This is a genomic window from Bacillus sp. DE0042 (genome assembly GCF_007680225.1).
GTDB lineage: Bacteria > Bacillota > Bacilli > Bacillales > Bacillaceae_G > Bacillus_A > Bacillus_A wiedmannii.
On record NZ_VEJP01000006.1, the window covers coordinates 115,344 to 230,686 of the forward strand.

Consider the following 115,343-nt stretch of genomic DNA (forward strand, 5'->3'; position numbering starts at 1 on the left):
GATAATGGAGTACCGCTGTCATCTTCTCCCCAAAGGAACCAACCTTGACTAACGTGCTGGAGCCTAATTGTTACTTCAGTTTGATTGATCATCGATTAATTTTCCTTTCCGTAATTCCTCTTGTAGTGCACGCAGACGTGAATGTAAGTTTGCGATGTGAATAATGAAAGCATCCCATTCATCAGTGCGCTTTAATCGTTTATATAATGTACGTAATTTCTTTAAGTAACGAACTGCACGTCTATATGATTTGCGGTTTCGCTCTTCAATGGCCTCGGTAGCAGCAAGGTGATAAAGAGGAAGGGCTGCTTCTGGTGCTTCCTTTTCAATATCTTTCAGTGGCTCTTTCAAAAGTTCAATTGCTTCAAACCCATGTAAGAGCTGAAGTTCTGCCCATGTACGATATTGCTTTTTCGCGAGTACGTATTGCTCATAGTTTGCGAAACTATATGGTAATAGCTCTTGCAAAATCATTTCGAGTCCGGCTTGTTCATTTGTATGGGTTGCATACGTTTCATACATGATGACAAATAAGCGAACGATATCTTTTATGAAAATTGTATTTTCGTGCTCATGTATCGTTTTCTTCACTTGTTTATACGTAAAGGAAAGCCAGTTTTTCGCACGATCCCACTGCATTGTATTTAATAGCTCTTCTAACCAATAGAAGTACAGACTTACAACAGAAGCAGGCTGTTTTTTTAGTAAGTCCATCGCTAATAGGTCTTCGTCATTTAAAAAGAGTAGATGAGAAGATGCTAATGCTTTGGAAAGTGGATTGATTTTCGTATCGATTCGCTTTTCTTCTTCTTGCAGTTTCTCTTTATTGTGTAAGAGTTCACTCCATATGTGACGATAAATAAAAAATCTTTCTTGCGTATAGGCGTCAGTGGAGAAGAATACTTCGTGAACGAGACGAGCTGTTTCTTGCAAAATTGCTTCAGACTCTGAAGGAATCGCTTCTGATTGTAGGTCCCGAACGATGGATTCCACTTTATCTACAAATAAGCGAACGACGTTAACAGGCTGGTGATAAGAATACGTTTTATTTGCTTCGAAGTCCTGAATTTCTTCTAATAATTTTTGAAAGCAATAAAGCGCTGCGTGTAGCCTGAACAACTCATGTATCGCAACGATACGCGGAGCTTTCCGCTCGAGTTTCGTATAGAAGTCTGTAAAAATACTCATAAGAAAATACATTTGTTTATAAGTAAGCCGAGCTTGTTCTTTTTTAAATGATTCATATTCGTTGTCAAAATACGATTGCCAACTTTTATAATCCGTTTCTTCAAACGCTGATGATTGCAATACTTGTCTTGCAGTTCGAATAGGAGGAAGGGAAGGTTTCGTATTATTTTTAAATAAAGTTAATACATCTCCTACTTGCCCAAAACTAGATGCTGCAGATAGTAAAATAGCGAGCATATGCTCACATTGCGTTGGTGCAAAGCAATCGCAATAGCTTTCAGCGACGTTACGAATCGGGATATGGACGCTATATACGTTGCCTGCAGCATCTACAGTTCCTGATAGCGTATAACCATCAAAGTCAACGTTGTAGACAACACCACTACGATATAGGTGCCGAGCTGTAGCGACATGTTCCTGATCAGCTGTTTGCTGTGGATCTAGTCCTTGAACGAACTCATTCGCAATCATCATAATTTCATCTTTCGTAATTGAGTGTTGCAGCATAATATTCCTCCGTACACATATTTCTTTCCTTTACCATTATAAACAAAAAATGCTCAAAACAGAAAAAATGAAATTGGGATTATCATATTGTAACTGTAAATGGAGATGGAAAGGTGTTTTTCAATATTTTTGAACGGCATCTTTTTTGTAGTTTACTTCTCTTGTCAATCTTGTTCAGTAAATCGATATTTCGTGTCGAATCGTTGATATATTTTTCTCTGCTCGTGTTTACGAAAGGAAAATAAAAAGGATATCACTTAGCCGAAAAAATCCGACGAGGTGATATCCCTTTTTTACAATTATGAGCGCGTTTCCTTTAAAATCGCGTGCACATATGGATCATGTAATATTTGTTCTACAATTGGTAACATGTTTTGTTCGAATGGAATATCGATAGGAAATGGCTTTTGTGAGCCGGGTTTGATTCCATATTGGACAATTTTGTAATGTGTATTTGCTTCAGAGCTGAGCACAATTAATTTATATCGATTGTCATCGCCAGCGAGTGAAAAGTCAATGGAAGTAGCGTCGTATGTGACTTCATCTTTGTATATATATGGTTTGGGTGTACCGACCCAGTCTACTTTTGCTTGTATATTCATGAGTGTAACCTCCTTTATATGTATTATAAAAAAATAAAAGCCAGCTCTCAATAAAGAGAACTGGCTTTAGCAGTCATTGGTTATTTTAAAATTTTCACTTTAACAGTTTTGCGTCCCCATTTTTGAGCAGCGCTATCTGATCCAAGTAGGATGTCGATACGGTTACCTTTAATTGCACCGCCAGTATCTCCAGCGATAGCTTCTCCGTAACCTTCTACCCATACTTTAGATCCTAATGGAATTACTTTCGGGTCAACAGCGATCATTTTCATGTTTGGGTTCGCTGTTAAGTCATGACCCATTGCAGTTAATACACGGCCGCCGTATGTGCCACCGTTTTCGCTCGGATGAGCTGTATATGCTGTAGCTACAACTGTTAACTCACGACCACCAGAAGGTGTGCTAGTTTCAGCAGCTTTCACAGCAGGCTTAGCAGCTGGTTTTGCTTGTGCTGCAGGTGCTTGCGCTTTAGCTGGTGCTACAGTTTTAGCAGGAGCAGGTTGTTCTTGTTTCTCGATAACAGGTGCTGTACCTGTTAAGAAAGGAACATGAACATAAGCTGTTTTCCCGTTATATTCAAATTGTAACCACTCATTTTGTACTTGGTTCGTTGTTTCGATCATATCGTCTTTCTTCAACGTTCCAAGAATTTCTGAGTTTGTGTTCGCTTCAGCACGTACGTTTAATACGTTAGCTGTTACGTAGTAGATGCTTTTTGTAAACCCTGTACTTACGAATGCGTCTTTACCATCTAAAGTGATTTTTGACCATCCGTTCTCTGTATTTTGAACATCTATTTTATTCCCGTTTAGTAATTTACCGACAACTTTTGATTCCGTAGTAGGGTTTTCGCGTACATTTAGTACGTCTGTTGTTACAACAGTTTCTGCATTAGCAGATGATGTGAAAATCCCAAGACCAAAAACTGCTGCTGTTGCTATTCCAATTAATTTTTTCATGATAGCCTCCATTGCGTTTGTTTTCGTGTCCTCATTATAGCAACAGATTTTTTCGGATTTCGGGAAAACACACAATTACAAACCATTCGTAATCAGTCGTTAACATCCTGTAATATAACAAAAAATATAGGAAAGCGTTTTTCATTCTATGTGATTAGTAGGTTTCTACTTATATTCAAAATATTTAATACAACATATATTTTTCGGCGTAAATAAAAACATTACAGGAGTGTTACATGATGTTTACTAAACGATTACATTCCTTGAGTATTTTACCGTTTTATGGGTAATATAGTTATATAAACATAAACATTTCGTTTGTGAAACTATAAACACGTGCTATATACTAGCAAAAAAACCGCATAATTGTTACAAAAAGAAAGGGTTGCAAGGAAGAAAAATGCCCTTTTTTACATCTGTAACACATCCTTTTTTGGGAAAATACATTCCCATCCGCATTTTTCTCACACAATTTGACAGCAGTATTTCGATCTTGTAGCTCTTGCAGAGTGAAAAGGTTATACGGAAGGTAAGGCTGTCCATAAGAATTCGAATTGGTGAAGGTGAAAGTAAGAAAATCACCGTAAAATTATAGTTTTCTATCCGATTTTACATATCGGAATTTATGTTATTTACAAAAGTGAAACCTACGAAGGGGGATTTGATGAGGAAACTGACAAAAACATTCATCGTATCATTAACATTATGTATTGCATTTACAATTTGGGGGATTATTCCCGAATCTATTATTGGAAAAGGTAGCTTAGGAAATGTAACAACCGCAATTCAAACTGCATTAGTTAGTAAGTTTGGATGGTTCTATATTATTTCTGTTTCTATTATATTAGGTGTGTCTATCTTTTTAATTGTTTCGAAATACGGTTCTATTCGTTTAGGTAAAGATGATGATGAACCTGATTATAGTTATATGACATGGTTTGCTATGCTATTTAGCGCTGGTATGGGTATTGGTTTAGTTTTCTGGGGCGTTGCCGAACCATTAAACCATTTGTACGCACCTCCGTTTGGAGAAGGTGCAACTGAGGAAAGTGCGCGTCTTGCACTACGTTTTTCATTTTTCCATTGGGGATTACATCCGTGGGGACTATATGCATTTGTAGCGCTGTGTATTGCTTACTTTACTTTTAGAAAAGGAAAAGCAAGTACGATTAGTGCGACAGTAGGTCCGTTATTTAAAGGCGGGGAACATGGACGTATTGCTCATTCATTTGATGTGTTAGCTGTTTTCGCAACTGTGTTTGGTGTTGCAACATCATTAGGTCTTGGTGCGAAACAAATTGCTGGTGGTGTTAGTTATTTAACATCTATCCCGAATTCATTGCCGACACAGTTAGTTATTATTGCAATCGTAACCGTTCTTTTCATGTTATCTGCGCAAACAGGTCTTGATAAAGGAATTAAATATTTAAGTAATGCGAATATTATTTTGGCGTTTGCACTTATGATTATTGTATTATTTGCAGGTCCAACAAACTTTATTATGAATTACTTCACTTCAACAATTGGTTCTTATATTCAGGAATTGCCAAGCATGAGCTTCCGTTTAAGTCCATTAGATGAAGGCGGAAATCAATGGATTCAGTCATGGACAATTTTCTATTGGGCATGGTGGATTGCATGGTCACCATTCGTAGGTACGTTTATTGCACGTGTTTCACGAGGACGTACCATTCGTGAGTTTGTTATCGGTGTGTTACTCGTACCGACCGTAATTGGTGCACTTTGGTTCTCTGTTTTCGGCGGGACTGGTATTCATATGGAGCTGTTTGGTGATGCTCATATCTTCGACAAAGTGAAAGAGATGGGAACAGAAGTAGGGTTATTCGCTATGTTCGATCAGATGGGAAGCTTTGGATCAGCTTTATCGGTATTAGGTATTCTACTTATTGCAACATTCTTTATTACATCTGCAGACTCTGCGACATTCGTTTTAGGGATGTTAACGACACATGGTAGTTTAAATCCACCAAACCGCATTAAAATGGTTTGGGGTATCGTTTTAGCATCGATAGCTTCCACCTTATTATATGTTGGTGGATTAGAAGCACTGCAAACGGCAGCTATTATTGCGGCATTCCCATTCGTCTTCGTTATTTTCTTTATGATGGCGGCATTATTTAAAGAGTTACAAAAAGAAGGACATATGAAGCGTCATAAATAATAGAAGGAAAAGGGCTGATTTTGTATCAGCTCTTTTTTATATAGAAGGAATTTGAACTGCAAGTAAGGGAAATAAAATACTTTACTATATAAGTAGTATGCCTTTTACGCAAAGGAAAATCGATATATTTCGACAATATTCGATATCTTGCGGGTTCTATTCGTATTTTTGACAAAAAATTGTCGGAAATGTGTTGTCACGTTTATGTATATGTGCTATATTATTTCCTGTAAGCGATTTCAAATAGTTTTAAAGCGCATTCAAGGGGGACATCAAGAATAATGAAACGTTACGAAAGAAAGTGGAAGCATATTTGTTTGAAACGTGTGGCACATCGTAGTGTCCAAGAAAACACGGAACCTAAGACTGAAACGCGCAACGAACAGCAAGAGAAGCAATTGGTTCTACAAAAATAGCAATCACTTTTTCGTATATAAATGAAGGTCGATCGTTCGTTGGGGGATGGACGTGAAATTACTTTCAGCTAAGGGGTATTGTCTGATATATATAATTTATACGGCAATAAATCAGCACAGAGCATACGGCGCTCTGTGCTGATTTTTATTTTGTAAATAAAAATCAGTGGGAGAACTCCCACTGATTAAAGTTTTACTTTTCTTTTTTGAATCGAACTGTTTTATCCCAGCCAATGACTTGTTTCTTACTCTTTGCACGTAAGTATAAAATTAAGCTGCGAATGAATAAGTACGTAAAGAGCTGTGCGTACGTAAAGTACATGATAACACTAATAAAAATATTAGTTGGTGTAAAGGTTCGTTCCACACTCTGGGCACTAAATAATTGAGAAACATATGTAATATATGCGACATACCACATAAATAGTAGCGGAATGCTATATTGAATTTGGAATATCCCGAGTAACCCAATTACAAACCAAACGTTCGAAATGATTAAGAATAGCCAAAATACAACATACACTAAAACTTGTTGTAAGGAATGGACGAGAAGTTTTCCTTTAAAGAAACTTAAGGAAGAAAACATTTTTTCTAAAATGTACAAGTTCCCTTGGAGCCAACGTGTACGCTGCTTAATAAGGATTTTTAAATGCTCAGGTTCTTGTTCCCATGTAATCGATTCTGGAACGATTGGTAAGAGATAGCCTTTTTGTGTAATTCGTAATGTTAATTCAGCGTCTTCTGCAATTGCATACGGATCATAACCGCCAAGCTCTTCTAATGCAGAGCGGCGAAGAAGCATGTTTGTTCCTGTTAGTGAACCTGTTTGGAATAGTAACCAGCGTCCGGATTGCATAAGGAGCTGGAAGATTTGAAATTCTAACGAAATCATTCGTGTTAGCCAGTTTCTTTTTTCATTTACAGTACGAACGTGACCAACAGCTCCAACAGCATCCTCGGTTGTTTCAGCGTGTTCTACAAGCATTCGCAGTGCATGTGGTTCAGGCTGGTTATCTGCATCATACACACAGAAGTATTCACCATCTGAAATACTAAGACCATAGTTTAATACACGCGATTTCCCTTTTGGTTCACCCGCCGGAACACGAATGTGACGAATATGAGCATAAGCTTTGTCAAAATCATCACCAATTTCAGGTGTCTCATCTTGAGAGTTATCGTTTAATAAATAAACAGTTAGTTTGCCTGGATATTCAATCCTCGCCATCGCCTCTAAAGTATCTTTAATAACGACACCTTCATTGTGGGCAGGTATTAAAATATCGACGCTTGGATAATGTTCTAACGTACGATCTTTTCGTTTACTATTTCGGTGAATTAAGCCTGCGAGTGTTAAGAAAGAATAGTAAACAAGTAAGGCAGAGAATAGAAAGGCTGTAAAGATAAGTATATATTTAATCGAAAATGTGATACTAATCCAAAAAACGAGTACGCAAAACAGAAGGAATAAAAGCAGTATAACGAGTGTCATCATAATAACGTCTTTCCTTTGTTCCCAATTTGCTCGCGTGAAATTTGTATATCTTTGATCGCTTCAGCAGCAAGCCATTGCTCCATTTTTGGCTTTAGACGGTTCATTACAATGTCAGCACCGGCTTCATTTGTGTTTTGTAATAAAATAACGAGCTTATTATTATCGTATTCAGCAGCAAGATCAAATTCATCTCTTATCGTTTCAACTAATAATGAAGCTACACGGTCCATAACACTTTCCTTTGTATATTTACTAAAGGAATTGAAATCAAAGTAAATAATAACGCCTGTTTCATTACGACGATTCATTGCAGTGATTAATAATGCTTGTCGTCTTTCGAATTCTTGTCTTGTTAATAATTTTGATTCTCCAATGTATTGTTCTAACGTTCTCACACGTTCGGTTAATTCTTTATTTTCATGAATAACCTTTTTTAATAAATGAGTTGAGATATATACGATGAAGAAGTTTGCTGCCATTAGGAAGTGAGTAATAATGTATTCCCATTGTTCTGATGTACTCCACAAGTAAAGCCATGCTTGGTAGAACAGATAGAATACAGAAGTAATGGTTCCTAATATAAAAAGAACAAATGCGGTTTTATCAGTCAATAATAGAAATAGTACATTAACAATTACATATATAATTGTGAAAATGAGAGCATGCTCATATTGCGTTACATGTACAGTTGTAAAATAAAATAAAATTTGTAAAATCCACATAGAGAGGACTTTATAGAAGTTATTTTTCACAAAACTTTCCTCCTTAAAGGTAATTCATGCAAGGATACTTGTAGTATGCGCAATTATTAAGAAATAGACCGGATGACTAGGTTATTTTGGAGAGTAACCAGAAGTAGTATCTCTCTTTTGCAAGAAAAAATAAACAGACTTACTAATTATTGTATCATAATGTTCTTATATTTAAGCATAAAGTATTTAATATATACCAAAAAAATATACAACATATAATAAAAAGCCCCCTCTTTAGAAAGAGGAGACTTTGCATCATTTTATAGGAACATCATACCTGCAACTGCTGCATTTAAGAAGTTTGCTAATGTACCAGCGATAACTGCTTTAATCCCTAACTGTGCAATTTGTTTACGGCGAGTAGGAGCTAACGTTCCTGTTACACCTAATTGAATTGCGATAGAAGAGAAGTTTGCGAATCCACAGATTGCGAATGTTAAAATTAAGTTTGTTTTTGCAGAGAACTCTGCCATGTGTGGTCCCAAGTTTGCGTATGCAACGAATTCGTTGATTGCAAGTTTTTGACCGATAAAGCTTGCTGCTTGTACAGCTTCACCAGGAGAAACCCCGATTAAGATTGCAAATGGTGATAGTAAGTAACCGAAGATTAAATCAAGGCTAAGTTTAATATGGAACAGAGAGCCAATTAATCCTAATAGACCATTTAATAAAGCGATTAATGCGATGAAAGCCATTAACATTGCTGCTACGTTAATAACAAGTTGCATACCTTCAGATGCACCACGTGCAGCTGCATCAATAACGTTTGCGTCTTCACGTTCTGTAGAAAGCTCAACGTTATTATCTACTTCTTCTGTTTCTGGCATAATTAGTTTTGCAATTAATAAACTTGATGGAGCTGCCATAATTGCTGCTGCTAATAAGTGTTCTAACGGAATTCCCATCGCTGCATAGCCGACAAGAACTGACCCAGCAACAGCCGTCATACCACTTACCATAATAGTGAAGAACTCACTATTTGTTAACCGTGCTAAGTAAGGTTTGATTAAGATTGGTGCCTCAGTTTGTCCTAAAAATACAGTTGTTACTGAGTTTAAACTTTCTGCTTTAGAAGTTCCAAGAAGTTTACTTAATGCACCACCAACGACACTAACAAATTTCTGCATAATACCGAAATGATATAAGATTGCTACTAATGAACTAATAAATACAATTGGAAGTAGTGCTTGAATAAAGAAGACAAATCCCCAAGGGCCTTTTGCGTTGACTAAATCCCCAGCAACGAACTTAATTCCCTCGTAAGAAAAATTGATTAATCCTTGAACACCATCAGCAGCGTATTTTAAACCTGCTTTTCCGGCATCCCATCGTAATACGATAAATGAAAATGACATTTGTAATGCTAGCGCGATTAAAATTGTGCGCCAATTAATAGCTTTGCGGTTGGAAGATAGTAAAAAAGCAATTGCTAATACTCCAATCACGCCGCCAATTCCCCATAAAAGATTCATGCAGTGTATGCTCCTTCCTCATAGTAAAAAAGTGTATAAACCAGTTGTCTATACGTTTGCGAATATAACATCTTAAGTAACTTATCATAATGGACATCGGAGGTCAAACGTCTAACGAAAAGTTTAAATAAAAAGAAAATTCTTCAAAAAAACACATATAAAATGATTAGACATGAAATAGGTTATGTTTTTTATGAGAATATATACATTATGATAACGTTATGGGTTATTTTTGTGGAATATAGTGCATGAAATAGGGAAATAGATACATTATTTTTTCTTGGATATAGGTGACACATACTAAAAAGAGCCTTCTAGTAATCTAGAAGGCTCTAAAAATATAACTTAAGGTGCTTTTGTGTATCCTAAGAAATGGCTCTTCCAATAAGAGTTACTTAATGAAGCGATTGCTACACCTTTATCTCCAGCTTGGATAAATGATCCGCCCCCAAGATAAATACCCATATGAGAAGGACCTGCTTTATAAGTGTCTTTGAAATAAATTAAGTCACCTGGTTGTGGATTTGAAGTTTGTGGTAGGCTACTCCAATATCCTGCAACACTTTGACGACTAATGTTATGACCAAATTTCTTAAATACGTGGTAGATGTAACCACTGCAGTCAACACCAGTAGCAGAAGTACCGCCCCAAACGTACGGTACGCCTTGCATTCCTTTTGCATATGCAAGTATGGAAGAACTGTCACCACTAGTATTGCCTGTATTATTGTTGTTATTGTTTTGATTGTTATTTTGGTTGTTGTTAGGCTTATTATCTACTGCGCCCCCAACTGGTGTTTTAGATAGGAAACGTGTTCCGATGTAACCATTTTGACCGTTGTAGTTAATTTTACTCCATCCAGAGTTTTCAGAGATTACTTGAACCTTCTGTCCTTGTGGAAGTGCCCCTATGATTCTATAATTTGTACCTTCGCCGCTACGTACGTTTAGTGCAGAAGCATTAATGTAGTAGTCACCAATTGCACCTTGATTAGGTTGTTCAGGCTGTTTCGGTTGTTCAGGAGTAGAAGTGCCACCTTTAACGAATTTTACAAATTCGCTACTAACGAAGCCTGTTTTCCCTTGATAGTTTACTTTAAACCAACCGTTTTCAGAACCAACTACGTTTAATGTAGTACCATTTAACACGCCACCAATTACACTATGGTAAGCAGCAGGGCCTGTACGAACGCGTAGAGATGTTGCGTTAACAACGTAAGTACCGCCAGTTTGAACAGTTACATTATTATTTTGTTCTTGTTTGTTATCTTGGTTGTTTCCTTGTGTAACGTTGTCGTTAGAACCGCCTTTTGTTACGTAGTCTTTGCTTACGTAAGCAGTTTGTCCTGCATAATTGATTTTGAACCAATCTTGAACTTCGCCAACAACTTGTACAACTTGTCCTTTTGTAACAGAACCTACAGTTGTATGAGAAGTGCTAGGGCCTGTACGAACACGAAGGGAAGATACATTTACTGTATAGTTTCCGCTTGCTGGTTTTACAGTTGTTTCGTTGTTCGTATTTGTATTGTTGTTTGAAGAACCCGTATTGGAAGAAGCGCCAGATACAAATTGGCTACTTACATAACCTACTTGTCCATTATGGTTGATTTTCACCCAACCATTTTCTTGACCAATTACATTTAATGCTTGTCCTTCATATACACGTCCTGAAACAGAACTAGAAGTGTTTGGAGCTGTACGTACACGTAATACATCAGCAGTAACTTTATTGTTTCCACCTGTTGTACTTACATTAGAATTGCTTGCTCCATTTTTTGATACAAATTCGCCACTAACAAATCCTGTTTGTCCATTAATGTTAATTTTGAACCAACCATTTTCTTCGCCAATCACATTTAATGATTGACCGTTATAAACACGCGAGATGATGTCGTGAGAAGTACTTGATCCTGCACGAACATGTAATACGCTAGTGTTTACCGTATAAGATGAGCTGTTTGATGCAGAAGCTTGGACAGTTGTAGCAGCTTTTTGTGTATTTTGTTCAGGGGCAGCTTGAACACTATCAAGTGTAGGTGCTGCTCCTCCTGCTACAGACACTGCCGCAAGACCGGCAAGGTATTTTTTCATAATTTGTCGATTCCTTTCTGTCTGTAATGTAGTGAAGAAATATTTACCAACTGTTAAAAATTCTAAAGAGCATGTCGATTACTGTCAAGACTTATGCGGTAATCTGAATATGACAAAAAGATTACAAAAAAAAATCAAGGCATAAATCTATACCTTGATTTCCATTTAAATACATATATTGAATGTAGAAAGGATAGAAATTATACGTGTTTAAGAAGATGACATATTGGATTGTAACAAGCTTTGAGAAAAGGATCTTTGCAGCATTTTAGTTATAGGACCAACTTGACCATCTTGAATTGCGGTTCCATCAAGGTGAGTCATCGGCAAAATTTCAATCGTTGTTCCTGTGAAGAAGCATTCATCTGCTTGATAAACATCGCGAATACTGAAAAGTTCTTCTCGTACAGGAATACGAAGGGTTTTCGCTAAGGAAAGGACATATTGACGAATGATGCCATTTAAAATAAGGTGATTGGCTGGATGTGTGTAGAGAGTTCCGTTTTTTATGAGAAAGAAATTAGAACAGCTTCCCTCAGTTACAGTACCATTTCGTACGAAAAGAGCCTCTTTGCAACCTTTGCGTTCAGCTTTCGTAGCAGCTAATACATTGGGTAATAAATTTAATGATTTGATATCACAGCGTAGCCAGCGCGTATCTGGTTCTGATATAGCACGTACACCATATTCAATCCATAACGCTGGTCTTTCTTTCTTCGTAATATAGGCATAGATTGTCGGCGGGACGTCATATGAGAATGTGTGGGTACGAGCTTGTACACCACGAGATACTTGTAAATAAATCGTTCCATCTTCGTAGAAATTATTATTTTCAATTAGTTTGTAAAGTAGGATAATCAGTTCTGCTTTTGAGAAAGGGAGTGATAATTCTATTTCTTCCATGGAGCGATATAATCTTGTGATATGCGGATCTAATAAGTGAAAGTTCCCTTTATATAGGCGAATAACTTCGTAGACACCATCTCCAAACTGCAAGCCTCTTTCTTCAAGTTCTATGTACGCGCGATGTTTTGTTGTATCAATAACTGCATCATTCCATAGTACAAATTTTTCGTATGCCAATTTCTGTCCCATCCTTTCGTAAGTGCATAAGTAAAGTGAAGCTTTCATTCATTTGGAATAAAAATCACTATAGTAATTTTTATGTGAGTACTTCTTTACATATGACGTATATGTATTTGTAAATGGTAGAGAAGTAGTAGTGATTTACCCCGCTATTTGTGGGCAGTAATACTCCCACTTAAAAATTCAGCTGGGGCAAAGAAGTGAAGCAGGCGAATAACTGCCCGTAAATGCCCGATTGGTGAGGGCTGATAATCAGTGGGGTGAACACCCCCCCACTGATTAAAGTTTCACTTTACAGCATTTTGTATATACAAATTCGAAAATAAGAAATAAGAATCCTGCTTTTGAATAAAAAAAAGCAACATTCTTATGGAATGCTGCACAAGGAGGGTAGCTATCTTTCATAGGGACATCGTCTTATTGAATGTTTTGTGTATGGAAACAAAACATATTGAAAGACAATTATAAGAAAGTAGAAATAAACGATTCACATATTTCTTTAAGGGATCTTAGTAAAGATGAGAGATAAGAAATATATAGAACCTCGTTTACATATTTTATTATAGAGATGTTTCGTTAATTCCATGTGAATATTTGGTAAAGGTTATGTAATGTTAAAGTTAATGAATATAAGTGATTGTATGGAGAAATATAAAAAAAAGAGGCTGAGATTACTCAGCGCTCTTCTTTTCTTCTTTAATAGCCGTCTTTACTTCACCAGTTTTGGTCTTGTTACTTTCAGAGAAGCGAAGTAAGTCACCTTCAATGATTTTGTCAGACATGTTCAATTCATTTTGGGCACGATCAATGAGTGGTTGAGATTCTTCTTTTGGTAATTGTACAACTTCGCCAGTAGTACGGTCGTAGAATGTACTGTTCGTGTACATGTACTTATCTGTAACGAAGCTACCGTCACGAAGAACAACGAATCCTTTATTTTCTGGTGAGAATACATCATGACCGAATTGAACTTGATTCGTAGAATCTACACCAAGTAAGTTTAGAATTGTTGGTTTAATATCAATTTCACCAGTTGGTTTTGAAATTGTTTTACCTTCTTTTTGACCTGGAACGTGAATAAACATCGGCGTTTTTTGTAAGTTCATATGGTCAAATGCAGTGATTTCTTCTTTTCCTAAGAACTGTGCCATTGCACGGTTATGGTTTTCAGAAATACCGTAGTGATCACCGTAGAATACAATAACTGAGTTGTCGTAAATACCTTCTGCTTTTAGACGCTCAATAAAGTGTTTCATTGCTTCATCTAAATAGCGAGCAGTTACCATGTAACGGTCAAATACGCCATCACCAGAATTATATTCATCGATTAATTTCGTGCTGTCATCATAAGTGAATGGGTAATGGTTTGTTAAAGTAAGGAAGCGAGTATAGAACGGTTGCTTCACTTCTTTTAACATATCGATAGATTGATCGAAGTATTCGATATCTTTTAATCCCCAATTTAATTTTGTTTCTGGCGTAATCTTGTAGTCAAGCTCGTTGTAGTAACGATCATAACCAAGTGCCGGATACATAATGTTACGGTTCCAGAATGTTGCGTTGTTCGCATGGAATACTGATGTGTGATATCCTTGCTCACGTAAAATTTCTGGAGTTGCTGTATATTCGTTATTACCGTGTGTGAAGAATACAGCACCACGGTCTAGTGGATACATTGAAGTATCTACTAAGAATTCAGCATCAGATGTTTTTCCTTGCCCAGTTTGATGGAAGAAGTTATCAAAGTAATAACTTTCTTTCGTAAATTGGTTTAAGAATGGTGTAACTTCTTGTCCGTTAACTGTTGCACCAATTAAGAATGTTTGTAATGACTCAAGAGAGACAACAATTACGTTTTTCCCTTTTGCAGTACCAAACATATTTGGATCTGGTTTGCTTTGCGTTGTTTTTACGTAGTTCTCTGTTTCCTGTAATTTACTACCGTCAGCAAAAGCTTTTTGTGAACTTGATTTTGCTTGTAAGCCAAGATCATACACTTGGTGTACATATAAACCTAAGTTTTTAACAAGCATAACGCGGTCGAATGAACGTGTTAATAGTTCAGGACGCTCAGCTTCTGCAAGTCCTAAGTTTGCGAAGAAAATAGCAACTGTTGACACGAAGTATAGGGAACGCATTGGGCGTGCTACACGTTCTGTCGGTGCAAAATTCTTCATCTTCTTCAATAAAATGAAGAATACAATAATATCAGCAAATGCAAGGATAATTTTGTAGTTAAACAATTCTTTCACACTAGAACCTAAACTTCCAAAGTTAGATGTTTGTCCTAGTACTGGTAAAGTAACGAAGTCATTGTAGAATCCGTAGAACATTACGTTACCAACAAGAACGATTGTTAAAACAAAATTAATTCCAAGTGCTATATAGTTACGTTTTTTCCCTTTTGCAAATAATGCAAGACCAACAAGCAGTAATGATGCTGCTAATGGGCTAAGGAATAAAATGAATTCTTGCATGAAAGATTCAAGTTTTAAATCAAAGCTTGTGCGTGTAATAAGGTACGTCTTCAGCCATAAAGCTAAAGCTACGAATACAGTGAAACGCACATTTTGAAATTGTGATTTCAAGGTTTCTTTCATTCATTTCCACCCTTTCTCTATCAGGCTTGGTCGATTTTGGAGCGAAAAATGCTAAAATAAAAAATACATAGTTTTCTTGGCCATAATTAGAGGTTCTATATTCACCCATATACGACTATAACTATGCATACCCTTTTGGTTTCTTGTGTTGCTCATAAGCATAACGTCATTTCTGTATTATACAACAAAATTCATTTCTGAGAAACACTATAACATTTTACATTTTTTGTATAAGATTTGTCACTACCAGAGAAAACTTTAACATTCGTTTATACGTCCGTCAACTAGAAAATATAACAAAGGTAGAGCAGAATGTTAAGTGATAGTGAAAATTTTCTGTGTTGAGAAATAAGAAATGACAATGGGTAAGCGGCTATCTAGAAACCTATTATATGAAGGGAAGTATGTAAAAATTAACGAACACTTGTTCTTTTTTAGTTTGTTTGTTACAATGAAAGTTCATTGATAGATTATGTGTAATTTTGATGAACTTTTACTGATAACATATTGTAGCTTATTTCTTTAAAAAAATAGGGAGGCTTTTACATGGAACAAAAATTTTCAGTTGAAGCGTTTTGGAAGAAAGCAAAACATGTTGCAAAGCAAGCAGGACAGTCGGTCATTTATGCAAGTTTATTATTGTTTTATGTTTTGCAAAGACCTGATGTTCCAAAGCGAGTGAAAATTATTGTGATTGGAGCACTTGCTTATTTTATTGCACCAATTGATGCCATCCCAGATTTCATTGCTGGAGTTGGTTATACAGATGATTTAGGGGCGTTAATGGCTGCTCTATTACAAGCGTCGTTATACGTCAATGAAGAGGTGAAAGATAAGGCACGAGTGAAGTTGGCAGAATGGTTTGGTTCGGATATAGACACATCCTTTATCGATCAGAAATTAGATCAATAGGTGAGAACTGTCATATGGTGACGGGGCGAACGTAAGCGAGGAAGTGCATTATGCCATCAGGAAGAACGCATACGAAAATAAACTTAATATCCCTTCCGGTTGTTTTGTTTATGCTCTTTTCGTATGGATTAACAAACTTGGATTTTTTATTAACTTTTGCAATTGGCTTTTTAGTAGGTACTTCATTTTTAACGCCTGATTTAGATACATATAGTAATGCGTATAATAAATGGGGGTTCCTACGTATCTTTTGGTATCCGTATAAGAAGGTCATGCCGCATCGCTCCTTCTTTACACATACAATTATACTTGGTGATGTGATTCGTATTGCATACATGTTAATTGTATTTTCTCCGTTTTTATTCCTATTAAATATAATTGCGTTTGACGGGAATTTAATAGAAATTGCGAAGGAACATGAGGTTGAAATTGTAACGTTCATAATGGGAATTGTTGTGGCAAGCACGCTTCACATTATAGCGGATAAAGTGAATACACGCCGCAAGAAAATGATGAGAAAAAAGAAGAAACGCAGAAGATAAAAAAACCGTCCCAAAAGGTATTTTGGGACGGTTTTTTCTTATTAAAAGGTTATCGTATCGCCGATGAAATTTCATTTGCCATTATGCGTGCTGCTTTAATCAAACGTTTGTTTAAAATTAAGCTTTCAGTACCTTAATACCTTTTACGATGTTCCAAATGAAATAGTATAAGCTAATAATGCTGCAAATACATAAAACGATGATGGATCCAATTCCGAATGTTACGTCTGGTTGTTCAGATCCAAGACCCATAATTCCTAAAATCATCACACCAATGAATGTAGCAATACTTGGGATAATATGTGTCCATAGAGCACGTTTTGCATGTGGTTTTGTTTCAGAATCGCCCACAATCCACACGATAATAGGGAATAAGATAGGGGCAAATAATACACTAAAGTATGATAAAGCTGCTAATATTTTGTTTCCGTTCATATATATCACCTCATAAATAATGTTCGTTGTTATACCTTTATTATGCAGGAGATTTAGCGAGCTTCCTATCGATAAACATTACAAGAACATGACGTTTTTGTAAGATTTTTATATTAAATAATAAAATTTTCAAAAAAATCTTTTTTAATAGAAATTGTTATGGTACAGTATAAATGAAAGTTTTGAAAACGTTTTCCTAAACGTTTTTTTATTTTTAGACTTAAAGGTATGATGACCTGATAGTCTATTGATGAGGTTATTCTATTTAAAAGGGGATTCTTTAGGGGGAGAGAACAATGAACACATGGACACAAGTTTATGATCCGTTCGGAAACATTTGGATTTCGGCAGCGGTCGCACTTATTCCGATTATCTTTTTTTTCTTAGCTTTAGCAGTTTTCCGCATGAAGGGGTATGTGGCAGGATTTATTACAGTTGTACTTACAATTTTAGTTGCGTTATTCGCTTATAAGATGCCGTTTACGATGGCGATGGCAGCGACGGGATATGGTTTTTTATACGGACTATGGCCAATTGCTTGGATTATCATTATGTCGGTATTTTTATATAAAATATCTGTGAAAACAGGTCAATTCGATGTGATTCGTGCATCTGTATTATCCATTACAAATGACCATCGTTTACTCGTTATTTTAATCGGTTTTTCATTCGGAGCATTTTTGGAAGGGGCAGCAGGATTTGGTGCACCAGTAGCGATTACCGCAGCGCTTCTTGCAGGTCTTGGGTTAAATCCTTTATATGCAGCGGGTCTTTGTTTAATCGCAAATACGGCACCAGTAGCGTTCGGAGCGATGGGAATTCCGATTACAGTTGCTGGACAAGTAACAGGTATTGATCCGCATAAAATTGGACAAATGGCTGGGCATCAATTACCGTTCTTATCATTATTTGTTCCGTTCTTTATCGTATTTTTAATGGATGGATTTAAAGGGGTAAGACAAACATGGCCGGCTCTATTTGTAGCAGGTAGCTCATTTGCAATTACGCAGTTCATTACAGCGACGTTCTTAGGACCAGAACTTCCGGATATTACGTCAGCACTTGTAAGTTTAGTGAGTTTATCGCTATTCTTAAAAGTTTGGCAGCCGAAAGAAATCTATCAGTCTAAAGAAGCAAATAGTGAAGTAGCAGCAACGGCGATATCTATGCCGAAACTAACGGTAGGAAAAGTAGTAAAAGCATGGTCTCCATTCATTATTTTAACTGTGATGGTAGTCATTTGGAGCCAAAGTTTCTTTAAAGCGTTATTTGCTCCAGGCGGTGCTTTGGAAAGCCTTGTGTTTAAGTTTGATGTTCCAGGCTTACACAATTTAGTAATGAAAGCAGAACCAATTGTAAATAAACCGACGCCGTATGAAGCAATCTTGAAATTAGATATTTTATCAGCGACGGGAACAGCAATTTTAATTGCTTGTATCATTTCTATCTTTATTTTGAAAATGAGTGCAAAAGATGCAGTAGTAACATTTAAAGAAACGTTACATGAGCTTAAGATGCCAATTCTATCTATCGGATTCGTATTAGGATTCGCGTTTATCGCAAACTATTCTGGTCTATCTTCTACATTAGCATTAGCACTTGCAGGAACTGGCGGACTATTCCCGTTCTTCTCACCATTCCTAGGCTGGATCGGTGTATTTTTAACAGGATCCGATACGTCAGCGAATGCACTGTTCTCGAATTTACAAGCGATTACAGCGCAGCAAGTCGGTGTATCTGAAGTACTTCTCGTTGCAGCAAATACAACGGGCGGTGTAACAGGAAAAATGATTTCTCCGCAATCGATTGCGATTGCTTGTGCGGCAGTTGGACTTGCTGGAAAAGAATCAGATTTATTCCGCTTTACAGTGAAGCATAGTTTATTCTTCGTAATTATTGTTGGTATTATGACGTATGTACAGGCATATTATTTAACGTGGATGATTCCATAAACAACAAAAGAAATAAACTTTGCATTTTTCAGATTATCGTGTATGATGGGAAAGTATTGAAAATTAAATCAGTGATAAACTAGGGGTGCCTAACGTATGCGTAGGCTGAGAGAGAAGCGTGTGAACTTCTTAACCCTTTGGACCTGATCTGGCTCGTACCAGCGTAGGGAAGTTAACGGCTTTACATAATGATGTCTTTATGAGCCAGGTCCTTATTTTTTTATGGACCTGGCTCTTTTTATTTTGGCATACGCTGGCCATATCTTGTCCTTGTCACGTACAGGGGGGGCAACAAAGGTTATGAAACAGTCTGTTTCAGCTGAGCAAATTGAATTGAAATCGAGTTTACCAGGAAGTAAGAAAGTGTATGTGGATGGACCACGCGCGGGTATGAAAGTGCCGATGCGCGAGATTGAACAAAGCGAAACGAACGGTATTCCGAATCCGCCAATTCGTGTATATGATACGAGCGGTCCTTATACAGATCCTGCGTATAAAGTGGAGCTGGAAAAGGGGTTGCAGGCGCCACGCCACTCTTGGATCCTAGAGCGCGGAGATGTAGAAGCATACGAAGGGCGCGAAGTGAAACCAGAGGATGACGGTGTGAAAGTGGCTTCGAAACATACACCTGTTTTCCCGCAAATGGACCGCCAGCCGCTTAGAGCAAGGCATGGTGCAAATGTTACGCAAATGCATTATGCACGTAATGGTATCATTACGTCTGAGATGGAATATGTTGCGATTCGTGAAGGAGTAGAGCCTGAGTTTGTTCGTAAGGAAATCGCGGAAGGTCGTGCCATTTTACCAGCGAATATTAACCATCCGGAAGCAGAACCGATGATTATCGGCCGTAACTTCCACGTGAAGGTCAATGCAAATATCGGAAACTCTGCGGTATCTTCTTCTATTGCAGAAGAAGTAGAGAAGATGACGTGGGCAACGCGCTGGGGTGCAGATACGATTATGGATTTATCTACAGGTAAAAATATTCATACGACGCGTGAGTGGATTATTCGTAACGCGCCTGTACCAGTTGGGACTGTACCGATCTATCAAGCACTGGAAAAAGTAAATGGAATTGCAGAAGATTTAACGTGGGAAGTGTATCGTGATACGTTAATTGAGCAAGCTGAGCAAGGTGTTGATTACTTTACGATTCACGCGGGCGTATTACTTCGTTACATTCCGATTACTGCAAAGCGTACGACAGGTATCGTTTCACGTGGTGGTTCAATTATGGCACAGTGGTGTTTATTCCATCATAAAGAAAACTTCTTATACACTCATTTTGAAGAGATATGTGAAATTATGAAGCAGTATGATGTTTCGTTCTCTCTTGGAGATGGATTACGTCCAGGTTCGATTGCAGATGCAAATGACGAAGCACAGTTTTCTGAGCTTGAAACACTTGGTGAATTAACGAAGATTGCTTGGAAACATGATGTGCAAGTGATGATTGAAGGACCTGGGCATGTACCGATGCATTTAATTAAAGAGAATATGGAGAAAGAGCTTGATATTTGTCAGGGCGCGCCGTTCTATACACTTGGGCCGTTAACAACAGATATTGCACCAGGTTATGACCATATTACATCGGCAATTGGAGCGGCGATGATTGGCTGGTTTGGAACGGCGATGCTTTGTTATGTAACGCCGAAAGAACATTTAGGTTTACCGAATAAAGATGATGTTCGCACGGGGGTTATTACGTACAAAATCGCTGCACATGCAGCTGATCTTGCGAAAGGGCACAAAACGGCTCATCAGCGTGATGATGCACTTTCAAAAGCTCGCTTTGAATTCCGTTGGCGCGATCAATTTAATTTATCTTTAGACCCTGAACGTGCGATGGAATATCACGATGAAACACTGCCAGCAGAAGGTGCGAAAACGGCTCATTTCTGTTCAATGTGTGGACCGAAGTTTTGTAGTATGAGAATTTCACATGATATTCGTGAATATGCGAAAGATAATGATTTAGAAACGACAGAAGCAATTGAAAAAGGGATGAAAGAGAAAGCGAGAGAATTTAAAGACACTGGTAGTCATTTATACCAATAATACGTTACACCTCTTTACTTGATTGATCACACTGTAGTACCTAACTTAAATATAGAAGAAGCCCCCTTTGCTAAGACGGTAGCAAAGGGGGCTTCTGTTGTTTATAGGGCGAAGAAGAGGTGTACCCAGTAGTATAAGAGGAATAATGTGACGACTGTTGTGAGAGGAATAACGATAAGGGATACACTTAAATAGTCTTTCCATTTTACTTTAATTTTGTTTTGTTTCAGGATATACATCCAAATGAGGGAAGCTAACGTACCAATTGGTAATAATAGTGAACCGATGTCACTACCAATAATGTTTGCCAGGTAGATAGTTTTTAATGTGACTGGGTCTAGTCCCATTTCTGTTAATGTGATTGTACCAATCATAAGTGCAGGATGGTTATTGAAGACGTTAGAGAGGAGAGAAACGAGTCCGCCCATTGCAAAGCTGGCATAGAGTAGATGCTGACTTACAACTGGCTCAAGCCAATTTACAAGTGCTGCTGTTAATCCTGCGTTGTGAAGCCCGTAAATAATTACATACATAGAGAAAGCGAAAATTAAAATATGCCAAGGTGTTTTTTTCAAAATATCGACTGGGTTTGTTCGTAAGTAGTACCATCTCCAGATGAGAAGAACGAGTGAACCGAGTACAGCAACAATTTCGATTGGGATGGATAAGAAGGATGCAACGAAAAGTAGACAGCGCATAAGGAAGACGAAACCTAATACTTTTAGCATGAATTTTGTGCGTTTTTGTTTCGTATCAACAGAATTTTTTCCTTTTAACGGATGGAAGTTTTTCGTGAAGAACATTTCTTCGATATCATATGAAGAAACAGGTAATTTCTCTGGTAGTTTTTTCTTTAAAACTGTGTACATAAGCCATGACATAAATAATAATCCTAATGTTGCAGGTACAAACATCATAGCAGTATGCATATAAAGAGTCATATTCACAATATTTAATGCGATTAAGTTTACGATATTACTTACACCAATGGGGGCACTAGAGGCAGTGGCGATTAAAGCACCACTTAATAAATAAGGGATTTGTTGATGAGGTTTTAATTTAAGGTTTCTCAGTAGTAAAATTAGGATTGGAGTTGTAATTAAAATACTACCGTCGTTATTAAATAAAAGAGTCATAAAAACATAATAATTGAATATACCATTATAAACGGCGACCGGAGCCCTTTGCTAAGTTTGCAAGTTTTGCTGCGGACCAGTGGAAGAAGCCGAAGCTTTCTAATATAACCGCCATAACGATGGTCGCTAATATTGTTATGGAGGCACCGCCAATTTTACTAATAATGTCTATGACGTCTGGCTTTGATACAAGTCCAGTAATCAGGATAATGCCAGCACCAATTGCTGCCGGCCACGCCTCATTTAAGCCACGAGGTCGCCAAAAGACAACAATCATTGTTAAGAAGAATACAATAATAGTAATCCATATTTCAATGCTCATATTTTGCCTACCGTTCTATTTTCCTTTGAACAAATGTAGCTTGTCTCAAGTTTGTATTGATAGTATATTCAGCAAAAAATAAGAAGAACTAGACATATAATGGAATAGAGCGAATATGTGTTTTTCAAGCTAAAGGACAAGTGTCACTAATAGTGAAATAACTATTGTGAGAGGAGTCTATAAATTGCTTAAGCAGTAAGATAGTAAATGAAATTTTTATCAGCAATTATTGAAATATATCAACTTATCGAAAAAACATGAAAAAAGGAGTCCGTTCCAAAATGCCTTTTGGAACAGACTCCCCCGAATATATTATTTTTCCTTCAAAAAAGTTCGATCCTTCAAGAATAAATTCCAGAAGAAAATAAATCCTGGTAGTAAAATTGCGATTCCAATTGCGTATAGGATAAGCAATGCATAGAATGTTTCTGTCGTTGTAAAACTTGTAAATACAGTTACATCAGGATAAATAATATAAGGTAAATGCGCGACACCGTAAGCGTAACTTGCAAATGCATATTGAGCGACGACTGCTAAAACGGCGATGCGAGGGTATCCTAGTGTGCCATACTTCTTGTTTGTCCACCAAAGAGAAGAGTATCCGATAACGAATAAAACGATAGAAACTGTAAACCATGGGAATTGCTTTATTAGTCCTTGCATAAGCCAGTGTGTTTCCGGATCCATTACAACGAGGGCAATAATTGCTGTAACGAGTGTTGCAGGACCAAGGATGATGGCGTTTCTTCTATAAATTCTATACGAATCTTCTGAACCTTGCTCTCTCGCAAAATCAGCAAGAAAGAGAGAGGAGAGAAATAGTTCCGAAGTTAGCCCAAAGAGCATATAGCAGTAGATAACCGGGCTAGAAAGAAGTTTTCCATACAGGAGTACTTCTTTTCCTTCAGACATTGTAATATAAGCCCCCTCTGTAACGGGTAAAACGGTAATTAATAAGGCTGGAATTAAGAGCCCAGTAATACCTGAAATCACCCGAAGGAGGAATTGATACTTTGGCAGAGAGTAAGCAAATACCATGAATGTACTGCGAATTGCAATGAGTATTAAAATTAACATAACTGGCACGAACATCACTGTCGCAAGGGTGAAAGCAGCTTTCGGAAAGAAACCGAGAAAAGCGACAACGACAAAGACGAGAAATGTATTTGTTACTTCCCAAGTTGGTGATAAGTATCGATTGGCAAGCTTGGCAGCGAGCGTTGGATGTTTTGCGTATACCATGCCCCAAAAACCTGCTCCAAAATCGATGGACCCTAATATACTATATACGAAAATAAGAGCCCATAAGATGATGATTGCAATACTTTCCTCATGCACGAGAATCGCCTCCTTCGTGATGTAAATCATTTGTAAGCGGATGTTTCTGAAAGAATGTCCGTAGTACAAAAACTGTTAAAATGCCGAGTCCAATATATAAAATGATGAATAGAATAAATAAAGGACCGACAAAATCAGCGCGTGTAGAAGCGTCGACTGTCCGTTGCATACCATAAATGGTCCACGGTTGACGACCACTACAGCTGAAAATCCACCCGAATTCAATACCGAGCATCATAATTGGTCCACATGCGGCAGCTCCCCAAAGAAGCCACTTCGGTAATTCTGCACCTTTTTTTCGGTAAACAAAGTACCAATATAAGAGGGCGATTGCTGCAACTGCAAAAGTAAAGGCAGCGGTGCCGACCATTAAGTTGAATAGTGTATGTGTGTAAAATGGTGGCCACGTTTCTTGTGGAAATTCCTTTAGTCCTTTTACGACGGTGTTAGGATCGAGTCCCACTAGTAGGCTAAGCATGTTCGGAATTTCTAGTGCATAGTTTAGTTCAAGTGTGTTAGGATCTACAACTCCGCCAATTGATAACGGTGCATGTGATGTCGTTTCAAATAAAGCTTCAGCAGATGCAAGTTTTTCAGGGGAATGCTTATGTAAGGCAATCGCCGATTCGTGTCCCGAAAGCCACATCGTAGCACCTGTAATAAATGTCACGACGAGTCCTAACAGTAGTCCTTTTTTATGATAAGCAATTTCACGTTTACTTAAATTCTTCTTTAATAATTTAAATCCAGCGATAGAGGCAATGACGGCCGCTCCAGTTGTATAGGCTGTAATCACAACGTGGAATGCGCTTGTGCCAAAACTCGGATTAAAGAAAGCTTTCCATGGATCAACGTTAAAAACTGATCCATCTGGCCCCATTGAAAAGCCTGCGGGTGTATTCATCCATGTATTTGCTGATGTAATAAGCACGGCAGATGCCGTGGCACCAATCATGACGAAGAATAGCGAGATTAATCTCATGAATGGAGGTAGTTTGTCAGCTGCATATACATAAATAGACATGAACAACGCCTCTAAAAAGAAGGCGAAAATCTCAATTTGAAAGGGAACAGAAATAACCTGCCCAACAATTTTGGCAAAACCAGGCCAAAGAAGTGAGATTTGCACACCAACAATTGTTCCAGTTGGAATTGCTACACCGAGAAGGATGGCAAAAGCCTTCGTCCATCTTTTCGCCATAATGGCGTAATCGGAATCTTTCTTCCAGTGATAGAGTATTTCACTTATAAAAATCATTAATGAAAGTCCGACACCAAGTGTTGCAAAGATAATGTGGAATGCTAATGAAGAACCAAAAAATGCTCTTGCTAATGTTACCGTATCCATATGTAAACTCCTCTTCTTTTTGCCATTATTTTCTGATTGAATTGGAAGATTTATTCAAAAAAACTACCAAAAATATATATGTATTTAAAAAGTGGATATGGTAATATAATGTTTGAATATTCTAAAAAGAAAGAAGTTAATTTTTAATAATATTTTGTTTGTTTTTTAGTAAGGAATATTTTATAATCTTTTATGCGAACATAAGTTCTGTTTTTCGAGGTGAAGAAGTTTATGTGAAATGGAGAGGATGTTTTATGTATCCTGAAGTCATTAAAAAGATGGCATTTTCAAAAGAGCATAGAGATTTATTATTGAAGCTGTATAATAAAGAGATTACGCGTCGTGAATATGATCGACTTGTGGCATCGCTATATAGACCTTCTAAAGAGGCTTGTGAGGGATAGAGGCACGGGAGACAATCTATTAGATTGTCTTTTTTAATTTTACGTATGTTCTGGTAAAATTAAGGCTAGCCTTATTAGGGAGGTGAAAAGATTGCGGAAACGTTTATATATAGGGATTGGAGTTATTCTCTTAATCGCTTTAGGTGGCATTGTATTTTGGTCAGCTATACAAGGAAACCGTACAGAACATTTTATTTTAAGACATATGGTGAATGAAAATGGGGCGCTTGCCACATATCGTTTAGCGGATACAAAGGCAGGTACGGGTGAAGCGAAAGGCCGTGAAGCTTTATCGGAATCAGCAGGACTATGGCTACAATATACATTGGATAAAGACGATCAAGCGTTATTCGATGAACAAGTTAAGGTTATTCAAAATAGCTTTGTACATAAGGATCATATTGTTATATGGAAAATCTCTGAAAAGGGAGAAATGCAGTCAGCTACAAATGCACTTATAGACGATCTTCGTATTATAGAACAATTATATCGTGCTTATGAAATGTATAAGGAAGAGCGTTATAAAAACTTGGCAGATCAATTGAGTGACGCTGTAATTCGTTATAATAAGAAAGATAATTATTACGTTGATTATTATGATGCAGATGCAGGTAAACAAAATAATTTTGCAACTACATCATACATAAATCCACACGCATTCTCGTATATGAAAAAATACGGCAAAGTTTCTGCTCAGCAATATCAGGAAGTCGTTCAATTTTTAGCGGATTATCCAAGGCATGGTTGGGCATTCCCAAAAGAGTATAAAGAAGATGGTACATTTACGTACGATAAAGAAGTAAATCTTATTGACCAATCATACGTTGCATATCATCGAAGTTTAGGTGGCCTTTCATCAGATGCTTATTTGGAATTTATCAAGAAGAAGTTCCAGGAGGATGGAAAACTATACGGTCGTTACAATTTAGAAACGGGAAAACAAACTGTGAATTATGAATCGCCAGCCGCGTACGGACTAACGATTTTGTACGTACTACAAACAGGTGATACAAAGTTTGCAAAGGAATTATATGATCATATGGCCACATTCCGAAATGACAATATATTTAGTAGATATTACGGTGGATACGTAACAGGTGAAAATAATAATACGCATATTTTCGATAACGTATTGCCGCTTTTAGCGGAAATGGAATTGGAGAAGAGTAAGAAATAGAAGGTGCCATCCTCTGGAGGTGGCACCTTTTATTTTTTACTAAGTCGATATAATTTTACGTTCTAATATTGGAGAAGTAGTCAATTACGAATTTACGGAATTGCTGAGCGGTTTTTGATAAGTAGCGTTTCTTCGACCAACTTAATCCGATAGTTCGCTCGCAATTGGGTTCAATAATACGTAACTTATTTAATGCTAAAGTAGAGTTTTTTAATAAAGTTAAACTTGGGACAAAGGCGATGCCGAGACCTTGCTTAATAAGGTCGCTAATCACGGTTGGTTCATCTACTTCAAAAGCGATATGTGGAGTGAAGCCAGCTTCTTTACAAAATTCATCCGTTAAGTGCCGAAATCCGTAACCAGTATTCATACTAATAAACGGTTCGTCTTTTACTTCATGCAGATAGATACTTTCACGTCCTGATAAACGATGACCTGAAGGGACGACTAAGAAAATTTCTTCTGTAATAAGTGGTTCCCACATAATTTCCTCGCCTTCAATTGGCACAGAAGAAATGCAAAAGTCGATTTCTATATTATCTAGTTGTCGTTTCATAGAAGGAGTAGATGCGAGAAACTGTTGGAATCGAACGTTAGGATGTTCTAGTAAAAAAGAACCAAGTAGTTCTGGTAATATTCTCGGGATAGAAACTGCCAGTGTAATAGAGCGTTGTTGTAATTCAGCTAAGTCTTTAATTTCTCGTTCGCCTTCACTTAATTCATGAAAAATACGCTCTACTCGTTTTAAAAATACTTTCCCAAAAGAGTTTAATGTGATCTGTCGACCTTGGCGATCAAATAAAGGGACGCCTAAGTCCTTTTCTAATCTAGCGATTGTTTTGCTGAGCGAAGGTTGCGCGATATGCAATTCTTCAGCAGCCTTTGTCATATGCTCTAATCGTGCAACTGTCTGAAAGTATTTTAATTGAAGAAGTTCCATTTTGAATCTCCTTTCTATAGACCAAAAGGAATGAATTGATAATTAAAGATGTATTATACAGTATGAAAAGTGACGTGTATAGTAAATCTGTTAAACCATTCTAATGGTGTTAAATTAGGAGAAGGAGTATGTTTCATGAAGGGAATTCAACTTATATTTAAAGATTGGAAAGCGATGTGGCACCATAAACATGGACGTATCGCTTTAATTTTTTTGTTAATCGTTCCTTTAATTTATTCAGGATTCTTTTTAGCGGGATATTGGGATCCATACGGACGATTAGATAAATTACCGGTTGCGGTTGTGAATTTAGATAAGGGCGCTGCTATGGATGAAAAAACAATTCATGCAGGAGACGATTTTGTTAAAAATTTAAAAGAGAACAAGGAACTAGCTTTTCATTTCGTATCAGAAAAAAATGCTGATGAAGGGTTAAAAGAAGATAAGTATTATATGGTTGTTACGATTCCAGAGGATTTCTCTAAAAAGGTAAGTACGCTTATGGATGAGAAACCAGAGCCGGCCCAATTGCAGTACAAAGTAAATCCAGGTAAAAACTTTGTAGCAGCCCAAATTGGAACGACAGCTGTGGAAAATATGAAAACAAAAATCTCAAATAGTATTACGAAATCTTATACAGAAGGGGTCTTTTCAAAGTTTCAAGACTTAGCACAAGGATTGAGTGATGCAAGTAATGGTGCTGAGAAGCTGCATGAAGGAACGACAGATGCAAAAAATGGGGCGAATCAGCTTGCAGATGGTATTCATCGTTTAAGTGACGGGGCATCAAAAGTGAAAGAGGGAAGTGAAAAACTTGCTTCTAGCCAATCTGCCTTAAGTGGCGGCGCAAATGAGCTGAGTGAAGGGGCAACCTCACTTCATAGTGGTATGGAGTTATTAGCTCAAGGTGAAAAAACTTTACAATCAGGGGTTAGTGAATTAAGTGCTGGTACAAATGAATGGGTGAACGGAAGTGAGAAACTTGCTGAAGGGCAAGTGAAAGCGGACAATGCAGCAAATAGTGTAAAACAACAATTAGAAGAGTACGTGAAAAGTCATCCGGAAGTGCAGCAAGATCCTGCTTTTCAAAAAATCATTGCTACTTCTAACGGATTAGCTAAGGCAGCAAACACTTTAAATAATAGCCAACAACAATTGACACAAGGTGCGAAGAAGCTTGCTGACGGTCAGAATAAGATTGAAGAAGGTATGAATACATTCGGAGTTAAGTTAAGCGAAGCTACTGCTGGAACGAAAAAGATAGCAGATGGTGCAGCAAATGTAGCAGATGGATTTACGAAGTGGGGAAATGGATTTACATCCCTGCAAGAAGGTGTAAATCATCTTGCAAGTGGCGGAACAGAGCTGAATCACGGGGCTGATCAGTTAACGAACGGACTTGTTAAACTTGACGATGGTGCGAAAGAACTTTCTACGAAATTAGGAGAGGGCGCAGAGAAGATAGCGGATGTTCGCAATGATGATGCACGCAATACGATGTTCTCAGAACCGGTTCAATTAGTGAAGTCGACAGTTTCTGACGTGCCTAACTACGGTTCAGGTATTGCACCATACTTCTTATCACTTGCATTTTATGTTGGCGGAATTATGGCTTCGAATATTTTACCGCTTGGTCGTAGACAGAATATGAAGGTAAGCGGAACGGTACATTTTATTAATAAACTAGGATTAGTATATTTAATTGGACTTATTCAAGCATTACTTGTGGATGTGGCTGTGCTAGGAGTTATGAAATTAGAAGTTGCAAGTGTGCCACTCTTTGTTTTATCTAGTATCGTTATTTCCTTTACGTTCATGACATTTATTCTTATGCTAGTAACGGTATTTGGTCTTGTTGGAAAGTTCTTAGCAGTAACTCTTCTCGTCCTGCAATTAGCGACGAGCGGGGGGACTTTCCCAGGAGAATTAAATATAGCTGTTCTTAGCAAAATTGGACAGTTTCTCCCAATGTCCCATTCTCTTAGAGGATTACAAGATGTTATCTCTTTAGGAGATTGGTCACAATTACAAATGCAAATTTTAATATTGTTATGCTATCTCGTTGTTGCCGGCGGAATTGCTTGGATCACGAGTCATATACAACATAGGGAAACGAATGCAGAACAAGTTTCTTAAAATGAAAGAAGCTATCCGATTTTTCCGGATAGCTTTTTCTTATTTCTTTTCCATTACCGCAAAGTAATTATTTTCATTATCAGCAAAGTTGAATGCTCTACCTGTAGGTAAATCTACAACTTGTCCAACGGTAACGTTTTTCTCAGAAAGATCTTTATACAATTGATCTAAGTTATTAGAGAAGAACATAAGTGAAGGTGTATTTAAATTTAATTCAGGTTGCATCTTCGCAATTAACGCTTTATCGTGAAGGACGATGCTTGTGCCTGCTTCTTTCGTTGGTGCAATTTCAATCCAACGAAACCCTTGTCCGTTATTTTCTTCCGCAATAATTTGGAATCCTACTGTCTCAGTCCAAAATTGTACTGCTTCATCTTGATTATTTACATATAACATAATTTGTCCAATTTGATTAATCATAGGTGTGTCCTACTTTCTTTTCTTGTATGGAACTCTATTATATCAAAGATATGGTTTGAATACCTTTTCGTGATTTTTCCGAAGTACAACCTTCGCCCATTTCACATTTGTTGTAGGGGAAGGTCCTGTAATCCACGTATGAAGTGGTAGTGTACTGCAAATGACCATTGCTGAAATCGAGATTGTGGCCGTTATTGTAAATAATAATAGGCTATATAATATTGTGTTTTCTTGCAGTGTAAATAAAGAAAGAAATTTTGTACATAGTTGTAAGAAGAAAAAGTGAGCTAAATAAGCACCATATGTGTAATTCCCGATAAATCGTAAAGCTTTATACAAGAAACCGCGTCGCTGTACGATTGTAATAGACAGAACGTAAAGTATGATAATTTCGCATACAATATATAAAAACATAGACGGTTTTAAATAAGTCGAAACGGTTAAATGAATAGAGTTTGCTCCGTAAAAACTAAATAACTCATAATTGATGAATAGAAATAAGACGAAAAATAACATTGTTATAAGCGGGATATGTTTCATGACAAATAAACGCCAAGTTTTTAGTGCGACAGCTGCGATTCCTCCCATGACGAAATAGAATGAGTAGAAGAAGAAGGAACGATCTGTATAATGTAAAATGGTTGAGCTAGTCAATTTCTCTCCATTAAAAATGTAGTGAGAAGAATACCACATTAAGAGGAAATATAGAGAAGCAAAGATGGTCATATATTTATATATGTCTTTTTTATTTTCTGTTCGTTTTTGAAACCAATAAAATAGTGTGCACAGCAAAGGGAACAATAAATGAATTTGAAACATCATAATCACGTACCAAAGATGGGGCGCGGCTGTTCCGAGTAATAAACTTTTTATTCCGCTTTGTAGTGTAATCATATCGTTTGTTGTTAATAAGTAAAGAATAGACCAGAAGAAATAAGGAATGAGTAAATGTGCGGCTTTTTCATAAATATATTCTGTGTAGGCTAGTTGCTTTGTATATTGCCGAATTAAGTGAAAGCCAACGATAAATATGAATGCAGGTGCTGAAAATTTTGCAAGGTTGAATAGCATGCCCATAATGAGGGATTGCTCAAGTAAGACATTTCCTTGATTCATTGTATATAATAAGGAACTTTGCAAAACAACAGCAAGGAATGCAATGCTTTGCAAAATTTTAAATTCTGGTGCGCTTTGAGTCATTATGTCCATCTCCTTTTCCATACATGATTATAGTACGGAGAATGGATAATAGGTGTGGAATATTTGTGAAGATTATAACAAATTTGTGGCGGAATGGATTATTTCGATATATTTATCACAACAAAAAAGAGGATGCTCGTTTGGAGCATCCTCTTTCCATTTTATTAAGCAAATTTATTTTTGATCCAGTTTTTACCTTCTACAAGGCGAGCTGTCATTACGGCACAAGCGTTATCTGCTGTTACGTTTAACATCGTTGCAGGAGGATCAATGATTGTACTAATTGCAGCGATAATTGGCAATGCTTCTGGCGGGAAGCCGTATAGAGAAACGATTAACATTTCACCAATCATACCACCGCCTGGAATAGCGCCCATTACTGTTCCTACTAATAGAGAAACAACAAGTGCGATTGCTAATGTTTTTGGTCCTTCGAATTCCATGTTGAAAATACCGAATAAGAAAGCAATTTTTAATACGCCGCCTAAAACAGAGCCGTCTTTATGAAGTGTAGATCCAAGAAGGACAACTGTTTCACGAACGTCAGAAGAAATACCCATTTTCTTCGTTGCTTCTAAGTTCGCTGGAATACTTGCGGCACTACTACAAGTTGCAAGAGATGTAACTGTAGGAGAGACCATGTTCTTCCAAAATAATTGTACACCTTGCTTGCGACCCGCAAGGTATGCATAGAACGTGAAGAATACAAAGAAGTAAATTAGAGACGCTGGATAGTATACCATTGCTGCTCGGAAATAAGTTCCAAGAAGTTGTGGTCCGAATTCACCAACTAATGCCGCGAAGTAAGCAGCAAGTCCGATTGGAGCGTAGTACATAATGAAAGATACAACTTTCATTGAAATTTCTGCACCAGCTTGTAAGAATGTAGCGAATGGTTTTCCTTTTTCACCAACTGCTGAAGTTGCAACCCCCATTAAAATAGAGAAGAAAATAAGAGCTAACATATTTTCACGAGATAGTAACTTCGAGAAATCAGATACTGTTATAATACCAACAATTTGATCCGCAACACTAACAGCTTTTTCAGCTTTATCGGGCTGCGTTAGTTCTAATACAACACCTTGTGCTGGCGGGAATACTTTCACGACAATAATCATAAAAATAGCAGCTAAAATACTTGTAAATAAGAAAGTTCCAGCCATACTAGACATAATTTTACCGAAACGTTTTAATCCATCCATATTAGCAATAGATGACGCGATGCTAAAGAACACTAAAGGTACAACAATCGTAAACATTAAGTTTAAGAAAATATCACCAAGCGGCTTTAAAGCAACGGCATCGGCACCCATGAAATAACCAATGAAACCACCAATTAGGATAGAAGATAATAAAATAAGCGGAAAGCGATATGCCTTCATAAATATATCCTCCTATCAATTAAAAAAATCATACTGAATTATTATAGCGAGTTAGAGTCCTCTTTACTAGGAGAATAATGATAGATGGAATAGCGTGAAAACCGAGAAATTTTTGTTTTTAAGCTCGGCATACAGCAGGAAATCTAGACATATATATTTGTAACCTAGTGGTGGCAAAGGATGCGCCGTAACTTAGGTTTGCAAAAAGGGGGAGGGGAAAAGGGATGAATATTTTACTTTGCTGTGCAGCGGGAATGTCTTCCAGTTTGATTGTTACAAAAATGGAGAAAGCAGCAGAGGCAAGAGGGATAGAGGTAAAGATTTGGGCAGTATCAGGTTCTGAAGTAAATAGTCACATAGATGAAGCTGATGTACTTTTACTTGGACCACAAGTACGTTATTTATTACCGAAAATGAAAGAGTTATGTAAGGAGAAGGGAGTACCTGTTGATGTCATTCAATCTGTCCATTACGGGCTTTGTAATGGAGAAGCTATCTTACAAGCAGCTTTGTCAATGAAACCATGAGGAGAGTGGGATAGATGATACGGTTTTTAGAGAAATATGTAATGCCAGTAGCGGGAAAGGTTGCAGAACAGAGGCATTTGCTAGCAATTCGTGATGGACTTGTATTGACGATGCCTTTCTTAATTATAGGATCATTTTTCCTCATCATTAGCGCTTTACCAATACCAGGTTATAATGATTTTATGGCAGGTTTGTTTGGGGAGAATTGGCAGAGGGCTTTGGGGTATCCAGTTAGTGCAACTTTTAATATAATGGCTTTAATAGCTGTTTTTGGAATCGCTTACAGACTTGGAGAATATTATAAAGTGGACGCTTTAGCATCCGGGGCATTGTCGCTTGTGACGTTTTTACTTGCGACGCCATTTCAAGTTGCATATATTATACCAAGTACAAAAGAGAGTGTACTTGTAGAAGGTGCTATCCCAGCTGCATTAATGGGAAGCCAAGGGTTATTTGTAGCAATGATTATTGCACTTATATCTACTGAACTTTATCGGTTTATTGTACAAAAAAAGATAATTATAAAGATGCCAGAGACAGTTCCGCCAGCTGTGACACGTTCATTTGCCGCGCTTGTTCCAGGATTTATTGTTGTAACGGTTATTTGGATTTTACGCTTAATTATAGAAAATACTTCTTTTGGCAGTATCCATAATATTGTGGGGCAAATTTTACAGGAACCACTTAGTGTACTTGGTGCTAGTCTTTGGGGCGCAATAATAGCTGTTATTCTCGTTCATGTTCTTTGGTCATGTGGAATTCATGGAGCTACTATTGTTGGTGGTGTAATGAGTCCGGTTTGGTTGTCGTTAATGGATCAAAACCGAGTTGCTTACCAAGCAGGGCAAGATATACCAAATACGATTACTGCACAGTTTTTTGATTTATGGATTTATATGGGCGGATCTGGTGCGACACTTGCTTTAGTTATTGGAATGTTATTGTTTGCACGAAGTCAGCAATTAAAAAGTTTAGGTAGATTGTCAATTGCACCTGGTATATTTAATATTAATGAGATGGTAACTTTTGGTATGCCGATTGTCATGAACCCAATTTTACTAATTCCATTTATATTGGTTCCGGTTGTGTTAACGATTGTTTCTTACTTTGCGATGGAATGGGGATTAGTTGCCCGTCCGAGCGGAGCTGCTGTACCTTGGACGACACCGATTCTTTTTAGTGGATATTTAGGATCGGGCGGGAAAATTTCCGGTGTTGTGTTACAACTTGTTAATTTTGCGCTTGCATTCTTCATTTATTTACCGTTCTTAAAAATATGGGATAAACAAAAGTTGGCGGAAGAAAAGGGGGAGTAAAGAACTAAAATGGATACGATAGAAACGAAGGCTTTTCATTTAATTTTGCATGGGGGAAATGCACGAAGTTGTTCAATGGAAGCAATTGATTGTGCAAAGCGTGGAGAATTTAAAGAAGCAGAAGCGAAATTACAAGAAGCGTTAGAGGAATTAAAAGAGGCGCACCGTGTACAAACGGAGCTCATACAGAAAGAAGCTGGTGGTGAAAAGACCGAAGTTACCCTTCTGATGGTGCACGCGCAAGATCATTTAATGAATGCGATTACGGTGAAGGAATTAGCGAGTGAATTTGTAGAATTATATAGGAAGATGTCAGTATCGGAATGAACCTTGCGTATGCAAGGTTTTTTTATGTTTTGTAAAGATACTTTCATTATTACTTACGTCGTTATATGGTTTGTGATGACTTTATATTGGAAACGAAAAATTGCGAAATTAAATCATCAATTAAGATGAATAAACTATGTATATGTGCGTACCATCAGTGGAGTGTTATGAGCCCCACTGATGGTATTTTCATATTAACAAGCCTCCTTCTTCGTAGGAAATGGGAATGGTAACTAATTGATAGTAACAAATTCTCCTACACCACGAATTAATTTTTTTATATGCATACGCTCTGGTTTTAATACGCTTATTATAGAATTAATGGCTTCTTGAGGATCGACAGATGTGCCACAAGTATAACAATCAATTGCTGCAAATTTCTTTTCAGGATAAGTGTGAATAGAGAGATGGCTTTCTGATAATAAAAGTAATACCGTTACTCCATATGGGTGGAATTCTTTATTACTTACATTTAAAACGTGAGCACCAGAGCGATTCGCAGCATCTATTAGATGATGCTCTAAAAAATGAACATTATTTAATAGAGAAAAATCCACGCCCCATAAATCTACTATTATATGACGACCAAACGTAGAATATTCCATATATTTATACCCTCCTTGTCAAAACTCCATTTCTATTTGATAGCAATGATGTAGGGTAAGATTAGATTCTGAATTTAAAACGGCATTATTACGGTGCTCTAAATGTTCTTCTTTAAATTGAAATAAAGGAGTAAGAAGAGAAGGTAATGTTCGAGGGGATGGTACTACGTAAAATTGTTCGATTTGATCGAGTACAAACGAGGAATTAGCAGCGATATGAAATCCCCAGTCAGTTCCGAAAGAAGGGACGATTGTATGATAGCTTTTTACAGTTAATCCGGCATGTTCAATTGTGTTACCGATCCCCCAATATACAAGTGGTGCATCAGCAGGTGAATTAGATTGACAGACGAATGCACCATCTTCTGTTAAAAACGTAGCTATACGAGCAAATAGTTCACTTGTATATAAAGTGCTTAATACTTCTGTTGCTGGATCAGGAAAATCAATAATAATTACATCATATAAAGAGGAAGGAGAGTTCAGAAATTCTTTTGCGTCACATACATGTACATTTGCACGCTCATCAAAAAATGCACGTTGGTTTAAAGAAACTAATTCTGGAACATTGCGAGCCATCGTAATCATTTCTTCGTCTAAGTCGACAAGGTCTACATGTAAAACCGTTTCATATTTTAAAACCTCTCTTAAAGCAAGACCATCGCCACCGCCTAAGATAAGAACGCGTTTTGGATCTATTACCTTTGCCATAATTGGATGAACAAGTGCTTCATGATAGATTTGCTCATCGACGGAACTAAATTGTAGTTGCTTATCCAAATATAGACGAATGTCGCTTACTTGGAGTAAATTAATGTTTTGATAATTACTTTTTTTTTCAAATAAACTTGTATGTTCACCAGTTTGTATTTCTTTTAGGGAAATTTCATCCCATACATCTAAGCTGTGTGAATCTGTGAGTACTATGCTTACATTTTCCGATTGTACTTGCTTGTCATGCTCGTCGTGTTTATCTTGTTTATCAGGTCTGTCTTGTTTGTCAGGTCTGTCTTGTTTGTCAGGTCTGTCTTGTTTGTCAGGTCTGTCTTGTTTGTCAGGTCTGTCTTGTTTATCAGGTCTGTCTTGTTTGTCAGGTCTGTCTTGTTTGTCAGGTCTTTCTGGTTTACCTGGTTTGTCGTGTTTATCTTGTTTGTCCTGTTGATCTTCAGTGTCCTGTTGATCTAGTGCATCCGTGTTGGAATTTAATTCAGAATCCTCTTCTTGTTTATACCATTTATTTGGAACCTGTATTCTATAAATCTTCATTCTATTCTTTTTTTCTATGCTTTGGCATTGGAATCCCCTTTCAAAATACTTTATTTTCTTTTATTCTATGTAATTTAATAGAGTTTGACTGGACAATAACTAGACGAGTATCTTGAATAGGTATTTGTTTTTGATTTGAGTTGAAATAGTATATTTTTCGGTATTATATTTTCACACTTTAAAAAAATAGTGTTTTTTTGTTTTAAATACAACTAGACAACTAAACACTAATCTATTTTCATACAGTTATGTTTTAAAAGCGTGTTGTTTTATAACACACTGTGTGTTTTTGGGTGACACACTAATTGAAAGCGTTAACACACAAAGAAAACAGTCGAAAGAGTGCTGATTTTAGTGGTTTTAAAAAGTTGGCACGCTAATTGCATTAATAAATAGCGTAAAGAAAAATAAATAAACATAAATTTTTTATACTACACAAGGGGGATTTTCAAATGAATATTTTATTATGTTGCTCAGCAGGGATGTCTACAAGTTTACTAGTTACAAAAATGGAAGCGGCTGCAAAAGCTCGCGGTCTAGAAGGAAAGATTTGGGCTGTATCTGGGGATGCAGTAAAAACAAATATCGATCAAGCAGATGTATTATTACTAGGACCACAAGTTCGTTACATGCTTTCTTCAATGAAAACGCTTGCTGATGAGAAAAACGTTGGAATCGACGTTATCAATCCAATGCACTACGGCATGATGAATGGAGAAGCAGTTTTAGATCACGCGTTAACACTTAAAAAATAATTAGGGGGGGAAGCGAAATGCAAAAGTTTATTGCATTCATGGAGAAATATATTGTTCCTGTCGCTGGTAAAATCGGATCGCAACGTCACTTAGCTGCGATCCGTGATGGATTTATTGCAGTTATGCCACTTATTTTAGTTGGTGCACTGGCATCACTAATTAATGGTTTTCCGTCTGAAGCTTTCCAAGAGTTCATGAAAGGTTTGTTTGGTGAAACGTGGAAACAAGTTGGCGGTGGAATGTGGACTGGTTCTTTCGCAATTCTAGCACTAATCATAGCATTTACAACAAGTTATAACTTAGCAAAATCTTACGGCGTTGATGGTTTGTCAGCAGGTATTATTTCATTTGGTGCGTTAATTATTCTTACGCCAACAACACCGAAAGAAGGCGGATTGAACTTAGCTTGGACAGGGGCACAAGGGCTATTCGTAGCAATTATCGTGGCACTCCTTGTTACTGAGGTATTCCGTTTCTTTGTACAAAGAAACATTACTTTTAAAATGCCTGATGGAGTACCGCCAGCAGTTTTAAGATCTTTCGCAGCTATAGTTCCAGCATTTGTTATCTTAACAGTAGTTGCAGGTATTCAATTAGCAGTGAAATTAGCTGGTACAAGTGTTCATGAATTTATCTTTAATACGATTCAATCACCACTGCAAAGTTTAGCAGGGACATTACCAAGTGCAATTGTCATTGTACTCCTTGTTCATCTTCTTTGGTTCTTCGGTTTACATGGACCAAATATCGTTGGTGGTATTATTGAGCCATTATACTTACCGGCATTAGAGAAAAATATGAAGTTATTCCAAGGTGGTACATCTGCATTTGATGTTCCAAACATTATTACAAAACCATTCTTTGATACTTTCGTATATCTTGGTGGTTCTGGTGCAACATTAGCGTTCTTAGTGGTCGTATTAATTGTAGCAAAAAGTGCACAATTACGCGGTGTATCTCGCTTATCAATTGGACCAGGTGCATTCAATATTAACGAACCAGTAATCTTTGGTACACCAATTATTTTAAATCCAATTTTATTCTTACCGTTTATCCTAACACCAATTGTATTAGTAATTACTTCTTATACAGCTATATCTATTGGTTGGGTACCAAAAACAGTCGTGATGATTCCATGGGCAACACCACCAATTATTAGTGGTTATCTTGTAACAGGTGGACATCTTTCAGGTGCAATTCTACAGTTATTCAACTTTGTAATTGCGATGGTAATCTACTATCCATTCGTTGTATTATCTGACCGTTCTGTTGTTCGTACTGAAAAAGCAGCAGCACAAGGAAATAACAACTCTGTACCTATGTAACATAGTGATTGTTCTCACAGATAACATTATCTGTGAGAACAATCACCTTTATATCATGTTCAGAAAGATGAGACCCATCTACAAGAACACCAAACTATCATTAATAAAATAATAATTTAATAGAAATGTTCAAACTGAAGGGGTATTTAAATCGGTTGAACCATAATAGAGAGGGCGGTAATTATGATGACTACAGCAGAACAAATTCCATTCCAATTAATTTTAAATAGTGGTAATGCACGAAGCTTTGCGATGGAGGCACTTCAATTTGCCAAACAGGGGAAAATGGCAGAGGCTGATGAAGCGATGGTAAAGGCGAAAGAAGCGATTAATGAAGCGCATCATTTCCAAACAGAACTCATACAATCAGAAGCAAGAGGAGAAAAAACAGAGATTAGTGTTCTTTTAATTCATGCACAGGATCATTTAATGAATGCGATTACAGTAAAAGAATTAGCAGCAGAATTTATTGACCTTTATAAAAAGTTAGAAGCGAAAGGGGAATAAAGCATGACTGGAATTAAAATTGCTACAATCGGCGGTGGATCTAGTTATACACCAGAGTTAATTGAAGGATTTATTAAGCGTTATGATGAGCTTCCTGTTCGTGAAATTTGGTTAGTAGATATTGAGGCAGGAAAAGAAAAGTTAGAAATCGTTGGTAACTTAGCGAAACGTATGGTGAAAAAATCTGGTTTACCAATCGAGGTACATTTAACACTTGATCGTCGTGAAGCGTTAAAAGGTGCTGACTTCGTAACAACGCAGCTTCGCGTAGGTTTATTAGAAGCTCGTGCAAAAGATGAAGCAATCCCATTAAAATATGATGTAATTGGTCAGGAAACGAATGGTCCTGGTGGTTTATTCAAAGCGCTGAGAACGATTCCTGTTATTTTAGATATTTGTAAGGATATGGAGGAGCTTTGTCCGAATGCATGGTTAATTAACTTCGCGAACCCAGCTGGTATGGTAACAGAAGCTGTCCTTCGTTATACAAATATTCAAAGAGTAGTTGGTCTATGTAACGTTCCAATCGGAATCCGCATGGGTCTTGCAAGATTACTTGAAGTAGATGCAAGTCGTGTACACGTTGATTTTGCAGGTTTAAATCATATGGTATACGGACTAGACGTATATTTAGATGGCGTAAGTGTAATGGATCGTGTGTTAGAGCTTGTAACAGATCCAGAAAAGCAAATTACGATGGAAAATATTGCAGCGCTTAACTGGGAGCCAGACTTTATTCGCGGCCTTCGTGCAATTCCATGTCCATACCATCGCTATTACTACAAAACACGTGAAATGCTAGAAGAAGAGAAAGAAGCTTCGATTGAAAAAGGTACACGTGCAGAGGTAGTGAAACAGTTAGAAGATGATTTATTCGAGCTATATAAAGACCCGAACTTAGATATTAAACCACCACAGTTAGAAAAACGTGGCGGCGCTTATTATAGTGACGCAGCATGTAGCTTAATTACGTCTATTTACAATAATAAAGGTGATATCCAGCCTGTTAATACACGAAACAACGGAACAATTGCAAGCTTGCCACATGACTCTGCTGTTGAAGTGAACTGTATTATTACGAAAGAAGGTCCAAAACCAATTGCAGTTGGAGATCTTCCCGTACCAGTTCGCGGTTTAGTACAGCAAATTAAATCATTTGAGCGCACAACAATTGAAGCTGCTGTTACAGGGGATTATCATAAAGCGCTGCTTGCTATGACAATTAATCCACTTGTACCATCAGATAAAGTTGCAAAACAAATTTTAGATGAAATGTTGGAAGCACATAAAGAATATCTTCCGCAGTTCTTCAAAAAGGTAGAGAAATAAAGCGGCGCTATTTAGCCCGCTTTTTTATTCTATTAGGAGGTATTAAGATGATTAAGTTAATTGTAAACGCAGATGATTTCGGTCTTACAGAAGGTACAAATTACGGTATTATTGATGGACATATAAATGGACTTGTAAATTCAACGACGATGATGATGAATATGCCAGGAACAGAGCATGCGGTACGCTTAGCAAAAGAGTATAACACACTAGGAGTAGGCGTACATCTCGTATTAACGGCAGGGGAATCGCTTCTTGGAGACGTACCTTCACTTGTAAATAGCGATGGATTGTTTCATAAACAAAGCGTCGTATGGGAAGGGAAGCTAAATGCAGAAGAAGTTGAGAGAGAATGGACTGCTCAAATTGAGAAATTCTTAGCTTATGGATTGAAACCAACGCATTTAGATAGTCATCATCACGTGCATGGATTACCGATTTTGCATGATGTTCTTGAGAGATTGGCAGCTACATATAATGTTCCAATTCGTCGTTGTGAGGAAGAGCGAGCAGTACGCCCGTTTTCTGACGTGTTTTACAGTGACTTTTATGCGGATGGTGTGACGGAAGATTACTTTGTGAAGTTAAAAGAAAGAGTACAAGATGAACAAACGGTAGAAATTATGGTTCATCCAGCTTATATTGACCCAGAGCTTGTGAAGCGTTCTTCTTACGTAATGGATCGTGTGAAAGAATTGCGTATTTTAACAGAGAGTAAGTTGTCTGAAGGAATAGATCTTGTGAAGTTTTAATAGAAAAACGACGGCTACATAATGCCGTCGTTTTTTCTATTTACAAAATGGATAGAACGTATCCGCCAAAGGCTCCAAGTATAACGATAACCCAAGGTGGTGTTTTCAAAAAAGCGAGCAAGCAAAATAGAAGAGACGCAAAAACGAAATCTACAGCGTTCATAATTGTGCTTGTCCAAATAGGATCATAAAAAGCTGCTAATAAAATACCGACAACGGCTGCATTGATTCCAAGTAGTGCGCCTTGTATGTAAGAGATTTTTCTCACACTGTCCCAAAATGGTAAAACACCAATAATGAGCAAGAAAGCAGGAAGAAAGATCGCAATTGTTGCGAGTATTGCCCCAATCGTCCCGTTTAACACTGCTCCTATATAAGAGGCGAATGTAAATAGTGGGCCTGGTACTGCTTGTGTTAATCCGTATCCAGCTAGGAATTGTTCTTTCGTCATCATTCCGTTTTGTACGAACTCACCTTCAAGAAGGGGCAGCACGACGTGTCCGCCTCCAAATACAAGCGCGCCAGAGCGATAGAAACTATCGAATAAAGCGATGTAATAAGAGAACGGCCTTAATATTGGTAGCACTATTAATAGTCCGAAGAATAAGATGAGACAGGAAACTGCTATCGTTTTTGAAATAGGTACTTTTATATTTTGAGATTGGTTAATTGCTTGGTTGCGATATAAAAACCAGCCGATAAAGCCAGATACTATAATGAGAATGACTTGTGTCCAACTACTTGGCCATAATAAGGCGATTGCAGCAGTTACAATAGCAATCGTCGCACGATTTCGGTCTGGCGTTAATTTTTGCGCCATTCCCCATATGGCATGAGCAACAATGGCGACTGCTACAAGTTTTAGTCCATGAATCCAGCCAGCACTTCCAAGATCGAACTGATTAAGGAACGAGGCGAAGAAAACTAAAACAAGCACAGACGGTAAAGTGAATCCAATCCATGAAATAATAGCTCCTAATAATCCACCTCTTAATAATCCAACTCCCATACCGACTTGACTGCTAGCAGGACCAGGGAGGAATTGGCATAGTGCTACTAAATCACCATAGCTTCGTTCATCCATCCATTTTCTTTTTTGTACATATTCGTGGTGGAAATAGCCGAGATGGGCGACGGGGCCACCAAATGAAGTAATTCCTAATTTAAATGAAACGAGAAAAATCTCTAATAATGTGTGAAAAGTGTATTTGTTATTTTTCAAAACGACCTCCGAGAATGTTTTTCTATGTGCATTATACAAAAGATAGTGAAGCAAAAGGAACGATTCTAATGTAAAGATTGTGTGAATCTTTTCTTCGTAATTAAAACTTGAAAAAGTCATAAATGATTATGTATAAACCATAAAATAGTAGAAGTAGTGCTGGGAAATTTATATGAGGAGAATGCCCGTATGACAACACATTTCTTTGCGAGGTTAACAGGAAAGAGGGAAATACCTCCTGTAAATACAGAAGCTTATGGTGTAACAGAGTTTATATTTAGTGATGATTTAAAGAAATTACAATATCGGATCATATTGAAAAACATCGAAAAAGTTACATCATGCCAAATTCATTTAGGAAAAGCGGATCAAATAGGTCCAGTGGTTTTAAATTTGTTTGGTCCAATAAAGCAAGGTATTAGTGTAAATGAAGGAGTCGTGACCGGTGTAGTCAATGTGGAAGATTTTGAAGGCCCTTTACAGGGAAGAGCGTTTGATAGCCTACTTCAAGAAATCATTCAGGCGAATGTATATGTAAATGTTTATACAAAGTCTAATAAGAAGGGCGAAATCAGGGGGAGAATCAGAAAAGTAAAGAAGTAGAAAAAAGGCTGTCCATATTTTGGAACAGCCTTTTTTCTATAAGGTGCAAATTTTAGCGGTTATTGTCGGTAAATCGATATATTTTGAAAATGGCCAATATAATTCGCGTTACGGTCGATATATTTAAAAAACTGCTTCGATTAATTTTTTACAGGCTGATTTTTAATGAAGAAGTCCATGATATAAAACACTTCATCATCAGGTATTTGTATTTCAAATGTATTTTCAATTGGTTGTAATGCTTTTTTCACTTTCATATACATCCAGTACTCATCTTGTCTTCGTTTCTCTTTATCTGGATGAGGGAGGAGGCTTTCTCTTTTTTGAAGACGGTCAACCATACAGCTCATATGCAGAATCACACCCATTAAGCTGTCAGGAGTTAGCTGTAAGGAAATTAATTCTTGAATTGTATTTAATGCGTAACGAATTGTTTTAATAAGTAATGCTCCGTCGTTCCGCTGCATTTGTTGTTCCAGAATATCAGCCATTTTTGCATATGTTTCTTCATACGTAATTAATTCTTGAATTGGCTGAATCGCTGTGTAGTTTACAATGTCTTGGAAATGATATGTTAAGCATGGCACCTGCACATCGAAATTTGTGACGATACAAATGATATTCCGCTCTTTTTTTATATTCTCAATCATTTTCGTTAAATCTTTTTCATGGACGATACTAATCGGAATAATTTCAATTAAGTCTTTGTCAAATCGCAAATAGTTCTCTAACATTTTTTGAATAGCTAAAGCACTGCCTTCCCCAGTTAAACAAGCTGTTAAAATAACAGACTTCATTGGTGATAGTGGCTTTTTCTTTTCTTCTTGTACGTTTAAGTAAAACGGTGTTAAGTTCTTCACTGTTTCATATAGTGCATCTAACGAGTAGCCAAGTTGAGCTTTTCGAGCTGCTTCTAGTGCATGTGGAGTGCTTGTCATGGAAAGAACACGTACCGGAATTTTGAACTCAGTTTCTAATATATCACCAATATAAGCGAGCGAGCCCATATCGACGAGTAAGAGAAGTCCATTTACATTTTGGAGTGTTTTCATATACACTTTCACACGCTCTAAGAAATCTTTCGGCGATTCATGTAACGGCATATCGATACCGGTTACTTCCTCAATGCCGAGCAGTTCGTTTGCGACGTTTGCCATTTCTGTTGCGATGCCGTTGCCGTGCGCTAATATTAATACCTTTACTTCTGTTTGTGAGGCAGGAATTGGATCAACAACGAAGAACATTGTTAAAAAGCCTGCTTCATCAATAGGCATTGTTATTTGTAATGCGTCCTCCAGTAGTTGAATGCATTGCATGGCTACGGAAAAAGCGTCTTTATATTTCGTACGAATTTGATTTAATTGTGGGTGATGAATTTGTTTCCCAGCTTGTAAACGTTGTAGAGTTGTCTGTACATGTAAGCTTAAAGCGAGAAATACTTTTTCATCAAACGTCTTAGATAAATGCTTTTCAGCAAGTTCCGCAATTCTTTCACATACGGAAACGATATTACGATCCACAATTTTAAAAACATTTTCATGACTTGTTTTTTTAGAAATTTGGTTAAAATATTGTACGAAAAAGCTTTGAATATCATTTTCTATTAGTAATTCTAATTCGTCTTCTTCAATACCGCGAGCTTGAAGTTCTTCGTATTTATAATCAATATAATCGTAAATAGAAGACCGTTTTTCATTCTCTATTTTATGATTACTCCAACCTTCATCACCTGTAAATATAAATGTTTCATTTGGTATTTGGTATAGATGACGGCTCTTTCTTTCAATGAATAGCCCTTCTTTCATATACCAAGGTAAATCTGTACTTGAAACATAGACAGAATCACGTTTCTTTGTCACAAAGTCAGAATAGGCTTTCGCACAGGCAATTTGTACATCCGTTTTTAATTGCCCGATGTTATTGGGACAATTGTAAAAGACGAAAGCGCGCATTGCATTCGGACTAACGTGAATTTCTTTTCGCAGACGGATTGCTTCATTTGTGAAAAATAGTTGCAGTAAAGAAAATCGTTCTTTATGTGTACGCTCACGAAGTGGTGGCAGCGTAACAGTCATTGGTATACGTCTTGTAAATGTTTTTAATAAAAATGAATTTGGTTCTTCTGTTGTTGCAGTAATGATTAATACTTGTGCTTTACGCTCGTTTTCTGTTTCTCCAAGGCGGCGGTATACCCCGCGGTCAATAAAGGTGAAAAGCATTTCTTGTCCCTCTGGAGGAAGGCGATGTACTTCATCTAAGAAAAGGATCCCCTCATGTGCTTTTTCAATTAACCCTTTTTGATCACTTGCCCCTGTATAAGCTCCTTTTTTAATCCCAAATAACTGCCCCAGTAGTAGCTGTGGATTATTTGCGTAATCGGCACAGTTAAAGACGATAAATGGTGCATTTTTAGGAAGCTGTTCAACTTCAATTGCATATTCGTGCATTAAAGAAGCAAACATAGATTTTCCGACTCCTGTTTCTCCTAGCAGTAAAGTATGCATACCGTTTGGAGGATAGAGAATAGAAGCTTTTGCTTTTTCGATTGCGATTTTAAGGCTTGTATTTTCAATTGCAAATGTATCTAATGAAGTCATTTCCTTTGAATGCGTTTCCAACGAAGCGTTCGTTTCTATATAAAAACGAACAGGACGCGTATTTGTTTTTAATAAACGTTTATCTTTTACAAGTTTGTTTAAGTCGCTACTTACATTGGCACGATCTAGTTGTAACAGGGTAGCGAGTTCTGATGCGGTTACACCTTCTATATAATTGCCTTCTTGTATTGCGTTAAAAATGAGATCTATTCGTTTCATTTCTATTCACCTCGAAACTTCATCACTATTTAAAATTTTACACAAAAATGGGAAGGGTGGGAAGAGAAAAATAAAACAGCTTTAGTAAATAGGCACTAAAGCTGTTACAATCTTGTGTCTTTCCAAAAGTTCACTTCGAGGTGAGAAGATGGATTATAGGGAAGAAGTTTGTATCCTTGTGACTGTAAGTAATCAATTACTTTAGGCAGTATTTGTACGGTTACACTCGAATCATGCATTAAAATCACTTCGACTTGTTCATCGCTCTGATTACGTACTCTTTCTAGTATGGCAGAAGGATTGTCATAGCTTTTCCAGTCATATGTATCAATTGTCCAATCCCACATTTTATACTGGGCGGATACAAGTGCATCACGGTAATTCTTTTTTAAGTAAGGCATGCTACCATACGGGACACGAACGAGATGTGTATTTAATTTTGTAACTTGCTGAACAATATTTTGTGTTTGTTCCATTTCTGTAATTAAAGCGGATGGATCACCAGTGTAAAGGCGTTTTACATCGTGTGACATACTGTGAAGTCCGATATAATGTCCCTCTTTAATTAATCGTTGCATTGTTTTTTTATAATGTGGCACTTTTCCACCAATAACAAAGAAAGTTGCTTTTCCGTTCTTTTCCTTTAAGATGTTTAAAATTTGCGTAGTATATTTGTTTGGTCCGTCATCAAATGTTAAGTACGCGATTTTTTGGATAGGAGAGGTAGTTTCAGTATTTGGATGATGTTCAGCAGGGGTCATTGTAGTTGCTCCTGCATGAGATGACGCGTACATAGTAATCGTTAAAAATAAAATAATGTATTGAAATACTCGCTTGATCATAACATTCACCCTCAGTTTGACAATCAAGATGTAAAAAAGAAAATATAATCCTTTTCTTATTATGTATATCTTTCTCCAATAGTGGGACTCTCAAACAAACTATATTTTGGAAATATGAAATGGGGAATAAAAAATAAAAAATAGCATCCTCTTATAAGAAAGAGGATGCTATTTGAATATTTCATAATTGTAAAGGCTATACTACAATTAGTCTTCGCGTTTTTTCACTTTTTTATAAAAGGAAATAAGTGGTTTGTAACGTTCATGTACAAGCCCAATTACTTCAGCAATGATTTCTGTAAAGAAGATTAAAACGAAAAGAAGAATAATGGATAACCATAATGTCGCACTAGAGAAAATGATTGCATTTACACTAAAGAAAATACCGAATGCGTATATAATTAGTACCGTTTTACGATGAGAGAAGCCCATTGCAAGTAAACGGTGATGTAAATGCGATTTATCTGGTGCTGAAATAGGTTTTTTATTTACGACACGACGGATAATTGCAAATGTCGTATCAAATACAGGTACGCCTAAAATGATAACTGGAACGATAAAGCTGAATAACGTTACACTTTTGTATAATCCAAGTAACGATATAACAGAAATACAGTATCCTAAAAATAGTGCGCCTGTATCTCCCATGAAAATTTTTGCTGGATGGAAGTTGTAGAATAAAAATCCAATTGTACTTGCTAATGTAATTAATGCTAGTGGTAAGATAATAGCGGCTCCAGTGCCCCATGGGCTAGTGAAGGCCATATATGCTAGCGTAGCAAGTACGATAGATGAAATACCAGCAGATAACCCATCTAAGCCATCAATTAAATTGATTGCATTTGTAATACCTACAATCCAAAATACTGTAATTGGATAAGCAAGCCATCCAAGTTCAGTATCCCCGAGGATTGGAATATATAATATTTGCACTAATAATCCACTTTTTACAATCATCATGGCAACTAATAGTTGTCCACCGAATTTTACCTTCGCAGATAACTCGTACATATCATCTAAAATACCGATGATTACAATGATAATCGCACCTAGCGTTATCGATAACATTCTTTGTTCATATAAGCCGCCGACAACAAATCCTACAGCTACACCAATAAATATCGCTAATCCGCCAAGACGAGGCATAATCTTTTGGTGTACTTTACGAGCGTTTGGCTTATCTGTTGCTCCTATTTTAAAAGCTAACTTAATAACTAAAGGAGTAACGACGAGTACAGTGATGAAAGATGCCAAAATGGCATAAATCACTTGTGAGTCCATTAATACCCCACCCTTTTATAGTCTAACGTAATTTTTTTTAATATATTTATCTGAAAATTATGATGTTTATTTACAGGCTCATAACATATGGTATCACAAAAAGATTAGAATTCAATCTTTTTTTCTTTGTACGGCAAATGGAAGCAGATAGAATATATGACAATTGTATACAGAATGTTGAATCGTTTGAGAAGGTTAATTGTATTGGACTTTAGAATATGACATTTTCTCTTTTTTCGATAATGAATATTTTTATTTCAGTATTATAAGTGTTACACCTAGAAATGAGTAAGTTCCGTGTTAAAATGTGGGAATTTATCCGCATGAACGGGCAGTAAGGCTTCCGCCTCAAAATTTAGTTGAGGCAAAGAATTTAGGTGGGAACCTTAATTCCTGTAAAATCTCGATTGGTTTAACTAATAATTAGCCGGGGATGGATGCTCCTCAATGAATAAAGTTTCATTTTATATTCTTGCATGTAATTTTACAAAAACTTAAAAAAGAATGGAAAAAGTAATTCATATAATGAAGAAGTAAAAGAGTTTTCTCATTTTTAATGTGAGAGGGGGAAGCACAGGGAGCATTCTATGTATTCGTATATTTTCTATTGTATATTCCTGTGCGAAAAGGAAATGAAAATTACGATAATAGGTACCGGATACGTTGGATTAATTACAGGAGTAGGGTTGGCAATGTTGGGCCATTCAGTCACATGTTTTGATATAAATGATGAGAAAATTGAACGGATAAAGCAAGGAAATCTGCCTATTTATGAAGCGGGTTTATATGAATTAATAAATGATGCATGTGAGAATGATTGTTTAACTTTTACAACAAGTAGAGCGAAAGCATTTTACGATGCAGAATTTATATTTATTGCAGTTGGAACGCCATCTTTATTAGATGGGACAGCGGATTTAACATATATTCGAAGTGCTTGTGACGATATCGGAACATATGCGACGAACGACATTATTGTCGTTACGAAAAGTACGGTTCCTGTAGGTACAAATGATGTTATGAGGGGATGGATTGAGGAGAAATTACAAAATAGATATGAATTACATATCGTATCGAATCCGGAATTTTTACGGGAAGGTTCAGGGATTTACGATTTTTTTCAGGGAGATCGTATTGTAATTGGAGCAGATAATGAGGAAGCGGCACGAAAAGTGGAGAATTTGTATAGTGAATTAAGCTTAAAAACGTATGTTACAGATATAAAAAGTGCAGAGATGATTAAATATGCATCGAATGCTTTTTTAGCGACAAAAATTAGTTTTATCAATGAAATTTCAAATATATGTGAGAAGGTAGGAGCCAATGTATTAGACGTTGCACAAGGGATGGGAATGGATAAGAGAATTGGGACGTCTTTTTTAAATGCGGGCATTGGTTATGGGGGATCGTGTTTTCCGAAAGATACGAAAGCCCTTGTGCAAATTGCAGGGAATGTGGCGCATGATTTTCGCTTGTTAAAAGCAGTCATTGAAGTGAATAATAAACAACAGTTGTTATTGATTGAGAAAGCGAAGAAAGTATTAAATATGAACAAGAAGCGGATTGCGGTGCTGGGAGCGGCATTTAAACCGAATACTGATGATATAAGAGACGCACCGTCCCTTATTATGATACAAGAATTAATTCATATAGGTGCGGATGTAGTTCTATATGACCCAAAAGCGATTCCAAATATGAAAAATCTCTTTGGAGAGACTATACAATATAGCGAATGTATAGATGAATCGATTAGAGGAGCGAGTGCGGCTTTTATCATGACAGAATGGGAGGCTATCCGAGCTTATCCGTTAGAAAAGTACGCACAACTTATGAGAGAGCCTATTTTATTAGATGGAAGAAATTGTTATACTATTGAGGATGTCAAGAAGCAAGAGATAGATTATTATTCGGTTGGAAGAGAAAGTATTTGTAAGAGGGACTTTTCCGTTATTCGTTAAAAAGGCATGTATTCATGTATATTCTTATATGTCATAATAGAATTTGTAACTAGTGAAAGAAAAGAGGCAATGAAATGACTGAACGTTTAAAAGTAATGACAATTTTCGGGACACGTCCAGAAGCAATTAAAATGGCACCTCTTGTGTTAGAGTTGCAAAAGCATCCAGAAAAAATTGAATCGATTGTGACTGTAACAGCACAACATCGTCAAATGTTAGACCAAGTATTAAGTATCTTTGGAATTACGCCAGATTTCGATTTGAATATTATGAAAGACCGCCAAACTTTAATTGATATTACAACGCGTGGTTTAGAAGGTTTGGATAAAGTAATGAAAGAAGCAAAGCCGGATATTGTACTTGTACATGGTGATACAACGACAACATTTATTGCAAGTTTAGCTGCTTTCTACAATCAAATTCCAGTAGGGCATGTTGAAGCAGGACTTCGTACATGGGATAAATATTCTCCATACCCAGAAGAGATGAATCGCCAATTAACAGGCGTTATGGCAGATCTTCATTTCTCACCTACAACAAAATCAGCAACGAACTTACAGAAAGAAAATAAAGATGAGTCACGCATTTTCATAACAGGAAATACAGCAATTGACGCACTAAAAACGACTGTAAAAGAAACATATAGTCATCCTGTACTAGAGAAACTTGGAAACGATCGTCTTGTACTTATGACAGCTCACCGTCGTGAAAACTTAGGAGAGCCAATGCGTAACATGTTCCGTGCAATTAAACGTCTGGTTGATAAGCATGAAGACGTACAAGTTGTGTATCCTGTTCATATGAACCCTGTTGTTCGTGAAACAGCGAATGATATTTTAGGCGATCACAGCCGCATTCATTTAATTGAGCCGCTAGATGTAATTGATTTCCACAATGTTGCAGCTCGTTCATACTTAATGTTAACTGATTCTGGTGGTGTACAAGAGGAAGCGCCGTCACTTGGTGTACCAGTTCTTGTTCTTCGTGATACAACAGAGCGCCCAGAAGGTATTGAAGCAGGTACGTTGAAATTAGCAGGAACAGACGAAGAGACAATCTTTGGTCTTGCTGATGAGTTGTTATCAGATAAAGAAGCTCATGATAAGATGTCAAAAGCATCTAATCCTTACGGTGATGGCCGTGCATCAGAGCGCATTGTAGAAGCAATTTTGCAACACTTTAATAAGTAAATAAAAAAGAGCCAAATCATGTGCGATTTGGCTCTTTTTGTTATTGCTGATTTCTCATAATCCACTCTGCATGAGCATTCGTAGAAGGAGGTGGTTCAGTTGGTGTTTTGTTCTGATTCTGATTCGTTTCTTTCTTTGCTTTTTCGTCAGAGTTAGAATTTGAAGAAGGATTTGATTCGGTTTTTGTAGTTGGATTTTCTTGAGTATTTGCTGTTTCTCCTAATTCTTTTTTAATTTCGTTACGTACTGTCTCTACACCGATTGGATCTGGAAGGAAGTAATAAATACCACCTATTTTTTTGTCTTCTCCTTCGAGTTTGAACGTTTGTATTGTAGAAGGATCAAACCCAGATAGTTTATTGTAAAGTGCAAGTCCGTCAGAAATAGGAATGTCAGTTTTTATATATTTTCCAACGACTGCTGTTAAATCTTTAATTTTAAATACGGTAGAGGCTGAATTTAGTTTTTGAGCAACAGCGGCTAGTAATTGTCTTTGTCTAGCGGCCCGACCGTAATCGCCGTTTGGATCCTGCTTTCGCATACGTACGTATGCGAGTGCTTCTTCCCCATTTAAGTCTTGTTGTCCTTGCTTAAATTCGATTTTTTTGTAGTAATCCACGTCCGAACGCTCCCAAAAATCGAATGGGACATCAACAGTAACACCGCCGACAGCATCAACAATACCTTTAAAGCCTTGGAAATCAATTTTAATATAATGGTCTACAGGAACTTTTAGAAAACCTTCGACCGTTTTGATTGCCATTTCTTCTCCGCCGTAAGCGTGCGCAGCGTTAATTTTGTCTTCTTTGTTCTTTCCAGCAATTGGAACGCGACTATCACGAGGGATACTCATAAGCGAAATCTTTTTAGTTTTCGGATTGACTGTCGCAAACATTAATGAATCTGTACGACCGTTTTGACCGTCCGTTGCATAATCTTCTATACCCATAATAAGGAGTGTAAAAGGCTCCTTTGTAATTTCTACATCTTCGGTTCTCAAGTCCGATTTTTGACGAGTAAAACCACTATACATCCCCATGAGAGAAGAGTAGGAATTTAATATATAAAGTCCTACACCACCAAATAAAAATACGAAAATAAGGAAGTAGAAAAACTTTCTTCTTCGTTTCTTTTTTATTCTGCTATTTTGGAGATGATAATAACGTTCTTCCATATATAATCTCCTTAGTTCATTTGTAGGGAAGGAATTCACTACATTAATCTTTAAAGATGAGGGTGTAGTTATTCTTAGATAACATCTTGTTCTAAGTACAACATATCTCCTTCTTTAATTGTACATTTCCCATTTGTTAATTCAATCATCCAATCTGTGAATGCTTGTTTTCCGTCTTCTTCTACATACGTATCAAATGTGACATTTTCTAGATAATGTATATCTTTAATGGCATATTTTGAATTACGTAATTCATTTTCAATTTTGCCAAGTAATGTGTAATCAATTTCGGTCTGCATAACACGCATTAGTTTTCGCTCGACAACACCGACATGATTAATGCCTTCGCTTGTACATTTTCCATATGCGCGAATTAATCCGCCTGCGCCAAGTTTGATGCCACCAAAATAGCGTGTAACGACAACGACGGTATCCTTTAAACCGCGTTTTTTTAGTACCTCTAACATAGGTACGCCAGCTGTACCGCTAGGTTCTCCATCATCATTTGCTTTTTGAATTTGATCTTGTTCGCCAATCAAATAAGCAGAACAATTATGTGTGGCATTCCAATTTTGTTTTTTTATTTTTTGTATAAATTCTTGAGCTTCTTCTTCGGTTGTAGCTCGGCTAATATAACAGATAAATCTCGATTTTTGAATGACAATTTCGTGCTCACCGTATTCTTTGATTGTTAAATATTGTAATAACACTCGTATACGCCCCTATCTGCCAAAATGACTAGTACTTTACATTTTAAAAGCGAGCGTTTTTATATTCAAACATTTTTTATAAATAAGTTGAAATTTTTGGTGAGTATTTCACCTTTTTGTTGTAATTTGTCGAGATGGTGAGTATAATTTCAAATCGGCATTTTCATGTATGGATGCACCATTTTTAGTTTTCGTGTAAACTTAGGGAATAAAAACTTTTTTATAAGGCAGGTACGCAAATGAAAACAGCTATTGTTACTGATAGTACAGCATATATACCGAAGCATATTCGTGATGAACTCAATATATATATGATTCCATTAAACGTTGTGTTTGGAACGGAATCTTATCAAGAAGAGGCTGAAATTTCAGCAGATGATTTTTATGTAAAAGTACGTGAGCAAGAAGAACTTCCGAAAACTTCTCAGCCAGCAATTGGAAAGTTTGTTGAGCTATATGAAGAATTATCTAAGGATTATGATGCAGTTATTAGCATTCATCTTTCAAGTGGAATTAGTGGTACATATCAAACAGCAACGGCAGCTGGACAGATGGTAGAGGGTATTGATGTATATACGTACGACTCTGAAATTAGTTGTGAAGTACAAGGATTCTATGTGCGTGAAGGGGCAAAATTAGCAAGCGAAGGAAAGGATCCGAAAGAGATCGTTGCCCGTTTTGATGAAATGAAGAAAACGATGGACGCTTATTTTGTAGTGGATGATTTACATCATTTACAACGTGGAGGACGATTAAATAGTGCGCAAGCTTTCATTGGTAGTTTGTTACAAGTGAAGCCCGTTTTATATTTTAGAGATAAAATCATTATTCCATTTGAAAAGATTCGTACACGTAAAAAAGCGTTAAAACGAATTGTTGAAATTTTTGATGAGCAAGCAAGTCAAGGTGTACCTATGGAAGCAGTTATCATTCATGCACAACGTGAAGAGGAAGCGAATGAATGGAAGGCAGAATTAGAAGCAAAATATCCTCATGTTACAATTCGCACAGGTTATTTCGGTGCTGTAATTGGTACGCATTTAGGTGAAGGTGCACTAGGTCTTGGATGGTATACGAAGTAATAAGATATAAAAAGCTCTCTTTTTGAAGAGGGTTTTTTTACGGATATTTTACGTGTATTTGACAAGTTAATATTTGGAAATGGTAAAATGTACGTAAAATAAAATAATGAGGAAAGTTTTATAACTTACTTTTTACAAGAAACTATATTATAATGGAAGAGAGGTGAAACATATGGAGCATAATTCTTGTTTATGTCCAAAGTTTGAGTCAGCTTTTACTTTGCTTAGTAAAAAATGGACTGGCTTAATTATTAAATCTTTGCTTGAAGAGTCAAAACGTTTTAGAGAAATCGCAGATATTATACCGAATATGAGCGATCGTATGTTATCAGAGCGTTTAAAGGAATTGGAAAGCGAAGGCATTGTAGTTCGTAATGTTTATCCAGAAGTACCAGTTCGAATCGAGTACGGCTTAACTGAAAAAGGGAAAGCATTAGAAAGTGTTATGGATGAAGTCCAAAATTGGGCTGAGAAATGGATGAAATAACGTTTTGATTTCATTCGTATTAGTGTATTTAACAAAACGTAAGGGAAACCTTGCGTTTTTCTTTGCTTATAAAAAGCTTTTAAAATTCTACACATATATACAAAAATATGCATATTTTGCGATAGAGTTACATATAATATTACATTTGTTTTACAATAGCGTAACATTAGCAAAAAAAATCCCGAATTATGGTATAAATTTTATAGGTTATATACGGAAAAAAGACAAAAGAAAGCGGTGTAAAAAATAAAATGAAAAAGCTAAAAATGGCATCTTGCGCATTAGTTGCAGGGTTAATGTTTTCAGGACTAACACCAAATGTATTTGCAGAAGATAAAATTTCTGACGTGAAATCACAAATTAATACACAAAATGACACTTTACATAAACAACAACAAGAACGTGATGTATTACAAAAGCAAATGAATGACTTAAACAAAACAATTCAAGGTTTGGATAAATCTGTTCAAGAGAATGCTTCAAAACTTGATGAAACAACGAAAAAAGTTGCGGATACTGAGCGATTAATCGAAAATAAAAATAAAGATATTGCAGAACTACAAACGAAAATTGCAAAACGTGAAGAGTTATTAAGAAAACGTTTAGTTGCACTTCAAGAACAACCAAACACAAATGTTGTAACAGAAGTTCTTGTAAACTCTAAAAATGTTGCAGATTTAGTTGATCGTTTAAATTCTGTTTCTAAAATTCTTGCGTCTGATGAAGATATCATGAAAACACAACAAGAAGATCAAGCGAACGTGAAAAAAGATGTTGAAACGGTAAAAACAAAGCAAAAAGAATTAAAAGAAGCACAAGCTCAAATTGAAACTGCTAAGAAAGAACTTGACGCTGAAAAAGCGAAAAAATCAACAGCAGTAAATGATTTAAGCGGTAAAATGGATACAGTTGTAACTTCAATGACAAGTACGGAAAGTCAATTGAAAGATCTTGAAAAACAAGCACTGCAATTACAACGTATTGCTGAACAAGAAGCACAAGAAAAAGCTGCACAAGAAGCTGCTGCTCAAAAACAAGCAGAACAGGCTGCTAAAGATGCGCAAGCGCAAGCTGCACCAGCAAACAATGGTGGACAAGCTCAAAAAGAGGAACCTCAAAAAGAGGAACCTCAAAAAGAGGAACCTAAAAAAGAAGAGCCTAAAAAAGAAGCACCTAAGCAAGAAAAGAAACAAGCAGAGCCAGCACCAGCTTCAAATGCGGGTGGCGTAATTGGTAAAGCGCAAGGTTACTTAGGCTTACCATATGTTTGGGGAAGTGCATCTCCATCAAACGGTGGTTTTGACTGTAGTGGATTTATTTCTTACATCTATGGTGTAGGACGTCAAGACGTTGCAGGTTACTGGAATTCAGTTTCTAAAGTAAGTAGCCCACAACCTGGAGATTTAGTATTCTTCCAAGGTACTTATAAACCAGGTCCATCTCACATCGGTATTTACGTTGGGAATGGCCAAATGATTCATGCTGGTGATAAAGGGATTGCTTACGCTAGCTTAAGCAGTAGTTACAACCAAAAACACTTCTTAGGTTACGGAAGATTATAGGATTACAATTCAATAAAAAAACGTGTATAAAGTCGATAGCTTACTATTTTATAAGTAGGTTATCGGCTTTTTTGAGTTTTTACGAGATTATGAGAAGGGTTTATAGTAGTGCTGGAGGTGGTTGCTGATGTTAGCAGGGAAACAGTTACTATTAGAGGAACTCTCTTCAGATTTACGAGATACATTACATGATTTGAAAAAGAGGCGGAAGGTCGTATGTGTACAAGGTGTAATAAAGAAGGCTTCTAAATATATGTGTCAGCGCTGCGGAAATATAGAGCAGCGGCTATTTGCATCATTTTTATGTAAAAGGTGCAGTAAAGTATGTACGTATTGCCGAAAGTGTATAACGATGGGGAGAGTAAGTGAATGTGCTGTACTTGTTCGTGGGATCGCTGAAAGAAAAGGAGAAAAAGGTTTAAATTCTTTACAGTGGAACGGGACTTTGTCTACCGGTCAGGAGTTGGCGGCGCAAGGTGTTATAGAAGCTATTAAGAAGAAAGAATCGTTTTTTATTTGGGCTGTGTGCGGGGCTGGAAAAACTGAAATGCTATTTTACGGTATGGAAGAGGCATTGCGAAAAGGAGAAAGGGTTTGTATCGCAACGCCAAGAACAGACGTTGTACTAGAATTAGCGCCGAGATTACAAAAAGTGTTTCCAAATGTAAATGTAGCGTCCTTATACGGAGGAAGTGAAGATAGGGACAAAGATGCAGCGTTAGTCGTTGCAACGACTCATCAACTGTTACGTTACTATAGAGCGTTTCATGTCATGGTTGTAGATGAGATAGATGCCTTCCCGTATTATGCGGATCAAATGTTACAGTATGCAGTGCAACAAGCGATGAAAGAGAAAGCGGCGCGTATTTATTTAACGGCAACTCCCGATGAAAAGTGGAAACATAATTTCAGAAGTGGTAAACAAAAAGGTATCATTGTCCCTGGACGATACCATCGTCATCCGTTACCAGTTCCTCTATTTTGCTGGTGCGGAAATTGGAAGAAAAGTCTCCACCATAAAAGAATTCCTCGAGTGTTACTGCAATGGTTAGAAATGTACGTAAACAAAAAACATCCTATTTTTTTATTTGTTCCTCATGTGCGATATATAGAAGAATTGAGCCTGATATTGAAAACGTTGGATCCTAGAATCGATGGTGTACATGCAGAAGATCCGATGAGAAAAGAAAAAGTAGCAGCTTTCAGAAAGGGAGAAATTCCGTTATTAGTTACAACGACAATTTTAGAGAGAGGAGTAACTGTGAAGAATTTACAAGTTGCGGTGTTAGGGGCGGAAGAAGAAATCTTTTCAGAAAGTGCGCTCGTACAAATTGCAGGCCGAGCAGGTCGTAGTTTTGAAGAACCTTATGGTGAGGTCGTTTATTTTCATTGTGGTAAGACAGAGGCGATGGTACGCGCGAAAAGGCATATTCAAAGTATGAACAAAAAGGCGAAAGAACAAGGATTAATCGATTAATGCATTGTCTACTTTGCGATGAGTATATGTTGGAAACAGTTAGTTGGTACACCTTCTTTGTAAAGTCGCACACAAAATATATATGTGATAGGTGTGAGCGGAAACTTTCCTATATTATAGGAGAGATTTGCATGGAGTGTGGGCGATCTTTAGAGGACTTGCCTTTCGAATATAAAGAAAATGATATTTGTGTGGATTGCGTAAGGTGGATAAATGTGGAGAAGTATCGTCCTTTTAAAAATCGTTCTTTGCACGTGTACGATGATGAGATGAAAGAAATATTAGCACAGTTTAAGTTTCGGGGGGATGCGGAGTTAGTTCATATTTTTTATCGATCCTTTCGGGAGCTGTTTCAAAAGCATTTTACGAGCATTTCAAGTGTTATTGCTGTTCCACTTAGTAGGGAACGGGAATATGAACGTGGTTTTAATCAGGCAGAGTTATTAGCAGCATGCTTACCTGTCAAAATTTCTTATCCCTCATTAAGAAGAAGGGAAACAGAAAAGCAAAGTAAGAAGACACGTAAAGAAAGGCTTTCGGGAAGTAATCCTTTTTATTTTCAGGGAGAAGATATGTTTCATGATCAACATATCTTACTCGTTGATGATGTATATACGACAGGAATTACAGTTAGACAAATTGGAAGTCTTTTATACGATAGAGGAGCAAGGGAAGTTTCTAGTTTGACGCTCTGTAGAAGTTGATCTGTAACTGTCGAAAGGGATAATAAAAAGACGATAAGTCTTCTTTGACTTCGTAAGTTGTCATTCGTTATAGTCAAAGTATGGGGTGAATGCCCTGATTTTTAGAGTGAAGGGAATGGAATGAACATGCAAGGAAGAGTGAAATGGTTCAATGCAGAAAAGGGATTTGGGTTTATTGAGCGTGAAGATGGTGATGATGTGTTTGTTCATTTTTCTGCTATTCAACAAGATGGATATAAGTCATTAGAAGAAGGGCAACAAGTTGAGTTTGACATTGTAGATGGAGCACGTGGACCACAAGCAGCTAATGTTGTAAAACTGTAGGAATATTGTTTTTGGGAAGAGAAAGCTGCGTTTGTGGCAACGTTATATATATGGTAGAACCTCTTGTTTTTTGCAAGGGGTTTTTGTTATGAATCAAGTTGTCAAAAATTTGTTTCTTTTCTGTAACGAATTGTCCACAGTTATATTCGTTATTCACGATGTTAATAGGATAAAATAAAGATAGAAACGATGCATCTTTTCATTTCAACAAAAAACGATAAAAAAATCGCAATTCCACTAATTTTTTTAAAAAAGTTAGAAGGAGTTTTTAAGCCAATGTCGAAATTATAGTACATAGGCTTGAAAGGAGGAATTCATCTATGAAATTCAACATTCGTGGTGAAAATATTGAAGTAACTCCAGCATTAAAGGAATATGTAGAGAAAAAACTAAGTAAGTTAGAGCGTTATTTTGATACATTCCCAGAGATTAAAGTTAATTTAAAAGTATACTCTGACAAGCAACGTGTCGAGGTAACAATTCCATTTACTGATTTATTACTTCGTGCAGAAGAAACTAATAGCGATATGTACGCTGCTATCGATTTAGTAGTTGATAAACTTGAGCGACAAATTCGTAAACATAAAACAAAGGTAAATCGTAAGTTACGTGAGAAAGGTTCTGTGAAAACGAACTTTATCCTTCCAGAAGCAGTAGCTGTTCTGGATGCGGTAGAAGAGGATGAATTAGAACTTGTACGTACAAAACGATTTGATTTAAAACCGATGGACGTTGAAGAAGCGATCCTACAAATGGATATGCTAGGACATAATTTCTTCGTCTTCACAAATGCTGATACAAATGAAACTAATGTTGTATACGGCCGTAAAGATGGGAAATATGGTTTAATCGAAACTAAATAATAATTCAAAAGCGCAGCCGAAATGGCTGCGCTTTTTTTATGTTTTAGCTTTTTCTTTTCGAGAGGTGAAAAAATTTATAAGTAGCCAATTTCATTAAGAAGTGATTTTTGGACAGTGTTTCGTCAAAACAGTACGGGGAAATTAAAAACTTGGAAAGGTGAGTTACTCTTTATTATTTGGAACAGGCGTAGGTAAGCAGTTATCTTTACAAGTGATTCTTTGCTAGGGATATATTATTTTTTTTAAAAATTTAACGAAATGTTCGTAAGTGTAAAAATAATATTAAATATTCTAAAATCCATTGAAGGTATATCGAGTTGTTGTTACTATAATATTGCGTTATATAGATTTAGTTTATTCCTTCAGTGAAAAAATAAAATCAATATAATGCTATAAATTATCGGAGGTGTTTTTATTGAGTATAAAGAAAAAAAGTCGTTTTATGTTTGGGGCTATTTTATCTTTAGATATTTTAGCTAGTACTTTTGCTTTAACCGAACCTGCTAAGGCTGATACAAGAGATGATCATGTAGAATTTACCTTTAGACTTTGGAGTGCATATGATTTTACTAATGCACGTCCTAAAGGGACACCTACTTCTATGTATATGCGTGTGAAGAGTAGTGAGAAGGGCGGTGGTTCTTTTAACGTTTGGACAGAAGCAGATAAAAATAAAAATAAAGGTGATAGAGATTGGGTAAATGTTTCAGGTGAGTCAGGTAAGCATGAAGGAACGGTGCAACCAGGTAAAACGTATCTTTTCCAAAATTACGCATATGAAAGATATGGAAAAAATGTGCCTGTGAGATTTGGTGGTTATTCTAGAGAAAATAATGCTTATCCTACTGCTTGGAGTCCTGATAGTGTAAGACCTGGTGGACCTTACACTGAATATTGATTTAGAAATTATAAATTGAAATTATTTATTTTGTAGTGCTAGAAAAAGTCGTATAGTTCCGAATCTGGATTATACGACTTTTTCTGCTATGTAATTTTAAAAATAGGAGGAGCTGTAATGAAGGTTATTTCCAAGTATGTTTTAGGTTTTTTTTTATTGAGTATTTGTTTCTTAGCTTCTTGTCAAAAGGAAATGGATGAACCTATTGTAAATATTGAAGATACTTTAACGGAAAAAGATAATTTAAAAAGTATTCAGTTACAAGAAATTAAGAAAAATACTATTTTTGAACAAGTATTTTTTGAGAATGAAAATGGTGAGGATTTCTTTCAAGGTCAAACAGATAGAAATGATATTGGAATAGAAGATAAGCTTTTAGATGAAAATTTAAAGTTGGGAGTTATACCGGAAAATTATTATGTTTTTTTAACGGGTGTGACGAATAAGAAAAAACCAACGTATCTTTTGGGGCGGATTGAACAAACTGATGGAAAAGTAATTCAGTGGAAACAAGAAGTTAAGAGTGTAAAAAGAAAAGGTACAGATAATGTTTATCAGTATGAAGTTGAATTTCCTAAGTTTGAGGGGGAGAAAGCACATGTTTCTTTTCGTTACATTTGGATAAATAAAGAAAATAAATGTTATGGTGTTGCAGATCAATTCTTCATATTAAAAAAGATTTAAATTTCAATAATGGTTTATGGAGGAGTTGTAGATGAGTTACTTTTTAGGACGGATTTTAAAAGGTAGGATGTTTTGGGTATCTTTATTTATTATGTTAGTAATTGTCATTGCTCAATATATTGCTATGTTTGTAACAACGAAAGGATTTAACGATGCTGGGATTATAAAGGTATCTCCATATTTATCTAACATTTTACATTTTAATAGATTACCATTTTATAGTGAATTTTATCTATTAATATTTCCTATGATTTCTGCAATGGCTGTAGCAGGAATTTATAGAATTGATAAAAATTATGGGTTTATTTATCCTGTTATTTCTAAGATGGGAACATGTCATTATTTTAGGTTACTTTATTTTATTAATTTTATTGTATCTTTTTTTATTATAAGTGTCCCTTTACTATTTCATTTTTATTTATATGCGATAACTTATCCAACAGTTGCTCCGCATCCGATATTAAATTATATGGCTGCTACTGTTTCACCAACAGCTCAATTTAATACGGTTTATTATGAGTATCCTACTTTATATTTTCTTATGTATGTATTTTTAAATGGTTTATACGGTGCGGTTTTTTCAAGTTTGGCTTTATCAGTTTCGTTTTTTATAAGACGAGTTTATTTTATTTATTTAGTTCCATTTATTTTACATATTTTTTGGCTTGGTATTGGAAAGGGGATTCTCAATCCTAAAGATTATTTAATTAAAGACTCCGGTTTTTTTGAATTACAAATTTTTCTTAGTGTGCTGTTATATATTTGGTTTTGTTCTGTAGTTCTTTATTTACGGGGGAGTAGGAAGCATGTTCTTTTATAAAGTAATGAAAGAAACTATAGGGATGAAATATGTTTGGTTAAGTGTTCTCTTCTTACTTAACGTCAGTATCATTGGTTGTTTGTTCAATTATTTTGAACATGGAATTGTAAAAGAGAAAATGAACGAATTGGAAGCTTTGTATAAGGTTATGTCGTTTTATAATTTATCGACTATATTTATTCCTTTAACTATCGTTTTTTCTGTATATTCTATGTCGAATTTTTTTAGTATTTATGTAGTTTACCGAGTGAATAATGCATTGAAATTAGTTTCTATATATTATTTGAAACTATTCGTTTTTGTTTGCTTTTTTGCTGGGAGTATGATTTTACAGTTATTTTTGATGGCAAATATGATGGTTGTAAATAGTATTTATGTGAATTATGCATTGTTATTTTGCATTCAATTATTTGCGACTATTTTTATATGTATGATAAGTGCTTTATTGCAATTATTTTTACCTAGTTTACTTGTAATAATATGTATGATCACTGCAGTTTTACTAGATAGATTTATATTACATGGATTTTTATTTACAAATGTTTTTTATATAAATGTGTTTGAAGGTGCCACTGGTTTACTTATACGCTTATTTGGATGTTTTTTTATCTTTTTTATAAGTGTATGGATTTTAGCTAAAAAAAGTTATATTTCTATGAATGATGAGACAGAGGTGATCTAGTTTACATTATGATTTTATATTATTTGTTAAAAAGAGATTTACATGTAAGGTTTAGAGATTCCATCAAGATAATGGTTTTTTTATTCTTAATTTACGCTATGATTGTAGTTACTTTTTTATACAATCAGCCTCTTAGTAATGGTAAAGAACCCTCATTGTTAGATGTTACCTTTTATCGATTTTTTCATGGAGTAGACTTTGTAGATTTATCTTATTTTTATAAGGAGGGGCGATTTTCTATCCCTTTTTATTGGATATTCTTTCAAATTGTTCCTTTGTTGCTAGTAGGGAAGTTTGCTTTTTCGGATATTCAACAGAATGGTGTTTATTTGTTTCCTCGTGTTAAGAAGAAGCATTTTCTTTGGTTAACGAAAATACTATCTTTGTTTTTTTACATAATTACTATTTGGATTGTTATGTATTTGATTTGGTTTACTGTTTATTATTTGCTTACTTTTGGCGAGCATTATTTTTCAAATGTATATAGTCAATTTTCTTATAAGATAGTAGGTACTATGCTAATTCAAATAATTCTAAGCTTTTTATTAGCTTTAATTTTTGAGTTTTTAACGCTTTATATACCAATAACTATTGTTTTTATACTGATGTTGATGTACCTATTTTTTTCTATTTTCTTTCATAGTATTTATTTTTTAGGTTCTTTTGTTATGCCAAATCGTTGGTATTTTGTTGATCACAGTTCAATTCAATTGATTTTAGGTAATAATCAATCTATTCAATGGAATGATTTACTTTTAATAGGAGTAGTAATTGTTGTTGTAATGATTTTATTAGGTAGTTTTTGTTTTAAAAAACTAGATGTGATAGGTGAATAATTTATGGACAATTATATTAAATGTGAATGTATGACGAAAAGATTAAAAGGAAATATTGTGTTAGATAATATTAGTTTGTCAGTAAAAAAAGGCGAATTTTTAGTTTTGAAGGGGCATAATGGCTCTGGTAAAACGATGATTTTACGCGCTATATCAGGGTTAATGCGTTTGAATTCTGGAGTTGTTTATGTAGATAATGAAATGATTGGAAAACAAAAGCAATTTCCTGATTCTATGGGAATATTGATTGAATATCCAAGTTTTATTCCAGGGTATACTGGTTTTCAGAACTTGAAATTTTTATCATCGATTAACAATAAAATTTCTGATGAGGAAATTTATAATATTATTCAAAGGGTTGGACTTGATAAAACAGATAAGAGAAAGTATAAAAGATACTCTTTAGGTATGAAACAACGTTTAGGGATAGCGCAAGCTTTAATGGAACAACCAAAATTATTGCTATTAGACGAGCCAACTAATGCTTTAGATATTGATGGGATAAAAGATGTTTTAGATATTTTGAAAGTAGAAAAATCTAAGGGAACGACTATTATAGTAGCTAGTCATGATGTGCATGTTCTAAATAATGAAATAGTAGATCGTATTGTACATGTTAATAATGGAAAGTTGGTAGATTAAGAGTGACAAAAAAACATATCTTAATAATTATTGGGTTGTGTGTGTTGCTATGTATATTTGCTAGTTTATTTAGATTTAAAACATTAAATCTAAATAATGAATCTTATAAAGTGGTAAAAGATGAATTTTTACCTAATAGAACTTTTGAAGATGGACAAGGAGTTACGTTTCATGCACTTGATCCTCTTGATCCTACAAAAGTTTATGATCCTTATGAAGACCGTGAAGTAATGACGTATGTGTTACCTTTAGATATTACAAATACAACGAATCGGGATATTAATTTGCTTAGTAATAAGTCTATTTCCAGTACAATGTTTTATTCTAAAATAGGCGAGTTTTATAATTTGATTCCTTATTCAATGGAATTACCTGAAAAATATCAGTTTGAACCTGTAATACCTGCTGGTAAAACAGTAAGAGGATATATAGGGACAAATTATTTTATAGGAGATGACCTTTATAAAAATTATAAAAACTTTTCAAATGAATCAACTAAAGTGAAATTCATTTCTTTTATGAAGGATAAGAAAGGGAAATATCATGAATTGGAAATACCGATAAATTAATGCATGATTGATACAGATATATTTTAAGTGTGCTTTAGGGGTGCCGTGGTTGAGTATATCTTGCAACATAATATTATCTTTTAAAGTCGGAGGTTTTGCGCAGGTGTAAGTATCTATGGATGCTGCACCGACGAAATCTTCGGCTTTTTGTAATTATCGATTTAGATTTTATTAAGGAGTATATTCAAGTCATTTTTTTTGAAAGGAAAATGACTTGGATTTAATACGAAATTTGTAACGTGAACTTGAAATAATGAGACAGAGAAAAGAAAAGAAACAAATAAAATAAAAACTTTTTCTGAATATAAGGCCTGACATTCGGCCGATTGTTGTCATAGTTATAAGACAAGTGTTACAATTATCATTAGGTATATACATTTTAGTTTTTTTAATTAGGAGAAAAATTGGCATAACATACATTTGATTTTTATAACGACTGATTGTAATAGAAAAAGAAAAAACAATCGGAAGTTTTATTTTAATAAAAAAGAGGAGCGTATTTCCTATGATCGGTATTTTAAAAAAGGTATTTGATGTAAATCAACGCCAAATTAAACGTATGCAGAAGACAGTTGAGCAAATTGATGCATTAGAATCATCTATTAAGCCATTAACAGATGAGCAATTAAAAGGAAAGACGCTTGAATTTAAAGAACGTTTAACAAAAGGTGAGACAGTAGATGATCTACTTCCTGAAGCTTTTGCAGTTGTTCGCGAAGCTGCGACTCGTGTTCTTGGAATGCGTCCGTATGGCGTGCAGTTAATGGGTGGTATTGCCTTACATGAAGGAAATATCTCTGAGATGAAAACGGGTGAAGGTAAAACGTTAACATCTACATTACCTGTATATTTAAATGCTTTAACAGGAAAAGGTGTTCACGTTGTTACAGTCAATGAATACTTAGCACAACGTGATGCGAGCGAAATGGGACAACTTCATGAGTTCCTAGGCTTAACAGTAGGAATTAACTTAAACAGCATGTCACGCGAAGAGAAACAAGAGGCTTATGCTGCTGATATTACGTATAGCACAAATAATGAGCTTGGATTCGATTACTTACGTGACAACATGGTTTTATATAGAGAACAGTGCGTTCAGCGTCCACTTCATTTTGCTATTATCGATGAAGTCGATTCAATTTTAGTCGATGAAGCACGTACGCCGCTTATTATTTCGGGACAAGCTCAAAAATCAACAGAGTTATACATGTTTGCAAATGCATTCGTTCGTACATTAGAAAATGAAAAAGAGTATTCATTTGATGTGAAAACGAAAAATGTAATGTTAACTGAAGATGGTATTACGAAAGCAGAGAAAGCTTTCCATATTGAAAACTTATTCGATTTAAAACATGTCGCACTTCTTCACCATATTAATCAGGCACTTCGTGCACACGTTGTTATGCACCTTGATACAGATTATGTTGTACAAGAAGGCGAAATCGTAATTGTAGACCAATTCACTGGTCGTCTTATGAAAGGTCGTCGTTATAGCGAAGGTTTGCACCAAGCTATTGAAGCAAAAGAAGGCGTAGAAATTCAAAATGAAAGTATGACACTCGCAACAATTACGTTCCAGAACTATTTCCGTATGTATGAAAAGTTATCTGGTATGACTGGTACAGCGAAAACGGAAGAAGAAGAATTCCGTAGTATTTACAATATGAATGTTATCGTAATTCCAACGAACAAAGATATTATTCGTGATGACCGTGCTGATTTAATCTTCAAATCAATGGAAGGCAAATTCAATGCAGTTGTTGAGGATATTGTAAATCGTCATAAACAAGGGCAACCTATTCTTGTTGGTACAGTTGCAATTGAAACGTCAGAGCTTATTTCAAAAATGTTAACACGTAAAGGTGTACGCCATAACATTTTAAACGCGAAAAACCATGCGCGAGAAGCAGATATCATTGCAGAAGCTGGTATGAAAGGTGCTGTAACGATTGCGACGAATATGGCTGGTCGTGGTACGGATATTAAGCTTGGAGACGATATTAAAAACGTTGGTCTAGCAGTTATCGGTACAGAGCGTCACGAAAGCCGTCGTATTGATAATCAGTTACGTGGTCGTGCTGGTCGTCAAGGGGACCCTGGTGTAACGCAGTTCTACTTGTCTATGGAAGATGAACTAATGCGCCGCTTCGGTTCTGACAATATGAAAGCGATGATGGATCGTCTTGGTATGGATGATTCACAGCCGATTGAAAGTAAAATGGTTTCTCGTGCCGTAGAATCTGCACAAAAACGTGTAGAAGGAAATAACTATGATGCACGTAAGCAGTTACTGCAGTACGATGATGTACTTCGTCAGCAACGTGAAGTTATTTACAAACAGCGTCAAGAAGTAATGGATTCTGAGAACTTACGCAGTATTATTGAAGGTATGATGAAATCTACAGTAGAACGTGCTGTTGCGCTTCATACACAAGAGGAAATTGAAGAAGATTGGAACATTAAAGGTCTTGTTGACTACTTAAATACAAACCTTCTGCAAGAAGGCGATATAAAAGAAGAAGAGTTACGTCGTCTTGCTCCAGAGGAAATGAGCGAGCCAATTATCGCGAAACTAATAGAGCGTTACAACGACAAAGAAAAGCTTCTGCCAGAAGAGCAAATGCGTGAGTTTGAAAAAGTTGTTGTATTCCGTGTAGTAGATACGAAATGGACAGAGCATATTGATGCGATGGATCACCTTCGTGAAGGTATTCATTTACGTGCTTACGGTCAAATTGATCCACTTCGTGAGTATCAAATGGAAGGATTCGCAATGTTCGAGTCAATGATTGCTTCTATTGAAGAGGAAATCTCTCGTTACATTATGAAAGCTGAAATTGAACAAAACTTAGAGCGTCAAGAAGTTGTTCAAGGTGAAGCTGTTCATCCATCTAGCGATGGCGAAGAAGCGAAGAAAAAACCAGTTGTAAAAGGAGACCAAGTAGGCCGCAACGATTTATGTAAATGTGGTAGCGGTAAAAAATATAAAAACTGCTGTGGTATCGGGAAGTAATACAGGGCGGTAGCCCAGATTACTTTGCAAAATTTTACATCAAAAATGTATAATTAAGAAAGATTAAACTCTCTCCGTCATAAGTGGAGAGAGTTTCCCTTGTTTTCATAAGAAAGTAACAGCAATTACATAGAGGTGAAGGAAATGGAATTAGTAGAAATTAGACAAGAATTAGAGAAAATGGCTAAGAGATTAGCGGCTTTTAGGGGGTCTCTTTGACCTTCCTACTAAGGAGAAACAAATTGCAGAGTTAGAAGAGACAATGATGGGTGCAGGATTTTGGGATGACCAACAAGGCGCACAAGCTGTAATTAACGAAGCTAATGCACTGAAAGAGATGGTTGGAAAGTTCCGTCAGTTAGATGAGACATTCGAAAATTTAGAAATCACGCATGAGCTTTTAAAAGAAGAGTATGATGAAGATTTACATGAGGAACTTGAATCTGAAGTGAAAGGCTTAATTCAAGAAATGAATGAGTATGAGCTTCAGTTACTACTAAGCGATCCTTATGATAAAAATAACGCTATTTTAGAATTACACCCAGGTGCTGGTGGAACAGAGTCACAAGACTGGGGTTCTATGTTATTACGTATGTACACACGTTGGGCTGAAAAACGTGGGTTTAAAGTAGAAACGGTTGACTACTTACCAGGTGATGAAGCTGGTATTAAGAGTGTTACTTTATTAATTAAAGGTCATAACGCTTACGGTTATTTAAAGGCAGAGAAAGGTGTACATCGTCTTGTACGTATTTCGCCATTCGATTCTTCAGGCCGTCGTCATACATCGTTCGTATCTTGTGAAGTTGTACCTGAGTTCAATGATGAAGTTGAAATCGAAATACGTTCAGAAGACTTAAAAGTTGATACGTACCGTGCAAGTGGTGCAGGTGGACAGCATATTAATACGACAGACTCAGCAGTTCGTATTACACATACACCAACAAACACAGTTGTAACATGTCAGTCAGAGCGTTCACAAATTAAAAACCGTGAGCACGCGATGAAAATGTTAAAAGCGAAATTGTATCAAAAGAAACTAGAAGAGCAACAAGCGGAGTTAGATGAAATTCGCGGTGAACAAAAAGAAATCGGATGGGGTAGCCAAATTCGTTCTTACGTATTCCACCCGTATTCTCTTGTGAAAGACCACCGTACAAATACAGAGGTTGGTAACGTACAAGCGGTTATGGATGGAGAAATTGATCCATTTATTGATGCTTACTTACGTTCTCGCATCTAATAAGCGAAAAAAAGCCAACAAAGTTGTTGGCGTATGCTGAGGATAGTCGAGGAGATAAAGAATTTGATTTTATTTCTATAGATGAAGTAAAGAGGAAGAGAAGTTGGAAACGACAACTTCTCTTTTTGATGGGATTATATGTAGCATACAATGTTGTATATTGTATTGTAAAAAGTAGAGAATAGTAAAACAGAGCGGCAATAGAGTAAGACTTGAACAGAACTTTTCTGATTTTCTGTTCAACAAGAATTCTTTATAGAAGTTTTTACGTTGTTCACAGAATTGAAACAACTTATGAAAGCTTTATATTATCAGGGTTCTTACTGTGTTTTTGAAAAATATGAAATATACCTTAGTTTTTCTATATAAAGATAATGCTTATAATGAAAATGAGTGTGTTAGGAATGAAAAGAATATCAACAATGGGGAGCGATAGAAGTGAAAAAGAAATTGTTGGCTATTGCGTTAGGAACATCAGTCGTTTTTGCTTTAGGAGCATGTGGAAATAAAGAAGAGAGTAAGCCTTCGAAACAATCTGCAAGCACAGATAGCGCAGAGCAAATTTACCAAAAAAGTTGTATAGGCTGTCACGCGAAAGATTTATCGGGAGCAACTGGACCGGATTTACGAAAAGTGGGGCAGAAATATGATGCAGCAGAGATTGAAAAGATTATTGAAAAAGGTCGCGGTTCTATGTCACCAGGAATCATTCAAGGTGAAGATGCGAAAAAAGTAGCTGAGTGGTTAGCTGAACATAAATAAAAAAGGATAAAATGGACGAGTTGGTTATATAATCTTATCCCAAAATGATTTTGGGTAAGAACTATGACGACTCGTTTCCTTTTTCTGGAGTGTAACATAACTGTAACAAAAATGTATCCGAACTGGAAACCGTTTGATGTTACAATGGGGTTTGTAGAATTTTGCTGAAATATATTACATAGAGTAGCGCTGCTAATAAAAAGCATGAATGGAAGCTACCTTCAACAAGAGTGGTTAAGTGGGAATAAAGTTTTTATTTTCAGATGTACAGAAAAGTATTTCGAAAAAAATCATTAAGTATTGGGTGATAAATAATGATAAAAATGACGAATGTTTATAAGGAGTACCCGAATGGTATGAAAGCCATTGCTGGTCTCACAGTTAACATTAAACAAGGTGAGTTTGTATACGTAGTTGGACCGAGTGGAGCCGGGAAATCTACATTTATTAAAATGATGTATCGTGAAGAGAAGCCATCTACAGGATCAATTAATGTAAATGGACTTGTTATTGAAACATTAGCAGAAAGAGATGTTCCATATTTCCGTCGTCAATTAGGCGTAATTTTCCAAGATTTTAAATTACTACCTAAGTTAACGGTATATGAGAATGTTGCGTTTGCCTTAGAAGTAATTGAAGAAGAAAAAGAAGCCATTCGTGAGCGTGTAACAGAAGTTTTAGGTCTTGTAGGTCTTGAGGATCGTGCAGACGCACTACCAAGTGAACTTTCGGGCGGAGAGCAGCAACGTGTTGCGATTGCGAGAGCAATTGTTAATAGACCAAAGGTTGTAATTGCCGATGAGCCAACAGGTAACTTAGATATTGAAACAGCTCTTGATATTATGAAGATTTTTACGCGTATTAACGAGCGTGGTACAACGATTGTTATGGCGACACATAACTCAGATATCGTAAATACAATTCGTCATCGTGTAATCGCGATTGAAGGCGGAAAAATTGTTCGAGATGAGATTGAGGGAGGATACGGATATGAAGGCTAAGACCCTTAGTCGACATTTGCGAGAAGGTGTAAAGAATCTATCACGTAACGGATGGATGACGTTTGCTTCTGTTAGTGCAGTAACAGTTACATTATTACTTGTAGGTGTCTTTTTAACAGCGATTATGAATATGAACCATTTTGCGACGAAAGTAGAGCAAGATGTAGAGATTCGTGTACACATTGATCCAGCAGCAAAAGAAGCTGATCAAAAGAAATTAGAAGATGATATGAGTAAGGTTGCAAAAGTAGACTCTATTAAATATTCATCTAAAGAAGAAGAGCTAAAACGCTTAATTAAAAGCTTAGGTGATAGCGGAAAAACGTTTGAGTTATTTGAACAAGATAACCCACTTAAAAACGTATTCATTGTAAAAGCAAAAGAACCAACAGATACAGCGACAATCGCGAAAAAGATTGAGAAAATGCAGTTTGTAAGTAATGTTCAATATGGTAAAGGCCAAGTTGAAAAATTATTTGATACTGTAAAAACAGGACGTAATATCGGGATTGCGTTAATTGCAGGTCTTTTATTCACAGCGATGTTCTTAATCTCTAATACAATTAAAATTACAATTTATGCTCGTAGTACAGAAATCGAAATTATGAAACTAGTAGGTGCAACAAACTGGTTTATTCGTTGGCCGTTCTTATTAGAGGGATTATTCCTAGGAGTATTAGGATCAATTATTCCAATTGGCCTAATTCTAGTTACGTATAATTCACTACAAAGTGTGTTTAACGAAAAACTTGGCGGAACAATTTTCGAACTTCTACCATACAGTCCTTTCGTATTCCAATTAGCTGGTTTACTAGTGTTAATCGGGGCTTTAATCGGTATGTGGGGAAGTGTAATGTCAATTCGTCGCTTCTTAAAAGTATAAAAAGTTGCAAACATAATTCGTACAAGCTTATCATATAGTAGAAATAGGTAAAGGCATCACACACTGTGTGATGCCTTTTGCTACACCACCTGTGTGTTTTGGAAAGGGGAATTCCGCATTGAAACGTAGAGTTGCGATTATTGGAATGGTTGTTGCATTTTTAATTGGTGCTGGCGGAATGTTTGCAGGTATGTCTTTATTTGGGGTTAACCCAGCAGAAGTAACGCAAACAATTTCGAGTGGAAACGCTAGCACCGCGCAAGGGAATTTGGCAAAAATTAATGAGGCGTATGCACTAATTGATTCACGTTATGTGGAAGACGTGAAGGATGACAAGTTAGTCGAAGGTGCAATACAAGGCATGTTGTCTACGCTGAAGGACCCTTATTCCACGTATATGGATAAAGAAACGGCTAAACAGTTTAGTGAATCACTTGATCCTGAGCTAGAGGGGATCGGGGCTGAGGTGAACAAAACGGACGGTAAGCTTATTATCGTATCTCCAATTAAAGGCTCACCGGCAGAAAAGATTGGAATTAAACCGAATGACCAAATTTTATCTGTAGATGGAAATAGTGTGAAAGATTTATCACGTGAAGAAGCAGTATTAAAGATTCGTGGTAAAAAAGGAACGACTGTCGCGATTGAAATTAAGCGTGCAGGAGTAGCTGATCCGATTGTATTTAAAATTAAGCGTGAAAAAATTCCAATCTTCACAGTGTTTAGTTCTGTGAAACAAGAGAGCGGAAAAGATATCGGTTATATGCAAATCACTTCTTTTGCTGAAAATACGGCGAAAGAATTTAAGGATCAGTTAAAAGAGTTAGAGAAGAAAAATATAAAAGGCTTAGTTATTGATGTGCGTGGTAATCCTGGTGGCTACTTAAATAGTGTAGAAGAGATACTAGGGGAAATTATGACGGATAAAAAGCCGATGCTACAAGTAGAGCAACGAAATGGTGAGAAAAAGAAATTCTCTACGGAACTGAAAGAGAAAAAGCCATATCCAATTTCAGTATTAATTGATAACGGAAGTGCTTCTGCTTCAGAGATTTTAGCGGGTGCGCTAAAAGAGGGAGAAGGATACGATTTAATTGGTGAAAAAACGTTTGGTAAAGGTACTGTTCAGCAAGCCGTTCCATTTAAAGATGGCAGCAACATTAAATTAACGATGTTTAAATGGTTAACACCGGATGGAAACTGGATTCATAAAAAAGGAATCGCGCCAACAGTAGAAGTGAAGCAACCAGATTATTATCATGCGACACCAATTCAAATTGAAAAAACACTTTCATACAATTCAAATGATGTGCAAGTAAAACACGCGCAAGAAATGCTTAAGAGTTTAGGATATGTACCGGGGCGTGAAGATGGGTACTTTAGTAAAGAGACAGAATCAGCGCTGAAAGCATTCCAAAATGCGAATGAGATGGAAGCGACAGGGCAGCTGGATAAAAAGACAGCTGAGGCGATTCAAACTAAAATTATTGAAAAAATCCGTTCTGGAGAAAATGATCTACAATTACAGTCCGCATTAAAATTAATAGCGAAATAAAGTGAAACTTTAATCAGTGGGGGTTTTCTTCATCCCCCACTGATTATTAGTTGAACCAATCGGACTTTTATGGGCAGTTGATCCCCCACCTAAATTCTTTGCTTTCGCTGAATTTTGAGGTGGGGGTCTTACTGCCCATTAAAGCGGGATAAAAAAAATACAGGCAGTTTGCTGCCTGTATTTTTTTGTGTTAAACAAACGTTTGTCCAGTTATGATAATATAAAAAGAAAGAATGATATAAATGGTGGTGAATGGGTTCGTGGAGGCATGGATTTTTGAAATAATGCGGGCAGTTGGACGTTTTTTCTTACACCCTGCTGTCTATGTATTTTTAATAAGTAGTATCTTCGTTGGATACTTACGTATGTTACGAGAACGAAAGGATTTTTCCTTTAAAGTTTATGATATTTGGTTTGAACTACGAACATCTCTATTTGCGGGAGTTGGATACGGATTAATCGTATCTATTATTACAATTGGACTTGGCCTTGTCGTTTCTAAAGCGAGCTTATGGGTCATCTTACTTTGGACGTTATTATTTGGATTAACTGCTATGTATCGATATTTATCAGCAGCTTATACATTTAGTATCGCAATTGTATGCGTTCTAGTATCTTCTAAGCTACCAGTTTCCTTCTTACAGCTTGGAGAAGGGGAAGAGAGTACGATTGTATCTCTTGCTATTTTACTAGGCGTCATGCTCGTTGTAGAGGGCTTGTTGATTTCTAAAAATGCAGTAGGATATTCTACGCCGAAGATTAGGAAGGGTAAGCGTGGGCTAAAGATTGGTTTACACGAATCAAAGCGTTTATGGATCGTGCCTATTTTTATTCTTGTACCAGGTGATGCAGTAACGCAGTTTATTTCATGGTGGCCTGTCGTTTCCATCGGTTCACATACCTATTCTCTATTCCTCGTTCCATTTTTAATTGGATTTATGAGAAAGATTAGAAGTTATGAACCAACGGAAGCCTTATTATTTACAGGAAGACGTGTCTACGGATTAGCAGGAATTGTACTTGTTTTAGGAATCGCAAGTTATTGGTGGCACGTACTTGCCATTATCGCAATGGGAGTCGCAATGCTTGGGCGTTTCACAATTTCCATGCAAGAAAAAATTGTGGATGAGACAAGACCGGCGTATTTCGCTGCACGTAATGATGGACTTGTTGTATTAGATACAATCCCGAATACAATTGGGGCAGAGCTGAATTTACTGCCTGGAGAAGTGATTACGAAAGTAAATGGAGTCATTCCAAGAAGTGCTGAGGAATTTTATGATGCGCTTCAAACGAAGACGACAGGAGCATTTTGCAAGTTAGAAGTATTAGATACAAATGGAGAGCTTCGCCTTGCTCAAACGGCATTATACGCCGGAGGACATCACGAATTAGGTATTGTGTTTGTTCAGCAGGAGCATGAGTGGGATTCGGAAGCGATGTAATAGAAGAAAGGGTATCACCTTGTGGTGATACCCTTTTTGGTTGCGGGGGGTGAGATTGGTAGTAAATAGGATTTATATCGGCGATTATTCAAATATATCGACTTTCCGGCAAAAAAAACGACAACTATCGCAAACATTCTTTTTAGTTTCATAGACGGATAACTTGAATAATTATTTGATAATGGTTATCATTTAGAGGTGTTTTAATTTTGGGAAATGGAGGTAAGATATGCTACGTAAATTTTTTTCTTACTATAAACCGTATAAAGGTTTATTTATACTCGACTTTTCTTGCGCAGTTGTCGCAGGGTTACTAGAACTTGGCTTCCCGCTTATCGTAAATCAATTTATTGATAAGTTATTGCCAGGGCAAAATTGGACGCTTATTTTATGGGCTTGTTTCGGTTTACTTGCAGTGTATATTTTAAATGCAGGCTTACAATACGTCGTTACATATTGGGGACATATGCTTGGCGTTAACATTGAAACGGATATGAGGCAGAAATTATTTGATCACATTCAAAAGCTATCATTCAGATTTTTTGACAATAATAAAACAGGTCATTTAATTTCACGTCTTACAAACGACTTAATGGAAATTGGGGAAATTGCTCACCACGGACCAGAAGATTTATTTATCGCTGTTATGACTTTAGTTGGGGCATTCTCATTTATGATGATGATCAACTGGAAGTTAGCGCTATTAACGTTCTTCGTCATTCCATTCCTATTATGGTTGGCACTTTACTTCAATAAAAAAATGACAGGTACGTTTAGACGTTTATTCTCAGACGTTGCTGATTTCAATGCATGTATTGAGAATAACGTTGGTGGTATCCGTGTTGTACAAGCATTCGGAAATGAAAGGTTTGAGAAAGATCAATTTGCTGTAAACAATGCTCGTTTCCGTACAACGAAATTAATGGCGTATAAAATTATGGCGTTAAATTCATCGATTAGTTATATGCTCATGCGTCTCGTAACGCTCTTCGTCTTAATATGCGGTACATGGTTTGTTCTGCAAGGTGAATTAACGTACGGTGGATTTATCGGATTCGTTCTATTAACGAATATTTTCTTCCGCCCAATTGAAAAAATTAATGCGGTAATCGAAAGCTATCCGAAAGGGATCGCTGGTTTTAAGAGATATGTAGAGCTTCTTGAAACAGAGCCAGATATTGTAGACTCTAAAGATGCAATGGAAGTTAAACATGTACATGGTGATATTCAATATAGCAACGTTACATTCGGATATGAAAATAAGGAACCAATTTTAAATGATATTAGTTTGAAAATACATGCAGGTGAAACAGTTGCTTTCGTAGGACCATCAGGAGCTGGAAAAACGACGTTATGTAGTCTATTACCACGTTTTTATGAACAATCGTCTGGATCGATTCAAATTGATGGTATTGATACGAAAGATATGACGTTATCTTCACTTCGTAAGCAAATTGGAATTGTGCAGCAAGATGTGTTCTTATTCTCAGGAACAATTCGTGAAAATATCGCTTACGGAAACTTAAAGGCGTCAGAAGCTGAAATTTGGCAGGCAGTAAAACGTGCGCAGTTAGAAGACTTAATTTACTCACAACCAGACGGTTTAGATACTGTTATTGGTGAGCGTGGTGTGAAACTTTCTGGTGGACAGAAGCAACGTCTAGCGATTGCTCGTATGTTCTTGAAAAACCCGCCAATTTTAATATTAGATGAAGCGACTTCCGCATTAGATACAGAGACGGAACTAGCGATTCAAAAATCACTTGCTGAACTATCTGTCGGCCGTACAACATTAGTTATCGCTCACAGACTTGCAACGATTAAAAATGCAGATCGTATCGTCGTTGTAAATAAAGATGGTATTGCAGAACAAGGTTCGCATGAGGAACTAATTGAGCAAGGCGGAGGATATAGCCGTTTATACGAAGCTCAGTTCAGTTCGTAAATATAATTTCTGCTGAATTAGTGCACTATAAGTAAGTGAAAATCTTATATGGGAGGCTATGAAGCATGCTTGTAACAACAACGTCTACAATTCAAGGAAAAGAAATTATTGAGTATATCGATATCGTCAATGGAGAAGCGATTATGGGCGCGAATATCGTTCGTGACCTTTTCGCCTCTGTCCGCGACGTTGTCGGCGGTCGTGCGGGCGCTTATGAAAGTAAATTAAAAGAAGCGCGCGACATTGCAATGGAAGAGATGAAAACTTTCGCAAGACAAAAAAATGCGAATGCAATTGTTGGTATCGACGTGGATTACGAAGTAGTTCGCGAAGGAATGCTAATGGTTGCAGTGAGCGGAACTGCTGTCCGTATTTAAAGTAAAAAGCCGTGCTGATGCACGGCTTTTTACTGTTATTGATGCTATTCTATGTCGAAGTTCCAATATTTCTTGGGAAATGCGGAAGGCCTTGTCGATATATAGGGAAGACATTAGAGCGCTTCTTTACATTTTCGGATTTGAACTAATAATGTTTCGTATTCTTGTTCGAGAGATGTGATGTCATCGTGATGATTTGGTATGGAAATTCGGCCGATGATTTCTGTTAATTTTGTTTGTAATCGTAATAATTCTTGTTCAGTAACGTTTAAAGAATCCCCGGTTGTTCTTTTTGTGTATTGCTCGTAATTACCGTGGAATATTCTTGGTTCACTCTCATCTACTTGTAGAATATGGTCTGCAACAGAGCGAATAAAGGCACGGTCATGGCTAATTAAAAGTATTGTGCCAGGGTATTCTTGTAACATGATTTCTAATTCTTCTTGCGTCGCTAAGTCTAAATAGTTTGTCGGTTCATCGAGCAGAAGCATATTATAGTTTCCTAAAAATACTTTTGCGAGTGCGACCTTCGTTCGTTCGCCGCCACTTAAGACATGTACAGGTTTATGAACATCTTCACGCCGGAATAAAAGCCGTGCAAGTATTGTTCGAACGAATGCTTCTGTATAGTTGGTTTCTTCTAGAACGTTCTCTAAAATGGTTTTATCTGTTTTTAAAATTGATAGTGTTTGTTCAAAGTATCCAATTTTACAACTTTTCGAAAGCTGAATGCCACGCTCGTTTGCGAGAAGCATGTTGAACAAAGTTGTTTTGCCGCTTCCGTTTGCACCTAAAATAGCAAGTTTTGCACCAGGGGCAATAGTTCCATTCATATTTTTAAATAGTGTGCGGTCGCCTATTTTCTTTGTTGCTTTATTGAACTGTACTGGCACTTTACTATGAATGGGTGTATGGTATTGCACGTCAAACTGAGTCTGAGAAAGATCTTTCGGCTTTTCTTTCTTTTCTAGTTTTTCGAGACGTGTTTCTAATGCTTTCGCTGCTTTGCTAACCTGTTCTTGGCCATGAGCCCCGCTTAACTTATAAAGTTTAGATTCAGATGAACTGAACCGAGTTGGGATTTTTGTCATGCTAGAAGCACGTTGTTTTTTTTGTGAAATTGATTGCTCTAAACGATTTTTTTCTTGTACATATTGCTCATATTCTGCTTGTTTTTGTGTTCGTTCACGTTCTTTTTGTTTTCGATAGTTGGAATAATTCCCTTTATACTCTTGAATAGTACCGTCTTCAATTTCAATGATTTTTGTACATATATTATCTAAAAAATCACGATCATGTGATATTAAAACAAGTGCCCTTTTATAAGATAAAAGTGCCTTTTCTAATTGCTCTGTACCAACCATATCTAAGTGGCTTGTTGGTTCATCTGCGAATAAAATGCCTGCATCCTGTTCGAGAGCATGGGCAATCTTTAGGCGCATTTGTTCACCGCCGCTCATTGCATCTGTAACGTTTGAAATACTCCATTTTCCTTTTGCGAGAGAAGAAGCGGTTTCCGGTAGTTCCTCGCTAAGCTGAGGAATGATGCTGATAGAACTATGGTGAGTTACTATGCCATTGTCAGCTTCTATTTCTTTACTTAATATTTGTAATAACGTAGATTTACCAGCTCCGTTGACTCCGACAATTCCTATACGATCCTGTGCTTGAATTTCCAGTGACGGTAACGTAAATAGTGTGCGATCACCAAAGCTCTTTTCAATATTGCGTGCGAATAAAATAGTCATAAAAAACCCTCCCTAGTTTCACTAGAGAGGATAAACGTCGCCCTTGCATGTAAAAAATCTTACATAAATAAACGATTTTTTTACATGATCGTTTCGAAAGAAAGTATCGACAAATGGACAGACTAATCCTCTGCTAGTTTTCATCATTTTTTGTTCACTATTTGTGATGGATGAAATAAATAAGAGAATTAGAACTTCATTGGTCAAAGTACCTTCCTTTCATAATGTTACTTTTATTGTATGCGTATACAAAATGGTTTGTCAAAGTTATTTTTGCTTATGATTTTTGAATTCGTTATTATACAGTTGTACCTTTGCTAGTGCTTCAGCATCATTTTTGATTTCATCCAATCCATTCGCATCCCCAATAACATACCCTTCAAATGATGAACCAACAAAATCAAAGATGTATTGGAACTGAGCAATAAGCGGTAATGCTTTTAGCTTTGGATTGTCTCCGCCAACGATGACAACGTACATTTTTTTACCTTTCATTTTTTCTTTGAAATGAAGAGATGTATCACGCAAGCTTTGTGACCAGCGATCGACGAAGTTTTTCATATGACCGCTCATTCCATACCAGTATAGCGGTGTAGCAAAGATAATTGTGTCGTGCTCTAACATACGCTCGATTAACTGCTCGTAGTCATCATTTACAGGTTGGAATCCTTCTGCATCATGGCGCTGATCTATGATTGGGTGGACGATATGATCACGCAAGTAAATTTGTTCTGTTTCAATTCCATCAATCACCATATGTGTTAAAGCTTCTGTATTTCCGTTTTGTCTTGAACTGCCATGTATAACAAACATGTAATCATCCCTTTTCTTTTGTTTGCTTTAGGAGTGAAACGTGTTTTTTCAAATTCGTTTGAATGCTGGAAAGTAATGAGATTTGCTTCGTTACTTCATTAAGTTTATCTTCATAAAGCGTAAGGATACTGCTGCAAGGATTTTCGTACAGGTGCGGCTCTATTTCGAGGCAGCGCAGCATCCTTGCCGTCTCTTCTAAATTTAAGCCGATTTGTAAGTACATTTGAATAAGATCCACTTTTTCGATGGCACTTTCATCAAAATCACGGTAGCCATTTGCGAGGCGCTTAGAAGGGAGTAATCCTTTTTCTTCATAATGTCTTAGTGATCTTTCGCTAACCCCGGTTTCTTTTGATAACTCTCCAATTCGCAATGTGTTTCACTCCTTTTACATGTATTGTAAACCTTCACACTAATGTGAAGGTCAATGCTGTTTTTTCGCAAAAGAGTCTACATGATTTAAAAACACTTGAATAGCTTTAGACGGGATGAAGTATTTGCCGCGCACGATGGAGAATGGACGGATGAGTTGTTCATTTGGAACTTCGACGTGGAATAGCTCTTTTGCCAGTAGCTCTTTTCGTACAGTCCAATCAGAAAGTATAGCGATGCCAAGCCCGGCACTAACTGCTTCCTTAACGCTTTGGATACTACTAAATGTAAAGAATCGTTTCATTTTCAAATGGTGTTGATGAATAAAGCGGTCACTATAAGCGCGTGTACCAGAACCACTTTCTCTTAATACCCATACTTGATCTTGGAGTGTGCTTTCATTTATTTCATTTGTGCGGAGCAGTGGATGATTTGGAGGGACGACGAGCTTCATTTCATCTTGCATAAACGTTTCAACGTCAACGTCGGCGTATACGACTTGCCCTTCCACTAAGCCGATATCGATTTGATTAGAGCGAAGGCTTTGTAAAACGTCTTCTGTATTTGAGATAAAGGTATGAACTTCGACGTGTGGATTTTCATTCGCATAGTTAGCCAGTATTTTTGGAAGTAAGTATTCGCCAATTGTGAAACTAGCACCGATGCGAAGAGTTCCTGTTACAACGTTATGTAGCTCATTAATTTCTTGCTTAGCATCTTCGTAAAGAGAGAGCATTTGTTTTGCGTGTATATATAGTATGTTTCCAGCCTCCGTTACTTGGACGTGCTTTGGGGAGCGCTGAATAAGAGTAGCGCCAAATTCGTTTTCTAAGTTGCGTATATGCATACTTACGCCAGGCTGTGAAAGGTTTAATAATTCTGCTGCACGGGAGAAGTGTTTCTGTTCAACGACAGTAACAAATATTTTTAAAATGTCTACGTTCATGTAATGGGCTCCTTTCTTTTTCTATCATCTTATCATAAGTATTTCTGATGATAGAGATTCAATATTGATATTAAACTTATTATAGAAACTCTCTTATAATGTAAGTAGAAAGAACATGCATGTTCCAATACGATTATTGGAGTGGTTCAAAGTGGAACAAACACTTGTTATACAAAAGAAGAAGGGCTTTGGATTTTCGCAAGGAATTGGGATTACACTATTAATCGCAATTGCTGCGAAATATTTAGCAGAGCTTCCGTTTTTAAATATTATGGGACAATTAGTAATTGCTATTCTAATTGGGATGGTTTGGCGTGCGGCAATTGGAATTCCGCAAGATGCGATTGCAGGGACGAACTTTGCGAGTAAGAAGTTGCTGCGCTTTGGGATCATCTTACTCGGAATGCGGTTAAATCTTGTTGATATTGCGAAGGCAGGGCCGAAAGTATTGGTCATCGCTGCGGTTGTTATTACATTCACGATTTTCGTTGTATATGGATTAACGAAAGTATTTAAAGTAGAGAAGAAACTTGGAATTTTAACAGCGTGCGGAACAGCAATTTGCGGCGCGGCTGCGGTCGTGGCAATTGCACCGCAAGTGAAGGCGAAGGATGAAGAAACGGCAGTTGGGGCAGCAATTATTGCGATTTTAGGTACAATATTTACACTTATTTATACGTTATTATACCCAGTGCTTGGCTTCTCACCGTACGGTTACGGTGTATTCTCAGGTGCGACGCTGCATGAGATCGCCCATGTCATCGCAGCTGCGGCACCAGGAGGAAGTACGGCTGTAGACATCGCAGTTATCGTGAAATTAACGCGCGTTGCAATGCTTGTGCCAGTAGCGATTTTAATTGGACTATGGTTTGGTAAGAGTGAAGGAAGCGAGGAAAAAAAATCGTGGCGCGACCTTCCAATTCCGTGGTTCATATTCGGATTTTTAGCGATGAGTGCAGTGCATTCGCTCGGGGTTATACCAGAAGTTGTTGCCGGATACATTGTTGTCATTGCTTATATGCTTATTGCAATGGCGATGGCGGGTCTTGGTTTAAATGTAGAGTTTAAAACGTTCCGTAAGTTAGGAAGTAAAGCATTCGTGGCGGGGCTGATCGGTTCGGTTTGCCTTTCTATTCTTGGCTACGTTCTTGTATATGCGTTAGGATTTATGTAGTAGGAAGAAGCTGCTCCCAAAGGTATTTGGGGGCAGCTTTTTCTTATGATTATAGTGCTACGGATGTCGGTATTTTTCGGTAAGTCGATATATTAAAAAATTGCCGATAAAAATGGAGTTGCGCTGATATAAATTGAATTTCTATCGTACTGTGTGAGAGAAGGTGCTCAGTGAAATGTTTTACTAAAATTTGTAAAGATATCTTTACTTATAACTGGAAAATATTTATAATTAAAGTAAAGATATCTTTACTTTCGAAGGTGGAGCCTATGGGTGTGAAAAATAAAATAAAAGAGTTAAGAAAGCAACATCATATAACGCAAGTTGAAATGGCAAAGGCGATGCAGGTGACGCGGCAGACGATTGTGGCAATTGAAAACCATCATTATAACCCGAGTCTAGAGTTATCCCTAAAAATCGCCAAATATTTTGGGGTGAAGGTGGAGGAAATATTTACGCTAGAGTAAGGGGAGAAAAAATGAACGATACTAAAAAGTTATTTATCGGTGCGACTTTTGGATTGTTTTTGGGAGACATTGTAGTTCATATTATGAATCCGGCTATACCAATTTTACCGCTCGTAGTGAGTAACGTTTTAGCAATTGTATTTTTGATAGTGTATTCGTATTACAAAAAGCGTAAGTACAAAAAAGAAGAACTTCCAGATATAGATGAGCGAGTTGTGAATAAGATGAAGTCGTATTTTACGATTTGTATTACAAGCTTCATTTTCCTGTTCATTATGTATCTTTGTGTAAATAAGTATTTAGATAGGCAAGCAGTGCATGTAAATGATTTATTATATATTGCTATTTTTGGTTTATTAATAAGTATGGCATCGACGAGTGTGTTAGCAACAAGGAATAGATAGAAAAAAGGGGAACTGGGATGGGATTACCGGTATTATGTGCCGCTACGGCTATTTTTGCTTTGTTTTGGGGAATGCAGAACTTCTCTCGTAATCCAGTGCCAAGTATTTGTATTATGCTCGGTACTGTAGGTTTATCATATTATTTATTAGTTTCAGCTCATTATCATAAAACAGCAACGAGTGTTGTTGTTGGAGCACTTATTTTATTTTGTGGGCGCGCTATACAAAAGGGATTATTTCCGTAAAAGCTGTTTATACAAAGAGTATAAACAGCTTTTTGTATTTTTTTTACAAAAGTCTTGAAAGTTACGTAACGTCATCTTTTATAATGAAGGGGAAGAGGTGATGGTAGTGATTTCAATACAACAATTGACGAAAGAGACAGGGATAACAGTACGTACATTACGTTATTATGATCAAATAGATTTATTAAAGCCGAGCGGGAAGACTGAAGGTGGACATCGTTTATATAGTGAAGCTGACGTAATACGGCTGCAGCAAATTTTATTTTTAAAGGAAATGGGCTTTTCATTGAAAGAGGCTGCGAATATGTTAGTAAAAGGTGAGCTTAACTTAAAGGGTTCTCTTGAGAAACAACTTCGGTTTGTACAGGAAGAACAAAAGAAATTTAATCGAATGGAGCGTGTTTTACAAGCTGTTGTTTATTCGGTGGATGTGGAGGGAGAACTTGATTGGAAAGTTATGTTTGAACTGATTCAGCTTTCGAAACAGTCGTCTCGTATACGTGAAATATTTCAAAATGAAGTATTTTCAAAGGAAGAACAAAAATTGCTTCATAACTTGCCAAATATGAGTGAAGAAGATCCGAATGTTTTAGAATGGGTAGATTTATTAAAGCAATTACGTACTTTTATGAAAGACGGCAAAGAAGCCGCGAGTGATGAGGTACAAGGGGCAACGAAGAGGTTAATGCAGAAGTGTTTAGAAATGGCTAATGGTGACGAAGTGTTTTTAGATAAGTTATGGGAAGTTAGAAAATCGAAGGAAGATTCACAGAAAATGAGCATGTATCCAATTGAAGAAGAATTTTTATTATATATGGATGAAGCTTTTCGTATATATGATGAAAAGGAGAGGGATAAATGAGTATACTCGCAGAATATCGTTGGTACTTTTTAATTGGGGCAGAGATTGTATTTTGGTTATCGGCTATCGGTTTCTTTTTACTTCGTTACGGATTCCGTTTGAAAAAGGCAAGTTTTATTATGGGGATTGTACTCCTCGTAAATGAAGTGTTTATTTTAACTTTAGGGGTAGTGGACTATTATCAAACAGGGAAGTTCTCTAATTTTCAAATCATTACTGTAATTATTTTATTGTATGCAGTTTTCTACGGGAAAAAGGATTTGAAGAAGCTTGATATATTTGCGCAAAAGCTAGTTGCGAAATGGCGGAATGAACCAGCGCCTATTATCGAAGAACAGGTAGAATTAACAGGTATGTCCTATGCGAAGCAGGAAATAAAAAATTGGGTATTGCATCTTGTTTTATTCGTTGTTGTGCATATTTTCTTTTTCTTTCTGTACGGTTTTGTCCCGTTTGAACAATGGCATAATTGGTTAGAGACGGGGATTGTTTTAAATGAACCAGCTAGTCGCGTTAGTCAAGTTTGGGCGATTATACTTTTAGTGGATACAGTTATTTCATTTTCATATGTGATCTTTCCGAAGAAAGAGAAAGGAAAAGAGAAGCTACTTTCGTAGAGGAAAGTAGCTTTTTCTAGTATACCAATATTTTGTATAGGAGAGGATAACAATAGGAAAAACAGGTTTTATATGCTTATCTCTCTTTAGTTTAGTAGCATGCTCACAACCTAACATTACAATTGATAAGAAGAATGATGTTGTTGTAAAGGGAACAGAAATTTCTAATCTAGATAAATTTGAAAAGTTCGTTTTGAATGTGGAACAAGGGGAAGTTGATAAAATAAGAATTGTACATTATACACATGAAGGTGATCCGGTTTTTCAAACGTTAGAGTATAGTGGGACAGATATAATTCATATATTAGATAATAGGCAAGATCGGTTTGCTGGTAATCATACAGATATAGATGAAGATAGCTGTAAAAGGATTGTTAAAGAGCAGCGTGAATTACAAACGGCTTATAGGTTAATAGACTGTGTGAATGAAAATGGGCGCAATGGATATGATTTATTATATGTACCTAAAAAATAGAGTTAGTAGAGGAAGGAAGTTTTGGCTCCTTCCTTTTTCTATGTATATATTGTCGAAAGTTTTACCGAATATCTGTTCGTTTTCTTGGTTTTTTTATGAGCATTCGTGGTAAAATGGGAATACAGATTTTTTACGAGGAGGTCGGTTTTGTTTGGAACATCAATTTGAAATTATCTCAGCGTATTCCCCGCAAGGTGATCAGCCGGTAGCTATAGAGAAGCTTGTAGAGGGAATTAATAGTGGAAAGAAAAAGCAAGTGTTGCTTGGGGCGACAGGAACGGGTAAGACATTTACGATTTCAAATGTCATTAAAGAAGTGCAGAAGCCAACACTTGTCATGGCTCATAATAAAACGTTAGCAGGACAGTTATATAGTGAGCTGAAAGATTTTTTTCCTAACAATTCAGTGGAGTATTTTGTTAGTTATTACGATTATTATCAGCCAGAAGCGTATGTGCCGCAAACAGATACTTTTATTGAAAAAGATGCGCAGATTAATGATGAAATCGATAAATTGCGTCACTCAGCAACGTCTTCCTTATTTGAAAGAGACGATGTTATTATCGTTGCGAGTGTTTCGTGTATATATGGTTTAGGTTCTCCAGAAGAATACCGCGAGTTAGTTGTTTCGCTTCGAGTTGGTATGGAAAAGGACCGCAATCAATTGCTTCGTGAACTTGTTGATGTGCAGTATGGACGTAATGACATTGATTTCAAGCGTGGTACATTCCGTGTGCGCGGAGATGTAGTTGAAATCTTCCCAGCATCACTTGATGAGCATTGTATTCGAATTGAATTTTTCGGCGATGAAATCGATCGTATTCGCGAAGTAAATGCGTTAACAGGTGAAGTATTAGCAGAACGTGATCATGTAGCAATCTTCCCAGCATCTCACTTCGTTACACGTGAGGAAAAAATGAAGGTCGCTATTGAAAATATCGAAAAAGAATTAGAAGAGCGTTTAAAGGAATTAAATGATAATGGCAAGTTGTTAGAAGCACAGCGTATAGAGCAACGTACACGTTATGATTTAGAAATGATGCGCGAGATGGGCTTTTGTTCAGGTATTGAAAACTATTCCCGTCATTTGACACTGCGTCCAGCGGGGGCAACGCCATATACGTTATTAGACTATTTCCCGGAAGATTTCTTAATTGTTATGGATGAGTCACATGTATCAGTACCGCAAGTAAGAGCGATGTATAACGGGGACCAAGCACGTAAGCAAGTGCTTGTGGATCATGGATTCCGTTTGCCATCAGCTTTAGATAATAGACCGCTTACGTTTGATGAGTTTGAAGGGAAAACGAATCAAGTTATTTACGTTTCGGCAACGCCAGGACCGTACGAGTTAGAGCAGGCACCGGAGGTAATAGAACAAATTATTCGTCCAACAGGGCTTTTAGATCCACCAATTGATATACGACCAATTGAAGGGCAAATTGATGATTTATTAGGAGAAATTCAAGATCGCATTGCCAAAAATGAACGTGTATTAATTACGACTTTAACGAAGAAAATGTCAGAGGATTTAACAGACTACTTAAAAGATGTAGGAATTAAAGTGAACTATCTCCACTCTGAAATTAAAACGTTAGAACGTATTGAAATTATCCGTGACCTTCGCCTTGGTAAGTTTGATGTACTGGTCGGTATTAACTTATTACGAGAAGGATTAGATATTCCAGAAGTATCACTTGTAGCTATTTTAGATGCTGATAAGGAAGGATTCTTGCGTTCGGAGCGTTCATTAATTCAAACAATTGGTCGTGCAGCACGTAATGAAAACGGCCGCGTTATTATGTATGCAGATCGTATAACAAGATCAATGGGAATTGCAATTGAAGAAACGCAGCGTCGTCGTACTATACAAGAAGCTTACAATAAAGAGCATGGTATTACGCCGAAAACGATTCAAAAAGGCGTGCGTGATGTTATCCGTGCAACGACAGCTGCTGAAGATCCGGAAACGTATGAAGCAGCACCAGCTAAGAAGATGACGAAAAAAGAGCGTGAAAAGACAATTACGAAGATGGAAGCAGAGATGAAAGAAGCAGCAAAAGCGTTAGATTTCGAGCGTGCAGCTGAATTAAGAGATTTACTATTAGAATTAAAAGCGGAAGGGTGAACAGAGTGAGCATAAGCAAGGATTTTATTGTCGTAAAAGGTGCTAGAGCACATAACTTAAAAAATATTGATGTAACCATTCCGAGAAATCAGCTTGTTGTTGTGACGGGATTGTCTGGTTCAGGGAAATCATCATTAGCGTTTGATACGATTTATGCAGAAGGGCAACGCAGATACGTAGAATCGTTATCTGCGTATGCGCGCCAGTTTTTAGGACAAATGGATAAACCTGACGTGGATACGATTGAAGGCTTATCTCCAGCGATTTCAATCGATCAAAAAACGACAAGTCGTAATCCACGTTCAACAGTTGGAACGGTCACGGAGATTTATGATTATTTACGTTTATTATTTGCGCGAATTGGTACGCCAATTTGTCCGAATCATGGTATTGAAATTACATCACAAACAGTAGAGCAGATGGTAGACCGTGTACTTGAATATCCTGAACGTACGAAATTACAAGTGTTAGCTCCTATCGTTTCTGGGCGTAAAGGTGCACATGTGAAAGTGCTTGAAGACATTAAGAAGCAAGGATATGTTCGTGTACGTGTTGATGGTGAAATGCTTGATGTATCTGAAGATATTGAGTTAGATAAAAATAAGAAGCATTCCATTGAAGTTGTAATTGACCGTATTGTTGTAAAAGAAGGGATTGCAAGCCGTCTTGCGGATTCACTTGAAAGTGCATTAAAGCTTGGCGGGGGCCGAGTGTTAATTGATGTAATGGGAGAAGAGGAACTTCTATTTAGTGAACATCATGCTTGTCCGCATTGTGGTTTTTCAATCGGAGAATTAGAGCCGCGCATGTTCTCATTCAATAGTCCATTCGGGGCGTGTCCTTCTTGTGATGGACTTGGTTCAAAGTTAGAGGTGGATTTAGAACTTGTCATTCCGAACTGGGATTTATCATTAAATGAACATGCGATTGCGCCTTGGGAGCCGACAAGTTCACAATATTACCCACAGCTTTTACAATCTGTATGTAATCATTACGGCGTTGATATGGATATGCCTGTGAAAGATATACCGAAAGATTTATTTGATAAAGTGTTGTACGGAAGCGGTGAAGAGAAAGTTTATTTCCGCTATGTAAATGAATTTGGTCAAGTAAAGGAAAATGAGATTTTATTTGAAGGTGTTATTCCAAATATCGAACGTCGTTATCGTGAAACGAGTTCTGATTATGTTCGTGAGCAAATGGAAAAGTATATGGCAGAGCAAGCTTGTCCGAAGTGTAAAGGTGGACGCTTAAAGCCTGAGAGTTTAGCTGTTTTCGTTGGTGATAAAACGATTGCTGATGTAACGAAGTATTCTGTTCAAGAAGTACAGGAATTCTTCTCGAATGTGGAGCTAACGGAGAAACAACAAAAAATTGCTCATTTAATTTTAAGAGAAATCCAAGAGCGCGTTGGGTTCTTAGTGAACGTCGGTTTAGATTATTTAACGTTAAGTCGTGCCGCAGGAACTTTATCAGGTGGTGAGGCGCAGCGTATTCGTTTAGCGACGCAAATCGGTTCTCGTCTGACTGGCGTACTTTACATTCTTGATGAGCCTTCTATCGGTTTACATCAGCGCGATAACGATCGTCTTATTCGTACGTTGCAAGAAATGCGCGATTTAGGAAATACGTTAATTGTCGTTGAGCATGATGAAGACACGATGATGGCTGCTGATTATTTACTTGATATCGGACCTGGTGCAGGTATTCACGGTGGCCGAGTTGTATCAGCGGGTACACCAGCTGAAGTGATGCAAGATGAAAATTCGCTAACAGGGAAGTATTTAAGCGGTAAAGAATTTATTCCGGTTCCACTTGAAAGACGTAAAGGTGACGGACGTAAAGTGGAAATTATCGGTGCAAAAGAGAATAACTTAAAGAATGCAAAGATGTCATTCCCGCTTGGTACGTTTGTAGCGATAACCGGTGTATCTGGTTCCGGTAAAAGTACGATGATTAATGAAGTACTATATAAATCATTAGCGCAAAAGTTATATAAAGCGAAAGCGAAGCCAGGTACTCATAAAGAAATTAAAGGTCTTGAGCATTTAGATAAAGTAATCGATATTGATCAATCGCCAATCGGGCGTACACCACGTTCTAATCCAGCGACGTATACAGGTGTATTCGATGATATTCGTGATGTGTTTGCACAAACGAATGAAGCGAAAGTGCGTGGATATCAAAAAGGACGTTTCAGCTTTAATGTAAAAGGTGGACGTTGTGAAGCGTGCCGTGGTGATGGAATTATTAAAATCGAAATGCACTTCTTACCAGACGTATACGTTCCATGTGAGGTTTGTCATGGTAAACGTTATAACCGCGAAACGTTAGAAGTGAAGTATAAAGATAAGAACATTTCTGAAGTGTTAGGGATGACGATTGAAGATGGAGTAGAGTTCTTCGCTAATATCCCAAAAATTAAGCGTAAGCTTCAAACGCTTGTAGATGTAGGGCTTGGTTATATGAAATTAGGGCAGCCAGCTACTACGTTATCTGGAGGAGAAGCACAGCGCGTGAAATTAGCTTCTGAATTACACCGTCGTTCTACTGGGCGTACGTTATATATTTTAGATGAGCCAACGACTGGTTTGCATGCCCATGATATCGCGCGTCTTCTAGAAGTGCTGCAACGCCTTGTTGAAAGTGGCGAGACAGTTCTTGTTATTGAACATAATTTAGATGTAATTAAAACAGCTGATTATATCGTTGACCTTGGACCAGAGGGCGGAGACAAGGGTGGACAAATCGTTGCTTCAGGAACGCCAGAGCAAGTAGTAAAAGAAGAACGCTCGTATACAGGTAAGTATTTAAAAGATATTTTAGTTCGTGATAAAGCGAGAATGAAAGAGAAAATAAAAGAAGTAGAGCTATCACAATAAGGGTATTACTAAAAAACCGAGTGGAAATGACACTCGGTTTTTCGTTCATAGGGGGAGAAGATGGAGTTTACAGATGTTTTAAGAAAGAAAAATATGAAGGTAAGAGAGTTTCAAAATTGGGGTGTATATTTTCGCAAGCGCTGGGAGGAACATTTTGCAAACCATTTAAGTGATGAGGAAAAAGAAGACATTTTCCTGTATGGAGATAAGTATGCATGTGGGTATCTTTGGCACATATTTAGTTATGAGAAAAAGAAGTGTTTAGAGGGTGAAGAAGCGGAGAACGCATTTCATAATGAAATGAAAAAGAATTGTTACATATTCTATCAACATTGTGAGGAAGTCATACTAATAACGGATGCGAGTGTATTACATATGGATGATATATTACGGGAGACGGATGATGCATATAAAGGCGATATCTATATTGTAGATAAAGAGTTCACTTGGACTTTTGTAAAAACTCATGAACATAGATGGTGTGGTCCCTATTTTACAAAGAAATGTTAGTAGGTATACAAGCATGAAGAGTAGAATAAGTTGATATAAGTGTTTGTATGATACTTGCGTTTCTTATCTATTAGCGTATGATGAAATATATATGTTTAAAAGGATGTGTAACGAAATGAGATGGATTGTATCACTTCTTGTAAATAGCGTTGTGTTAATCGCTGTATCGGGACTTTTAAAAGGGATTGCACCAGACGCGTTTTACGTAGCAAATATACAGACTGCAATTATTGCGAGTATTATCTTAGCTGTTTTAAATGTGTTCGTAAAACCGTTTTTAATTTTAATTACGCTACCGATTACTCTTGTAACTTTCGGGTTCTTCTTAATTGTTATTAATGCGATTACGTTAAAAATAGCAGATTCATTATTAGGAGATGCGTTTAATATATCAGGGTTTGGTGTAGCAATCGTTGCGGCAATTTGTATTTCAATTTTTAATATGATTATTGAAAAGGCAATTGTGGAACCTTTATATGAAAAAAAGAGAAAATGACAAAAAGAAAAACATTTCATGATGTATATGAAATGTTTTTTTCTATTTATTAGAAACCGTATTTCTTGTTTCCAGAAAAAAATGGTACAATATCCGGTAGAATGGAATTTTACATCAAATGAGACTGAACCCGCAGCGGAGTGGAGGTTTATACATATGCCGAAAGTAAGGACAAAAGATTTAATTGAACAATTTCAATTGGAGTTAATAAGTGGTGAAGAAGGAATTCATCGTCCGATTGATACAAGTGATTTATCACGACCTGGAATTGAAATGGCAGGATTTTTCACATATTATCCAGCTGATCGCGTGCAGCTTCTTGGAAAGACGGAGCTTACGTTCTTTGACACATTAACGTCAGAGCAAAAGCAAGAGAGAATGAAAGCGCTTTGTACTGAGGAGACGCCATGTATTATTATAACTCGTAATCAAGATGTACCAGATGAGTTACTGCACGCCTCGCGTGAATCAGGTATGCCTTTATTACGTTCTTCTCAAACGACAACAAGATTATCAAGTCGTTTAACTAATTATTTAGAAGGTAAGTTAGCACCAACAACAGCTGTACATGGTGTGTTAGTAGATATTTACGGTGTTGGTGTTTTAATTACAGGTCAAAGTGGTGTCGGTAAAAGTGAGACAGCTCTTGAGCTTGTAAAACGTGGTCACCGTCTTGTTGCGGATGATAGTGTAGAAATTCGCCAAGAAGATGAAGACATGTTAGTCGGAAGCTCGCCAGATTTAATTGAGCATTTATTAGAAATTCGTGGTCTAGGCATCATTAACGTGATGACGTTATTCGGTGCAGGGGCAGTGCGAAATTATAAGCGTATTACGCTTGTTATTAATCTTGAAATTTGGGATCAAAAGAAAAATTACGATCGCTTAGGTCTTGATGAAGAGAAGATGAAGATTATTGATACAGAGCTTACGAAGATTACACTTCCAGTTCGTCCTGGTCGAAACTTGGCTGTTATTATTGAAGTAGCAGCGATGAACTTCCGTTTAAAACGTATGGGAGTCAATGCAGCACAACAGTTCTCTGAACGATTAATGAGTGCGATTGAGTTAGGAAATCAGGAGTAAACTTTGGAGAGGGAGGTCATACATATGCTGTTAGGTTCTGTACCACAGCTTGACCGTGTAGCGATCCAACTTGGGCCGTTTCCTGTTTATTGGTACGGGATTATTATCGGTACAGGCGTGCTATTAGGTCTTTGGCTAGCAACTCGCGAGGGAGAAAGACTAGGTATTCCAAAAGATACATTTGTTGACCTTGTATTAATTGCAGTACCGATCGCTATTCTATTTGCGAGAATGTACTATGTTATTTTTGAATGGGAATATTACGCGCAAAACCCGAGTCAAATTATTAATATTCGTCAAGGTGGCTTGGCGATTCATGGTGGTTTAATCGGGGCTGTTATTACAGGGATTCTTTTTGCGAAACGACGCGGGGTTTCATTCTGGAAGTTGGCTGATATTGCTGCGCCAAGTATTTTACTAGGACAAGCAATTGGTCGATGGGGAAACTTTATGAACCAAGAGGCGCATGGTGATGAAGTAACGAGACAGTTTTTAGAAGGACTTCATTTACCGGATTTCATTATTAATCAAATGTATATTGAGGGTGTGTACTATCACCCAACGTTTTTATATGAATCATTATGGAATTTTGCAGGTGTCATTTTATTACTTTCATTACGAAAAGTGAATTTACGACGCGGGGAATTATTCTTCACATATTTAATTTGGTATTCAATAGGGCGCTTCTTCGTAGAAGGCTTACGTACAGATAGTTTAATGTTAGGACCACTTCGTATCGCACAAGTAATGTCAATTGGACTTGTTGTTATTTCTATTATTTTCATTATTGTGAGACGAAAAATGGGGCAAGCTGATAAAAGATATTCGGAAAATTAGAGAAAAGTAGCATCTTATTATAAGGTGCTGCTTCTTTCATATTCAGGAAAGAGAAGGGACTAAGGCAATGAGAATAAATACAGTGTTATTTGATTTAGATGGAACTTTAATTAATACAAACGAACTTATTATTTCTTCTTTTTTACATACGTTACATACATATTATCCAAATCAATATAAGCGTGAAGATGTATTGCCATTTATCGGCCCTTCTTTACATGATACTTTCAGCAAGATTAATGAAAACAAGGTTGAAGAGATGATTACATGTTATCGTCAATTTAACCATGATCATCACGATGAATTAGTAGAAGAATATGAAACTGTATATGAAACAGTTCAAGAGTTGAAGAAGCAAGGCTATAAAGTTGGTATTGTTACAACGAAAGCGAGACAAACAGTTGAGATGGGATTAAGGTTATCAAAGCTTGATGAATTTTTTGATGTTGTCGTGACAATTGATGATGTGGAGCATGTGAAACCACATCCAGAACCACTTCAAAAAGCGCTTGAGTTATTAGATGCGAAACCGGAAGAAGCATTGATGGTTGGGGATAACCATCATGATATTGTTGGTGGACAAAATGCGGGTACGAAAACAGCTGCTGTCTCATGGACGTTGAAAGGTAGAGCGTATTTAGAGGCTTACAAGCCGGACTTTATGCTAGATAAAATGAGTGATTTGCTACCGATTTTGTCTGATATGAACCGTTTATAAAGGTCCAAGTAAGTTAGTAGGGGTGTATTTCCCTACTAACTTACAGTTTCACTTTTTAGTAGAGGAGCGAGTTAAGTGCGAAGGACAACGCGCTATCCTGTTTCGGGAGAAAATTCATTATGGAATGTGTATAAAACAGTGTCTTTTTGGAAGGTAATGAAAAACTTTATTATTATCCAAATTGCGCGTTATACACCATTTTTATCCGTCAAGAATTGGTTGTACCGTACATTTTTACGGATGAAAGTCGGAAAGAAAACATCATTTGCGCTTATGGTAATGCTAGACATTATGTTCCCAGAAAAAATAACTGTGGGAGAGAATTCGATTATCGGCTATAATACAACGCTTTTAGCACATGAATATTTAATTCGCGAATATCGACTTGGCGAGATCGTCATAGGAAATGAAGTGATGATTGGAGCAAATACGACTATATTACCAGGTGTGAAAATTGGGGATGGCGCGATTGTTTCAGCTGGCACACTTGTTCATAGAGATGTCCCAAGTGGTGCTTTCGTGGGTGGAAATCCAATGCGTGTTATTTATACGAAAGAAGAAATGGATGCTAGAGAAAGTTGATACTAAAAATGTAACATTTCTCTTCTTTTTTAATGAATTAAAAGGAAATAATTGAGTATAATATACTGTTTTGTTTTTTACGGAATCGTTTATACTTATAGATAGAAGAATGTGTGAACGAAGAAAACAAAAAAATGGAGGATATATGGGGAAAAATCAAGGAATATATAAGGAGAACGGACAAGTTATCTCTTTTAATCAATTAGCGGACTTCTTTTATAAAAAAGGGATGAGGGCTTACAAAGGGCAGAAATTGCAAGATGCAATTAAATATTTTCGAAGAGCGGCACAAAGTGAGAAGGAGCCGTTTATTTTATGTCAATTAGCAACAGTATTATCTGAGGCTGGTGAATATCAAGAGTCGAATCAAATCTTCTTTAAGCTTGTTAGATCTAATCCAGAACTTGAACAATGCTATTATTTTATTGCAAATAATTATGCATATATGGGGCTATTTCAGCAGGCGAAAAAGTATGCGGATCGCTATTTAGAAGTTGCAGAAGAGAAGGAATTTGTAGAAGATACATTAGAATTACTTGAAATTATGGAAGAAGAAGCGATGGGCGAGGAAGAGATTGAGGATGAAGATGATCTAATTGTTATGCAAGAAGAAGCGAATCGTTATATTCGTAACGGACAATTGGAAGAAGCAATTGCTACATTAGAAATTGTTACAAAAGATTATCCGGAATTTTGGTCGGGTCATAATAATTTAGCCATTGCACATTTTCAATCTGGTAATGTAGATAAAGCTCTGAAGTTAACGGAAATGATTTTAGAGAAAAATCCTGGTAATATACATGCGCTTTGTAATACGCTTATTTTCCTATATTCAATTGGAGAGCATAAACAAGTAGAAGCGTTAGCGGAGCAGTTAGTTTCAGTATATCCGATTTCGTTCGAGCATCGTTTGAAACTTGGAACGACACTTGCAACAATTGGCCATTTTGAGCCTGCATATAAATGGTTCAAAGTATTAAAGCGTCAAGGATATGAGGGAGACGTTAGTTTTTATTATTGGTTTGCATATTCTGCTTATATGGTGAAAGATCAGCAAGTAGCTGAAAAAATGTGGCAGCATGTTGTAGAATTGCACCCTGATAAAAAGGGAAAAGAACCGTGGAATGCGCTGAATTTAGCAGATGAAGGACAAAACGTATTATTTGAAGAATTACGAAAATCATTTCAACAAAGTGCGACGCTAGAGGAACAAATGCTAGCTTTATATTTAATGAATGAATTGTCAACGCCAGAGAAGGTGGGATTCTTCTTTGATGTAACGCAGGCGAAAAACGGTGTTCCAATCGTATCGCAACTTGCAAAGTATTTCTTTTTACTTAATAGCCATAAGAGCATTCCAGCTGATTTACAGCAATTTGAACAGTGCGCGCAAATTGCGGATGCTTTATATAATTATACGAAAAAAGATGATGAATTAATCGAAGAGTGTTTACAATTTTGGTTTTGTACGTTCATACGTTTATATACATCTGGGGCAGTTTTTACAAATGTATACGGCTGGTCAGCTGCGGTTGAATATATTGTGCGCGGCGAACAAGGAAATAAGATGACACAGTCGGAGCTTGGAGATGTATATAATGTATCTGTAGCGACTGTTCGAAAGTATGTGCAGGCTGTTAAGCGTACGCACACATAGGGTAAGCAAATCATTGGGAAAAAAATGATGCTAACAGTATAATGAGGGTAACTTAATTGTGTAGGAATGAATAGGAGTGAATAGTGTGTCAGAAGAAAAAATTTATGATGTCATTATTATTGGTGCAGGACCAGCTGGTATGACAGCTGCAGTATATACATCTCGTGCGAATTTAAGCACATTAATGCTTGAGCGTGGTATCCCAGGTGGCCAAATGGCAAACACAGAAGATGTAGAGAACTACCCAGGTTATGAGTCTATTTTAGGACCAGACTTATCAAATAAAATGTTCGAGCATGCGAAGAAATTTGGTGCTGAATATGCATACGGTGATGTGAAAGCAGTCATCGATGGTAAAGAATACAAAACAATTATTGCTGGTAAAAAAGAATATAAAGCACGTGCAATTATCGTTGCAAGCGGTGCAGAGTATAAAAAAATTGGTGTGCCAGGCGAAACAGAACTTGGCGGCCGTGGTGTATCATATTGTGCAGTATGTGATGGGGCTTTCTTTAAAGGAAAAGAACTTGTAGTTATTGGTGGTGGAGATTCTGCTGTTGAAGAGGGTGTGTTCTTAACACGCTTCGCATCAAAGGTAACGATCGTTCACCGTCGTGACACTCTTCGTGCACAGAAAATTTTACAAGATCGTGCTTTCCAAAACGAGAAAGTTGATTTCATTTGGAATCACACTATAAAAGAAATTAACGATGCAAATGGTAAAGTGGGAAGCGTAACACTTGTAGACGTAAACAGTGGAGAAGAAAAAGAAGTCAAAACTGATGGCGTGTTCATATACATCGGTATGTTACCACTATCAAAACCATTTGTTGAACTAGGTATTACAAATGAAAATGGTTACCTTGAAACAAATGAGCGTATGGAAACGAAAGTTCCTGGTATTTTCGCAGCTGGAGATGTTCGTGAAAAAATGCTACGTCAAATTGTAACTGCAACAGGTGATGGTAGTATCGCAGCACAAAGTGCACAACATTACGTAGAAGAATTATTAGAAGAACTAAAAACAGTATCAGAAAAATAAGGGATAATATGCCTTTTGAGAAGAAAGCTACCGATAGGAGCTTTCTTCTTTTTTTATGAAAATGTCAAAGTTTTGTCAAAAAATATTAAGATTATAAGCTTTCTTATTGATATACTGGACTTTACGGAAAAATCACTATAAGAAATGAGGAATTTATTCAGTATGGAATGGCGTAATATATATCGTGGATTTTGTATGGGCGTTAGTGATTTAATTCCTGGTGTGAGCGGCGGTACAATCGCTGTTGTGTTAGGGATTTATGAACAATTGCTTGCGGCAATTAGTGGATTCTTTAGTCGCGAATGGAAAAAACATTTAGGCTTTTTAATTCCCCTTGCAGCTGGTGTGGCAGCAGCGTTTTTAACGTTAAGTCACGTTATTAAATATTTACTTGCAAATCATTATGAACCGACTCAATTTTTCTTCCTCGGTTTAATTATTAGTATATTACCGATGTTAATGAGAGAAGCTGATGCAAAGTCTTCGTTTAAAGGTAAGCACATTGTTTTATTAATAGTTGCAGCAATTCTTGTTGCGATCACAGCTTTCTTTAAACCGGATAAGGCAGCAGATCCAATTACGACGTTAACAATTTTAAATGCAATTGGTTTATTTTTCGCGGGCTGGATGGCTAGTATGGCTATGTTGCTTCCTGGAATTAGCGGATCATTTATTTTATTAATTATTGGTGTGTATCCGACAGCAATTAATGCTTTAACTACACTGAACTTACCTTTAATCGTAGTTATCGGTGCCGGTGTTATGGCGGGGTTTGTTGTAAGTAGTAAAGGAATTAGTTTCTTGTTAGATCGTTATAAAAGTATGACATTTGCGGTAATTATTGGACTTGTTATCGGCTCAATCGTAATTGTGTTCCCGGGTATTCCAACTGGAGGATTTTCAATTATAAGTTCAATTATTACCTTTATTTTAGGATTTGCGATTGTTACTTATTTCGGTAAGAAATAAGGACTTTAATCCCCTTGGCGATAAAAATCGTTAAGGGGATTTTTCATGCTATTCATTGAAAGTCTAGGCATTTACATTGCTTGTTCTAGAAAGCTTTTTTAAAATTGTTGCGTAGCATGTGCTTAGCGAAAGAGGACTGGCTCCTTCGTTGTAGCAAACTGTTTTTGATAGTATAATGAAATGAGTATGCGGTGAGAAATTTACTGCAAGTAGCTGAGGTGAAGAAACATGCAAAGAGTGACAAACTGTGTGTTAATTAGAGATAATGAAGTACTCTTACTCCAAAAACCTCGCCGAAATTGGTGGGTTGCACCAGGCGGGAAAATGGAGCGTGGTGAGACAGTAAGAGATTCCGTTGTTCGCGAGTATCGTGAAGAAACAGGTATTTATTTAAAGAACCCAGCGTTAAAAGGGGTCTTCACCTTTGTCATCCAAGAAGGTGATAAAGTTGTTTCTGAATGGATGATGTTCTCCTTTTTAGCGACAGATTTTGCAGGAGAAAACAAACTAGAGAGCGAAGAAGGCATCATTGGCTGGCATACATTTGACAAAATTGATGATTTAGCAATGGCACCAGGAGATTATCACATTATTGATTATTTAATTAAAGGAAATGGCATAATCTACGGTACATTTGTATATACCCCAGATTTTGAGTTGCTTTCATATCGATTAGATCCGAGTTAAACCGTCAAGGAGAGGATACGATGACAGAGAATAATGATATAAAAATGGTAATTATTACAGGAATGTCTGGAGCTGGTAAGACAGTAGCTTTACAAAGTTTTGAAGATTTAGGATATTTCTGTGTAGATAATTTACCACCGATGTTATTGCCGAAGTTTATTGAGCTTATGGCGGATTCAAAAGGGAAAATGAATAAAGTGGCACTTGGCGTTGATTTACGTGGCCGAGAGTTTTTCGAACATTTATGGGGAGCACTTGATGATTTATCAGAACGTACATGGATTATTCCTCATATTTTATTCTTAGATGCGAAAGATGGCACGCTTGTAACTCGCTATAAAGAAACGAGACGTTCGCATCCACTTGCACCAACTGGTTTGCCGTTAAAGGGAATCGAGATGGAGCGTGGTTTATTAACTGATATGAAGGCACGAGCGAATATTGTGCTGGATACATCGGATTTAAAACCGAAAGAATTACGTGAAAAAATTGTTCATCTGTTTTCAACTGAAACTGAGCAAGCATTTCGTGTAAATGTTATGTCATTTGGATTTAAGTACGGTATTCCAATTGATGCCGATTTAGTATTTGATGTTCGTTTTTTACCAAATCCATATTACATTCCACATATGAAGCCATTAACAGGACTAGATGAAGAAGTTTCATCGTATGTGCTGAAATTTAATGAGACACATAAGTTTTTAGAAAAATTGACGGATCTTATTACTTTCATGCTGCCTCATTATAAAAGAGAAGGCAAGAGTCAACTTGTAATTGCAATTGGATGTACAGGTGGACAGCATCGTTCTGTTACGCTTACAGAATACCTTGGGAAACATTTGAAACCAGAGTATAGCGTTCATGTATCTCATCGTGATGTGGAGAAGAGAAAGGGCCATTAAGGGATGAAAAAAGAGAGAAAACCTAAAATTGTTATCATGGGAGGCGGTACTGGACTCTCTGTTTTATTACGAGGATTAAAACAATATCCGGTTGATATTACAGCAGTTGTTACAATCGCTGATGATGGTGGCAGTTCAGGTAGATTACGTGATGAGCTCGAAATTCCACCCCCAGGTGACATTCGTAACGTACTTGTTGCGTTATCAGATGTAGAGCCGCTGGTGGAAGCTTTATTTCAGCATCGTTTCACAACGGGAGACGGGCTGAAAGGTCATGCGTTAGGAAATTTATTATTAGCGGGTATGACCTCGATTACAGGAGACTTCTTCCATGCGATTACGGAAACGAGTAAAGTGTTAAATGTCAGAGGACGTGTGTTACCGGCAGCGAACCAAAGTGCAGTACTTCATGCGGAACTAGAAGGTGGAGAAATTGTAACAGGTGAATCAAAGATTCCTTATTCCGGGAAGAAGATTAACCGCGTCTTTTTAACTCCAGAAGATGTAGAGCCGTTACATGAAACGTTGGCTGAAATTAAACGAGCTGATTTACTTGTTTTTGGTCCAGGAAGTTTGTATACGAGTATATTACCGAATTTAGTGGTTAACAAAATCGGGGACGCTGTTCTTGCTGCAAAAGCGAAGAAGGTATATGTGTGTAATGTTATGACGCAAGCTGGTGAAACGATGGGATATACTGCGTTTGACCATGTGCAGGCGTTACATGATCATTTAGGTAAACCATTTATCGATACTGCAATTGTAAATAACCGTGATATTCCTTGTGAATTACGTCAGTTATATGAGGAAGAACTGTCGGCACCAGTTGTAGTAGATGAAGAGCGTTTTACAGAGAGTAATATTGATGTCATTCAAGATCAATTAGCGAAGTATGATGATCGTGTTGTAAGGCACGATACATTAAAACTAGCTTCTATTTTATATTCACTGTTGTAGATGTGCGTTGCCTCGTTTGAGGTAACGCTCATCATTTCATATAGGACAAGATTTTTGTTCCAAAGTAATCGTATAAGGAGGTGTTGACTGTGTCATTTGCATCAGAAACAAAGAAAGAGCTAACGAATCTTGAGGTGAAGGAATGCTGTGAGAAAGCAGAATTATCAGCGTTACTTCGAATGAACGGATCGCTTTCTTTTTCAAACCGTCGTCTATCTATCGATATTCAAACGGAGAATGCGGCAATCGCAAGAAGGATTTATACGCTTTTGAAAAAAGGATATGACGTGACGGTAGAATTACTTGTTCGTAAAAAAATGCGATTGAAGAAAAATAATGTATATATTGTGCGGCTTGTTGAGAAGTCTCGCGAAATATTAGCTGATCTTCATATTGTTCGAGACGACTTTTCGTTTATCCGAAATATATCACAAGAATTGATTGAGAAGAAATGTTGTAAACGATCGTATTTACGTGGTGCATTTTTAGCAGGTGGTTCAGTAAATAACCCAGAAACATCATCTTATCATTTAGAGGTCTTTTCGTTATATAAGGAACATAATGATGCTATATGTGAACTGATGAACGGATTTGATTTAAATAGTAAGACGTTGGAAAGAAGAAAAGGGTACATTACGTATTTGAAAGAAGCAGAAAAGATTACGGAGTTTTTAAATATTATAGGCGCTCATAATGCACTTTTAAGATTTGAAGATATTCGAATCGTTCGAGATATGCGTAATTCAGTAAATCGTTTAGTGAACTGCGAAACGGCCAATTTAAATAAAACAATTGGTGCAGCGCTAAGGCAGATTGAAAATATCCGTTATATTGATGAGACGGTTGGTCTTGATATATTACCAGATAAACTGCGAGAAATTGCACAATTACGAAGAGATTATCAAGATGTAACATTGAAAGAGTTAGGCGAGATGGTATCCGGGGGGAAAATTAGTAAATCGGGTATTAATCATCGTTTGCGTAAAATCGATGAGATTGCAGAGAAATTACGCGCGGGGGAAACGGTAGCAAAAAAATAAGAGGTTAAAGGGGAAATGGAGCTGTGGTTCAAAAACGAGTTAAGGTTTCATTAAAAAACGGTTTACAAGCACGTCCGGCTGCGTTGTTTGTACAGGAGGCCAATCGCTTTCATGCGGATATCTTCATCGAGAAAGATGGAAAGACAGTGAATGCAAAGAGCATAATGGGGATTATGAGCTTAGCAATTGGAACTGGTAGCATGATAACAATTACAACAGAAGGTTCAGATGCAGAAGAAGCTTTAGAAGCATTAGCTGCATATATACAATAAGAAGCTATCGCGCATGTGCGATAGCTTTTTTGTTTTGTTGTTTTTTTGTTTGTCTGTGGGGGTATGCACGTGCGGAGGTTTGGCCATAAAAAAGCGCCCTATTATAGGGCGCTTCCGCTTTAAATGTATCCAGCTCCAGCGGCTAGAATGGTCGGTGGCTTCGCTTCTTCCGACGAGGTAAAAAGCACCTCTTTGTCAGAAGCTCCATCCTCCTCCCATTCTAAACGAGCCGCTTCCGCTTTTAAGTATTAACGATTTGTAAAGATCTTATCGATTAAGCCGTATTCTAGAGCTCTTTCAGCTGTCATGAAGTTGTCGCGGTCTGTGTCGCGTTGTAGTACTTCAAGTGGTTGACCTGTGCGGTCAGCAAGAATTTGGTTTAGTTTTTCACGTAAGAATAGGATACGTTTTGCAGCGATTTCGATTTCAGTCGCTTGACCTTGTGCTCCACCAAGTGGTTGGTGAATCATTACTTCACTGTTTGGAAGTGCATAACGTTTTCCTTTTTCACCTGCTGCAAGTAAGAATGCACCCATAGATGCAGCCATACCGATACAGATTGTTGATACTTGTGGTTTAATAAATTGCATTGTATCGTAAATTGCCATACCTGCTGTGATAGAACCACCAGGGCTATTGATGTAGATGTGAATATCTTTTTCTGGATCTTGAGATTCCAAGAATAAAAGCTGGGAAACGATTGAGTTAGCTACGTTGTCATCAATTGCACTACCAAGCATAATGATGCGGTCTTTTAATAGTCGAGAGTAAATATCGTAAGCGCGTTCTCCACGATTTGTTTGTTCAATTACTGTAGGAATTAAATTCATCTGTTATTTCCTCCTTCTAAAGCTTTCTTAGTCTTATAATACAATTATGGTCAATAAAGGTCAAACGAAACCACTTTAAATCAAAAAAATATGTAGTTGTACCATGAATTATTCGCTATGTTTTTGAAATTCCCTGCTTATGTATCTTCAACATCATAACCGAATTACATAAATTTAAACGTCATGAAATCTATAGTAAAAAGAAAAGAACGCCTTTTTACTGAAGCGTTCTTGCGATATCTATTCTTTTAAAAGATAGGTTACTTTATTTAAAATCTTTTCGATGTGTTTCGCGTTTTTACTATACATTTCGCTTGCTGATTTCGACTTTGTTTCTAGGGAAAATAGTTCAAGATCAGCATGACATTTTTTTAAAGATGCTAATAATAAAGGCTTGTTTTGAGGAGAAGGCATTTGTAGTTTGTCATTATAAATGTCGATAGTAAGTTGTCCGTATGAATCCACTTGACCGAGAAAGACATTTTCAATAACAACACCGAGCTTTTCTAGTTCAGAATGTAACCAAGCACGGTTATGTCCACTAGAGGATAGAGGTTCATCTAAGACATTGCCATCCATAATAACAGTTTGCGGTTCTTTTTCATTTGGTACTTTTAACCCGATGTCTTTTGCTGTAAGTGGCTGAGAATCTTTCTTTAATAATACATTTAATTCTCCGCTCGGTTCTAAGACAGCAAATTCGACTTCAGCTACGCTGAACGCACTTTTTCCTCGGAGTAGTTCAAGTAATTCGTCACTTGTATATTTTTCTTTCTTTAAGTTATCTTCGAGTATTTTTCCATCTTTTATTAATACGGTAGATTTCCCTTCAAAGAAGTCCCGAGCTGTTTTGTTCTTTAAGGAGAGGATTCCTGTGAAAAAAGGTACCGCAGCGAAAATGAGTATCGCAAAGACGCCGTGGAAAAATTTTGAATCGAGCCCTGTAGATACTTGGGCAGCGATGTCACCGATTGTCATTCCGGCTATGTATTCAAAAAAGGAGAGCTGAGAGATTTGTCTTTTCCCTAACCATTTCGTAATAGCGAATAAAATAATTAATATGAATACAGAGCGAAGAATGACAAGTGTCCATTCTGGCAGGTGAGACATAGTCATTTCCTCCAGTCTACTTAAAACCCTTTATATTGAGGTTCTTCACGTTCTAATAATGAAACTCTATTCTGTAAATCAGCGATGATGCTGTCCATTTCTAACATACATTCATGAAATACGCGTTTTGATTCCGCGTCCTGTGAATTTAGTGAAAGGGAGCTTAAACTTGCTTGAGCGCCCCTTACACTAGCAAGGCAGGTTTTAACGCTAGCGATAACTGTCATACAAACACCTCTTATCCTTTCGGTTTGAATAGCAATGCGCCAATAAAGCCGAAAATAATAGCTGCGGATACACCGGCGCTCGTTACTTTAAACATTCCCGTAATGACACCGACGATGCCGTGTTTTGCGGCTTCTTCCATTGCGCCGTGAACGAGGGCATTACCGAAACTTGTAATAGGTACAGTTGCCCCGGCTCCAGCAAAGTCGATTAATGGTTCATACAGGTTGAATCCGTCCAGTATAGCACCGGCAACAACGAGTGTTGCCATTGTATGAGCGGGTGTTAGCTTGCCAACATCAAACATAAGTTGGCCGATTACACATATGAGTCCGCCAATGACGAAAGCCCAGAAAAAAATCATTGCGTTACACCTCCAAATTCAATCGAAACGGCGTGAGCGATACATGGAATCGTTTCTTCTTGTTGGAATGTAAGTGGAGATAGTAAAGCGCCTGTCGCAACGACAAGTATTTTTTTGAACTCTCCTCTTTTCATTCGGTTTAATAAATGACCGTATACAACTGTTGCAGAACATCCTGGTCCGCTAGCACCAGCTATGACAGGTTGTCCTTCTCTATAGATGAGTAGCCCGCAATCTTGAAACTGTTCGCTTGTCACTTTTGTTCCGTGTTTATGTAGTAAGTCATAAGCAATTTCGCGTCCGACATGTCCTAGGTCGCCTGTTACGATTAAATCGTAGTAAGAGGCATCAATTTGGCGTTCGCGCAAGTGGGCTTCAATTGTATCGACGGCAGCTGGAGCCATCGCACCGCCCATATTAAATGGATCCGTTAGTCCCATATCAACCACTCGTCCGATTGTTGCAGATGTTACCCTAGGACCATGTCCAGTGTCACTTAAAATAGCCGCGCCTGCCCCGGTTACTGTCCATTGTGCGGTAGGAGGCTTTTGACCGCCGTATTCAGTTGGATAGCGGAATTGTTTTTCTACCGCGGTGTTATGGCTTGATGCCCCAGTTAATAAATATTTTGCACCTTTTGCATTTACGATACTTGCCCCAAGTGCTAAACCTTCCATAGAAGTAGAACAAGCACCGAATAATCCAAGATAAGGAGTGCCGAGTGTACGACAAGCAAAGCTTGTAGGAGTAATTTGATTAATTAAATCTCCTGCAAGTACGAATTGGATATCATCTTTACGAAGTTCTGCTTTTTCAGTAGCTCGGCTACAAGCTTCTTCGAATAAAATTTTATGTGCTTTTTCATAGGAATCCTGTCCGAGCCATAAATCTTCATGAAGGATATCGAAGTCTTCTGGGATTTTCCCTTTCGCTTCAAATGGTCCGCCAACGACTCCTGTCGAAATAATAACTGGTTTGTTTTCAAATACCCACGTTCGGTGTCCTTGTAACATTTATAGCCCTCCCCATTGAACGAGAATCGTTTTAATAAGTGCGATGACGAAAGCCGAAAATACACCAAACAAAATAACGGATCCAGCTAATTTAAACATGTTACCGCCAACACCAAGGACGAACCCTTCCGTTCGGTGTTCGATACATGCGGCAATAACAGAGTTACCAAATCCAGTGACAGGTACAGCTGTGCCTGCTCCAGCAAACTGCCCAAAGCGATCATATATACCGAAACCAGTTAGTAACATGGAAATGAAAATGAGAGTTGCGACTGTTGGATTTCCTGCTGAACGCTCAGTGAAATCAAAATATGTGATATAAAACGTAGAAATGAGTTGTCCGATGAAGCAAATAAAACCACCGACGAAAAAGGCTTTAATACAATTTTTCAAGACAGGGCGCTTCGGTTCGCGTTCTTGCTCGAATTTTTTATACTCTTGTTGCACAGGGGTTAAGTTCTTATCTTTACTAGACATTGCGATCCTTCCTTTTCTATTAAAAAGCGTTAAGTGTTAGACTCCATTTTTTTCCCAATGAGTTTTAATTGCTTATTGATCTCGTCTTTAGATACTTCTTTTTTCTTGATTTTGCTCTCAAGCTTTTCGAGTAACATAAAGATTTTTTTATCTGTACTTACACGAACATCGAAAGTAGGATGTTCATCACTTAGTTGCTTTTGAAGCTTCTTACGCAAAGCTTTTAATCCAAACCTTTCGTGATGCTCAGGTAGAACTGCTATGTAGAGATCTAAATTTGAATTAACTGCTGTGCTTTTTATAATTTCATCCATAGCGAGAGCCCTTTTCTTGGCTCCTTGTGATATAGATTGATTAAAGGATTCCGTACTCGTCTTTGTTAGTTTGGGACCTTTTTCTTTCTCCGTTCGTTTTGCTTCTTCTTTCACTTTTTTATCTAAGGGACTATTATCACATCCGGCAAAAGAGCTACATAGAAGGGCAAATAACGCGGTTATGAGGCCGAGTTTTCGCATGATTATCATTCCATTTCTATTGCAATATGTAATGTGATAGAAAAAGGATGACTGCATATCATCCTTTTTCTATTTCACAGCATGACTAATTCGTTATTGCTGTGAGTATTGTGGTTCTTCTTGTTGGACTTCTTCAACGCGTGGGTTTAAAGAATCGATAATCGTTTGCGTTTGTTGCGCAGCTGTTTGGAAAAGTTGCTTTGCTTGTTGGTTATCCGTATCAAGAGCGAATCCCTCTAAGCTAGCTTGTGCACTTTTTAATCCAGAAACAGTTTGCTTTAGTTTTGTAATTACAGTCATTGAATGAAGCCCCCTTTGGAATATCAATTCAAAGATTATAATTTGTGAGTTGGGGTGAATTTATGATTGGGAATTTTAGGGATGTATCATGTTTAAATTACAATTTTGTAATGAATATGTAAGGATAAGCGATAGTGGAAAAAAACTATTTCTCCTAGAATAAAGAAGGTAAAACAAGTTAGAAGGATATTTTAAGGAGAGAAAAATGAAAAAAATATTATTAGGTTTAATTGGAATATTTATATTAGTTATTGGTGTGGCAAGCTTTTCTCATAATGAGATAACAGATAGGTATAATCCGCTTGTAAAAGAGGACTTTGTATATGTAAAAGCGAAAGAATCGGGTCGACTATCCAGAGTAGGTAAGGTAGCTGGAGACTATAAACTTACTGGTTATTACGCTTCAGGTGAAGGAAGAGACGTTAAGTTTTATGCACCCCGTGGGCTTAGAGAGGGAGCATATGTAAAGGTTAAGACGAAAGGGGAATATATTGAAACATATCAAGAAGTACAGCCTAATGAAATCCCAAAAGAGATTAAAGAGAAATTAGATAAATTAGATAAATAAGATGGGTAAGAATTGCCTCCTAAATGTAGAAATTAGGGGGCGTTTTCATGTAGAAAATAGCTTATATATAATGTGCTATCAAAGAGTTTTTATTGATTTAAATGGTTTTTATTGCTATTATTATGAAGAGAAAATAGAGTGTAATTTATAATCATGCGCCCATAGCTCAGTCGGATAGAGCGGTGGTTTCCGGTACCACGTCTGCCGGGGGTTCGAATCCCTCTGGGTGCGTTATTTATCGTTAAAGTCTTGCTATATCTACATTCTTTTAAGAAATACTTTGGATAACCGTCATACATTTAGCGTTACTATGACACGTTCTATTCCAAAACGGAAAGAATTACGGTATTAAGTAAGCAGCACTCAACAGCGTGAAGAACGTGTTGAAAATTAATAGTAAATCTAGGGAAACCCCTTGTATGTGATTAGAAATAATCGTGTACAGGGGGTTTTTTCGTTATGAAAAGAATTAAAAGGCGTGCTATTGGAAAACGTCGCGATGTTGATACGGATATTGTCCTATATAAGCCATCTATTACTGTTAATAGGGCTTTAGAACGTGTAATGGACATTTATGTAGCCGAAGGGTACAGAGAACGTACTATAAGCGATTATAGAATGTTTTGGACGGAGTTTATTAAGATAATTGACCGGCAGTTAATTACAGATGTTACGAAAGAGGATATAAGGAAGTACGTGAATCAACTGCTAAAAGAAAGAAAGTTATCGCCTGTGACAGTTAATATTCGCATATCTGCTATTAGGGCAATTTTTAATCGTTTGGAAAAAGAAACGGTTATTGAAAATAATCCTGTGTTGGGTGTTAGAAAGTTAAAGGTAGATGAACAAAAAATTTATACTTTGACCGACAATCAAATAAAACGCCTATTCGCGATGATTGATAAGACTTCTTATGCGGGCTATAGAGATTATGTAGCTATGCTGGTAATGCTTAAATGTGGCTTGCGTATCAACGAAGTCAATACATTAGACATCAATGACGTTGACTTTGATAATGGCGTTATTTTATTGCCTGGTAGAAAAAACAAGAACCGAAAAAGTAGGGTAATTCCAATGTCTAAAAAGGTTCAAAATGAGTTGGCCCAACTAGTAACAGAAACAAGAGAGTATTTTGAAGGGTTGGGAACTGCTGTATTCGTTAATTCGTTTGGTGAACCTTTAAAATACGACCATATACGTAAAAGAATGAATTACTATGGGAAGCAAGCTGGTTTGAATAAAGAATGTAGATGTTCACCACATAGTTTACGCCATACTTTTGCTGTTAATTTTTTAAAGAATGGTGGGGATATAAGGACGTTAAGTCTTATTTTGGGTCATAGTGATTTATCGACTACACAGGTGTATTTAAGTTATTCAGATACTCACGTAGTTGAACAATATATGAAGGCTAGTGATAACGATAATTTAGAGGTTTAGAACAAAGAAAAAGTCCCCGACGGCAATCGGAGACTCAAAACAATTCAAATTCAAAACTAAATAACGGATATTCCGTACATTCAGCACCTCCATTATAAATTTTTGAAAAATATAATGCAAGAGGTCTAGTTTCTTATTGCCTTTTTTAGGTGATTAGTGGCGTTGGTGTGTGGTAATTCCGAACGTGGAATTGCCTGATACCACGTAAATAAAAACTGATAAGCTGTAATTCCGTGCTGCATACATCTATTTAGCGGGAACGTGTTACGGCGTGGCTAGCTGTTGGTCGTGCAGGGGGTACAGAGTATACGCCTACAAAAACAGCACCCCTCATTGGAATCCTGTTCTTCTATTGAGGGAGGGCGAGAACTTGCCCAGGGACGATTCCCTAAAAGGTTCGGGTGGTTATCGTTAGCATTACGGTGCTAGGGAGTGCATTCAGTTTGTCGTGTAGGGACGATATTACAAGGACAAGCCATAGAAAAAGGGTGTATATGATGAAAGTCATTGAGTGAACAGGGCAAGCATACGGACACTGCATAACGCAAGCCATGTTAGCACTTATCCCTTCTAGCTTTCTTAGTTATTTTTAACTTTGAAAAACTAGGGGATAACTATGCTATCAGCCGTTTCTACAATCCCCGCTTCACCATGTCAAAGGGCGTTAAAAACCGTCAAGTGATTTATTCCACTATCCACGGCTAGAGGACAATTAAAGTAGCTACCACTAACTAAGATAGAGGAAAATAAGGATTAAACGGTATATAGATGAAGAACTATTAGTCAAAATGAGAGAAAGAGAATAAAAATAGAATTATAGAAATATTTTACATAGAAACACTTGTTTGTTTAGAAATAATCTGAGATAATATAGAAGGTTCATTTAATTTGCAACCATCAACCGCTTTTAAAGTGGTCGCCATTTGCATGAATTATAAAGGGATTTTTTAATTTATATCGAAAATGCTGTACAAATAGGTGGTGGTTGTATATGTTCAAGTTCTTCTATAAGAAGGATTCAGATACAACAGAAATATCTTTTCATGTTAATTTTGAAGTGATTATTTCTGCTGTAGTAGGGTCTGGTGCAACTTTTGAATTTATTAAACAACTGTTAATGAACATATAGCAACTTGAAAAAGGAATGTGGAGATAATCCATGTTCCTTTTTCTATTTTTAAAGCGATTTAAATGTGATTAGTAGTACAATTCCTTCCCTAAATCTTTCAACATGCACAGATAGTCCGAAATAGGAAAACTGATATAAGAAGTACACCTATAGGTTAAAAAATAACCTAGCAGCTTAGGAGGCAATTAATGGTAGAATGGGGTGAAAATGTTTAAAGGGGGGGAAGTATTATGGCTTTTATAAGGGCATATCGTACATTACATGAAGACACACTTGGCTATTTTCAATATAAAGGAGAATGCGTTCAAGCTATGGTGAATGAGGGATTTCCTGTAGTATCGAGTGTAATTGTGGTTGATGCATGGGGATTTCAATTTAGCGAATTAGAGGATATTGAAGTTTATCAATCAATTGCTAGAAGATACAAAGAAAAGGGGTTAATTAGCCCTGTAGCAGCTGCAACGGCTTTAGATGAAGAAATGAAAATGATTCATAATACTAGAGTAAAAAATATATTAAAACGTAAGTAATTAACTAGTACATCTATACTTCTATTAGTTTAATACTATTATGTGGGTTATGGCGTTATAGTCGTTATTACTGTATTACTGTATATATAGTAGTGTATATTATTCCCGTTAGTTAATTACAATATAGAATGCGTAAAACATGATACATTTTTGGCACTTTCTAAGAAACTTTTTATTCTTTTTCGTCTGTTCCCATTTTTCTCATAGAAGAAACTCGTCACAAAAGGAGGAAAAAGGCCATGAAATCGGGCTTAACCGCGTTACAAGAAAATTACGTAGAACTAATGCTAGACGGCGTTGTAAGGACTAATCAAGCGTACGCAGACATACTAGGTTGTGACATTCGCACTATTTACAAGATGAAACAAAATGAAAAATTATCCCGTGAGATTGAACGCAGGGCTGACATTTCTCTAAAAACTTCCCTAAGTAATGCCTACGGCGTTTTAGAAGACATTCTATTTAGCGGGGGTTCAACAAACGGGGAGAAGCTAAAGGCCCTAGACCTATACCTTAAAACACAGGGCAAGCTAAAGGAGAAGCAGGACGTAGACACTACTATCACAGTGAAGGATGCGGACACAGCAGCAGCAGAGTTAGATAGACTACTAGGTATGTAGTATATATGTATAGGTAGTATGTATGTGTATGTGGTACAGCATAGTACGTATGGTAACACGCTGTTCGGGTGTGTGTGGTGCATAGTGTGTGTGGTGTGATGGTGCATGGTTGGTACGTTGTGTGTGTGCATGTGATGTGTGTGTATGATGATACGAAGCGAATCGAACAGCGTGTTCCGTTCGATGTGTTATTGAGTGACATATGGGACGTGGTATATAGGCCCTTCCCAGGTGCATATGCAATGCCATTTTCGCACGCATTTCGCAACCTTGAACCGCAACACCCACCACCCCGGGGGGTACGGGGCTGTATAGGCCCTATCCGACCTCTTAACAATTTTTTTATAATTTTCGGTACGTTGCCGTTGTCTGACAACCATGTGCTAGTGATTATCAGAAAGTACATGAAGCAATGCAGCAGTTAATAGAAAAACACGGTAAAACAAAAAAGCCATACAAGTAGTATGACTTTCTTTGCGAAACAATTAAGCTTTTGGTGCAGGTGGTCGTCCGTGGTCATAAGCAGGTGAACCAGTGTTACCATCAGCTATACCCCAAGGTTCTCCGTGTGTGTAAGATGGAGACCAACCTTCTCCATGTGTATATTCAGGAGAACCACCAGTATGACCGTGATTATACGCTAAGCCAGGCTTTTGTGGTGCAGGTGTGTCACCCTCAGCCATTGCTAAGAAACTAAATGCCGTAACCGTTAAAAGTAGTGCTGTTTTAAGTTTTTTCATTACACTAACGCCCCTTTTTCTTCATATTTCTTTCTTGCTTCATTACTCATGTAAAAATACTTGCTTGCTTTCTTCTCGTTCTCTTCCTTATAAAACATAGTTGCTAATAGTTCCGTATATTCTTGTACGCAACGTGTTAAATTTTCTGCTTCGAAGTAAGAAATTCCTTCTAAAATAATACTTTCCAACGTTAGAGAATCAGAACCATTATTCATTTCCTTCAGGATATTAAAACGGTGCACGTATTCCTTATTTTCTATCTTAGTACAAGCTGCAAGTCCTTTTTCAATTAGTGTATTAACCTTGTTGTGTTCGCCCAATTTATAATATTCCCTAGCCTGTAAGAATATAGCTTTATAATGGTTTGGAAGATGTTCTGTAACTTCTGATAAATGACGAATAGCTAAATCTGAAAGGTTTTGATTTGCGTATAACCAACCTAAATTATTTCTAATACGTAACAGTAGTTCATTGTTATTAATCACTTTAACAATGTCAATCGCTTTATTTAAATGTTCTTCTGCTTGTTCAAATTGTCTTATCTGAATACACGTTAATCCTAGAACGTTTTCGCATAAAGCAATGTTAATGTTATAACAGTTAGTTTTGCTGAAAAAGTCTTTTGCTTTGTTAGCATATGAAATAGATGGTAGGGGTTTATAAGTTTGGTAATAGAAAGATGCCAACCTATAATTAAATTCTGCTTCTTCTACTTCGGCAGCCACATACATTAAAAGTTTTTCTGCTTTTTCAAAATGTTTCCCACCTTCATTGTAGTCTGCAAGAATTGTGCTGTGAATAGCTTTGAAGAAGTGATAATAATAAGTTAGAAAGCTATTTTCAGGTATATCAAAGGAGTTAATTTCATTAAAGCTGTCTTTTGTAATGTTAAGTCCATCGGTTAGCACTTTATATCTAAAGTTTAATAATGAATAGTATAATAATAAATTTTTATCTTCTTTTATACTGGAAAGCTTATCTTCAACTTCTTGTTTTAAGTTTGTTGCTTGAATATTTTGATGTTGTAGTATAGCTTGATACCAGTCATTAAATAACTTTGAAATCTGTTCATTCCCCTTCACTGGAACACGCATGTAATCCCTTCCTTTTCTGAATAGTCTTACATTAAATAATAGCAAGAATAGAATATAATGGAAATTCAATTTTGATATTTCTCAATATTTGTTTAACAATTTTATTTTAAAAGAAGAAATTCATTAATTCATTGTGTTTAGTAAATTCAAACATTTGGCACAGTGGGGAATTTAACATGGTATAATTTTCTTATAAAATACTGTATAAAGAAGGAAGGGCAATTCATGAGTTTAAATATGTATTTGGGAGAAGTACAAAGCCAAACTCAAAGCATGAATGCTGTATGTAACGCTACCATTCAAGGTATGGAACAAGTCATTCAGTCAATTGATGCCTTTGCAATTGATACTGTGTTACAAGGACAAACTTATAGCAGTGCAAAATCATTTTTTGTACAAACCTTTCGTCCTTTAGCACAAGGAATCATTTACTTATGTGAAGAATTAATCCGTCAGAATGATGCTTTTCCAAGTCAATTTCAATCACAAGTATCTACAACAGATGTTATTGAACAAGAAATATTAGAACAAATTCGAGAAATTGACCGCATGATAGCAAGTACAGAAGCACTCAATCAAACTATACCAATCTCAGGCATGGACGCTATGGTAAATATTTTTGCTGTCATGAAACGTAAACTGCAAGAAAAATTAGAACATCTATATGAATTTAATTATACTTCTAATAGTAATTATGATACAGCACTTCAACTAGCTGCTAGCATTGCGACAGGTTTGGCGGAAGTTCAAAGTGGAAAAGGATTTAGTCCTGCAAGTGGTACATTTAGTACACAAGGGTTGAATATGGAATGGACAACTTCAATTCAAGCAATTACAGAAGAGAGGGCACGACAAGCTGCCAATTCAATTGAAGCAGGTGCGATGTGTGGTAAGCTACCTGAAAAATCTACTGGTGAAAAAATTTGGGACGGTATTGTAGATGGTACGGGACAAGCAGTTAGCGATACAATAGACGGAATAAAAGCTTTAGGAGATTGGGAAACGTGGGAAAACATGGGGAACGCTGCTTTGCACCCTATTGATACCCTTAGTACCATGTATAATGCATTGTCGGATTCATTTATTAATGATGTAATAAATGGTGACGCAGAAAGTCGGGCAAAGTGGGGAAGCTATGCTTTAACTCAAGTTGGGTTAGGTCTTATTGGTGATAAAGGGTTAAGTAAAGTTACTACAATAGCAAAGGGTGCAAAGTTTTCCACAGGCATCTCTGCTGTTGCGAATAAATTACCGCTGACAGACCGCGTTGCATTCGCAGGTGCTAGTGGCTTTGGAAGTAATCAGATAAAAACTTTTGAAGCTTTACAAGAAGCCCGTGATACATTTATATTTTCCAAAACTGGTGGAAAAACTAGAGTTAAAGATGTACAAGAGGTAATCCAAGATTACGCAGATAAGGTTCTTGATAAAGTAGATGTAAAAAATGAGTATCCCGATTCGTATACAGCATCTCAAAAATTGCGTGCAGAACTTAAAGAAGCAGGAATTGAACCACCACCGTATCCTAATGCGGCACATCATATTGTACCTTGGAATGATGGTAGGGCTGTGGAAGTACAGGAATTATTAAAAGAGATTGGAATACACCATGATGCTGCTGTTAATGGGGTATTTTTACCGTATAAAGTGAATGATTATGTGACCACTGAAGTATTGCATATAGGTAGTCATTCTAAAGAGTATATAAGAGAAGTAACAGAACGACTAAATAGTGTTATGGAAATGGGTGGTACTCAAGCTGATGTAGCTGAAGTTTTACACAAAATAAGACAAGATTTATTAGAAGGTAAGATAAGATTAAATGAACCAAAGAAATAATTATATATCAGTTAACAAATTGTAAAGGAGAATATACATATGAAAATTTGGCGATTAAAAAGTTCAACTGATGATTATCAAACTTTTCAATTATTAAATTATGAAGAGGACAAGAAATATTTTAAAAACGATTTTAATTCCAAAGTAAGTTTGTCAGATTCATGGACAGTTAAATTTATTGAGATTATAGATGAAGGGTATCAAAGTGATTGTCCTATTTTTTGGGGGAAATCTGGTGTACAAA

Annotated in this window: 111 protein-coding genes, 1 tRNA gene, 2 pseudogenes and 1 riboswitch (2 of these 115 cut by a window edge); of the genes and pseudogenes, 74 read left to right on the forward strand and 40 right to left on the reverse strand. The window is 36.8% G+C overall.

The genetic code is table 11. The features are described 5' to 3' along the window. The 4 genes from FS802_RS21245 to FS802_RS21260 all read right to left on the reverse strand — a co-directional run. A protein-coding gene (locus FS802_RS21245) for a DEAD/DEAH box helicase (protein ID WP_000610123.1) crosses the window boundary here: on the reverse strand, positions 1-92 show its start. It extends 2,665 nt beyond the left edge of the window; the window shows 92 of its 2,757 coding nt (coding positions 1-92); it begins with the start codon at positions 90-92; its stop codon lies beyond the left edge, outside the window. Next, positions 76-1,695: a hypothetical protein gene (locus FS802_RS21250; RefSeq protein WP_144525451.1), complete on the reverse strand. Its 1,620-nt coding sequence runs from the start codon at positions 1,693-1,695 to the stop codon at positions 76-78. Before FS802_RS21250 ends, FS802_RS21245 begins: the two co-directional genes overlap by 17 nt. A 299-nt stretch (positions 1,696-1,994) precedes the next feature. Beyond that, the gene (locus FS802_RS21255; protein ID WP_001025274.1) at positions 1,995-2,297 is read right to left on the reverse strand and encodes a DUF3910 family protein; all 303 of its coding nucleotides are present in this window, start codon (positions 2,295-2,297) and stop codon (positions 1,995-1,997) included. 80 nt (positions 2,298-2,377) lie between these two features. Next, positions 2,378-3,256: a cell wall-binding protein EntA gene (locus tag FS802_RS21260; RefSeq protein ID WP_098653689.1), complete on the reverse strand. Its 879-nt coding sequence runs from the start codon at positions 3,254-3,256 to the stop codon at positions 2,378-2,380. A gap of 664 nt (positions 3,257-3,920) precedes the next feature. Here FS802_RS21260 and opuD point away from each other — a divergent pair. Next, positions 3,921-5,438 (forward strand): glycine betaine transporter OpuD, encoded by a 1,518-nt coding sequence (opuD, locus tag FS802_RS21270; protein ID WP_001229111.1) that lies wholly within the window; start codon positions 3,921-3,923, stop codon positions 5,436-5,438. 609 nt (positions 5,439-6,047) lie between these two features. On the opposite strand, the gene FS802_RS21275 is transcribed toward opuD, so the two are convergent. The 6 genes from FS802_RS21275 to FS802_RS21300 all read right to left on the reverse strand — a co-directional run bounded on the left by FS802_RS21275 (position 6,048) and on the right by FS802_RS21300 (position 15,353). Further along, positions 6,048-7,349 (reverse strand): glycosyltransferase family 2 protein, encoded by a 1,302-nt coding sequence (locus FS802_RS21275; RefSeq protein WP_098653690.1) that lies wholly within the window; start codon positions 7,347-7,349, stop codon positions 6,048-6,050. Further along, positions 7,346-8,101: a GGDEF domain-containing protein gene (locus tag FS802_RS21280; protein ID WP_098653691.1), complete on the reverse strand. Its 756-nt coding sequence runs from the start codon at positions 8,099-8,101 to the stop codon at positions 7,346-7,348. Before FS802_RS21280 ends, FS802_RS21275 begins: the two co-directional genes overlap by 4 nt. Before the next feature lie 260 nt (positions 8,102-8,361). Then, positions 8,362-9,573 (reverse strand): NupC/NupG family nucleoside CNT transporter, encoded by a 1,212-nt coding sequence (locus FS802_RS21285; RefSeq protein WP_001051032.1) that lies wholly within the window; start codon positions 9,571-9,573, stop codon positions 8,362-8,364. A gap of 345 nt (positions 9,574-9,918) precedes the next feature. Continuing rightward, positions 9,919-11,667 carry a C40 family peptidase gene (locus tag FS802_RS21290; protein ID WP_000760305.1) on the reverse strand — a complete coding sequence of 583 codons (1,749 nt, stop codon included), beginning with the start codon at positions 11,665-11,667 and terminating at the stop codon, positions 9,919-9,921. Positions 11,668-11,877: 210 nt separating this feature from the next. Next, positions 11,878-12,762: a D-amino-acid transaminase gene (locus FS802_RS21295; protein ID WP_098653692.1), complete on the reverse strand. Its 885-nt coding sequence runs from the start codon at positions 12,760-12,762 to the stop codon at positions 11,878-11,880. A 662-nt stretch (positions 12,763-13,424) separates the two neighbouring features. Continuing rightward, on the reverse strand, positions 13,425-15,353 hold the full coding sequence (locus tag FS802_RS21300; RefSeq protein WP_000665355.1) for an LTA synthase family protein: 1,929 nt from the start codon (positions 15,351-15,353) through the stop codon (positions 13,425-13,427). A 546-nt stretch (positions 15,354-15,899) separates the two neighbouring features. Between FS802_RS21300 and FS802_RS21310 the strand changes: the two genes are divergently transcribed. Further along, positions 15,900-16,265 carry a YkvA family protein gene (locus FS802_RS21310; RefSeq protein ID WP_000435500.1) on the forward strand — a complete coding sequence of 122 codons (366 nt, stop codon included), beginning with the start codon at positions 15,900-15,902 and terminating at the stop codon, positions 16,263-16,265. Positions 16,266-16,315: 50 nt separating this feature from the next. Then, the gene (locus FS802_RS21315; RefSeq protein WP_001139085.1) at positions 16,316-16,807 is read left to right on the forward strand and encodes a metal-binding protein; all 492 of its coding nucleotides are present in this window, start codon (positions 16,316-16,318) and stop codon (positions 16,805-16,807) included. 117 nt (positions 16,808-16,924) lie between these two features. On the opposite strand, the gene FS802_RS21320 is transcribed toward FS802_RS21315, so the two are convergent. After that, the gene (locus FS802_RS21320; RefSeq protein WP_001014112.1) at positions 16,925-17,242 is read right to left on the reverse strand and encodes a magnetosome magnetite crystal formation protein family; all 318 of its coding nucleotides are present in this window, start codon (positions 17,240-17,242) and stop codon (positions 16,925-16,927) included. A gap of 296 nt (positions 17,243-17,538) precedes the next feature. Here FS802_RS21320 and lldP point away from each other — a divergent pair, with 296 nt between their 5' ends. Both lldP and thiC read left to right on the forward strand, forming a co-directional pair. Continuing rightward, positions 17,539-19,194 (forward strand): L-lactate permease, encoded by a 1,656-nt coding sequence (gene lldP, locus FS802_RS21325; protein WP_078183255.1) that lies wholly within the window; start codon positions 17,539-17,541, stop codon positions 19,192-19,194. A 71-nt stretch (positions 19,195-19,265) separates the two neighbouring features. After that, a riboswitch (TPP riboswitch) is annotated at positions 19,266-19,381 on the forward strand. Positions 19,382-19,494: 113 nt separating this feature from the next. Then, positions 19,495-21,255, forward strand: coding sequence for a phosphomethylpyrimidine synthase ThiC (thiC, locus tag FS802_RS21330; protein WP_098094193.1), 1,761 nt, complete (start codon positions 19,495-19,497; stop codon positions 21,253-21,255). Between the two features lie 101 nt (positions 21,256-21,356). Here thiC and FS802_RS21335 read toward each other — a convergent pair. From FS802_RS21335 to cydA, 3 genes and pseudogenes are all read right to left on the reverse strand, one after another. After that, positions 21,357-22,713: pseudogene (locus tag FS802_RS21335) on the reverse strand (arsenic transporter). A gap of 312 nt (positions 22,714-23,025) precedes the next feature. Continuing rightward, positions 23,026-24,051 carry a cytochrome d ubiquinol oxidase subunit II gene (locus tag FS802_RS21340; RefSeq protein WP_000544166.1) on the reverse strand — a complete coding sequence of 342 codons (1,026 nt, stop codon included), beginning with the start codon at positions 24,049-24,051 and terminating at the stop codon, positions 23,026-23,028. Continuing rightward, on the reverse strand, positions 24,044-25,399 hold the full coding sequence (cydA, locus tag FS802_RS21345) for a cytochrome ubiquinol oxidase subunit I (protein ID WP_098720364.1): 1,356 nt from the start codon (positions 25,397-25,399) through the stop codon (positions 24,044-24,046). Before cydA ends, FS802_RS21340 begins: the two co-directional genes overlap by 8 nt. A 254-nt stretch (positions 25,400-25,653) precedes the next feature. Between cydA and FS802_RS31220 the strand changes: the two genes are divergently transcribed. Together FS802_RS31220 and FS802_RS21350 are read left to right on the forward strand one after the other, a co-directional pair. Then, complete coding sequence (locus FS802_RS31220) at positions 25,654-25,803, forward strand: hypothetical protein (RefSeq protein WP_000283173.1); 150 nt, start codon at positions 25,654-25,656, stop codon at positions 25,801-25,803. A gap of 91 nt (positions 25,804-25,894) precedes the next feature. Next, the gene (locus FS802_RS21350; RefSeq protein WP_141545947.1) at positions 25,895-26,980 is read left to right on the forward strand and encodes a transcriptional regulator; all 1,086 of its coding nucleotides are present in this window, start codon (positions 25,895-25,897) and stop codon (positions 26,978-26,980) included. A 55-nt stretch (positions 26,981-27,035) separates the two neighbouring features. Here FS802_RS21350 and FS802_RS21355 read toward each other — a convergent pair whose 3' ends face one another. Continuing rightward, a complete protein-coding gene (locus FS802_RS21355) occupies positions 27,036-27,920 on the reverse strand; it encodes a LysR family transcriptional regulator (protein ID WP_000421920.1) in 885 nt (294 codons plus the stop codon). A 135-nt stretch (positions 27,921-28,055) separates the two neighbouring features. Between FS802_RS21355 and FS802_RS21360 the strand changes: the two genes are divergently transcribed. Beyond that, a complete protein-coding gene (locus FS802_RS21360; protein ID WP_098653697.1) occupies positions 28,056-30,056 on the forward strand; it encodes a YhgE/Pip domain-containing protein in 2,001 nt (666 codons plus the stop codon). Between the two features lie 39 nt (positions 30,057-30,095). Here FS802_RS21360 and FS802_RS21365 read toward each other — a convergent pair whose 3' ends face one another. The 3 genes from FS802_RS21365 to FS802_RS21375 all read right to left on the reverse strand — a co-directional run bounded on the left by FS802_RS21365 (position 30,096) and on the right by FS802_RS21375 (position 33,058). Next, positions 30,096-30,476 carry a VOC family protein gene (locus tag FS802_RS21365; RefSeq protein ID WP_000609846.1) on the reverse strand — a complete coding sequence of 127 codons (381 nt, stop codon included), beginning with the start codon at positions 30,474-30,476 and terminating at the stop codon, positions 30,096-30,098. Between the two features lie 42 nt (positions 30,477-30,518). After that, positions 30,519-31,676 carry an acyltransferase gene (locus FS802_RS21370; protein ID WP_098653698.1) on the reverse strand — a complete coding sequence of 386 codons (1,158 nt, stop codon included), beginning with the start codon at positions 31,674-31,676 and terminating at the stop codon, positions 30,519-30,521. A gap of 164 nt (positions 31,677-31,840) precedes the next feature. Then, positions 31,841-33,058 carry a dicarboxylate/amino acid:cation symporter gene (locus FS802_RS21375; RefSeq protein WP_000649365.1) on the reverse strand — a complete coding sequence of 406 codons (1,218 nt, stop codon included), beginning with the start codon at positions 33,056-33,058 and terminating at the stop codon, positions 31,841-31,843. 224 nt (positions 33,059-33,282) lie between these two features. On the opposite strand from FS802_RS21375, the gene FS802_RS21380 reads away from it, so the two are divergent. The 4 genes from FS802_RS21380 (at position 33,283) to FS802_RS31725 (ending at position 35,357) form a co-directional block, all read left to right on the forward strand. Continuing rightward, positions 33,283-33,585: a PTS sugar transporter subunit IIB gene (locus FS802_RS21380; RefSeq protein ID WP_001023539.1), complete on the forward strand. Its 303-nt coding sequence runs from the start codon at positions 33,283-33,285 to the stop codon at positions 33,583-33,585. A gap of 14 nt (positions 33,586-33,599) precedes the next feature. Next, entirely contained in the window at positions 33,600-34,901 is a 1,302-nt protein-coding gene (celB, locus tag FS802_RS21385; protein ID WP_000617771.1) for a PTS cellobiose transporter subunit IIC, read from the forward strand. A 9-nt stretch (positions 34,902-34,910) separates the two neighbouring features. Then, complete coding sequence (locus FS802_RS21390) at positions 34,911-35,228, forward strand: PTS sugar transporter subunit IIA (RefSeq protein WP_098653699.1); 318 nt, start codon at positions 34,911-34,913, stop codon at positions 35,226-35,228. Between the two features lie 75 nt (positions 35,229-35,303). Continuing rightward, positions 35,304-35,357 carry a hypothetical protein gene (locus FS802_RS31725; protein ID WP_254848225.1) on the forward strand — a complete coding sequence of 18 codons (54 nt, stop codon included), beginning with the start codon at positions 35,304-35,306 and terminating at the stop codon, positions 35,355-35,357. Positions 35,358-35,461: 104 nt separating this feature from the next. On the opposite strand, the gene speD is transcribed toward FS802_RS31725, so the two are convergent. Both speD and FS802_RS21405 read right to left on the reverse strand, forming a co-directional pair. Then, positions 35,462-35,833, reverse strand: a complete 372-nt coding sequence (gene speD / locus FS802_RS21400) for an adenosylmethionine decarboxylase (RefSeq protein ID WP_098653701.1) — start codon at positions 35,831-35,833, stop codon at positions 35,462-35,464. Between the two features lie 18 nt (positions 35,834-35,851). Further along, on the reverse strand, positions 35,852-37,099 hold the full coding sequence (locus tag FS802_RS21405; RefSeq protein WP_428830748.1) for a polyamine aminopropyltransferase: 1,248 nt from the start codon (positions 37,097-37,099) through the stop codon (positions 35,852-35,854). 452 nt (positions 37,100-37,551) lie between these two features. Here FS802_RS21405 and FS802_RS21410 point away from each other — a divergent pair, with 452 nt between their 5' ends. From FS802_RS21410 to chbG, 5 genes are all read left to right on the forward strand, one after another. Then, the gene (locus FS802_RS21410; RefSeq protein WP_001023567.1) at positions 37,552-37,854 is read left to right on the forward strand and encodes a PTS sugar transporter subunit IIB; all 303 of its coding nucleotides are present in this window, start codon (positions 37,552-37,554) and stop codon (positions 37,852-37,854) included. A 17-nt stretch (positions 37,855-37,871) separates the two neighbouring features. Continuing rightward, positions 37,872-39,179, forward strand: a complete 1,308-nt coding sequence (gene celB, locus FS802_RS21415) for a PTS cellobiose transporter subunit IIC (protein WP_098653702.1) — start codon at positions 37,872-37,874, stop codon at positions 39,177-39,179. A gap of 183 nt (positions 39,180-39,362) precedes the next feature. Then, positions 39,363-39,686 carry a PTS lactose/cellobiose transporter subunit IIA gene (locus FS802_RS21420; RefSeq protein ID WP_000989050.1) on the forward strand — a complete coding sequence of 108 codons (324 nt, stop codon included), beginning with the start codon at positions 39,363-39,365 and terminating at the stop codon, positions 39,684-39,686. 3 nt (positions 39,687-39,689) lie between these two features. Continuing rightward, complete coding sequence (gene celF / locus FS802_RS21425) at positions 39,690-41,015, forward strand: 6-phospho-beta-glucosidase (protein ID WP_000145765.1); 1,326 nt, start codon at positions 39,690-39,692, stop codon at positions 41,013-41,015. Positions 41,016-41,062: 47 nt separating this feature from the next. Then, positions 41,063-41,767 (forward strand): chitin disaccharide deacetylase, encoded by a 705-nt coding sequence (gene chbG / locus FS802_RS21430; protein WP_098653703.1) that lies wholly within the window; start codon positions 41,063-41,065, stop codon positions 41,765-41,767. A gap of 40 nt (positions 41,768-41,807) precedes the next feature. On the opposite strand, the gene FS802_RS21435 is transcribed toward chbG, so the two are convergent. Beyond that, positions 41,808-42,989, reverse strand: a complete 1,182-nt coding sequence (locus FS802_RS21435; RefSeq protein ID WP_098653704.1) for a chromate transporter — start codon at positions 42,987-42,989, stop codon at positions 41,808-41,810. Positions 42,990-43,178: 189 nt separating this feature from the next. On the opposite strand from FS802_RS21435, the gene exsM reads away from it, so the two are divergent. Continuing rightward, positions 43,179-43,592 carry an exosporium regulatory protein ExsM gene (gene exsM, locus FS802_RS21440; protein WP_000207035.1) on the forward strand — a complete coding sequence of 138 codons (414 nt, stop codon included), beginning with the start codon at positions 43,179-43,181 and terminating at the stop codon, positions 43,590-43,592. A 140-nt stretch (positions 43,593-43,732) separates the two neighbouring features. On the opposite strand, the gene FS802_RS21445 is transcribed toward exsM, so the two are convergent. The 3 genes from FS802_RS21445 to FS802_RS21455 all read right to left on the reverse strand — a co-directional run bounded on the left by FS802_RS21445 (position 43,733) and on the right by FS802_RS21455 (position 48,531). Further along, positions 43,733-46,408, reverse strand: coding sequence for a sigma-54-dependent transcriptional regulator (locus FS802_RS21445; RefSeq protein ID WP_098653705.1), 2,676 nt, complete (start codon positions 46,406-46,408; stop codon positions 43,733-43,735). A 104-nt stretch (positions 46,409-46,512) separates the two neighbouring features. Beyond that, positions 46,513-47,250, reverse strand: coding sequence for a polysaccharide deacetylase family protein (locus FS802_RS21450; RefSeq protein ID WP_000597166.1), 738 nt, complete (start codon positions 47,248-47,250; stop codon positions 46,513-46,515). Positions 47,251-47,457: 207 nt separating this feature from the next. Then, positions 47,458-48,531: a glycosyltransferase family 4 protein gene (locus tag FS802_RS21455; RefSeq protein ID WP_098653706.1), complete on the reverse strand. Its 1,074-nt coding sequence runs from the start codon at positions 48,529-48,531 to the stop codon at positions 47,458-47,460. Positions 48,532-49,118: 587 nt separating this feature from the next. On the opposite strand from FS802_RS21455, the gene FS802_RS21460 reads away from it, so the two are divergent. Beyond that, positions 49,119-50,489: a UDP-glucose dehydrogenase family protein gene (locus FS802_RS21460; RefSeq protein WP_098653707.1), complete on the forward strand. Its 1,371-nt coding sequence runs from the start codon at positions 49,119-49,121 to the stop codon at positions 50,487-50,489. 74 nt (positions 50,490-50,563) lie between these two features. Then, entirely contained in the window at positions 50,564-51,679 is a 1,116-nt protein-coding gene (gene wecB, locus FS802_RS21465) for a non-hydrolyzing UDP-N-acetylglucosamine 2-epimerase (RefSeq protein ID WP_000140139.1), read from the forward strand. 40 nt (positions 51,680-51,719) lie between these two features. On the opposite strand, the gene FS802_RS21470 is transcribed toward wecB, so the two are convergent. Both FS802_RS21470 and FS802_RS21475 read right to left on the reverse strand, forming a co-directional pair. Further along, positions 51,720-52,853 carry an LCP family protein gene (locus tag FS802_RS21470; protein WP_076541580.1) on the reverse strand — a complete coding sequence of 378 codons (1,134 nt, stop codon included), beginning with the start codon at positions 52,851-52,853 and terminating at the stop codon, positions 51,720-51,722. A 74-nt stretch (positions 52,854-52,927) separates the two neighbouring features. Then, complete coding sequence (locus tag FS802_RS21475; protein WP_000926686.1) at positions 52,928-53,563, reverse strand: YigZ family protein; 636 nt, start codon at positions 53,561-53,563, stop codon at positions 52,928-52,930. 239 nt (positions 53,564-53,802) lie between these two features. On the opposite strand from FS802_RS21475, the gene FS802_RS21480 reads away from it, so the two are divergent. The 23 genes and pseudogenes from FS802_RS21480 to FS802_RS21595 all read left to right on the forward strand — a co-directional run bounded on the left by FS802_RS21480 (position 53,803) and on the right by FS802_RS21595 (position 77,417). Further along, positions 53,803-54,645, forward strand: a complete 843-nt coding sequence (locus FS802_RS21480; RefSeq protein ID WP_000844761.1) for a DegV family protein — start codon at positions 53,803-53,805, stop codon at positions 54,643-54,645. A 172-nt stretch (positions 54,646-54,817) separates the two neighbouring features. After that, the gene (locus tag FS802_RS21485) at positions 54,818-55,132 is read left to right on the forward strand and encodes a winged helix-turn-helix transcriptional regulator (protein WP_000400858.1); all 315 of its coding nucleotides are present in this window, start codon (positions 54,818-54,820) and stop codon (positions 55,130-55,132) included. 145 nt (positions 55,133-55,277) lie between these two features. Further along, positions 55,278-56,694: pseudogene (locus FS802_RS21490) on the forward strand (C40 family peptidase). Positions 56,695-56,821: 127 nt separating this feature from the next. Continuing rightward, complete coding sequence (gene comFA, locus FS802_RS21495; RefSeq protein WP_098653709.1) at positions 56,822-58,171, forward strand: ATP-dependent helicase ComFA; 1,350 nt, start codon at positions 56,822-56,824, stop codon at positions 58,169-58,171. Continuing rightward, positions 58,171-58,875, forward strand: coding sequence for a ComFC family protein (locus FS802_RS21500; RefSeq protein ID WP_098653710.1), 705 nt, complete (start codon positions 58,171-58,173; stop codon positions 58,873-58,875). Before comFA ends, FS802_RS21500 begins: the two co-directional genes overlap by 1 nt. 126 nt (positions 58,876-59,001) lie before the next feature. Next, complete coding sequence (cspC, locus tag FS802_RS21505; protein WP_001990088.1) at positions 59,002-59,199, forward strand: cold shock protein CspC; 198 nt, start codon at positions 59,002-59,004, stop codon at positions 59,197-59,199. A 320-nt stretch (positions 59,200-59,519) separates the two neighbouring features. Then, on the forward strand, positions 59,520-60,062 hold the full coding sequence (gene hpf / locus FS802_RS21510; protein ID WP_000671193.1) for a ribosome hibernation-promoting factor, HPF/YfiA family: 543 nt from the start codon (positions 59,520-59,522) through the stop codon (positions 60,060-60,062). 415 nt (positions 60,063-60,477) lie between these two features. Beyond that, positions 60,478-60,960, forward strand: a complete 483-nt coding sequence (locus FS802_RS21515; protein ID WP_144525453.1) for a hypothetical protein — start codon at positions 60,478-60,480, stop codon at positions 60,958-60,960. Between the two features lie 117 nt (positions 60,961-61,077). Then, a complete protein-coding gene (locus FS802_RS21520; RefSeq protein ID WP_098251634.1) occupies positions 61,078-61,644 on the forward strand; it encodes a hypothetical protein in 567 nt (188 codons plus the stop codon). 31 nt (positions 61,645-61,675) lie between these two features. Then, the gene (locus FS802_RS21525; protein WP_098653711.1) at positions 61,676-62,464 is read left to right on the forward strand and encodes a hypothetical protein; all 789 of its coding nucleotides are present in this window, start codon (positions 61,676-61,678) and stop codon (positions 62,462-62,464) included. Continuing rightward, a complete protein-coding gene (locus FS802_RS21530) occupies positions 62,451-63,146 on the forward strand; it encodes a hypothetical protein (protein WP_098653712.1) in 696 nt (231 codons plus the stop codon). The genes FS802_RS21525 and FS802_RS21530 overlap by 14 nt, the downstream gene beginning before the upstream one ends. 71 nt (positions 63,147-63,217) lie before the next feature. Continuing rightward, complete coding sequence (locus FS802_RS21535; protein WP_098653731.1) at positions 63,218-63,982, forward strand: hypothetical protein; 765 nt, start codon at positions 63,218-63,220, stop codon at positions 63,980-63,982. A 3-nt stretch (positions 63,983-63,985) separates the two neighbouring features. Continuing rightward, positions 63,986-64,624, forward strand: a complete 639-nt coding sequence (locus FS802_RS21540; RefSeq protein WP_098653713.1) for an ATP-binding cassette domain-containing protein — start codon at positions 63,986-63,988, stop codon at positions 64,622-64,624. Between the two features lie 41 nt (positions 64,625-64,665). Continuing rightward, the gene (locus FS802_RS21545; protein WP_098653732.1) at positions 64,666-65,193 is read left to right on the forward strand and encodes a hypothetical protein; all 528 of its coding nucleotides are present in this window, start codon (positions 64,666-64,668) and stop codon (positions 65,191-65,193) included. Between the two features lie 505 nt (positions 65,194-65,698). Continuing rightward, positions 65,699-68,206 carry a preprotein translocase subunit SecA gene (gene secA, locus FS802_RS21550; protein ID WP_000579393.1) on the forward strand — a complete coding sequence of 836 codons (2,508 nt, stop codon included), beginning with the start codon at positions 65,699-65,701 and terminating at the stop codon, positions 68,204-68,206. A gap of 144 nt (positions 68,207-68,350) precedes the next feature. Further along, positions 68,351-69,449, forward strand: a protein-coding gene (gene prfB, locus FS802_RS21555) for a peptide chain release factor 2 (RefSeq protein WP_096001656.1) whose coding sequence is annotated in 2 segments (ribosomal slippage) — positions 68,351-68,422 and positions 68,424-69,449 — 1,098 coding nt in all. Because the reading frame shifts where the segments join, the coding sequence is not laid out codon by codon here. A 438-nt stretch (positions 69,450-69,887) separates the two neighbouring features. Next, a complete protein-coding gene (gene cccB, locus FS802_RS21560; protein WP_000727965.1) occupies positions 69,888-70,211 on the forward strand; it encodes a cytochrome c551 in 324 nt (107 codons plus the stop codon). A gap of 314 nt (positions 70,212-70,525) precedes the next feature. After that, the gene (gene ftsE / locus FS802_RS21570) at positions 70,526-71,212 is read left to right on the forward strand and encodes a cell division ATP-binding protein FtsE (RefSeq protein WP_000594325.1); all 687 of its coding nucleotides are present in this window, start codon (positions 70,526-70,528) and stop codon (positions 71,210-71,212) included. Next, positions 71,202-72,095, forward strand: coding sequence for a permease-like cell division protein FtsX (ftsX, locus tag FS802_RS21575; protein ID WP_000645023.1), 894 nt, complete (start codon positions 71,202-71,204; stop codon positions 72,093-72,095). The genes ftsE and ftsX overlap by 11 nt, the downstream gene beginning before the upstream one ends. A 118-nt stretch (positions 72,096-72,213) precedes the next feature. Beyond that, the gene (locus tag FS802_RS21580; protein ID WP_080349976.1) at positions 72,214-73,650 is read left to right on the forward strand and encodes a S41 family peptidase; all 1,437 of its coding nucleotides are present in this window, start codon (positions 72,214-72,216) and stop codon (positions 73,648-73,650) included. 260 nt (positions 73,651-73,910) lie between these two features. Beyond that, positions 73,911-75,095, forward strand: coding sequence for a PDZ domain-containing protein (locus tag FS802_RS21585; protein ID WP_141545948.1), 1,185 nt, complete (start codon positions 73,911-73,913; stop codon positions 75,093-75,095). A gap of 229 nt (positions 75,096-75,324) precedes the next feature. Further along, positions 75,325-77,040, forward strand: coding sequence for an ABC transporter ATP-binding protein (locus FS802_RS21590; protein WP_000944613.1), 1,716 nt, complete (start codon positions 75,325-75,327; stop codon positions 77,038-77,040). 65 nt (positions 77,041-77,105) lie between these two features. Further along, complete coding sequence (locus tag FS802_RS21595; RefSeq protein ID WP_098653715.1) at positions 77,106-77,417, forward strand: YbjQ family protein; 312 nt, start codon at positions 77,106-77,108, stop codon at positions 77,415-77,417. Positions 77,418-77,530: 113 nt separating this feature from the next. On the opposite strand, the gene abc-f is transcribed toward FS802_RS21595, so the two are convergent. The 4 genes from abc-f to FS802_RS21615 form a co-directional block, all read right to left on the reverse strand. Continuing rightward, positions 77,531-79,165, reverse strand: a complete 1,635-nt coding sequence (abc-f, locus tag FS802_RS21600) for a ribosomal protection-like ABC-F family protein (protein WP_098707799.1) — start codon at positions 79,163-79,165, stop codon at positions 77,531-77,533. 267 nt (positions 79,166-79,432) lie between these two features. Then, on the reverse strand, positions 79,433-79,978 hold the full coding sequence (locus tag FS802_RS21605) for a flavodoxin family protein (protein ID WP_098653717.1): 546 nt from the start codon (positions 79,976-79,978) through the stop codon (positions 79,433-79,435). Between the two features lie 4 nt (positions 79,979-79,982). Further along, positions 79,983-80,351 carry a MerR family transcriptional regulator gene (locus FS802_RS21610; protein ID WP_098720353.1) on the reverse strand — a complete coding sequence of 123 codons (369 nt, stop codon included), beginning with the start codon at positions 80,349-80,351 and terminating at the stop codon, positions 79,983-79,985. Between the two features lie 51 nt (positions 80,352-80,402). Continuing rightward, positions 80,403-81,296 carry a LysR family transcriptional regulator gene (locus FS802_RS21615; protein WP_098707800.1) on the reverse strand — a complete coding sequence of 298 codons (894 nt, stop codon included), beginning with the start codon at positions 81,294-81,296 and terminating at the stop codon, positions 80,403-80,405. A gap of 151 nt (positions 81,297-81,447) precedes the next feature. On the opposite strand from FS802_RS21615, the gene FS802_RS21620 reads away from it, so the two are divergent. The 23 genes from FS802_RS21620 (at position 81,448) to FS802_RS21730 (ending at position 102,305) form a co-directional block, all read left to right on the forward strand. Further along, entirely contained in the window at positions 81,448-82,470 is a 1,023-nt protein-coding gene (locus FS802_RS21620) for a YeiH family protein (protein ID WP_000438412.1), read from the forward strand. 269 nt (positions 82,471-82,739) lie between these two features. After that, entirely contained in the window at positions 82,740-82,937 is a 198-nt protein-coding gene (locus tag FS802_RS21625; protein ID WP_000538359.1) for a helix-turn-helix transcriptional regulator, read from the forward strand. A gap of 11 nt (positions 82,938-82,948) precedes the next feature. Continuing rightward, complete coding sequence (locus FS802_RS21630) at positions 82,949-83,341, forward strand: ATPase (protein WP_098707801.1); 393 nt, start codon at positions 82,949-82,951, stop codon at positions 83,339-83,341. A 17-nt stretch (positions 83,342-83,358) separates the two neighbouring features. Then, on the forward strand, positions 83,359-83,586 hold the full coding sequence (locus FS802_RS21635; RefSeq protein WP_098707802.1) for a hypothetical protein: 228 nt from the start codon (positions 83,359-83,361) through the stop codon (positions 83,584-83,586). A gap of 100 nt (positions 83,587-83,686) precedes the next feature. After that, positions 83,687-84,448: a MerR family transcriptional regulator gene (locus FS802_RS21640; protein WP_048563447.1), complete on the forward strand. Its 762-nt coding sequence runs from the start codon at positions 83,687-83,689 to the stop codon at positions 84,446-84,448. Beyond that, entirely contained in the window at positions 84,445-85,065 is a 621-nt protein-coding gene (locus tag FS802_RS21645; protein WP_097814943.1) for a hypothetical protein, read from the forward strand. The genes FS802_RS21640 and FS802_RS21645 overlap by 4 nt, the downstream gene beginning before the upstream one ends. 46 nt (positions 85,066-85,111) lie before the next feature. Further along, positions 85,112-85,540: a DUF4362 domain-containing protein gene (locus FS802_RS21650; protein ID WP_078183272.1), complete on the forward strand. Its 429-nt coding sequence runs from the start codon at positions 85,112-85,114 to the stop codon at positions 85,538-85,540. Positions 85,541-85,691: 151 nt separating this feature from the next. Continuing rightward, positions 85,692-87,668: an excinuclease ABC subunit B gene (gene uvrB, locus FS802_RS21655; protein ID WP_098720351.1), complete on the forward strand. Its 1,977-nt coding sequence runs from the start codon at positions 85,692-85,694 to the stop codon at positions 87,666-87,668. 11 nt (positions 87,669-87,679) lie between these two features. Further along, complete coding sequence (gene uvrA / locus FS802_RS21660; RefSeq protein ID WP_144525502.1) at positions 87,680-90,550, forward strand: excinuclease ABC subunit UvrA; 2,871 nt, start codon at positions 87,680-87,682, stop codon at positions 90,548-90,550. 60 nt (positions 90,551-90,610) lie between these two features. Further along, a complete protein-coding gene (locus FS802_RS21665) occupies positions 90,611-91,060 on the forward strand; it encodes a DUF4275 family protein (RefSeq protein WP_144525455.1) in 450 nt (149 codons plus the stop codon). 115 nt (positions 91,061-91,175) lie between these two features. Then, complete coding sequence (locus tag FS802_RS21670) at positions 91,176-91,556, forward strand: phage holin family protein (protein ID WP_001267307.1); 381 nt, start codon at positions 91,176-91,178, stop codon at positions 91,554-91,556. 156 nt (positions 91,557-91,712) lie between these two features. After that, complete coding sequence (gene hprK, locus FS802_RS21675; RefSeq protein WP_001127246.1) at positions 91,713-92,642, forward strand: HPr(Ser) kinase/phosphatase; 930 nt, start codon at positions 91,713-91,715, stop codon at positions 92,640-92,642. 24 nt (positions 92,643-92,666) lie between these two features. After that, positions 92,667-93,479 carry a prolipoprotein diacylglyceryl transferase gene (lgt, locus tag FS802_RS21680; protein ID WP_000924235.1) on the forward strand — a complete coding sequence of 271 codons (813 nt, stop codon included), beginning with the start codon at positions 92,667-92,669 and terminating at the stop codon, positions 93,477-93,479. A gap of 67 nt (positions 93,480-93,546) precedes the next feature. Beyond that, the gene (gene ppaX / locus FS802_RS21685; protein WP_048563453.1) at positions 93,547-94,197 is read left to right on the forward strand and encodes a pyrophosphatase PpaX; all 651 of its coding nucleotides are present in this window, start codon (positions 93,547-93,549) and stop codon (positions 94,195-94,197) included. A gap of 75 nt (positions 94,198-94,272) precedes the next feature. After that, positions 94,273-94,779, forward strand: a complete 507-nt coding sequence (locus tag FS802_RS21690) for an acyltransferase (RefSeq protein WP_144525456.1) — start codon at positions 94,273-94,275, stop codon at positions 94,777-94,779. 145 nt (positions 94,780-94,924) lie between these two features. Further along, positions 94,925-96,436 (forward strand): tetratricopeptide repeat protein, encoded by a 1,512-nt coding sequence (locus tag FS802_RS21695; protein WP_000517700.1) that lies wholly within the window; start codon positions 94,925-94,927, stop codon positions 96,434-96,436. An 85-nt stretch (positions 96,437-96,521) separates the two neighbouring features. Beyond that, positions 96,522-97,478, forward strand: a complete 957-nt coding sequence (gene trxB, locus FS802_RS21700) for a thioredoxin-disulfide reductase (RefSeq protein ID WP_001288065.1) — start codon at positions 96,522-96,524, stop codon at positions 97,476-97,478. Between the two features lie 162 nt (positions 97,479-97,640). Beyond that, a complete protein-coding gene (locus FS802_RS21705; protein ID WP_088060135.1) occupies positions 97,641-98,447 on the forward strand; it encodes a DUF368 domain-containing protein in 807 nt (268 codons plus the stop codon). Positions 98,448-98,675: 228 nt separating this feature from the next. Then, positions 98,676-99,134: an NUDIX hydrolase gene (locus FS802_RS21710; protein WP_001190080.1), complete on the forward strand. Its 459-nt coding sequence runs from the start codon at positions 98,676-98,678 to the stop codon at positions 99,132-99,134. A gap of 20 nt (positions 99,135-99,154) precedes the next feature. Continuing rightward, the gene (gene rapZ / locus FS802_RS21715) at positions 99,155-100,036 is read left to right on the forward strand and encodes an RNase adapter RapZ (protein ID WP_000138461.1); all 882 of its coding nucleotides are present in this window, start codon (positions 99,155-99,157) and stop codon (positions 100,034-100,036) included. Positions 100,037-100,039: 3 nt separating this feature from the next. Further along, positions 100,040-100,993 (forward strand): gluconeogenesis factor YvcK family protein, encoded by a 954-nt coding sequence (locus FS802_RS21720; RefSeq protein WP_144525458.1) that lies wholly within the window; start codon positions 100,040-100,042, stop codon positions 100,991-100,993. A gap of 89 nt (positions 100,994-101,082) precedes the next feature. Continuing rightward, a complete protein-coding gene (whiA, locus tag FS802_RS21725; protein WP_000006568.1) occupies positions 101,083-102,033 on the forward strand; it encodes a DNA-binding protein WhiA in 951 nt (316 codons plus the stop codon). 23 nt (positions 102,034-102,056) lie between these two features. Beyond that, complete coding sequence (locus FS802_RS21730) at positions 102,057-102,305, forward strand: HPr family phosphocarrier protein (protein WP_000250305.1); 249 nt, start codon at positions 102,057-102,059, stop codon at positions 102,303-102,305. 248 nt (positions 102,306-102,553) lie between these two features. Here FS802_RS21730 and clpP read toward each other — a convergent pair whose 3' ends face one another. The 8 genes from clpP to FS802_RS21770 all read right to left on the reverse strand — a co-directional run bounded on the left by clpP (position 102,554) and on the right by FS802_RS21770 (position 107,139). Further along, positions 102,554-103,135 carry an ATP-dependent Clp endopeptidase proteolytic subunit ClpP gene (gene clpP / locus FS802_RS21735; RefSeq protein WP_001049163.1) on the reverse strand — a complete coding sequence of 194 codons (582 nt, stop codon included), beginning with the start codon at positions 103,133-103,135 and terminating at the stop codon, positions 102,554-102,556. A gap of 240 nt (positions 103,136-103,375) precedes the next feature. Continuing rightward, the gene (locus FS802_RS21740) at positions 103,376-104,245 is read right to left on the reverse strand and encodes a DUF421 domain-containing protein (protein ID WP_098653725.1); all 870 of its coding nucleotides are present in this window, start codon (positions 104,243-104,245) and stop codon (positions 103,376-103,378) included. Positions 104,246-104,265: 20 nt separating this feature from the next. Continuing rightward, a complete protein-coding gene (locus FS802_RS21745) occupies positions 104,266-104,472 on the reverse strand; it encodes a DUF1657 domain-containing protein (RefSeq protein WP_088064786.1) in 207 nt (68 codons plus the stop codon). Between the two features lie 11 nt (positions 104,473-104,483). After that, positions 104,484-104,834, reverse strand: coding sequence for a stage V sporulation protein AE (gene spoVAE, locus FS802_RS21750; protein WP_000575919.1), 351 nt, complete (start codon positions 104,832-104,834; stop codon positions 104,484-104,486). After that, positions 104,831-105,847 carry a stage V sporulation protein AD gene (gene spoVAD, locus FS802_RS21755; protein WP_048563458.1) on the reverse strand — a complete coding sequence of 339 codons (1,017 nt, stop codon included), beginning with the start codon at positions 105,845-105,847 and terminating at the stop codon, positions 104,831-104,833. Before spoVAD ends, spoVAE begins: the two co-directional genes overlap by 4 nt. Then, entirely contained in the window at positions 105,848-106,324 is a 477-nt protein-coding gene (gene spoVAC / locus FS802_RS21760; RefSeq protein WP_000095399.1) for a stage V sporulation protein AC, read from the reverse strand. A 29-nt stretch (positions 106,325-106,353) separates the two neighbouring features. Next, positions 106,354-106,839, reverse strand: a complete 486-nt coding sequence (locus FS802_RS21765; RefSeq protein WP_098653726.1) for a YhcN/YlaJ family sporulation lipoprotein — start codon at positions 106,837-106,839, stop codon at positions 106,354-106,356. A gap of 93 nt (positions 106,840-106,932) precedes the next feature. Next, a complete protein-coding gene (locus FS802_RS21770) occupies positions 106,933-107,139 on the reverse strand; it encodes a DUF1657 domain-containing protein (RefSeq protein ID WP_000216166.1) in 207 nt (68 codons plus the stop codon). Positions 107,140-107,344: 205 nt separating this feature from the next. On the opposite strand from FS802_RS21770, the gene FS802_RS21775 reads away from it, so the two are divergent. The 6 genes from FS802_RS21775 (at position 107,345) to FS802_RS21795 (ending at position 111,426) form a co-directional block, all read left to right on the forward strand. Continuing rightward, a complete protein-coding gene (locus FS802_RS21775) occupies positions 107,345-107,707 on the forward strand; it encodes a YxeA family protein (RefSeq protein WP_144525460.1) in 363 nt (120 codons plus the stop codon). Positions 107,708-107,862: 155 nt separating this feature from the next. Beyond that, positions 107,863-107,938: transfer RNA gene (locus FS802_RS21780), tRNA-Arg, on the forward strand. Between the two features lie 228 nt (positions 107,939-108,166). Then, a complete protein-coding gene (locus FS802_RS21785) occupies positions 108,167-109,147 on the forward strand; it encodes a tyrosine-type recombinase/integrase (protein WP_144525462.1) in 981 nt (326 codons plus the stop codon). A gap of 991 nt (positions 109,148-110,138) precedes the next feature. Continuing rightward, on the forward strand, positions 110,139-110,276 hold the full coding sequence (locus FS802_RS31225) for a hypothetical protein (protein ID WP_172794968.1): 138 nt from the start codon (positions 110,139-110,141) through the stop codon (positions 110,274-110,276). Positions 110,277-110,506: 230 nt separating this feature from the next. Beyond that, positions 110,507-110,806, forward strand: coding sequence for a hypothetical protein (locus tag FS802_RS21790; protein ID WP_098505833.1), 300 nt, complete (start codon positions 110,507-110,509; stop codon positions 110,804-110,806). A gap of 239 nt (positions 110,807-111,045) precedes the next feature. Next, the gene (locus FS802_RS21795) at positions 111,046-111,426 is read left to right on the forward strand and encodes a phBC6A51 family helix-turn-helix protein (RefSeq protein ID WP_098653727.1); all 381 of its coding nucleotides are present in this window, start codon (positions 111,046-111,048) and stop codon (positions 111,424-111,426) included. Between the two features lie 485 nt (positions 111,427-111,911). On the opposite strand, the gene FS802_RS21800 is transcribed toward FS802_RS21795, so the two are convergent. Both FS802_RS21800 and FS802_RS21805 read right to left on the reverse strand, forming a co-directional pair. Further along, entirely contained in the window at positions 111,912-112,166 is a 255-nt protein-coding gene (locus tag FS802_RS21800; protein WP_098653728.1) for a DUF2790 domain-containing protein, read from the reverse strand. Continuing rightward, positions 112,166-113,260, reverse strand: coding sequence for a response regulator aspartate phosphatase (locus FS802_RS21805; RefSeq protein ID WP_098653729.1), 1,095 nt, complete (start codon positions 113,258-113,260; stop codon positions 112,166-112,168). Before FS802_RS21805 ends, FS802_RS21800 begins: the two co-directional genes overlap by 1 nt. A 225-nt stretch (positions 113,261-113,485) precedes the next feature. Between FS802_RS21805 and FS802_RS21810 the strand changes: the two genes are divergently transcribed. Continuing rightward, positions 113,486-115,099, forward strand: a complete 1,614-nt coding sequence (locus FS802_RS21810) for an AHH domain-containing protein (RefSeq protein ID WP_144525464.1) — start codon at positions 113,486-113,488, stop codon at positions 115,097-115,099. A 39-nt stretch (positions 115,100-115,138) separates the two neighbouring features. Then, a protein-coding gene (locus FS802_RS21815) for an imm11 family protein (RefSeq protein ID WP_000708219.1) crosses the window boundary here: on the forward strand, positions 115,139-115,343 show its 5' end (the start). The gene runs 365 nt beyond the window's last position; the window shows 205 of its 570 coding nt (coding positions 1-205); the start codon lies at positions 115,139-115,141; its stop codon lies beyond the right edge, outside the window.

What these genes read in the sequence shown, in the direction of transcription:
- FS802_RS21355 (WP_000421920.1), bottom strand. Translation starts at nt 27,920, where the DNA reads ATGGAACTTCTTCAATTAAAATACTTTCAGACAGTTGCACGATTAGAG.
- ftsE (WP_000594325.1), top strand. Translation starts at nt 70,526, where the DNA reads ATGATAAAAATGACGAATGTTTATAAGGAGTACCCGAATGGTATGAAA.
- celB (WP_000617771.1), top strand. Translation starts at nt 33,600, where the DNA reads ATGATACGGTTTTTAGAGAAATATGTAATGCCAGTAGCGGGAAAGGTT.
- FS802_RS21445 (WP_098653705.1), bottom strand. Translation starts at nt 46,408, where the DNA reads ATGAAACGAATAGATCTCATTTTTAACGCAATACAAGAAGGCAATTAT.
- FS802_RS21720 (WP_144525458.1), top strand. Translation starts at nt 100,040, where the DNA reads ATGAAAAAAGAGAGAAAACCTAAAATTGTTATCATGGGAGGCGGTACT.
- FS802_RS21285 (WP_001051032.1), bottom strand. Translation starts at nt 9,573, where the DNA reads ATGAATCTTTTATGGGGAATTGGCGGCGTGATTGGAGTATTAGCAATT.
- cydA (WP_098720364.1), bottom strand. Translation starts at nt 25,399, where the DNA reads ATGGATACGGTAACATTAGCAAGAGCATTTTTTGGTTCTTCATTAGCA.
- FS802_RS21630 (WP_098707801.1), top strand. Translation starts at nt 82,949, where the DNA reads ATGAACGATACTAAAAAGTTATTTATCGGTGCGACTTTTGGATTGTTT.
- FS802_RS21665 (WP_144525455.1), top strand. Translation starts at nt 90,611, where the DNA reads ATGGAGTTTACAGATGTTTTAAGAAAGAAAAATATGAAGGTAAGAGAG.
- hprK (WP_001127246.1), top strand. Translation starts at nt 91,713, where the DNA reads ATGCCGAAAGTAAGGACAAAAGATTTAATTGAACAATTTCAATTGGAG.
- FS802_RS21290 (WP_000760305.1), bottom strand. Translation starts at nt 11,667, where the DNA reads ATGAAAAAATACCTTGCCGGTCTTGCGGCAGTGTCTGTAGCAGGAGGA.
- FS802_RS21380 (WP_001023539.1), top strand. Translation starts at nt 33,283, where the DNA reads ATGAATATTTTACTTTGCTGTGCAGCGGGAATGTCTTCCAGTTTGATT.
- FS802_RS21300 (WP_000665355.1), bottom strand. Translation starts at nt 15,353, where the DNA reads ATGAAAGAAACCTTGAAATCACAATTTCAAAATGTGCGTTTCACTGTA.
- FS802_RS21595 (WP_098653715.1), top strand. Translation starts at nt 77,106, where the DNA reads ATGCTTGTAACAACAACGTCTACAATTCAAGGAAAAGAAATTATTGAG.
- FS802_RS21605 (WP_098653717.1), bottom strand. Translation starts at nt 79,978, where the DNA reads ATGTTTGTTATACATGGCAGTTCAAGACAAAACGGAAATACAGAAGCT.
- FS802_RS21800 (WP_098653728.1), bottom strand. Translation starts at nt 112,166, where the DNA reads ATGAAAAAACTTAAAACAGCACTACTTTTAACGGTTACGGCATTTAGT.
- FS802_RS21705 (WP_088060135.1), top strand. Translation starts at nt 97,641, where the DNA reads ATGGAATGGCGTAATATATATCGTGGATTTTGTATGGGCGTTAGTGAT.
- FS802_RS21645 (WP_097814943.1), top strand. Translation starts at nt 84,445, where the DNA reads ATGAGTATACTCGCAGAATATCGTTGGTACTTTTTAATTGGGGCAGAG.
- FS802_RS21455 (WP_098653706.1), bottom strand. Translation starts at nt 48,531, where the DNA reads ATGGACTCACAAGTGATTTATGCCATTTTGGCATCTTTCATCACTGTA.
- celB (WP_098653702.1), top strand. Translation starts at nt 37,872, where the DNA reads ATGCAAAAGTTTATTGCATTCATGGAGAAATATATTGTTCCTGTCGCT.
- FS802_RS21275 (WP_098653690.1), bottom strand. Translation starts at nt 7,349, where the DNA reads ATGATGACACTCGTTATACTGCTTTTATTCCTTCTGTTTTGCGTACTC.
- clpP (WP_001049163.1), bottom strand. Translation starts at nt 103,135, where the DNA reads ATGAATTTAATTCCTACAGTAATTGAACAAACAAATCGTGGAGAACGC.
- FS802_RS21390 (WP_098653699.1), top strand. Translation starts at nt 34,911, where the DNA reads ATGGATACGATAGAAACGAAGGCTTTTCATTTAATTTTGCATGGGGGA.
- speD (WP_098653701.1), bottom strand. Translation starts at nt 35,833, where the DNA reads ATGGAATATTCTACGTTTGGTCGTCATATAATAGTAGATTTATGGGGC.
- FS802_RS21710 (WP_001190080.1), top strand. Translation starts at nt 98,676, where the DNA reads ATGCAAAGAGTGACAAACTGTGTGTTAATTAGAGATAATGAAGTACTC.
- FS802_RS21365 (WP_000609846.1), bottom strand. Translation starts at nt 30,476, where the DNA reads ATGATTAATCAAATTGGACAAATTATGTTATATGTAAATAATCAAGAT.
- FS802_RS21420 (WP_000989050.1), top strand. Translation starts at nt 39,363, where the DNA reads ATGATGACTACAGCAGAACAAATTCCATTCCAATTAATTTTAAATAGT.
- FS802_RS21535 (WP_098653731.1), top strand. Translation starts at nt 63,218, where the DNA reads ATGGTTTTTTTATTCTTAATTTACGCTATGATTGTAGTTACTTTTTTA.
- FS802_RS21460 (WP_098653707.1), top strand. Translation starts at nt 49,119, where the DNA reads ATGTATTCGTATATTTTCTATTGTATATTCCTGTGCGAAAAGGAAATG.
- FS802_RS21625 (WP_000538359.1), top strand. Translation starts at nt 82,740, where the DNA reads ATGGGTGTGAAAAATAAAATAAAAGAGTTAAGAAAGCAACATCATATA.
- ftsX (WP_000645023.1), top strand. Translation starts at nt 71,202, where the DNA reads ATGAAGGCTAAGACCCTTAGTCGACATTTGCGAGAAGGTGTAAAGAAT.
- FS802_RS21500 (WP_098653710.1), top strand. Translation starts at nt 58,171, where the DNA reads ATGCATTGTCTACTTTGCGATGAGTATATGTTGGAAACAGTTAGTTGG.
- FS802_RS31225 (WP_172794968.1), top strand. Translation starts at nt 110,139, where the DNA reads ATGTTCAAGTTCTTCTATAAGAAGGATTCAGATACAACAGAAATATCT.
- chbG (WP_098653703.1), top strand. Translation starts at nt 41,063, where the DNA reads ATGATTAAGTTAATTGTAAACGCAGATGATTTCGGTCTTACAGAAGGT.
- FS802_RS21520 (WP_098251634.1), top strand. Translation starts at nt 61,078, where the DNA reads ATGAAGGTTATTTCCAAGTATGTTTTAGGTTTTTTTTTATTGAGTATT.
- FS802_RS21670 (WP_001267307.1), top strand. Translation starts at nt 91,176, where the DNA reads ATGAGATGGATTGTATCACTTCTTGTAAATAGCGTTGTGTTAATCGCT.
- abc-f (WP_098707799.1), bottom strand. Translation starts at nt 79,165, where the DNA reads ATGACTATTTTATTCGCACGCAATATTGAAAAGAGCTTTGGTGATCGC.
- lgt (WP_000924235.1), top strand. Translation starts at nt 92,667, where the DNA reads ATGCTGTTAGGTTCTGTACCACAGCTTGACCGTGTAGCGATCCAACTT.
- FS802_RS21315 (WP_001139085.1), top strand. Translation starts at nt 16,316, where the DNA reads ATGCCATCAGGAAGAACGCATACGAAAATAAACTTAATATCCCTTCCG.
- secA (WP_000579393.1), top strand. Translation starts at nt 65,699, where the DNA reads ATGATCGGTATTTTAAAAAAGGTATTTGATGTAAATCAACGCCAAATT.
- FS802_RS21250 (WP_144525451.1), bottom strand. Translation starts at nt 1,695, where the DNA reads ATGCTGCAACACTCAATTACGAAAGATGAAATTATGATGATTGCGAAT.
- FS802_RS21805 (WP_098653729.1), bottom strand. Translation starts at nt 113,260, where the DNA reads ATGCGTGTTCCAGTGAAGGGGAATGAACAGATTTCAAAGTTATTTAAT.
- spoVAC (WP_000095399.1), bottom strand. Translation starts at nt 106,324, where the DNA reads ATGTCTAGTAAAGATAAGAACTTAACCCCTGTGCAACAAGAGTATAAA.
- lldP (WP_078183255.1), top strand. Translation starts at nt 17,539, where the DNA reads ATGAACACATGGACACAAGTTTATGATCCGTTCGGAAACATTTGGATT.
- FS802_RS21310 (WP_000435500.1), top strand. Translation starts at nt 15,900, where the DNA reads ATGGAACAAAAATTTTCAGTTGAAGCGTTTTGGAAGAAAGCAAAACAT.
- rapZ (WP_000138461.1), top strand. Translation starts at nt 99,155, where the DNA reads ATGACAGAGAATAATGATATAAAAATGGTAATTATTACAGGAATGTCT.
- FS802_RS21295 (WP_098653692.1), bottom strand. Translation starts at nt 12,762, where the DNA reads ATGGGACAGAAATTGGCATACGAAAAATTTGTACTATGGAATGATGCA.
- comFA (WP_098653709.1), top strand. Translation starts at nt 56,822, where the DNA reads ATGTTAGCAGGGAAACAGTTACTATTAGAGGAACTCTCTTCAGATTTA.
- FS802_RS21255 (WP_001025274.1), bottom strand. Translation starts at nt 2,297, where the DNA reads ATGAATATACAAGCAAAAGTAGACTGGGTCGGTACACCCAAACCATAT.
- FS802_RS21525 (WP_098653711.1), top strand. Translation starts at nt 61,676, where the DNA reads ATGAGTTACTTTTTAGGACGGATTTTAAAAGGTAGGATGTTTTGGGTA.
- FS802_RS21405 (WP_428830748.1), bottom strand. Translation starts at nt 37,099, where the DNA reads ATGAAGATTTATAGAATACAGGTTCCAAATAAATGGTATAAACAAGAA.
- spoVAE (WP_000575919.1), bottom strand. Translation starts at nt 104,834, where the DNA reads ATGATTTTTTTCTGGGCTTTCGTCATTGGCGGACTCATATGTGTAATC.
- FS802_RS21370 (WP_098653698.1), bottom strand. Translation starts at nt 31,676, where the DNA reads ATGACTCAAAGCGCACCAGAATTTAAAATTTTGCAAAGCATTGCATTC.
- FS802_RS21765 (WP_098653726.1), bottom strand. Translation starts at nt 106,839, where the DNA reads ATGCGAAAACTCGGCCTCATAACCGCGTTATTTGCCCTTCTATGTAGC.
- FS802_RS21785 (WP_144525462.1), top strand. Translation starts at nt 108,167, where the DNA reads ATGAAAAGAATTAAAAGGCGTGCTATTGGAAAACGTCGCGATGTTGAT.
- ppaX (WP_048563453.1), top strand. Translation starts at nt 93,547, where the DNA reads ATGAGAATAAATACAGTGTTATTTGATTTAGATGGAACTTTAATTAAT.
- opuD (WP_001229111.1), top strand. Translation starts at nt 3,921, where the DNA reads ATGAGGAAACTGACAAAAACATTCATCGTATCATTAACATTATGTATT.
- FS802_RS21320 (WP_001014112.1), bottom strand. Translation starts at nt 17,242, where the DNA reads ATGAACGGAAACAAAATATTAGCAGCTTTATCATACTTTAGTGTATTA.
- FS802_RS21480 (WP_000844761.1), top strand. Translation starts at nt 53,803, where the DNA reads ATGAAAACAGCTATTGTTACTGATAGTACAGCATATATACCGAAGCAT.
- hpf (WP_000671193.1), top strand. Translation starts at nt 59,520, where the DNA reads ATGAAATTCAACATTCGTGGTGAAAATATTGAAGTAACTCCAGCATTA.
- FS802_RS21375 (WP_000649365.1), bottom strand. Translation starts at nt 33,058, where the DNA reads ATGAAGGCATATCGCTTTCCGCTTATTTTATTATCTTCTATCCTAATT.
- FS802_RS21775 (WP_144525460.1), top strand. Translation starts at nt 107,345, where the DNA reads ATGAAAAAAATATTATTAGGTTTAATTGGAATATTTATATTAGTTATT.
- FS802_RS21470 (WP_076541580.1), bottom strand. Translation starts at nt 52,853, where the DNA reads ATGGAAGAACGTTATTATCATCTCCAAAATAGCAGAATAAAAAAGAAA.
- FS802_RS21695 (WP_000517700.1), top strand. Translation starts at nt 94,925, where the DNA reads ATGGGGAAAAATCAAGGAATATATAAGGAGAACGGACAAGTTATCTCT.
- FS802_RS21810 (WP_144525464.1), top strand. Translation starts at nt 113,486, where the DNA reads ATGAGTTTAAATATGTATTTGGGAGAAGTACAAAGCCAAACTCAAAGC.
- FS802_RS21635 (WP_098707802.1), top strand. Translation starts at nt 83,359, where the DNA reads ATGGGATTACCGGTATTATGTGCCGCTACGGCTATTTTTGCTTTGTTT.
- FS802_RS21790 (WP_098505833.1), top strand. Translation starts at nt 110,507, where the DNA reads ATGGCTTTTATAAGGGCATATCGTACATTACATGAAGACACACTTGGC.
- FS802_RS21410 (WP_001023567.1), top strand. Translation starts at nt 37,552, where the DNA reads ATGAATATTTTATTATGTTGCTCAGCAGGGATGTCTACAAGTTTACTA.
- FS802_RS21360 (WP_098653697.1), top strand. Translation starts at nt 28,056, where the DNA reads ATGAAGGGAATTCAACTTATATTTAAAGATTGGAAAGCGATGTGGCAC.
- FS802_RS21745 (WP_088064786.1), bottom strand. Translation starts at nt 104,472, where the DNA reads ATGACAGTTATCGCTAGCGTTAAAACCTGCCTTGCTAGTGTAAGGGGC.
- FS802_RS21485 (WP_000400858.1), top strand. Translation starts at nt 54,818, where the DNA reads ATGGAGCATAATTCTTGTTTATGTCCAAAGTTTGAGTCAGCTTTTACT.
- celF (WP_000145765.1), top strand. Translation starts at nt 39,690, where the DNA reads ATGACTGGAATTAAAATTGCTACAATCGGCGGTGGATCTAGTTATACA.
- FS802_RS21615 (WP_098707800.1), bottom strand. Translation starts at nt 81,296, where the DNA reads ATGAACGTAGACATTTTAAAAATATTTGTTACTGTCGTTGAACAGAAA.
- FS802_RS21540 (WP_098653713.1), top strand. Translation starts at nt 63,986, where the DNA reads ATGGACAATTATATTAAATGTGAATGTATGACGAAAAGATTAAAAGGA.
- FS802_RS21260 (WP_098653689.1), bottom strand. Translation starts at nt 3,256, where the DNA reads ATGAAAAAATTAATTGGAATAGCAACAGCAGCAGTTTTTGGTCTTGGG.
- exsM (WP_000207035.1), top strand. Translation starts at nt 43,179, where the DNA reads ATGACAACACATTTCTTTGCGAGGTTAACAGGAAAGAGGGAAATACCT.
- FS802_RS21590 (WP_000944613.1), top strand. Translation starts at nt 75,325, where the DNA reads ATGCTACGTAAATTTTTTTCTTACTATAAACCGTATAAAGGTTTATTT.
- FS802_RS31220 (WP_000283173.1), top strand. Translation starts at nt 25,654, where the DNA reads ATGTATCCTGAAGTCATTAAAAAGATGGCATTTTCAAAAGAGCATAGA.
- FS802_RS21530 (WP_098653712.1), top strand. Translation starts at nt 62,451, where the DNA reads ATGTTCTTTTATAAAGTAATGAAAGAAACTATAGGGATGAAATATGTT.
- FS802_RS21450 (WP_000597166.1), bottom strand. Translation starts at nt 47,250, where the DNA reads ATGATCAAGCGAGTATTTCAATACATTATTTTATTTTTAACGATTACT.
- FS802_RS21795 (WP_098653727.1), top strand. Translation starts at nt 111,046, where the DNA reads ATGAAATCGGGCTTAACCGCGTTACAAGAAAATTACGTAGAACTAATG.
- FS802_RS21770 (WP_000216166.1), bottom strand. Translation starts at nt 107,139, where the DNA reads ATGACTGTAATTACAAAACTAAAGCAAACTGTTTCTGGATTAAAAAGT.
- FS802_RS21640 (WP_048563447.1), top strand. Translation starts at nt 83,687, where the DNA reads ATGGTAGTGATTTCAATACAACAATTGACGAAAGAGACAGGGATAACA.
- thiC (WP_098094193.1), top strand. Translation starts at nt 19,495, where the DNA reads ATGAAACAGTCTGTTTCAGCTGAGCAAATTGAATTGAAATCGAGTTTA.
- cspC (WP_001990088.1), top strand. Translation starts at nt 59,002, where the DNA reads ATGCAAGGAAGAGTGAAATGGTTCAATGCAGAAAAGGGATTTGGGTTT.
- spoVAD (WP_048563458.1), bottom strand. Translation starts at nt 105,847, where the DNA reads ATGTTACAAGGACACCGAACGTGGGTATTTGAAAACAAACCAGTTATT.
- wecB (WP_000140139.1), top strand. Translation starts at nt 50,564, where the DNA reads ATGACTGAACGTTTAAAAGTAATGACAATTTTCGGGACACGTCCAGAA.
- FS802_RS21740 (WP_098653725.1), bottom strand. Translation starts at nt 104,245, where the DNA reads ATGTCTCACCTGCCAGAATGGACACTTGTCATTCTTCGCTCTGTATTC.